99 protein-coding genes, 1 tRNA gene and 2 pseudogenes (1 of these 102 only partly in view) are annotated in these 114,372 nt (G+C 70.4%); 46 read left to right on the top strand and 56 right to left on the bottom strand.

Features of this window, described 5'->3' with window-relative positions:
• A protein-coding gene (locus tag PGN14_RS09670) for a fatty acid desaturase family protein (protein WP_335299307.1) crosses the window boundary here: on the bottom strand, positions 1-468 show its 5' portion. It extends 417 nt beyond the left edge of the window; the window shows 468 of its 885 coding nt (coding positions 1-468); the start codon lies at positions 466-468; its stop codon lies beyond the left edge, outside the window.
• A gap of 45 nt (positions 469-513) precedes the next feature.
• Between PGN14_RS09670 and PGN14_RS09665 the strand changes: the two genes are divergently transcribed.
• Positions 514-1,308, top strand: a complete 795-nt coding sequence (locus PGN14_RS09665) for a hypothetical protein (RefSeq protein WP_335299306.1) — start codon at positions 514-516, stop codon at positions 1,306-1,308.
• Positions 1,309-1,993: 685 nt separating this feature from the next.
• Here the strand turns inward: PGN14_RS09665 and PGN14_RS09660 are convergent.
• Together PGN14_RS09660 and PGN14_RS09655 are read right to left on the bottom strand one after the other, a co-directional pair.
• The gene (locus PGN14_RS09660; RefSeq protein ID WP_335299305.1) at positions 1,994-3,007 is read right to left on the bottom strand and encodes a TRCF domain-containing protein; all 1,014 of its coding nucleotides are present in this window, start codon (positions 3,005-3,007) and stop codon (positions 1,994-1,996) included.
• Between the two features lie 136 nt (positions 3,008-3,143).
• A pseudogene (locus PGN14_RS09655) lies at positions 3,144-5,108 on the bottom strand (DEAD/DEAH box helicase); the annotation flags it as partial.
• Positions 5,109-5,224: 116 nt separating this feature from the next.
• On the opposite strand from PGN14_RS09655, the gene PGN14_RS09650 reads away from it, so the two are divergent.
• Positions 5,225-5,800: a hemerythrin domain-containing protein gene (locus tag PGN14_RS09650; protein ID WP_335299304.1), complete on the top strand. Its 576-nt coding sequence runs from the start codon at positions 5,225-5,227 to the stop codon at positions 5,798-5,800.
• A 220-nt stretch (positions 5,801-6,020) separates the two neighbouring features.
• Here the strand turns inward: PGN14_RS09650 and PGN14_RS09645 are convergent, their stop codons facing one another.
• A complete protein-coding gene (locus PGN14_RS09645) occupies positions 6,021-7,220 on the bottom strand; it encodes a CoA transferase (RefSeq protein WP_335299303.1) in 1,200 nt (399 codons plus the stop codon).
• An 89-nt stretch (positions 7,221-7,309) separates the two neighbouring features.
• On the opposite strand from PGN14_RS09645, the gene PGN14_RS09640 reads away from it, so the two are divergent.
• Positions 7,310-8,272, top strand: coding sequence for a spore coat protein U domain-containing protein (locus PGN14_RS09640; protein WP_335299302.1), 963 nt, complete (start codon positions 7,310-7,312; stop codon positions 8,270-8,272).
• 221 nt (positions 8,273-8,493) lie between these two features.
• Here the strand turns inward: PGN14_RS09640 and PGN14_RS09635 are convergent, their stop codons facing one another.
• The 5 genes from PGN14_RS09635 to PGN14_RS09615 form a co-directional block, all read right to left on the bottom strand.
• Positions 8,494-10,761 (bottom strand): fimbria/pilus outer membrane usher protein, encoded by a 2,268-nt coding sequence (locus PGN14_RS09635; protein WP_335299301.1) that lies wholly within the window; start codon positions 10,759-10,761, stop codon positions 8,494-8,496.
• 412 nt (positions 10,762-11,173) lie between these two features.
• On the bottom strand, positions 11,174-11,887 hold the full coding sequence (locus tag PGN14_RS09630) for a fimbrial biogenesis chaperone (protein WP_335299300.1): 714 nt from the start codon (positions 11,885-11,887) through the stop codon (positions 11,174-11,176).
• A 20-nt stretch (positions 11,888-11,907) separates the two neighbouring features.
• Positions 11,908-12,402, bottom strand: coding sequence for a Csu type fimbrial protein (locus PGN14_RS09625; protein ID WP_335299299.1), 495 nt, complete (start codon positions 12,400-12,402; stop codon positions 11,908-11,910).
• Entirely contained in the window at positions 12,402-12,935 is a 534-nt protein-coding gene (locus PGN14_RS09620) for a Csu type fimbrial protein (RefSeq protein ID WP_335299298.1), read from the bottom strand. Before PGN14_RS09620 ends, PGN14_RS09625 begins: the two co-directional genes overlap by 1 nt.
• Before the next feature lie 94 nt (positions 12,936-13,029).
• Positions 13,030-13,695: a response regulator gene (locus PGN14_RS09615; RefSeq protein ID WP_335299297.1), complete on the bottom strand. Its 666-nt coding sequence runs from the start codon at positions 13,693-13,695 to the stop codon at positions 13,030-13,032.
• A 137-nt stretch (positions 13,696-13,832) separates the two neighbouring features.
• Here PGN14_RS09615 and PGN14_RS09610 point away from each other — a divergent pair, with 137 nt between their 5' ends.
• The 3 genes from PGN14_RS09610 to PGN14_RS09600 are packed head-to-tail and all read left to right on the top strand — an operon-like array spanning position 13,833 to position 17,322.
• A complete protein-coding gene (locus PGN14_RS09610; RefSeq protein WP_335299296.1) occupies positions 13,833-14,498 on the top strand; it encodes a response regulator transcription factor in 666 nt (221 codons plus the stop codon).
• Complete coding sequence (locus tag PGN14_RS09605) at positions 14,495-16,954, top strand: ATP-binding protein (RefSeq protein WP_335299295.1); 2,460 nt, start codon at positions 14,495-14,497, stop codon at positions 16,952-16,954. The genes PGN14_RS09610 and PGN14_RS09605 overlap by 4 nt, the downstream gene beginning before the upstream one ends.
• Positions 16,951-17,322: a response regulator gene (locus tag PGN14_RS09600; RefSeq protein ID WP_335299294.1), complete on the top strand. Its 372-nt coding sequence runs from the start codon at positions 16,951-16,953 to the stop codon at positions 17,320-17,322. The genes PGN14_RS09605 and PGN14_RS09600 overlap by 4 nt, the downstream gene beginning before the upstream one ends.
• Before the next feature lie 4 nt (positions 17,323-17,326).
• Here PGN14_RS09600 and PGN14_RS09595 read toward each other — a convergent pair whose 3' ends face one another.
• Both PGN14_RS09595 and PGN14_RS09590 read right to left on the bottom strand, forming a co-directional pair.
• Positions 17,327-17,605 (bottom strand): UvrB/UvrC motif-containing protein, encoded by a 279-nt coding sequence (locus PGN14_RS09595; protein WP_335299293.1) that lies wholly within the window; start codon positions 17,603-17,605, stop codon positions 17,327-17,329.
• Entirely contained in the window at positions 17,602-18,540 is a 939-nt protein-coding gene (locus tag PGN14_RS09590; RefSeq protein WP_335299292.1) for a helix-turn-helix domain-containing protein, read from the bottom strand. Before PGN14_RS09590 ends, PGN14_RS09595 begins: the two co-directional genes overlap by 4 nt.
• A gap of 122 nt (positions 18,541-18,662) precedes the next feature.
• On the opposite strand from PGN14_RS09590, the gene pobA reads away from it, so the two are divergent.
• From pobA to pcaDC, 7 genes are read left to right on the top strand one after another with little or no spacing between them, the layout of a single operon-like run.
• Positions 18,663-19,850, top strand: coding sequence for a 4-hydroxybenzoate 3-monooxygenase (gene pobA / locus PGN14_RS09585; RefSeq protein WP_335299291.1), 1,188 nt, complete (start codon positions 18,663-18,665; stop codon positions 19,848-19,850).
• Entirely contained in the window at positions 19,847-20,560 is a 714-nt protein-coding gene (locus tag PGN14_RS09580; RefSeq protein ID WP_335299290.1) for a CoA transferase subunit A, read from the top strand. The genes pobA and PGN14_RS09580 overlap by 4 nt, the downstream gene beginning before the upstream one ends.
• A complete protein-coding gene (locus PGN14_RS09575) occupies positions 20,557-21,204 on the top strand; it encodes a 3-oxoacid CoA-transferase subunit B (protein WP_335299289.1) in 648 nt (215 codons plus the stop codon). The genes PGN14_RS09580 and PGN14_RS09575 overlap by 4 nt, the downstream gene beginning before the upstream one ends.
• A complete protein-coding gene (pcaH, locus tag PGN14_RS09570; RefSeq protein WP_335299288.1) occupies positions 21,201-21,917 on the top strand; it encodes a protocatechuate 3,4-dioxygenase subunit beta in 717 nt (238 codons plus the stop codon). The genes PGN14_RS09575 and pcaH overlap by 4 nt, the downstream gene beginning before the upstream one ends.
• A complete protein-coding gene (gene pcaG, locus PGN14_RS09565; protein WP_335299287.1) occupies positions 21,907-22,584 on the top strand; it encodes a protocatechuate 3,4-dioxygenase subunit alpha in 678 nt (225 codons plus the stop codon). Before pcaH ends, pcaG begins: the two co-directional genes overlap by 11 nt.
• Positions 22,581-23,723 (top strand): lyase family protein, encoded by a 1,143-nt coding sequence (locus tag PGN14_RS09560; RefSeq protein WP_335299286.1) that lies wholly within the window; start codon positions 22,581-22,583, stop codon positions 23,721-23,723. Before pcaG ends, PGN14_RS09560 begins: the two co-directional genes overlap by 4 nt.
• A gap of 1 nt (position 23,724) precedes the next feature.
• Positions 23,725-24,918, top strand: a complete 1,194-nt coding sequence (gene pcaDC / locus PGN14_RS09555) for a bifunctional 3-oxoadipate enol-lactonase/4-carboxymuconolactone decarboxylase PcaDC (protein ID WP_335299285.1) — start codon at positions 23,725-23,727, stop codon at positions 24,916-24,918.
• Between the two features lie 54 nt (positions 24,919-24,972).
• On the opposite strand, the gene PGN14_RS09550 is transcribed toward pcaDC, so the two are convergent.
• From PGN14_RS09550 to PGN14_RS09520, 7 genes are all read right to left on the bottom strand, one after another.
• Positions 24,973-26,742, bottom strand: a complete 1,770-nt coding sequence (locus PGN14_RS09550) for a tannase/feruloyl esterase family alpha/beta hydrolase (RefSeq protein ID WP_335299284.1) — start codon at positions 26,740-26,742, stop codon at positions 24,973-24,975.
• Between the two features lie 33 nt (positions 26,743-26,775).
• On the bottom strand, positions 26,776-28,851 hold the full coding sequence (locus PGN14_RS09545; protein WP_335299283.1) for an acetate--CoA ligase family protein: 2,076 nt from the start codon (positions 28,849-28,851) through the stop codon (positions 26,776-26,778).
• Positions 28,852-28,916: 65 nt separating this feature from the next.
• Positions 28,917-29,753 carry a p-hydroxycinnamoyl CoA hydratase/lyase gene (locus PGN14_RS09540; protein WP_335299282.1) on the bottom strand — a complete coding sequence of 279 codons (837 nt, stop codon included), beginning with the start codon at positions 29,751-29,753 and terminating at the stop codon, positions 28,917-28,919.
• Between the two features lie 17 nt (positions 29,754-29,770).
• Positions 29,771-31,195 (bottom strand): aldehyde dehydrogenase, encoded by a 1,425-nt coding sequence (locus PGN14_RS09535; RefSeq protein WP_335299281.1) that lies wholly within the window; start codon positions 31,193-31,195, stop codon positions 29,771-29,773.
• 65 nt (positions 31,196-31,260) lie between these two features.
• The gene (locus PGN14_RS09530) at positions 31,261-31,713 is read right to left on the bottom strand and encodes a MarR family winged helix-turn-helix transcriptional regulator (protein ID WP_335299280.1); all 453 of its coding nucleotides are present in this window, start codon (positions 31,711-31,713) and stop codon (positions 31,261-31,263) included.
• Between the two features lie 45 nt (positions 31,714-31,758).
• Positions 31,759-33,075, bottom strand: coding sequence for an MFS transporter (locus tag PGN14_RS09525; RefSeq protein WP_335299279.1), 1,317 nt, complete (start codon positions 33,073-33,075; stop codon positions 31,759-31,761).
• Entirely contained in the window at positions 33,072-34,097 is a 1,026-nt protein-coding gene (locus tag PGN14_RS09520; RefSeq protein WP_335299278.1) for an aromatic ring-hydroxylating dioxygenase subunit alpha, read from the bottom strand. The genes PGN14_RS09525 and PGN14_RS09520 overlap by 4 nt, the downstream gene beginning before the upstream one ends.
• Positions 34,098-34,369: 272 nt before the next feature.
• Between PGN14_RS09520 and PGN14_RS09515 the strand changes: the two genes are divergently transcribed.
• On the top strand, positions 34,370-35,422 hold the full coding sequence (locus PGN14_RS09515; RefSeq protein WP_335299277.1) for an alpha/beta hydrolase: 1,053 nt from the start codon (positions 34,370-34,372) through the stop codon (positions 35,420-35,422).
• A gap of 21 nt (positions 35,423-35,443) precedes the next feature.
• Here PGN14_RS09515 and PGN14_RS09510 read toward each other — a convergent pair whose 3' ends face one another.
• The 5 genes from PGN14_RS09510 to PGN14_RS09490 all read right to left on the bottom strand — a co-directional run bounded on the left by PGN14_RS09510 (position 35,444) and on the right by PGN14_RS09490 (position 41,622).
• Positions 35,444-36,484: a LacI family DNA-binding transcriptional regulator gene (locus PGN14_RS09510; protein WP_335299276.1), complete on the bottom strand. Its 1,041-nt coding sequence runs from the start codon at positions 36,482-36,484 to the stop codon at positions 35,444-35,446.
• Positions 36,485-36,492: 8 nt separating this feature from the next.
• On the bottom strand, positions 36,493-37,044 hold the full coding sequence (locus PGN14_RS09505) for a DUF3237 family protein (protein WP_335299275.1): 552 nt from the start codon (positions 37,042-37,044) through the stop codon (positions 36,493-36,495).
• 49 nt (positions 37,045-37,093) lie between these two features.
• A complete protein-coding gene (locus PGN14_RS09500; RefSeq protein ID WP_335299274.1) occupies positions 37,094-39,334 on the bottom strand; it encodes a TonB-dependent receptor in 2,241 nt (746 codons plus the stop codon).
• A 205-nt stretch (positions 39,335-39,539) separates the two neighbouring features.
• A complete protein-coding gene (locus PGN14_RS09495) occupies positions 39,540-40,967 on the bottom strand; it encodes a sensor histidine kinase (protein WP_335299273.1) in 1,428 nt (475 codons plus the stop codon).
• Positions 40,957-41,622, bottom strand: a complete 666-nt coding sequence (locus PGN14_RS09490; protein ID WP_335299272.1) for a response regulator transcription factor — start codon at positions 41,620-41,622, stop codon at positions 40,957-40,959. The genes PGN14_RS09495 and PGN14_RS09490 overlap by 11 nt, the downstream gene beginning before the upstream one ends.
• A gap of 193 nt (positions 41,623-41,815) precedes the next feature.
• Here PGN14_RS09490 and PGN14_RS09485 point away from each other — a divergent pair, with 193 nt between their 5' ends.
• The 6 genes from PGN14_RS09485 to PGN14_RS09460 are packed head-to-tail and all read left to right on the top strand — an operon-like array spanning position 41,816 to position 48,083.
• Positions 41,816-42,793, top strand: coding sequence for an ABC transporter substrate-binding protein (locus PGN14_RS09485; RefSeq protein ID WP_335299271.1), 978 nt, complete (start codon positions 41,816-41,818; stop codon positions 42,791-42,793).
• Positions 42,790-44,277 carry an OprO/OprP family phosphate-selective porin gene (locus tag PGN14_RS09480; RefSeq protein WP_335299270.1) on the top strand — a complete coding sequence of 496 codons (1,488 nt, stop codon included), beginning with the start codon at positions 42,790-42,792 and terminating at the stop codon, positions 44,275-44,277. The genes PGN14_RS09485 and PGN14_RS09480 overlap by 4 nt, the downstream gene beginning before the upstream one ends.
• 22 nt (positions 44,278-44,299) lie before the next feature.
• The gene (locus tag PGN14_RS09475) at positions 44,300-45,601 is read left to right on the top strand and encodes a CitMHS family transporter (RefSeq protein ID WP_335299269.1); all 1,302 of its coding nucleotides are present in this window, start codon (positions 44,300-44,302) and stop codon (positions 45,599-45,601) included.
• Between the two features lie 4 nt (positions 45,602-45,605).
• A complete protein-coding gene (locus tag PGN14_RS09470) occupies positions 45,606-46,259 on the top strand; it encodes a YjbE family putative metal transport protein (protein ID WP_335299268.1) in 654 nt (217 codons plus the stop codon).
• Positions 46,260-46,305: 46 nt separating this feature from the next.
• Entirely contained in the window at positions 46,306-47,382 is a 1,077-nt protein-coding gene (locus tag PGN14_RS09465) for an AbrB family transcriptional regulator (protein WP_335299493.1), read from the top strand.
• A complete protein-coding gene (locus tag PGN14_RS09460) occupies positions 47,379-48,083 on the top strand; it encodes an alpha/beta fold hydrolase (RefSeq protein ID WP_335299267.1) in 705 nt (234 codons plus the stop codon). The genes PGN14_RS09465 and PGN14_RS09460 overlap by 4 nt, the downstream gene beginning before the upstream one ends.
• Positions 48,084-48,256: 173 nt before the next feature.
• Here PGN14_RS09460 and PGN14_RS09455 read toward each other — a convergent pair.
• The 3 genes from PGN14_RS09455 to PGN14_RS09445 form a co-directional block, all read right to left on the bottom strand.
• Positions 48,257-48,331: transfer RNA gene (locus PGN14_RS09455), tRNA-Thr, on the bottom strand.
• 194 nt (positions 48,332-48,525) lie between these two features.
• Positions 48,526-48,666, bottom strand: a complete 141-nt coding sequence (locus PGN14_RS09450) for a hypothetical protein (protein ID WP_335299266.1) — start codon at positions 48,664-48,666, stop codon at positions 48,526-48,528.
• Positions 48,630-50,429 (bottom strand): aminopeptidase P family protein, encoded by a 1,800-nt coding sequence (locus PGN14_RS09445; RefSeq protein ID WP_335299265.1) that lies wholly within the window; start codon positions 50,427-50,429, stop codon positions 48,630-48,632. Before PGN14_RS09445 ends, PGN14_RS09450 begins: the two co-directional genes overlap by 37 nt.
• Positions 50,430-50,682: 253 nt before the next feature.
• On the opposite strand from PGN14_RS09445, the gene PGN14_RS09440 reads away from it, so the two are divergent.
• The 3 genes from PGN14_RS09440 (at position 50,683) to ppc (ending at position 54,680) form a co-directional block, all read left to right on the top strand.
• A complete protein-coding gene (locus tag PGN14_RS09440; RefSeq protein WP_335299264.1) occupies positions 50,683-51,252 on the top strand; it encodes an HNH endonuclease in 570 nt (189 codons plus the stop codon).
• A 17-nt stretch (positions 51,253-51,269) separates the two neighbouring features.
• Complete coding sequence (locus PGN14_RS09435) at positions 51,270-51,692, top strand: hypothetical protein (RefSeq protein ID WP_335299263.1); 423 nt, start codon at positions 51,270-51,272, stop codon at positions 51,690-51,692.
• A 309-nt stretch (positions 51,693-52,001) separates the two neighbouring features.
• Positions 52,002-54,680 carry a phosphoenolpyruvate carboxylase gene (ppc, locus tag PGN14_RS09430; protein ID WP_335299262.1) on the top strand — a complete coding sequence of 893 codons (2,679 nt, stop codon included), beginning with the start codon at positions 52,002-52,004 and terminating at the stop codon, positions 54,678-54,680.
• A gap of 166 nt (positions 54,681-54,846) precedes the next feature.
• Here the strand turns inward: ppc and PGN14_RS09425 are convergent.
• Positions 54,847-55,209 (bottom strand): annotated as a pseudogene (locus PGN14_RS09425) (darcynin family protein).
• A 55-nt stretch (positions 55,210-55,264) separates the two neighbouring features.
• On the opposite strand from PGN14_RS09425, the gene PGN14_RS09420 reads away from it, so the two are divergent.
• A complete protein-coding gene (locus PGN14_RS09420) occupies positions 55,265-55,900 on the top strand; it encodes a TetR/AcrR family transcriptional regulator (protein WP_335299261.1) in 636 nt (211 codons plus the stop codon).
• A 14-nt stretch (positions 55,901-55,914) separates the two neighbouring features.
• Here the strand turns inward: PGN14_RS09420 and pepN are convergent, their stop codons facing one another.
• The gene (gene pepN, locus PGN14_RS09415; protein WP_335299260.1) at positions 55,915-58,512 is read right to left on the bottom strand and encodes an aminopeptidase N; all 2,598 of its coding nucleotides are present in this window, start codon (positions 58,510-58,512) and stop codon (positions 55,915-55,917) included.
• A gap of 185 nt (positions 58,513-58,697) precedes the next feature.
• Between pepN and PGN14_RS09410 the strand changes: the two genes are divergently transcribed.
• The 3 genes from PGN14_RS09410 (at position 58,698) to PGN14_RS09400 (ending at position 62,467) form a co-directional block, all read left to right on the top strand.
• Positions 58,698-60,320, top strand: coding sequence for a M28 family peptidase (locus PGN14_RS09410; protein WP_335299259.1), 1,623 nt, complete (start codon positions 58,698-58,700; stop codon positions 60,318-60,320).
• 108 nt (positions 60,321-60,428) lie between these two features.
• The gene (locus tag PGN14_RS09405) at positions 60,429-61,643 is read left to right on the top strand and encodes a M48 family metallopeptidase (protein ID WP_335299258.1); all 1,215 of its coding nucleotides are present in this window, start codon (positions 60,429-60,431) and stop codon (positions 61,641-61,643) included.
• The gene (locus PGN14_RS09400) at positions 61,640-62,467 is read left to right on the top strand and encodes an NAD(P)-dependent oxidoreductase (protein ID WP_335299257.1); all 828 of its coding nucleotides are present in this window, start codon (positions 61,640-61,642) and stop codon (positions 62,465-62,467) included. Before PGN14_RS09405 ends, PGN14_RS09400 begins: the two co-directional genes overlap by 4 nt.
• Here PGN14_RS09400 and PGN14_RS09395 read toward each other — a convergent pair.
• The 3 genes from PGN14_RS09395 to PGN14_RS09385 all read right to left on the bottom strand — a co-directional run bounded on the left by PGN14_RS09395 (position 62,377) and on the right by PGN14_RS09385 (position 66,626).
• Positions 62,377-63,291: a DMT family transporter gene (locus tag PGN14_RS09395; protein WP_335299256.1), complete on the bottom strand. Its 915-nt coding sequence runs from the start codon at positions 63,289-63,291 to the stop codon at positions 62,377-62,379. The two genes, PGN14_RS09400 and PGN14_RS09395, sit on opposite strands and share 91 nt — an antisense overlap.
• Positions 63,288-64,289 (bottom strand): threonine aldolase family protein, encoded by a 1,002-nt coding sequence (locus tag PGN14_RS09390; protein WP_335299255.1) that lies wholly within the window; start codon positions 64,287-64,289, stop codon positions 63,288-63,290. The genes PGN14_RS09395 and PGN14_RS09390 overlap by 4 nt, the downstream gene beginning before the upstream one ends.
• A 180-nt stretch (positions 64,290-64,469) precedes the next feature.
• A complete protein-coding gene (locus PGN14_RS09385; RefSeq protein WP_335299254.1) occupies positions 64,470-66,626 on the bottom strand; it encodes a transglycosylase domain-containing protein in 2,157 nt (718 codons plus the stop codon).
• Between the two features lie 219 nt (positions 66,627-66,845).
• Here PGN14_RS09385 and PGN14_RS09380 point away from each other — a divergent pair, with 219 nt between their 5' ends.
• From PGN14_RS09380 to PGN14_RS09350, 7 genes are all read left to right on the top strand, one after another.
• Positions 66,846-67,958: a hypothetical protein gene (locus PGN14_RS09380; RefSeq protein ID WP_335299253.1), complete on the top strand. Its 1,113-nt coding sequence runs from the start codon at positions 66,846-66,848 to the stop codon at positions 67,956-67,958.
• A 118-nt stretch (positions 67,959-68,076) separates the two neighbouring features.
• A complete protein-coding gene (locus PGN14_RS09375; RefSeq protein ID WP_335299252.1) occupies positions 68,077-69,090 on the top strand; it encodes a phosphotransferase family protein in 1,014 nt (337 codons plus the stop codon).
• Complete coding sequence (locus PGN14_RS09370; protein WP_335299251.1) at positions 69,087-69,473, top strand: hypothetical protein; 387 nt, start codon at positions 69,087-69,089, stop codon at positions 69,471-69,473. Before PGN14_RS09375 ends, PGN14_RS09370 begins: the two co-directional genes overlap by 4 nt.
• Entirely contained in the window at positions 69,461-71,644 is a 2,184-nt protein-coding gene (locus PGN14_RS09365; RefSeq protein WP_335299250.1) for a CaiB/BaiF CoA-transferase family protein, read from the top strand. Before PGN14_RS09370 ends, PGN14_RS09365 begins: the two co-directional genes overlap by 13 nt.
• 110 nt (positions 71,645-71,754) lie before the next feature.
• The gene (locus PGN14_RS09360; RefSeq protein WP_335299249.1) at positions 71,755-72,564 is read left to right on the top strand and encodes a crotonase/enoyl-CoA hydratase family protein; all 810 of its coding nucleotides are present in this window, start codon (positions 71,755-71,757) and stop codon (positions 72,562-72,564) included.
• A complete protein-coding gene (locus PGN14_RS09355; protein WP_335299248.1) occupies positions 72,561-74,072 on the top strand; it encodes an acetyl-CoA acetyltransferase in 1,512 nt (503 codons plus the stop codon). Before PGN14_RS09360 ends, PGN14_RS09355 begins: the two co-directional genes overlap by 4 nt.
• 106 nt (positions 74,073-74,178) lie before the next feature.
• Positions 74,179-75,033 carry an HpcH/HpaI aldolase/citrate lyase family protein gene (locus PGN14_RS09350; RefSeq protein WP_335299247.1) on the top strand — a complete coding sequence of 285 codons (855 nt, stop codon included), beginning with the start codon at positions 74,179-74,181 and terminating at the stop codon, positions 75,031-75,033.
• A gap of 115 nt (positions 75,034-75,148) precedes the next feature.
• Here the strand turns inward: PGN14_RS09350 and PGN14_RS09345 are convergent, their stop codons facing one another.
• The 7 genes from PGN14_RS09345 to rpiB form a co-directional block, all read right to left on the bottom strand.
• On the bottom strand, positions 75,149-77,926 hold the full coding sequence (locus PGN14_RS09345; protein ID WP_335299246.1) for a M14 family metallopeptidase: 2,778 nt from the start codon (positions 77,924-77,926) through the stop codon (positions 75,149-75,151).
• A gap of 194 nt (positions 77,927-78,120) precedes the next feature.
• Complete coding sequence (locus PGN14_RS09340; RefSeq protein WP_335299245.1) at positions 78,121-79,404, bottom strand: putative 2OG-Fe(II) oxygenase; 1,284 nt, start codon at positions 79,402-79,404, stop codon at positions 78,121-78,123.
• Complete coding sequence (locus tag PGN14_RS09335; RefSeq protein ID WP_443019492.1) at positions 79,401-80,462, bottom strand: TrmH family RNA methyltransferase; 1,062 nt, start codon at positions 80,460-80,462, stop codon at positions 79,401-79,403. The genes PGN14_RS09340 and PGN14_RS09335 overlap by 4 nt, the downstream gene beginning before the upstream one ends.
• An 89-nt stretch (positions 80,463-80,551) precedes the next feature.
• Positions 80,552-81,013: a transcriptional regulator NrdR gene (gene nrdR, locus PGN14_RS09325; RefSeq protein WP_335299244.1), complete on the bottom strand. Its 462-nt coding sequence runs from the start codon at positions 81,011-81,013 to the stop codon at positions 80,552-80,554.
• 6 nt (positions 81,014-81,019) lie between these two features.
• Complete coding sequence (locus tag PGN14_RS09320; RefSeq protein ID WP_335299243.1) at positions 81,020-81,217, bottom strand: hypothetical protein; 198 nt, start codon at positions 81,215-81,217, stop codon at positions 81,020-81,022.
• 12 nt (positions 81,218-81,229) lie between these two features.
• The gene (glyA, locus tag PGN14_RS09315; protein ID WP_335299242.1) at positions 81,230-82,537 is read right to left on the bottom strand and encodes a serine hydroxymethyltransferase; all 1,308 of its coding nucleotides are present in this window, start codon (positions 82,535-82,537) and stop codon (positions 81,230-81,232) included.
• A complete protein-coding gene (gene rpiB, locus PGN14_RS09310; RefSeq protein ID WP_335299241.1) occupies positions 82,534-82,968 on the bottom strand; it encodes a ribose 5-phosphate isomerase B in 435 nt (144 codons plus the stop codon). The genes glyA and rpiB overlap by 4 nt, the downstream gene beginning before the upstream one ends.
• A gap of 99 nt (positions 82,969-83,067) precedes the next feature.
• Between rpiB and PGN14_RS09305 the strand changes: the two genes are divergently transcribed.
• From PGN14_RS09305 to PGN14_RS09290, 4 genes are all read left to right on the top strand, one after another.
• The gene (locus tag PGN14_RS09305; protein ID WP_335299240.1) at positions 83,068-83,511 is read left to right on the top strand and encodes a hypothetical protein; all 444 of its coding nucleotides are present in this window, start codon (positions 83,068-83,070) and stop codon (positions 83,509-83,511) included.
• A gap of 285 nt (positions 83,512-83,796) precedes the next feature.
• The gene (locus tag PGN14_RS09300) at positions 83,797-85,242 is read left to right on the top strand and encodes a TonB-dependent receptor plug domain-containing protein (protein ID WP_335299239.1); all 1,446 of its coding nucleotides are present in this window, start codon (positions 83,797-83,799) and stop codon (positions 85,240-85,242) included.
• On the top strand, positions 85,145-86,827 hold the full coding sequence (locus tag PGN14_RS09295) for a TonB-dependent receptor domain-containing protein (protein WP_335299238.1): 1,683 nt from the start codon (positions 85,145-85,147) through the stop codon (positions 86,825-86,827). Before PGN14_RS09300 ends, PGN14_RS09295 begins: the two co-directional genes overlap by 98 nt.
• Before the next feature lie 62 nt (positions 86,828-86,889).
• The gene (locus PGN14_RS09290; protein ID WP_335299237.1) at positions 86,890-88,347 is read left to right on the top strand and encodes an amidohydrolase; all 1,458 of its coding nucleotides are present in this window, start codon (positions 86,890-86,892) and stop codon (positions 88,345-88,347) included.
• 120 nt (positions 88,348-88,467) lie between these two features.
• On the opposite strand, the gene PGN14_RS09285 is transcribed toward PGN14_RS09290, so the two are convergent.
• Complete coding sequence (locus PGN14_RS09285; RefSeq protein ID WP_335299236.1) at positions 88,468-89,373, bottom strand: pirin family protein; 906 nt, start codon at positions 89,371-89,373, stop codon at positions 88,468-88,470.
• Positions 89,374-89,478: 105 nt separating this feature from the next.
• On the opposite strand from PGN14_RS09285, the gene PGN14_RS09280 reads away from it, so the two are divergent.
• Entirely contained in the window at positions 89,479-89,850 is a 372-nt protein-coding gene (locus tag PGN14_RS09280; RefSeq protein WP_335299235.1) for a hypothetical protein, read from the top strand.
• 111 nt (positions 89,851-89,961) lie between these two features.
• On the opposite strand, the gene PGN14_RS09275 is transcribed toward PGN14_RS09280, so the two are convergent.
• The 5 genes from PGN14_RS09275 to PGN14_RS09255 form a co-directional block, all read right to left on the bottom strand.
• Entirely contained in the window at positions 89,962-90,567 is a 606-nt protein-coding gene (locus PGN14_RS09275) for a TIGR02117 family protein (protein ID WP_335299234.1), read from the bottom strand.
• A 35-nt stretch (positions 90,568-90,602) separates the two neighbouring features.
• Positions 90,603-91,394, bottom strand: coding sequence for a 50S ribosomal protein L11 methyltransferase (locus PGN14_RS09270; RefSeq protein WP_335299233.1), 792 nt, complete (start codon positions 91,392-91,394; stop codon positions 90,603-90,605).
• 152 nt (positions 91,395-91,546) lie between these two features.
• Positions 91,547-92,260: an SDR family NAD(P)-dependent oxidoreductase gene (locus PGN14_RS09265; RefSeq protein ID WP_335299232.1), complete on the bottom strand. Its 714-nt coding sequence runs from the start codon at positions 92,258-92,260 to the stop codon at positions 91,547-91,549.
• Positions 92,261-92,318: 58 nt separating this feature from the next.
• Positions 92,319-93,641 (bottom strand): methyl-accepting chemotaxis protein, encoded by a 1,323-nt coding sequence (locus PGN14_RS09260; RefSeq protein ID WP_335299231.1) that lies wholly within the window; start codon positions 93,639-93,641, stop codon positions 92,319-92,321.
• A 29-nt stretch (positions 93,642-93,670) separates the two neighbouring features.
• The gene (locus tag PGN14_RS09255) at positions 93,671-95,014 is read right to left on the bottom strand and encodes a methyl-accepting chemotaxis protein (RefSeq protein ID WP_335299491.1); all 1,344 of its coding nucleotides are present in this window, start codon (positions 95,012-95,014) and stop codon (positions 93,671-93,673) included.
• A gap of 192 nt (positions 95,015-95,206) precedes the next feature.
• Between PGN14_RS09255 and sdhC the strand changes: the two genes are divergently transcribed.
• The 3 genes from sdhC to sdhA are packed head-to-tail and all read left to right on the top strand — an operon-like array spanning position 95,207 to position 97,823.
• Positions 95,207-95,632, top strand: coding sequence for a succinate dehydrogenase, cytochrome b556 subunit (sdhC, locus tag PGN14_RS09250; protein WP_335299230.1), 426 nt, complete (start codon positions 95,207-95,209; stop codon positions 95,630-95,632).
• On the top strand, positions 95,632-96,009 hold the full coding sequence (gene sdhD / locus PGN14_RS09245) for a succinate dehydrogenase, hydrophobic membrane anchor protein (protein WP_335299229.1): 378 nt from the start codon (positions 95,632-95,634) through the stop codon (positions 96,007-96,009). Before sdhC ends, sdhD begins: the two co-directional genes overlap by 1 nt.
• Positions 96,009-97,823, top strand: coding sequence for a succinate dehydrogenase flavoprotein subunit (gene sdhA / locus PGN14_RS09240; RefSeq protein WP_335299228.1), 1,815 nt, complete (start codon positions 96,009-96,011; stop codon positions 97,821-97,823). Before sdhD ends, sdhA begins: the two co-directional genes overlap by 1 nt.
• Positions 97,824-97,864: 41 nt before the next feature.
• Here sdhA and PGN14_RS09235 read toward each other — a convergent pair whose 3' ends face one another.
• The 10 genes from PGN14_RS09235 to dnaK form a co-directional block, all read right to left on the bottom strand.
• Positions 97,865-98,188 carry a DUF5615 family PIN-like protein gene (locus PGN14_RS09235; RefSeq protein WP_335299227.1) on the bottom strand — a complete coding sequence of 108 codons (324 nt, stop codon included), beginning with the start codon at positions 98,186-98,188 and terminating at the stop codon, positions 97,865-97,867.
• Positions 98,188-98,412 (bottom strand): DUF433 domain-containing protein, encoded by a 225-nt coding sequence (locus tag PGN14_RS09230; protein WP_335299226.1) that lies wholly within the window; start codon positions 98,410-98,412, stop codon positions 98,188-98,190. The genes PGN14_RS09235 and PGN14_RS09230 overlap by 1 nt, the downstream gene beginning before the upstream one ends.
• Before the next feature lie 26 nt (positions 98,413-98,438).
• Positions 98,439-99,044: a 2-hydroxychromene-2-carboxylate isomerase gene (locus tag PGN14_RS09225; RefSeq protein ID WP_335299225.1), complete on the bottom strand. Its 606-nt coding sequence runs from the start codon at positions 99,042-99,044 to the stop codon at positions 98,439-98,441.
• Positions 99,041-99,727, bottom strand: a complete 687-nt coding sequence (locus PGN14_RS09220) for a glutathione S-transferase N-terminal domain-containing protein (protein ID WP_335299224.1) — start codon at positions 99,725-99,727, stop codon at positions 99,041-99,043. Before PGN14_RS09220 ends, PGN14_RS09225 begins: the two co-directional genes overlap by 4 nt.
• Before the next feature lie 69 nt (positions 99,728-99,796).
• Entirely contained in the window at positions 99,797-101,188 is a 1,392-nt protein-coding gene (locus tag PGN14_RS09215) for an efflux transporter outer membrane subunit (RefSeq protein ID WP_335299222.1), read from the bottom strand.
• On the bottom strand, positions 101,185-102,327 hold the full coding sequence (locus PGN14_RS09210) for an HlyD family secretion protein (protein ID WP_335299221.1): 1,143 nt from the start codon (positions 102,325-102,327) through the stop codon (positions 101,185-101,187). Before PGN14_RS09210 ends, PGN14_RS09215 begins: the two co-directional genes overlap by 4 nt.
• Entirely contained in the window at positions 102,324-103,976 is a 1,653-nt protein-coding gene (locus PGN14_RS09205; RefSeq protein ID WP_335299220.1) for an MFS transporter, read from the bottom strand. The genes PGN14_RS09210 and PGN14_RS09205 overlap by 4 nt, the downstream gene beginning before the upstream one ends.
• A 162-nt stretch (positions 103,977-104,138) precedes the next feature.
• On the bottom strand, positions 104,139-105,044 hold the full coding sequence (era, locus tag PGN14_RS09200) for a GTPase Era (protein WP_335299219.1): 906 nt from the start codon (positions 105,042-105,044) through the stop codon (positions 104,139-104,141).
• A complete protein-coding gene (gene dnaJ, locus PGN14_RS09195) occupies positions 105,041-106,168 on the bottom strand; it encodes a molecular chaperone DnaJ (RefSeq protein WP_335299218.1) in 1,128 nt (375 codons plus the stop codon). The genes era and dnaJ overlap by 4 nt, the downstream gene beginning before the upstream one ends.
• Positions 106,169-106,307: 139 nt before the next feature.
• The gene (dnaK, locus tag PGN14_RS09190; RefSeq protein WP_335299217.1) at positions 106,308-108,212 is read right to left on the bottom strand and encodes a molecular chaperone DnaK; all 1,905 of its coding nucleotides are present in this window, start codon (positions 108,210-108,212) and stop codon (positions 106,308-106,310) included.
• A 173-nt stretch (positions 108,213-108,385) separates the two neighbouring features.
• Here dnaK and PGN14_RS09185 point away from each other — a divergent pair, with 173 nt between their 5' ends.
• Entirely contained in the window at positions 108,386-108,667 is a 282-nt protein-coding gene (locus PGN14_RS09185; protein WP_335299216.1) for an ETC complex I subunit, read from the top strand.
• 184 nt (positions 108,668-108,851) lie between these two features.
• On the opposite strand, the gene PGN14_RS09180 is transcribed toward PGN14_RS09185, so the two are convergent.
• Together PGN14_RS09180 and PGN14_RS09175 are read right to left on the bottom strand one after the other, a co-directional pair.
• Positions 108,852-109,841 (bottom strand): FecR family protein, encoded by a 990-nt coding sequence (locus tag PGN14_RS09180; protein ID WP_335299215.1) that lies wholly within the window; start codon positions 109,839-109,841, stop codon positions 108,852-108,854.
• A complete protein-coding gene (locus PGN14_RS09175) occupies positions 109,838-110,368 on the bottom strand; it encodes an RNA polymerase sigma factor (RefSeq protein WP_335299214.1) in 531 nt (176 codons plus the stop codon). The genes PGN14_RS09180 and PGN14_RS09175 overlap by 4 nt, the downstream gene beginning before the upstream one ends.
• Before the next feature lie 227 nt (positions 110,369-110,595).
• On the opposite strand from PGN14_RS09175, the gene PGN14_RS09170 reads away from it, so the two are divergent.
• The 3 genes from PGN14_RS09170 to PGN14_RS09160 all read left to right on the top strand — a co-directional run bounded on the left by PGN14_RS09170 (position 110,596) and on the right by PGN14_RS09160 (position 114,213).
• Positions 110,596-113,154: a TonB-dependent receptor gene (locus tag PGN14_RS09170; RefSeq protein ID WP_335299213.1), complete on the top strand. Its 2,559-nt coding sequence runs from the start codon at positions 110,596-110,598 to the stop codon at positions 113,152-113,154.
• Between the two features lie 253 nt (positions 113,155-113,407).
• A complete protein-coding gene (locus tag PGN14_RS09165) occupies positions 113,408-113,656 on the top strand; it encodes a hypothetical protein (protein ID WP_335299212.1) in 249 nt (82 codons plus the stop codon).
• Positions 113,626-114,213: a hypothetical protein gene (locus tag PGN14_RS09160; protein WP_335299211.1), complete on the top strand. Its 588-nt coding sequence runs from the start codon at positions 113,626-113,628 to the stop codon at positions 114,211-114,213. Before PGN14_RS09165 ends, PGN14_RS09160 begins: the two co-directional genes overlap by 31 nt.
• Positions 114,214-114,372 lie beyond the last annotated feature (159 nt).

Genomic DNA, 114,372 nt, shown 5'->3' with positions numbered 1-114,372 from the left:
CCGGAGCGACCGCGCGAGATCGCGCACCCCGGTCTGGCCGGAAAGGTCGCGCCACAGCTTGCGGCGCAGCGTCGCGCGCGTGATAGGATAGCTGCGCACGAAGCCCAGATCGGGGTCGTCGGGGGTGCCGGCGTGGCGATGATGCGCGAGATGATAGGTACGATAGGCCGCCAGCGAGATATCGACCGGCGTCCCCGCCAGCCACTGGCCGACGCGCTCGTTGGTGCGCCGCTCCCGAAACAGCGCGTGATGCGCGCAGTCGTGGACCAGGATGCCGAGTCCGAGCTGCCGCGCCGCGATCAGCAGCGCCGCGAGCAGGATCGTCAGCGGGTTGGGCCAGGCGATCGCCAGCGCGAACGCGCCCGCGATGATCCCCCAATTGACCGCGACGGCCCACCAGGCGCGCGCATCCGACCGCCGCATCAGCGCGGCCAGTTCGTCCTTCGACAGATAATCGGTTACGGTCATCGCGGGCATCCTCTCTCGACCACGATAGTAACTTAAAACGCCAGCATGAGTCAAAAGATGTTATATGACTGGCGACAGCCGGTGACGCCGCGGTCGCTGGCGCTGTGGTTCCTGTCGACCGCGGCGCCCGCGCCGCTGCGCACCGCGACGCTGATCGGGCGCGCGGCGATCTTCGCGATCGAGCCGGCGGCGATGCGGGTCGCGCTGGGGCGGCTGGTGCGCGAGCGGATGGCGGTGCAGCCGGAGCGCGGCGTCTATGCGCTGGGGCCGGCGGCGGCGGCGCTCCATGTCCGCGCGCGGGGCTGGACGCGCGCGGAGGAGCGGGTGCGCGCCTGGGACGGCGCATGGGTGGTGGTGCTGACGCATCATCTGGGGCGCACCGACCGATCGCGCCTGACGGTGCGCGAGCGCGCGCTGCGGCTGGCGGGGCTGGCCGCGGCGGGGCCGGGCGTGTGGGTACGGCCCGACAATCTGACGGTGGCGGTGCGCGAGGAGGCCCGCGGGCTGGGGCTGGAGGAGCAGGCGATCGTCATGACGGCGTGCCGCGCCGCACCGGAGCAGGATGCGGCGTTCCGCGCCCTGTGGCCGGCCGCGGCGCTGGAGACGGCATATCGCTACTGGCTGACGGAGATGGCGGCGAGCACCGAGCGGCTGACAAACGCGACGGCGATCGACGCGGCGCGCGAGACGTACCTGCTGGGGCAATCGGTGCTGCGCGCGATCAACTCCGACCCGATGCTGCCGGAAGAGCTGGTGGATGCCGCGCTGCGGGCACGCATGGTGGCGGCGATGAAGCGGTACAATGCGATGGCGCTGGGGTGGTGGGATCAGGTGCGGTGACGGGCGCGCGGCGTCGGTGAGGGAGCGGGGCTCCGGGTCGAGGCCGGGGTGACGGTTTGGGTGAAGCGGGTGTTACGTCGTTCCGTCATGTCGGACTTGTTCCGGCATCCAGGGTTCCGCACGTATCCGGGGCGTTGGGGCGCGGCGCCCTGGACCCCGGAACACGTCCGGGGTGACGGTGTGGGTGGGGCGTGGGTTACGCCCCTTCGTCATGCCGGGCTTGACCCGGCATCCAGGGTTCCGCGGACGCTGACGATCGTTGCGTGCGCGGAGGGTTGGACCCCGGGTCGAGCCCGGGGTGACGGGATGGACGGGGCGGGTGTCACGCCCCTTCGTCATGCCGGACTTGTTCCGGCATCCAGGGTTCCGCACGTATCCGGGGCGTTGGGGCGCGGCGCCCTGGACCCCGGAACACGTCCGGGGTGACGGGTGGGTGGGGCGGGGGTTACGCCCCTTCGTCATGCCGGACTTGTTCCGGCATCCAGGGTTCCGCACGTATCCGGGGCGTTGGGGCGCGGCGCCCTGGACCCCGGAACAAGTCCGGGGTGACGATGTGGGCGAGGCGGGTGTTACGCCCCTTCGTCATGCCGGGCTTGACCCGGCATCCAGGGTTCCGTGGACGCTGGGCGTCGTTGTGTGCGCGGAGGGTTGGACCCCGGGGGTGACGATGTGGACGGGGCGGGGGTCACCCTCCCTCCAGCAGCGCCTGTACCCGCGTCAGGCGGTCGCCGGCATCCTCGATCCGTTCGCGCAGCAGCCAGCGGTCGTTGCTCTGCTCCAGCCCCCGTGCCGCCGCGTCCAGCGTCGCGTCCTCGCGCAGCGTCAGGGCGATCGCGGCGGGGCCGGCGTCGATCCGGGCGACGCCCGCGGCACGTGCCTCGGCGCGGATGCGCGCGATCGTCAGCAGCGTCGCCGCCTCGGGCGGGATCGTGCCGAAACGGTCCTCCAGTTCCTCCTCGAACCGGTCGAGCGCGCCGGCGTCGGTCAGGCGGGCGAGCCGGGCGTAGAGCGTGACGCGCAATTCCTCCTCGGGGATCCATGTCTCGGGCAGGCGGCCGGCGAGGCCGAGGCGCAAGTCGGGGGTCCAGCGCTCCACCGTTTCGCCACGTGCGGTGCGCAGGGCGGATTCGAGCAGCTGCTGGTAGAGGTCGATCCCGATCAGCTTCATATGCCCGGCCTGCGTCTCGCCCAGCAGGTCGCCCGCGCCGCGCATGTCGAGGTCGCGCGCGCTGATCGCGAAGCCGGCGCCGAGCCGGTCGAACGCCTCCAGCGTGCGCAGCCGCTTGAGCGTGCGCGGCGCGATCTCATGCGACGGATCGGTCAGCAGCAGCACCTGCCCGCGGCGGTTGCCGCGCCCGACGCGCCCGCGGAGCTGGTGGAGTTGCGACAGGCCGAAGCGGTCGGCGCGCCAGATCACCATCGTGTTGGCGCGCGGCACGTCCAGCCCCGCCTCGATGATGTTGGTCGCCAGCAGCACGTCGCCGCCGCCGCCGCCGAACCGCACCATCACCTCGTCGATATCGGCGGCGGGCATCTTGCCATGGGCCTGGAGCAGGTCGAGTTCGGGGACCAGCCCGGCCAGCGTGTCGGCCAGCGCCGCCATGTCCTCGATCCGGGGGACGACGACGAAGCTCTGCCCGCCGCGGCTCTTCTCGCGCAGCAGCGCGGCGCGGACCGTCTCCGGGTCGAACGCACCCACTGCGGTGCGGATCGGCTGGCGGCGCGCGGGCGGGGGTGGCGATGACGGAGAGCTGTTGCAGCCCGATCAGCGCGGTTTGCAGCGTGCGCGGGATCGGGGTGGCGGACAGCGTCAGCACGTGCCCGGCGGACAATGCCCGCAGGCGGTCCTTGTCGGCGGTGCCGAACCGCTGTTCCTCGTCGATCACGACCAGCGCGAGGTCGTGATAGGCGATGCCCTTCGCCGCGACCGCGCCGGTGCCGACGACGATGTGGATGCTGCCCTCCTTCAGCCCCGCCTTGACGCGCTTCTTCTCGGCGGCGGTGGTCAGGCGCGACAGCCCGGCAACGGCGATGCCGGTGCCCTCGAACCGGGCGGCGAACGTCTCCAGATGCTGGCGCGCGAGCACGGTGGTGGGGGCGGCGATGGCGACCTGATGCCCGGCCAGCGCGGCGACGGCGGCGGCGCGCAACGCGACCTCGGTCTTGCCATAGCCGACGTCGCCGATGACGAGCCGGTCCATCGGCCGCCCGGCGGCGAGATCGGCGCGCACCGCCGCGATCGCGCGCGCCTGATCGGCGGTTTCGGTGAAGGGGAAGGTGGCGGCGAAGCGCTCGTAGGCGGCGGTGTCCGGTTCGAGTTTCGGTGCGGTGCGCGCGTCGCGGTCGCGCGCGAGATCGGTGAGCGCGCGGGCGCTCTCGGCGATGGCGGCGTCGATCTCGCCGCGGCGTTTCTGCCAGCTGCTGCCGTCGAGCCGGTCGAGCGTCACCGCATCGGCTTCCGCGCCATAGCGCCAGATGCGGTCGGCCTCGGTGACGGGGACCAGCCGCACGCCGTCGCCGGCGTAGCGCAGCCGGATCGCGTCGCCGCCCGCCTCCGGGAGCGGCTCCAGCCCGTCGATGATGCCGATGCCGTGATCCTCGTGCACGACGACGTCGCCGACGCGGAACTCGCCCAGGTCGAACAAGGCGGTATCGCCGGCGCCGGCGGCGGTGTCGTCGCGGTCGGCGCGGCTGCCGAGCAGGTCGGCGGCGGCGACCGCGAGCACGCCGCGGCGGCGGAAGCCGCGCTCCGCGGCGATGGCGAGGGAGAGGAGCGCGCCCTTCTTCGCGCGACGGACGGCGCGCCACCGGTCGACGGGCGTGACGTCCGCCCTGATCGCGCGGGCCACGCGCGGGGTGAGGAAGCGCAGGTCGCGCGCGCTGCCGAGCAGGACGACGCGCTCGCCCGCGTCCAGCGCGTCGCGTGCCGCCCTGGCGAAGGCGCGCAAGGGGGCGCGATGCTCGACGAAGCGGGGCGGCGGATCGCCGGCGCGGGCGAGGTCGAGCGTGGCGCGTTCGGCCGCGGCGCGCTGCCACGCGGCATCGTCGACCAGCTCGTGGACCGCGCGCGCCGGGCGGCGGCGTGCGGCGTCGGCGGCGAGGTCGAGGAAGCGGCGGCGGCGCTCCTCCGCGCCCGGTTCGATCGCGAGCCGCGCGTCGGGCAGGTGATCGGCGAGCGTCACGCGCTCGTCGCCCAGCGGCGGTTCGGCGACGCGGCCCAGCTCGCGGCGGTCGATGTCGCCGGTGGTGCGCTGATCGGCGGGATCGTAGGTGCGCAGCGACGCGACCGCGCCGTCGACGATCTCGATGCGCAGCGGCTGGTCGGCATCGGCGGGGAAGATGTCGAGCACCTGTCCGCGCCACGCCACCTCGCCCGGTTCGTCGACGCGCTCGTCGACGATATAGCCGAGCTGCTGCAACGTATCGAGCAGCGCGGCACCGTCGGCCGCCGCGCCGACCGCGACCTGCGGCGGTTCGGCGTCGAAGGCGGGCGGCGGGGGATAGGCGCGCGCCAGTGCCTCGCCGGTGGTGACGCAGGCGACGCGGCCGCGACGCTGGCGCAGGCGGCGCAGCGCCGACACGCGCTGGCCGACGTTGATCGGCGAGGCGGGGGCGGCATCGCCGGGCAGCGCGTCGCTGGCGGGGCAGAAGACGACGGTCGCCGTGGGCGCGGCGACGGCGAGCGCGCGGGCGATCGCCTCGCCGCGCGCCTCGTCGGTGGTGGCGAAGAGGAGGTCGCCCTTCTCCAGTGCCTCGGCGAGCGCGGCGGCGGTTTCGGCGATGCCGGAGGTGGTCGTCATGTGGCGCGGACAAAGCGCCACGCGGGTCGCGGGTTCCGCCGCGATTGATCTGGATTACGAGAGGGAAACAGCGCCTTGTCCGCGACGTTGCGGCGCCATCAATCGGGAGAGATGCGATGGCGACGACGACGACGCGCGACGATATGTTCGGTGAGCTGGCGACCCCGGTCGCGATCGGGGCGGTGGCCGGCGTGGCGACCGGGCTGATGGCGAACCTGCTGCGCAAGGCGGTGGTGCAGGCGCCGACCGTGTTCGCGGGCAATTGGGACCAGGCGCTGGCGGCGGAACATGCCGCGACGCTGAAGATCTTCGACCTGCTGGAGAAGACCGACGAGACGCAGGCGACGCGGCGCGGGTTCCTGCTGATGCAGCTGAAGCATGCGCTGGGGAAACATGCGTTCCAGGAGGAGAATGTGATCTATGCGATGATGCGCGATCACGACCTGAAGGAGGCGGCGGACCACCTCAACCACGATCACGGCTATGTGAAGCAATATCTGTTCGAGTTGACCGAGCTGCCGCGCGACGATGCCGGGTGGCTGCCCAAGGTGCGGGAGTTCCGCGCGATGATCGAGAAGCATATGCGCGAGGAGGAGGACGAGCTGTTCCCCCGGCTGCGCGGCGGGCTGAGCGAGGAGCAGAACAGGCACGTCACCGCGGCGATGAACAAGGCGGGGTTGAAGCTGGCGTGAGCCCCTGCGTCATGCCGGGCTTGATCCCTCCTGTTCCCCGGCGAAGGCCGGGGTCCAGTAACGGTCGGCTCGTAAAGATACTGAAACCGCTCGCAACCGGACCCCGGCCTGCGCCGGGGAACAGAAGGGGCTGGGGCTTTCGCAGGGGTTTCGGCCATCTGGCCGCGGGCCTAGCATGTGTGGAGAGATGGATGCCGGGTCGAGCCCGGCATGACGTGGGTCAGGCCACCCCCACCACCCCGGCATCCACCAGCCGCGCGATCTCGGCATGAGGCAGCGACAGGCGTTCGCTCAGCACCTCCTCGCTATGCTGGCCGTTGCGCGGGGCGGGGGCCGGCGAGAGGCGGTCGTGCTGCGGCAGGGTCGCGAAGGCGCCGGCGGCGGGATAGGCCATGCCGCTGGGATTGGCGACGTCGTGCGCGAAGATCGGATTGTCGCGCACCAGTCGCGCGTCCTGCGCCGCGTCGTGCATCGTGCGATAGGCGGAGTGGACGATCCCCGCCGCGTCGAGCAGCGGGGCGAGCGTGGCGTGGTCGCGCGCGCCGATCGCCGCCTCGAACAGCGGGAACAGCGCATCGCGGTGGCGGAAGCGCAGACCGTCGTCGGTGGCGAAGTCGACCCCGCGGTCGCGCTCCACCGCGGCGATGGCGTCGGCGAGGCCAAGCGCGTCGACCAGCTTGCGCCACTGGCGCGGGGTGACGACGACGATCATCACCCGCCGGCCGTCGGCGGTGGCGAAGTCGCGCCCGAACAGGCCATAGACGGTGTTGCCCAGCCGCTCGCGGTCGCCGCCCGCCGCCAGCACCTCCGCGATCCCGCCCAGATTGGCGACGGTGCCGATCGCGACATCGGACAAGGGCACGCGCACCTCGCCACCTTCGCCGGTGGCGTCGCGCCGCCGCAGCGCGGCCAGCATCGCGAAGGCGGCATAGGCGCCGGTCAGCAGATCCCAGGCGGGCAGCACATGGTTGACCGGATCCGGCCCCGCGCCCGTCATCATCGGATAGCCCACGGCATTGTTGACGGTATAGTCCAGCGCCGGGCTGCCGTCCGCCCAGCCCATGACGCGCACCGTCACCAGATCGGCGCGCTTCGCCGACAAGGTGGCGTGCGACAGGAAGCCGTCGACGGGAAAGTTGGTGACGAACTGCCCCGTCGCCTGCACCAGCGCCTGAAGCAGCTCGCGCCCCTCGCCACGCGACAGGTCGAGCGCGACCGACTTCTTGGCGCGGTTCAGATTTTCCCAATAGAGCGAATCGTTCGCGGGCGTGACCGGCCAGCGGCGGAAATCGGGGCCGCCGCCGATCTGGTCGACGCGGATCACCTCCGCGCCCATCTGCGCGAGGTACAGCCCGGCGGTGGGGCTGGCGACGAAGGACGATGCCTCGATCACCGACAGGTCGGGCAACAGCCGATACATATCCTCTCCCGTCCGACTTCGGTCTAATCGCGCGCCGCGGCCGGCGCGGCGCAAGGCTTCGGTAGCATCTGGTGCCGACGGTGTCGCGCATGACCGCGCGTCGTCTCCTCCGTCTGCTGTCGATCGGCGTCGCCGCGGCGGTCGGCTATGCCGCGCCTGCCGAGGCGGGCTGCACGGTGAGCAGCGGCGCGGCGACGCTGGCGTCGTCGACCTCCTATGACGTGCGCGCCGGCACGGTGCCGGTGGTGGCGGGATCGGCGGGGCTGAATTGCAGCGGGGCGGCGATCAGCCTGCTGGGCGGCAGCTATGCACGCGCCACCGTCACCAGTGCCAACGGATATGTGCTGAAGACGACGGGCGGCGCGGGCGTCGCCTATGCGGTGTCGGCGGATGCGGCGGGGCAGCAGACGTTCACGCAGGGGGGCACGGTCGATTATGCCAGCGGCACCCTGCTGTCGCTGCTGGGGATCGGCGGGGGGACGGCGTTCAACACGTCGCTGTACGCGCGGCTGATCGCGCAGCCGAACCTGCCCGCGGGCACCTATCGCGACACGCTGACGATCGCGTGGGATTATTCGATCTGCAACGGGGTGCAGGTCGCGCTGGTGTGCGTCGATTACGAGCGCAATAAGGTGACGACGACGGTGGCGGTGACGCTGGTGGTCACCAACGATTGCCGCATCGCCGCGCCCGCGCTGTCGTTCGGCAGCGTCGCGCTGGTGCGGCAGTTCCAGCCGGTGGCGCAATCGGTGCTGGTCGATTGCACGCTGGGGACGACCTACAAGGTCGCCTTCACCGCGGGGCGCAGCGGCAATGCGCGGCCGTGGCGCACGATGACCGACGGCGCGGGGCATGTGCTGCAATACAATCTGTACCGTGCGGACGGCGTGACGATCTGGGACGAGACGAACCCGCTGCCTGCCGCCGCGGCGGGCACGGGCGCGGTCACGCCGGCGCAGGCGCAGGCCTATGTCGCGAAGGTGAACCCGGCGCAGGCGACGCCGGTGGCGGGCGCCTATGCGGACCAGCTGACGGTGGTCGTCACGTTCTGACGTTGTTCGCGCGGAGACGCGGAGGCGCAGAGAGGTGGTGCTACCGGCGCGCCAGCGCCCTGCACCAAGCGGCTGGTTGATCGAGCGCTTCGCGCGCGATCGGGCGCATCATCTCCGCGTCTCTGCGCGAATATTCTCATTCGGTGTCCAAACCTGGCGAGCGTCGGGCGCGCGGAACCCTGGATGCCGGAACACGTCCGGCATGACGGCGGGGAGTGCGGTCAGCGGCACGTCACCTGGCCCAGGTCGGGCAGCACCCCCGCCGTCTCCGGCACCTGCGCCGTCGCGCGGCAGGGGCGGCCGTCGGGCAGCGTGGCGTCGATCGGGACCGCGCCGCGCATCCCCTCGATCAGCAGCACGCCGTCCCAGCCGACCACCGCGCCCGTGGCGCCGTCGAGCGTCGCGGGGGTGCCGGGGGCGAGCGGCGTGCCCTGCGCATCGACCAGTCGCGCGGTGACGCTGCGGCGATAGACGACGGGCAGGCGGATGACCGCGCCGGTACCGCCGCGCAGCATCGCGCGCGCCTGCGTGTCCTTCGCCACCGCGTCGGCGGGGAGCATCACGGGATCGATCGCGAAGCTGCCGGGGTGCCAGGCGGTGACCGCGGGGACGAACAGGCGGCCGTCGCGGCCCGTCTTCCCCATCTGCTGGTTCTCGTAATAGACGGGCACGCCCGGCATGCCGGTCGCCACCACCGCGAAGGCGCCGGGCAGCGAATTGGCGACATAGGCGCGGCCGTTGAGCAGCGTGACCGATCCCGCCACCCCGGCCCATATCGACGTGGCGCGGCCGGTGCCGGCGATGCCGCCATCCAGCTGCACCGCCTGTCCGCGCCAGGTCGCGCTCGCCTGCCCCACCACGCCGCCGCGCGTCGCGGTGGCGAGGTCGGCGGCATAGCCCAGCCCGCCGTCGGACGGCATCGAGCGCGCGGTGCCGAGCTGGACGCGCGTCCCGCCCGCAGGATCGCGCGCGACGCCCGCACTCGCCAGCCCGCGCGTGCCGAGCGGCACGACGAGGCGCAGCTGCGCGCTGAAACGGCGGCCCAGATCGTGGTCGACCGCGGCGAACAGCGAGGCGCCGCGCCCGACCGGCATGGCCCAGGACAGCGACGCCAGCCGCACCCGCTCGCCGTCGCGCGCGCGTGCGGCGATGACGGCGGCGCCGAGGCTGCCGTTGCCCGCGACGGGGACGCTGAGCGTCACGCGATCGCTGCGGCGGCTGCCGGCGTAGCGGCCGAGGTCGAACCCGGCGATGTCGGTGAAGCCGGCGGAGCGCGCGACATGCTCCACGCCGATCGTGACGTTGCGTGCGACATAGCCATAGCCGGCGGTGACCTGCACTCCGGTCGTGGTCGCGGTGCGCGAGGCGAGCGCCGAGGCGCTGAGCGCGCCCCAGCGGCCCGGCGCCCAGGCCGCGCCCGCGCCGCCCGCGAGCAGCCCCGGCGATGCCTCGACATGCCCCGACAGCGTCAGCGTGCGGTCGACGCCGTGGCGGACCGAGGCGGAGGCGACCGCGCGGGCATAGCCGAACCCGGCGATGCCGTAGCGGTGGCGCAGCGCCCCCGCCTCGACGCTGAAGTCGGTCAGGCCGGGGCGCAGCAGCTCGGGCGCGACATAGAAGGGGATGACGGTGGCGACCTGTCGCCCGACCGCATCGGTGGTGACGACGCGCGCCTCGCCTGCGCCGTTCACCACCGGCACCGAATCGAGCACGAACCGCCCCGGCGCGACCTCGCTGCGCGCCTGGCGATAGCCGTTGACGAACAGGTCGACCGCGCTCGGCACCGCCGCCTCGCCCGCGAAGCTGGGCATGGGCACGGTGACGAGGTCGGGGCGCAGCGCGAAGTTGCGCGTCAGCTGCACGCCGCCCATCCGCACCGCCGACGTCCACGGCAAGGCGCGCGAGATCAGGTCGCCCGCATTCGCCTCCAGCGCGCGCGTCTCGTCGACCCAGCTATAGCGGGTGTCGAGGCGGGTATAGCCGCGTTGCGTCGCCACGCCGGTGTTCGACAGCGTGCCGATACGCCCGAACAGCCGCTGCTCGCTCCATAGCGAGGCGGTGGTGCGCGTGCCGATGCGCTGGGCATAGAGGTCGTAGTTCAGCAGCGCACCGGTATCGACGACCGGGGTCGCGCGTGCGTCCGCCGCGGGCGCGATACGATGTACCGGCAGCAAGGCGGGGGGCACGTCGATCGACAGCCGCAGCGCACCCGCGTCGTAGCTGGTGCGCAGCCCGGGGTGGTGCGCGACGTCGATCGGTTCCGTCTCGGTCAGCGCGATGCCGGCGTGGCGCAGGACGTCGGCGGCGACGAACAGGCGATCGCCCTCCTGCCGCATCTCGACCAGCGCGGTGGCGGGCTGATCGTTGACGATCAGTTCGACGAACAGCGTGGCGGTCGCGGGGGCGAAGGTGGCGGGGGGCACGGCGTGATCGGCGTGCGCGGTTGCCGGCAGCAGCAGCGCCAGGATGGTCAGCCATAACCACGCCACCGCCGCGATGCGCTGGCCAAGGCGACACGTTCGCGCGGGGCGCTCACGACGCCGTGGACGGTCGTCACCCCGGACTTGTTCGGTGCTTATCCCATTCAGACAAGTACGCCTCCCCGGCGAAGGCCGGGGTCCAGTCGGGAAGGTCGCGGTGACGACGCACAGCGCTCGCCAACTCCTGTCCCCCGACTGGACCCCGGCCTTCGCCGGGGAGGCAGTAAGAATATTTGTTCGAAAGGGATACGCACCGACGTGTTCCGGGGTCCGGCATGACGGACGGGGTCTGCCAAAGCCTTCGCGGCAGCAAGCGTTCGGCGTGGCGCTTCCCATCGGACGTCGTTCTGCGTGGCCGTGGGTTCCGGCGTTCGCCGGAACACGGCATCCTTCGTCCAGGGTCCGCATCGTCCCGCTCGCGTCAGGCGCGTTCGTCCAGCAGGCGATCGGTGCCGTTGACCGTCACCTTGACGCGCCCCGCCTCGCCGCCGGGCAGCGCGAAGGTGACCGTCGCGCCGGGCAGGACATAGCCGGTGAGGCCGGCGTGGACCGTCACCTCGCGCGTGCCGGTCACCAGCCGCAGGTCGGTGAGGCGCGCGTGCGCGGTGCCGGTGTTGCGGATCGACAGCACGCGCCCGTCGGGGCCGGCGGCGATGCGCGCGTCGAGCTGCGGCGTGCCGGGCGTGGCGGTGGCGTGGGTGAAGAGCGGGATCGAATAGCGCATCTGCACGCCGAGGCGCGCCTGCACCGCGCCGTCCGGCCCTCTGGGCGCGGGGCGGGGCAGTTCGTCGATCAGCAGGCGATAGGCGGTTTCGGGTGCGCCCTCGGGCGCGCGGCGGATGATGCGGACCAGCTGGCGCGCGCCGGGGGCGACGGTGGCGATCGGGGGGCTGGCGACCACCGCCTCCTGCGCGTCCAGCTGGTCCTCGCCCCGCGCCTGCGACCAGGCGAAGGTGCGAACCTGTAGCGTCACCGGCTCCGCGCCCTTGTTCTCCAGCCACATCGCGGCGGTCTGCTCGCCGGCGCGGATGACGGGATCGACCGGCCAGATCACGACGGTGGCGGCCAGTGCCGGGTGCGGCAGCGCGACGGTGGCGAGCGCGCTGGTCAGCAGCGCGAAAAGGGGAAGGCGCATGGCGGGATCGTCTCCTGTCGTCACCAGCTGAGCGTGATGCGGACGGTATCGGTGTAGGTGCCCGCGGCGACGGGCGCGGTCAGCGTGGCGCGCGCGCGCACCGGCAGCAGGCGCGTGCCCCCGGCCGCGAAGGACAGCGGCACGGCGGCACCCGCCCAAGGGGTCGAGGATCCGTCCGCGAACAGGCGATAGGCGATCGTGTCGGTGCCGCCGCTGCGTTGCAGCCGCCGCTCGCCCGCCGCAGCGTGATCGCCGGTGTCGGCGGTGACGTTGACCGTCATCCCCGGCGTGCATTCGATCGACAGACCGGCGCCCGCGGTGGAGACGAGCGTCGCGTCGCCGATGCTGCCGGGCACGCCCGCGACCCGCCCCAGGTCGATCGTGCCCCAGCGCCCGCCCGCATCGGTCGCCACCAGGCAGCCGGGCAGGATGCGCGCCGACACCTCGAACGGCTTCGCCGTTTCCGCCGCGGCGGGGCTGGCGGCGATCAGGAGAAGGGCCGGCGCGGCGCGCATCACCAGCTCAGCGTGACCTGGACCGTGTCGGTGTAGCGGCCCGCCGCGATCACCGCGCCGCCGCTGTTGACGCGCGCATAGATCGGCACGGAAAACGGCGTGGTGCTGGCGGTGCCGAGCGTGATGCGGCTGCCGATCGTCAGCTCCGACGTGCGCTGCGCATCGGTGAACAGGCGATAGTCGAGCATGTTGCCGCTCGACGCCATGCGGCGCTTGCCCGCGGCATCGTTGCTGCCCGCGCCGATCGTCAGCTGCGGCGCGACGCCGGGCGAGCACAGGATCTGGAGCGCGCCGAGCGACCCGACGAGCTGGCCATCGACATTGCCGAAGATGCCGGGCTGGTCGGGGAAGTTGATGTCGCCGAGCGAACCCAGGCTGGCCTGCGGCGCCTGCGCGCCGTTGACCACGCAGGCGTTGGTGACGGTCAGCGCCACCGCGATCGTGCCCGTGGCGGTATCCGCGGACGCCGCGGCGGGGGAAAGAGCGGCAACCGCGACGGCGGCGGCAGCGGCGAGGGCGGCGGTCCTGGACATACGGGCGGTTCCTGTTCGCGTTGATGCGCACAGACCTCTCCGGGGCTGGTAAAGGCGTTCTTACCTGTGCCGGCCCCGGTTCCCGCGGTTCGACCTAAGTCGAAGGTGTCGCTGCATTTTCCGCCAGCCGACGATCGATCAGCGCGATCGCGCGGCGGGCCTCGCGCCGGGCGGTGGCGCGGACCGCGGGGTCGCCGCCGTCCCGTTCCGACAGCGCGCGCCATGCCTGCCCGGTGGCGGTGAACCCCAGGGTGCCCGCGACGCCGGCGATGCGATGCGCCAAATCGCGCACCTCGTCCCCGTCCAGCGCGGCGACCGCGGTGGCGAACAGGTCGCGCAGCCGCGCGATCATCGAGGCGATCTGTGCCGCGCCGAAGCTGCGTTCCAGCCGGTCGAGCGAGCGATGCTCCACGCCCGGGTGCCAATGCGCGGCGACCCGCGCCAGCTCGTCCACGGTGAACGGGCGCGGCAGCACGGCATCGAAGCCGAGCGACAGCAGCACTGAAGGACCGGTCGGCCGCGTCGTCGTCAGCGCGATCACCGGCGCGGTCGCCGCCGGCCCGGGCAGGCGGCGGATCGTCGCGATCGTGTCGAGCGCGGACGGCGCCTGAACGCGCATGTCGAGCAGGACCAACGCCGGGCAGGGTGACATCGCCGCGATCGCCCCCGTGCCGTCCGCCACCGCGGCGACGACCCAGTCGTGGTCGGCCAGCACGCGCGCGGCACGGTCGCGCGCGGTCGCGTCGGTATCGGCGATCACCGCCCGCGGCGGTGCCGCCGGCGCCTCACCGGCGCCTCTAAATTGTAAGTTATTTTCTAATCCGTCCCCGCTCGACATTCGCGGCTGGTCCTGAAACAATGTTGGTAGATCAATATGTTCGGATAAGATACCGGGCAATGGGGCGTAACGAAAGAATGGGTGGCCATGTGCTGGTCGCCGACGATCATCCGTTGACTCGCGAGGGGCTCTCGCTGGCCGCCAGGGCGGCCTTGCCGGGCGCGACCGTGGTCGGCGTGGGCACGGTGGCGGAGGCCACCGCGCAGGCCGAGGCACGGGGCCGGTTCCGCATGGTGCTGCTGGATTTCCAGCTGCCCGATGCGCGCGGCTATTCCGGGCTGCTGGCGTTGCAGATGCACGATCCGGGGGTGCCGATCGTGGTCGTGACCGCGCACGAGGATCCCGCGCTGGTGGAGGCGGCGAAGGCGCTGGGCGCGGCGGGGTTCCTGTTCAAGAGCCTGCCGCTCGACATGATCGCGGCCAGGCTGCGCGAGATCGACGCCGGACAGACCAGCTTTCCCACCAACGTGGGGGCGAGCCCGGCGGTGGCGGCGGCGCGCGCGCGGATCGACAATCTGTCGCCGGCGCAGCACCGCGTCCTGATCGCGCTGGCGGACGGGCGCTCCAACAAGCAGATCGCGCGCGAACTGGACGTGACCGAGGCGACGATCAAGGCGCATCTGTCCGCCATCTTCCGTCGCATGGGCGTCAGCAACCGCGCGCAGGCGATGCTGGCGATGCAGCCGCTGCTGGGCGAGGTGGTCGGCAGCGCGGACGCCACATGATCCGGCCGGACCGTCGCGCCGCACTGCCGCTGAAGGCACCGTCGCTGCGGTGGTTCCTGCTCGCGGCGCTGGCGGTGCCGGCGTTGCTGGCGGCGCTGATCGCATGGCTGGGATCGGACTGGGACCGGGCGGAGGCGGTGCGCGTCGGCGCGGTGGCCTCGGCGGAGCGGCGCGCGGTGCGCATGGCGCTGCTGGCGCGGCTGACCGATGCGGAGACGGCGCAGCGCGGCTATCTGCTGACCGGGGACGCGGCGTTCCTGCGCCTGTACGAACCGGCGCGGATCGCGACGCGCCGGCATCTGGCGCGCCATCCCGACGATCGCGTCGTCGCGCCGCTGGTCGCGGCCAAGTTCGCCGAGCTGGACCGCACCATCGCGCTGTTCCGCCGGGGCGACGCCGACGGCGCGCGCCGCGTGGTGGCACGGGGCGAGGGGCGGCGGGTGATGGCCGCGCTGCGCACCGTGCTGGGCCGGATGATCGCGGCCGACGAGCGCCGCTACGAGGCGCAGCGGCTGGCCTATGCGCGCTATCGCGAGCGGCTGCGCATGGTCCTCTGGCTGGGCAGCGCGATGCTGGTGGCGGTGCTGGGCGCGTTCCTGGCGGCGGTGTGGCGGCTGCGGCGGCAGCGCCACGCCGCGCTGGTCGAGGCGTTCGAGGCGGCGGAGCGCAATGCGACGGTGCTGGACAGCACGATCGACGCGCTGCTGATCCTGAACCCCAGCGGCACGGTGGAAAGCATGAACGCGGCGGCGACGCGGATGCTGGGGCACAGTTCCGCCGAGCTGGAGCGGCGCGATATCGCGACGATCATCGACCTGGCGCCGGGGCAGGGCAGCTTCCACCAGCGCATCGGGCTGGTCGACGGGCAGTTGCGCCGCGCCTTCTTCCCCGACCGCACGATCCGGCATCGCGACGGGCGCGAGGTGATGGTCGATGTCGCGATCGGGGTGATGCACCTGCCGAGCGGCGTGCATCTGGTGGTGTCGCTGCGCGACATTTCGGAGCGCAAGCGGATCGAGCGGGTGAAGGACGAATTGATGTCCACCGTCAGTCACGAGCTGCGCACGCCGCTGACCTCCGTCGTCGGGTCGCTGGGGCTGTTGCGCGCCGGTGCGGCGGGCGAGGTGCCGAGCGGGCCGGCGCGGCTGATCGAGATCGCGGAGAACAACAGCCGCCGCCTGATCCGCCTGATCAACGACATGCTCGACATCGATCGCATCGAATCCGGGCGGCTGGAGATCGCGCGCGCGCCCGTCGACCTGCGCGACGTGCTGGCGCGCGCGTGCGAGGGGAGCGAGGGGCTGGCGCGCGCGGCGGGGGTGTCGCTCGACTGCGTCCAGCCGCCCGACCCGGTGATGGTGGAGGGCGATGGCGACCGGCTGTTGCAGGTGGTGACCAACCTGCTGTCCAACGCGATCCGCGCCGCACCGCGCGAATCGAGCGTCGGCCTGACGCTGGTGGTGGAGGAGGGGCGCGCATCGATCGCGATCGACGATCGCGGCGCCGGCATCCCCGCGGCGTTCCGCGATCGCATCTTCGGCCGGTTCGAACGCGCCACCCCGGAGGATGGCGCGACGGGCACCGGACTGGGCCTCGCCATCTCGCGCGAGATCGTGGTGCGCCATGGCGGCAGCATCTGGTTCGAGGATCGTGTCGGCGGCGGTACGCGCTTCGTCGTCGCGCTGCCGCTGCCGGTGTGCGCCGACCGCGACCATCCCGGCTGCGTCACCGTGCTGGTCTGCGAGGCGGACGAGCAGGCGGCGCGCGACCTGATCGCGATCGTGGTGGGCGAGGGATGCGGCTATGACCTGGCGCGGACCGCGGGCGAGGCGCGCGCCGCGATCGCGCGCCACGGCTATAGCGCGCTGCTGGTCGGCTGGTCCTTCACGGAGGAGGGCGGGGCCGCCTTCGCACAGGCGCTGCGCCGCGACACGCCGCGCGTCGACGTGCCGGTGGTGGTGGTGCCGCCGGAAGACGGCGAGCGGCGCGGTCCGGGGCTGGACATGATCGACTGGATCGACATGCCCAGCGACACCGGGCGGCTGACGCAGGCGTTGCGCGCGGCGCTGGCGCGGCGTTCGTCGCGCAGCCCGATCGTCCTGCACCTGGACGACGATCGCGACCTGCTGGCGGTGGTGGCCGCGGCGCTGGAGCCGGAGGCGCGGGTGATGATCGCGACCGACCTCGCCGCGGCGCGCGCGATCCTGCAACGCGTGTCGCCCGACGTCGCGATCCTCGACATGAAGCTGGCGGCGGGCGCCGGTCCGGACCTGATCCCGCTGCTGGTCGATGCCGATGGTGCGGCGATCCCCACGATCATCTATTCGGCGCAGGACGTCTCCGCCGAGGTGGCGCAGCGCGTCGATGCGGTGGTGGTCAAGGCGCGCGACGCGATCCCCGACCTGAAGGCGACGATCCGCCGCCTGCTCCACGCGCGCGACGGGGGCGCGGCATGACGCGGCTCGCGCTCCTCTATGTCGACGACGACGACGATATCCGCACCGTGGTGGAGATGGCGCTGGCGCTGGACGCAGACATCGCGCTGCGCGTCGCGGCGTCGGGCGCGGAGGCGCTGACGGCGGTGGCGGGCGGCTATCGCCCCGATGCGATCGTGCTGGACGTGATGATGCCGGGGATGGACGGACCGGCGGTGCTGGAGCGGTTGCGCGCGCTGCCCGCCACCGCGACCGTGCCGGTGATCTTCATGACCGCGCGCGGGCGGCAGGCGGACCTCGACTTCTATCGTGCGCGCGGTGCCGCGGGGGTGATCGTCAAGCCGTTCGACCCGATGACGCTGCCGACGCAGATCCGCGCCCTGCTGTAGCGCGTCAGCGCCGCCGCGTGCCGCGCCCGCGCGTCATCGGATCCGGCCGCGGCGGGGGTGTCCAGCCGGGCGGTGGCGCGACGCGCTGCTGGCTGGTGCCCAGCCCCATCGCGCCGGGGCGCTGGCGCGTCAGGCCGCTGGTGTCGGCGCGTTCCGCCGCCGGCGCGCTGGCGCCGCCGCGCATCAGGTTGATCCGGTCGCGCAGCCGCGTCGCCTCCTCGAAATCGAGCGCGCGCGCCGCCGCCTCCATCCGCTGTTGCAGGGTTTCGATCGTGTCGGTCATGCCGCGTCGATGCCCGGGACCGGCGGCGGGTTCCCGGTGCCGGCACGACGCGCGTTCGTCTCCCACGTCGCGGCGCTGCGATAGCCGCGCGGCGAGATGCCGGCGTGGCGGGTGAAGAAGCGGCTGAAATAGGCGGGGTCGGCGAACCCCAGCGAATAGCCGACCTCAGCGATCGACAGGTTGGTGTAGAGGAGCGCCCGCTGCGCCTCCAGCAGGGCGCGCTGGTCGAGCATCGCGGCGGGCGACTGTGCGGCCACCTGCGCGCAGGCGACGCGCAGCCGGCTTTCGCTGCTGCCCAGCGCGGCGGCATAAGCGACGATCGGCTCGCGCAGGCGGAAGCGTTCCTCCACCCGGGCGCGGAACCGGGCGACGAGCGCGCTGTGATGGCCGGGTGCGGCGACGACCCCGGAGGATGCGCCCGATACGGTGCGCAGCGCGCCGACGAGGATGGCGAGCAAGGCCGCATCGACCGCGGCGCGATGCCCGGGCGCCGACCAGCCCAGTTCGCGCATCAGGTCGCCGATCGCGGCGCGGACCAGCGCGGCCCTGGTCGCGTCGATGCGCTGTACCGTCGCGCGGTCGAACACGGTGGCCAGGTCGGGGTAGGATGCGCATAGATCGTTGAGGTGACGGATCGACGCGGTCAGCACCGCGCCGGTCGACTCACGCTGCCAGTCGAAGCCGTGGACGACGCCGGGCGGGACGATCAGCAGCGACGGGGCGTGGATCGCGAAGGTCTCGGCCTCGGCGCGCATCGTGCCGCCGCCTGTTTCCAGCAGGAAGATCTGCGCCAGATCGGCATGGGCATGCGGCAGGATCGTCCAATCGCTGGGGCGCGAGCGATCGTCGAGCAGCTCGGCATGGACGAAGTCGGGCGCCACCGCCCGATGCGGCTCGCCATAGAGATAGAAGCTGGGAACCGGGCGGGTTTCCATCGCTCGACGCTAGATGGGGTCAAGCGGATTGTCCAACTTTTCGCGCGGCGCGTCCATCGTGGCGGGCGGTGGGCGCGGGCATGATGGCGGCGCGGCGAAAGGACGGCGCGAGGAGAGGTGGCATGAGGCATCGCACGCAGGTGGCGATCATCGGCGCGGGACCGGCCGGCATGTTCCTGGCGCATATGCTGCGCGCGGACGGAATCGACGCGCTGGTGATCGAGCGCCGCGACCGCGCCTATGTCGAGGGGCGCGTGCGCGCGGGCGTGCTGGAACAGGGAACGGTCGCGCTGATGCGCCGACTGGGGCTGTCGGACCGGCTGGAGCGCGAGGGGCTGGTGCATGGCGGCACCAACCTTTCCGTCGACGGCGACGTCTTCCGCATCGACATGGCGGCGCTGACCGATGGCGCGACGGTCACCGTCTATGGCCAGCAGGAGGTGATGCGCGACCTGTTCGGTGCGGCGGAGGCGCGCGGCGTGCCGATCGTGTGGGACGCCGAGGATGTGGCGCTGGACGGGCTGGACGGCGATCACCCGGGCGTGACGTGGCGCCGCGAGGGCGTGGCGCACCGGCTGGACTGCGACTTCGTGGTCGGTTGCGACGGCTATCACGGGGTCAGCCGCGGCGCGATCCCGGCGGACGTGCTGCGCACGTTCGAGCGCGTCTATCCGTTCGGCTGGCTGGGCGGGCTGGCCGACGTGCCCCCGGCGTGCCACGAACTGATCTATGCCAACCACGAGCGCGGCTTCGCGCTGGCATCGATGCGGTCGCCGACGCGCAGCCGCTATTATATCCAGTGCGCGCTGGACGAGGATGTCGCCGACTGGTCCGACGACCGCTTCTGGGACGAATTGTGCCTGCGCCTGGGCCGCGACACCGCGGCGACGGTGACGCGCGGCACGCTGTTCGAGAAGTCGATCGCGCCGCTGCGCTCCTTCGTCGCGGAGCCGATGCGCTGGGGGCGGCTGTTCCTGGCCGGCGATGCCGCGCACATCGTTCCGCCGACGGGAGCCAAGGGCATGAACCTGGCGGTGTCCGACGTGACGATGCTGGGCGCGGCGCTGGCCGAACATTATCGCGACCATAGCGACGCGGGCATCGACCATTATTCCGCGCGCGCATTGGCGCGGGCGTGGAAGGCGGAGCGCTTTTCGTGGTGGTTCACCTCGATCACGCACCGTTTCCCGACGATGGATGCGTTCGACCGGCGCATCCAGGTCGCGGAACTCGATTATCTGCGCGGCTCGACCGCGGCGCAGCGCGCGCTTGCCGAGAATTACGTCGGCCTACCGCTGGAGGCAGCATGAAGAGCAAGATCTATGACAGCCCCGCCGCCGCGCTGGACGGGCTGCTGTTCGATGGCATGACGATCATGTCGGGCGGCTTCGGCCTGTCGGGCAATCCCGAGAGCCTGATCCCCGAGATCCGCGCGCGCGGGGTGTCGGGACTGACCGTCATCTCCAACAATGCGGGCGCCGACGGCTTCGGCCTGTGGATGCTGCTGGAAAGCCGCCAGATCGCGAAGATGATCTCCAGCTACGTCGGTGAGAACAAGCTGTTCGAGCAGCAATATCTGTCGGGCGAGCTGGCGCTGGAGCTGAACCCGCAGGGGACGCTGGCGGAGCGTATCCGCGCCGGCGGGGCGGGCATCCCCGCTTTCTATACCAGGACCGGCGTCGGCACCGTGGTGGCGGAGGGCAAGCCGGTGGAGACGTTCGAGGGCGAGGAATATGTGCGCGAAACCTGGCTGCGCGCCGACCTGTCGATCATCAAGGCGTGGAAGGCCGACCCCGCGGGCAATCTGATGTTCCGCAAGACGGCGCGCAACTTCAACCCGAACATGGCGACCGCGGGCAAGGTGACCGTGGTGGAGGTGGAGGAGATCGTGGCGGCGGGCGCGCTGGACCCCGATGCGATCCACACGCCGGGCATCTATGTCGACCGCATCGTGCGCTCGACGATCAACGAGAAGCGGATCGAGAAGCTGACGACCCGCCAACGGGAGGCGATGGCATGAGCTGGACCCGCGACGACATGGCCGCGCGCGCCGCGCGCGAGCTGAAGGACGGCTATTACGTCAATCTGGGGATCGGCATCCCGACCCTGGTCGCCAACCACGTACCGGCGGGGATCGACGTGACGTTGCAGTCGGAGAACGGGCTGCTGGGTATCGGCCCCTTCCCGTTCGAGGGGGAGGCGGACCCCGACCTGATCAACGCCGGCAAGCAGACGGTGACGACGCTGCCGACGTCGAGCTTCTTTTCGAGCGCCGACAGTTTCGCGATGATCCGCGGCGGCCATATCGACATGGCGGTGCTGGGCGCGATGGAGGTCAGCGAGGGCGGCGATATCGCCAACTGGACCATCCCGGGCAAGATGGTGAAGGGCATGGGCGGTGCGATGGACCTCGTCGCGGGGGTGAAGCGCATCGTCGTCGTGATGGAGCATGCCAGCAAGAACGGCAGCCCGAAGATCCTGCCCGCCTGCACCCTGCCGCTGACCGGCAAGGGGTGCGTCGACCTGATCGTCACCGATCTGTGCGTGATGGCGTGCGACCGGCCCGGGCTGCGGCTGATCGAGCTGGCGCCGGGGGTGACGGTGGATGCGGTGCGGGCGCGGACCGGCGCGCGCTTCGAGGTGGCGGACGGGGTGGCGGCGTGAGCGCGATTCCCGGCTATGCCCGCGACGATGCCGGCGCGCCGCCGCTGCTGGTGCCCGACTATCGCTCCACCGTGCAGCGCGCGCCGCGGCATGCGCCGATCGCGATCCCCGCGACGCCGACCGAGGTGACGGGGCCGCACGACGGCTGGGAGCGGTTGATGGGGCCGGCGCTCGCCGACCTGACGCGGCAGCATCGCGGCGAGCCGCTGGGCCAGCGGATCATCGTCGCCGGGCGCGTGCTGGACGAGGACGGGCGCGCGGTGCCGCATACGATGATCGAGATCTGGCAGGCGAACGCCGCCGGCCGGTACATCCACGCGCGCGACCAGTGGGACGCACCGCACGACCCGAACTTCACCGGCGCCGGCCGCGTGGTGACCGATGCCGAGGGGCATTATCGCTTCGTCACCGTCCGTCCGGGTGCCTATCCCTGGGGCAACCACCGCAATGCGTGGCGGCCGGCGCATATCCATCTGTCGCTGCTGGGGCCGGCCTTCGCGACGCGGCTGGTGACGCAATTGTATTTCCCCGACGATCCGCTGATCGAGATCGATCCGATCGCCAATGCGGTGCCGATGCCGTACCGCCAGCGGCTGGTGGCGCGGCTGGACATGGACGTGACCGAGCCGGCGCGCGCGCTCGGCTATCGCTTCGACGTGGTGCTCAAGGGCCGCGATCAGACGCCGTTCGAGGAGGGCGATCATGACCATTGATCCCGCCGACCGCCGCCCCGCCGCCCGCGTCGACAATCAGGACGCGGCGCTGTTCGGCCAGACGCCCAGCCAGACGGTCGGCCCCTTCTTCCATTACGGTCTGCCGTGGAAGGGCGGCGCGGACCTGATCGGCGCGTCCGGCATGGGGGCAAGGACCGACCTGTTTCCGCCCGAGCACGACGTGCTGAACGTCGCCGTGCGCAGCGGCGTCCCCAACGGGCATGTGATCGAGCTGACCGGCCGCGTGATCGACGGCGCGGGCGCCGCGGTGCCCGATGCCATGATCGAGATCTGGCAGGCGGATTCGAACGGCCGCTTCGCGGGCGAGGCGGGCAGCGACCCGCATTTCGTGGGCTTCGGCCGGGCCGCGACCGACGACGACGGCCGCTACCGCTTCCGCACGATCCTGCCGGGGCGGGTGGCGGGGCCGGGCGGCGTCCCGCAGGCGCGGCATGTCGCGATGTCGGTGTTCGCGCGCGGGCTGGTCCGGCGAGTGGTGACGCGATTCTATTTCGCCGCGACCGAGGGGCTTGCGGACGATCCGATCCTGGCGATGGTGCCGGCCGGGCGACGCGATACGCTGATCGCGCGATCCACGGGCGAGGGCATATGGTCGCTCGACCTGATGTTGCAGGGAGCGGGTGAAACGGTGTTCTTCGATCTGTGAGCGACTGGTTGCGCCTCCGCCCCGCCGCGACGCCGGCGATGATCGCCGTGTTCGACGATGCGGCGACGATCGCGCAGGCCCGATCGTTCGAGATCGCGCTGGCTCGCGCGCAGGCGGCGCACGGCCTGATCCCCGCCGACGTGGCGGAGGCGATCGCGCAGGGGCTGGCCGCCGCCACGATCGATCCGGCCGATCTGGCCGACGAGGCGGCGCTGGCGGGGACGCTCGCGATCCCGCTGGTGCGGCGGTGGCGCGGCGTGCTGACGGGGGCGGCGGCCGACGCGCTGCACCGCGGGGCGACGAGCCAGGATGTCGCCGACAGCGTGATGATGATGCAGGTGACGGCGGCGTCCCGCCTGCTGGCGGCGGACGCGCGCCGTGTCGCGGCCGCGCTGGCTGGCCATGCCGTGCGGCATCGCGCGACCCGGGCGATCGGGCGGACGCTGTTGCAGGATGCGGTGCCGGTCGCGTTCGGGTTGCGGCTGGCGCAGGCGGCGCGCGGCATCGCCGATGCGACCCGGCTGCTGGAGACGGCGGTCGCGGATCATGCCGTCGTCCAGCTGGGCGGCGCGGCGGGAACGCGCGCGGGTCTCGACGGACAAGGTGCGGCGATCGCGGCGCACATGGCGGCGGCGCTGGGGTTGCAGGCGAGGGCGCCATGGCATGCGCGCCGGACGGGATCGTGCGCGATCGGTGCGGCGGCGGGCATCCTGACCGGTGCGCTCGGCAAGCTGGCGCGCGATGTCGCGCTGCTGGCGCAGAATGCGGTCGGCGAGGCGCATGAGCCGCGGATCGCGGGGCGCGGCGGCTCCTCCGCGATGGCGCACAAGCGCAACCCCACGGGCTGTCAGGTCGCGCTGTCCGCGGCGACGCGCGCGCCGGGGCTGGTCGCCTCGCTGCTCGCGGCCATGCCGCAGGAACAGGAGCGCGGGCTGGGCGGCTGGCAGGCGGAAGCGCCGGTCCTCGCCGAACTGTTCCTGCTCGCATCGGGCAGCGCGGCGGCGATGGCGGTGGTGGCCGAGGGGCTGGAGATCGACGGAGCCGCGATCGCGCGCCATCTGGAGGCCGCGGAGGCGGGTGAGGATATCGGCGAGAGCGCGGCGATCATCGCCCGACTGCTCGGCAGCGACGAGGACTGACATGGCCTTCACCCTTCGCGATGGCGTGCGCCTCCACTGGCGTCTGGACGGCGCGGTTGGGCGGCCGGTGCTGGTGCTGCTCAATTCGATCGGGACCGACCTGTCGCTATGGGATCGGACGGTTCCGTTGCTGTCGCCCGCGTTCCGCCTGCTGCGGATCGACACGCGCGGCGCGGGCGGTTCCGACGCGCCGGAGGGCGATTACGACCTGCCGATGCTGGCGGCCGATGTCGCCGCGATCATGGACGATGCGGGCCTCGCGCAGGCGGCGGTGGCGGGCGTCTCGCTGGGCGGGATGGTGGCGATGCAACTCGCGCTCGACCATCCCGCACGCGTGTCGCGGCTGGCGCTGATCTGCACCTCGGCGACGATGGACGCGGCAGCGTGGCAGGCGCGGATCGACACCGTGCGCGAGCACGGCACCGCCGCGATCGCCGACATGGCGGTCGGCCGGTTCCTGTCGCCGGGGTTCGCCGCGCGGCATCCCGACCTCGCCGACACGCTGCGCGACGCGATCGCGCGTCAGTCGGATGCGGGCTATGCCGGCGCGGGGGCGGCGATCCGCGACATGGCGCTGGCCGGGCGAATCGGCGGGATCGCGGTGCCGACGCTGGTGGTCACCGCGACGCTCGACGTCTCGACCCCCTATGCCGGGCATGGCGAGCATCTGCTGACCATTCCCGCATCGCGTCATGTCGGCGTCGAGGGCGCGCACCTGACGCCGATCGAGGCGCCGGGCGCGCTGGCGGCCGCGCTGCGCCGCTTCCTGACCGATGACGCAGCGACGGAGACGGCGCGCGAGACGCTGTTCGAGGCGGGGCTGGTCCACCGTCGCCGCGTGCTGGGGGATGCGTGGGTCGATGCGAGCCTGGCGCGCCGCACCCCCCTGACCGCGGATTTCCAGGCGATGATCACGCGCATCGCCTGGGGCGAGATCTGGGGCCGCGCCGGGCTGGACGATCGCACGCGGCGTCTCCTCGTGCTCGCGATCACCTGCGCGCTGGGACGCTGGGAGGAGTTCGCGCTGCATGTCCGCGCCGGGCTGGAGCAGGGCGGCTTCACCCGCGACGAGTTGAAGGAAGTGTTGATGCAGGCCGCGATCTACGCCGGCGTGCCTGCGGCCAACACCGGCTTTGCCGAGGCGCAGAAGATCATCGACGCGCTGGATCGGCCGCGGGAAGACGATCTGGCGTAAGGCGCCAACGCGGCGTGGCGGAGGGTCGATCCGCCACGCCGCAGTCCATGCCGGTCAGGCGGCGGCGCAGGTGAAGTCGTCGGCCGCATCGCCGCTCGCGCCGGGCTTGGGCCGCGCGATCAGCGGGTAGCGGCACAGCGGGCGCGCGCGGCCGGGCCAGGGGCTCATCGGCCCGGCGACCGCGGCGAGGCTGTCGGGTGCCTGGCCCTGCTCGACCCAGCGCACCACCGCCTCCAGCGCGTCATAGCCGTCGGTGGCGGGGCCGCCGCGGCAATGGCCCATGCCGGGCACCGGGAAGACGCGCGCGACATCGGCCGCGCGGCCGTGGCTGGCGCGATCCATCTCCTCCCACCAGTCGATCGTGTCGTTGATCGAGAAGACCGGGTCCGACACGCCATGCGGCACGATCAGCCGTCCGCCGCGGCGACCGAAGGCGGAGAGATCGGGCGAGCGCGCGCCGATCATCGCCCAGGCGGAGCGGGGGAAGTGCGCATCGGTGGCGGTGATCGCGGCGGCGTCGCGATCCATGCTGAACGACAGCGCGCGCTGGAAATTGTCCTGCGGCGTCGCGCCCGGCACGGTGGGCGGCGTGCTGAAGATCGCCGACAGCGACGGGAAGCCCATCGCGACGTTGATCGCGGGCACCTGCCCATCGGGGCTGCCCAGCATCCAGATGCGCCAGCCGATATCGGACCAGCCGGCATCCCACGGGAAGCCGGGGTAGAGCTGTCGCCCCTTGCCGTCGCGCGCGCCGTCATGGACCGCGACCAGCGCGGTGACCTGATCGGGCGACAGGCATTGCGCGGTCTTCGCGCCGGTGCAGGTGACCTTGCGCAGCGCGGGCAGGACGCGCGCGCTGGTACACTGGCGGAACGCGCCGACGATCGAGTCGCGCCGCCCGTCCGCCGCGTCGCACGCGTCGAGCACCGCGGTACGCACGATCTGCAGGTCGCCGTCGGTGAAGCTGCGCGCCAGCGCGGCGATCGTCAGCGGCTGTCCCTGCGCGCGCAACACGCGGGCGAAGGCCTGCGTATTGTAGGTTTCCGCGACCGCGGCGCGCGGCAGCGCGAAGCCGGGCGCCGCGGCGACGATCCCGTCGTAGAGATCGGGTTCGCGCTGGGCGAGGAACATGCCCTCCTGCCCGCCCTTCGAACAGCCGTTGAAATAGCTGTGGCGCGGGGCGCGGCCATAGAAGGCGCGGATCGCCGCCTTCGCCGCCAGCGTCACCGGGCGCAGCGACAGGCCGCCGTAATCGGCGCGCGCCTGCGGATCGAAGCCGAACGCCACCGGGCCGCCGCGCGCGGGATCGCTGTTGCGGGCATTGTCGTGCCCGGAATCCTGCGACAGCACCGCATAGCCGCGCGCCAGCGCGGGCGCCGGGCCGCCGGGTACGCCGCCGATCGCATCGCCCAGCTCGCCATTGGTGCCGCCGCCGCCCTGGAACAGCAGCCGCCCGTTCCATTGCTGCGGCAGCCGCAGGTGGAAGCGGATCGCATAACGCTGCCCGTCGCGCCCCTCACGCTCGTTCAGGACGCCGATCACCTCGCAATGCGCGGGCAGCATCGGGGGCGGCCCCATCGTCATCATGCCCGGCGGGGCGGGCGGCAGCTGCGCCGGGCCGGCGTCGTGGAAGCGCGCGCTCTCCACCCGGCCGCCCCCCGGCGTCGGCCAGGCCGTGCGCATCCGCTGCGCCAGCGCGGTGCAGCCCGGCGCGGCGACGCCGGCGTCGGTGGCGGCATGCGCGCGGGTGGAGAGCAACTGGCTGCTCCCCGCCAGCGTCGCGCTCGCCACCGTCGCGGTGGCCAGAATCAATCGGCGGCTCATTCGCTCTCCTCCCTTGTTTATCGGTGTCGTGGATCAGGCGGTCAGGATCAGCGCGTCGAGCGCCACCGCCCCGTCCGGTCGCACGATCACCGGGTTCAGGTCGATCTCGCGGATCGACGGCGTTCCCGCCAGTAGGCGCCCCAGCGTCTCGACGATCGCGGCGACCGCGGCGAGGTCGACCGCGGGCGATCCGCGATAGCCGTCGAACAGCGCGGCCCCCTTCAGCCGGCGCAGCGCGGCGACGATGCCCTCGCGGGTCAGGTCGTGCGGCAGCAGGCGGACGTCCTTCATCAGCTCCGCGGTGGTGCCGCCCATGCCGGCCAGGATCACCGCGCCCCATTCGGGATCGTTGCGCGCGCCCAGGATCAGCTCGACGCCGCGCGCGCCCATCGCCTCGACCAGCGCGCCGTCCAGCGCGATCGCGGCATCATAAGCGGCGACATCGGCGTACAGCCGCGTCCAGGCCGCGCGCAGCGCCGCCTCGTCCGGGATGTTCAGGATGACCCCGCCGGCGTCGCTCTTGTGGCTGAGCGCGGCGGACTGCGCCTTCAGCGCGACGGGATAGCCGACCCGCGCCGCCACTGCGACCGCCGCATCGGGGGAAGTGGCGAACCCGCCGTCGGGGAAGGGAATGCCGAGCGGCGCGAGTGCGCCCTTGGCGCGATATTCGGGAACAACGCCCGCCGGCAGCGTGAGCGTCAGCGGCGCCACCGCGGCCGCGGCCGTGTCGCGATCGTCGTCCAGCAACCGGGCGAGCGCGCGAAACGCGCGGTCGGCGGAGGGGAAATACGGCACCCCCTGATCGTGCAGCGCGGCGATCATCGCGGGTGGCACCGGGGCGCCGTCGTCCAGCCCGGCGAAGATCACCGGCTTGTCGGGCGCCAGCGTGCGCACCGCCTCGGTGATCGGCGGAAACTTGCGGCCGCAGGTGGCAGGGTCGGTCTGGATGATGCCCAGCACCACCGCGGCATAGGCCGGGTCCAGCAGCAGCGGCGCCAGCGTGCGGCGGTACAGGTCGGGGTCGACCAGCGCCTGCGCGGTCAGGTCCATCGGGTTGGAGACGCCGATGAAGTCGGGGATGGTGGCGCGGATCGCCGCGCTCGTCCCGTCGCCCGGCGGCGGCAGCGACAGGCCGATCCGCTCGGCGAGGTCGAGCGTCAGCGCCTTGAACGCGCCGGATTCGGTCAGCACCGCCACGCCGCCCGTGGCGAGCGGCCGGGTCCGCGCCAGGATCTCCGTGACGTCGCCCAGTTCCTCCAGCGTCTCGACCAGGATCACGCCGGCGCGCGTCACCTTGGTCTTCATCAGCGCCCAGTCGCCCGCCATCGCGCCGGTATGGGTCGCCGCGCTGTCACGCGCCGCGCTGGAGGTGCCGGGGTGGAGCAGGACGATGCGCTTGCCTGCCGCGGCGGCGCGCGCCGCCAATTCCAGGAAGCGCGCGGGCTGGCGGAATTGCTCGACGATCATCGCGATGACGCGCGACGACGGCTCGTCGATCAGCCAGGCGACATAATCCTCCACCCCCGATGCGGCCTCGTTGCCGGTCGAGATCGACACCGAAATGCCCAGCCGCTTGGCGATCAGCGTCGTGCCCAGCACGACCGCCATCGCGCCCGATTGCGAGACGATGCCGACGCAGGGCCGGTCGGCGGTCGCGATCGGCAGCGTCTCGACGAAGGTCAGCGGGACGCCGGCGAGATAGTTGGTGAGGCCGAGGCAGTTCGGCCCCTCGACCACCATATCGTGTTCGCGCGCGATCCGCGCGACCTCCGCCTGCGCCGCCAGCCCCTCGGCGCCCCCCTCCGCGAAGCCCGCCGCGAAGATGATCGCCGCGCCGACGCCGCGCGCCGCCAGCGCGCGCACCGCGTCCAGCACCGCCGGCCCCGGGATCGCCAGCACCGCCGCATCCACCGCATCGGGCAGATCGGCGATGCTGCGCAGGCAGGGCCGGCCGCCGATCGTCTCCCGATTGGGATTGATGAGGTGGATGTCCCCGCCAAAGCCGTGCCGGACGAGATTGTCGAGCACGGTGGTGCCCAGCGCGCCGGGCTTGTCGGACGCACCGACGATGGCGACCGAACGCGGGGTAAGCAGGCGGGCAAGATCCATCGCGGGCATCCGTCTGAACAGGGAGGGCGTCTCAACAGGGAGGGCGTGTCGACAGGGAAGAGGGGTCAGGCGCGGGCGCGATCCTTGTCGTAGGCGCCGAGCCCGGGCTTGTAGCTCTTCTCGTCGATGAACTGGCGGATGCCTTCCTTGCGCCCGTCATTGTCGAAGCTGTTCGCCGCCTCCTGCGCGCGGACCAGATAATCCTCGGCATCGTCGTAGCTCATCACCGAGACGCGGCGGATCGCATCCTTGGTCGCCTTCAGCGCGACCGGGTTCTTCCGCAACAGGTTGGCGGCCACCTCCGTGACGCGCGCCTTGAGCTGGTCGAGCGGCAGCGCCTCGTTGACGAAGCCCCATTGCGCGGCGGTGCGGCCGTCGATGTTCTCGCCCATCATCGCGTGGTACATGGCGTTGCGGAACGACGTCAGCTCGACCGCCACCTTGGTCGCGCCGCCGCCGGGCAGGATGCCCCAGTTGATCTCGCTGAGGCCGAACTGCGCGTCCTCCGCGGCGAAGGCGAGGTCGCAGGCGAAGAGCGGGCCGTAGCCGCCGCCGAAGCACCAGCCGTTGACCATCGCGATCGTCGGCTTCTGATACCAGCGCAAACGCCGCCACCAGCCATAGCTCTCGCGCTGCGCCTTGCGCACCGCGCCCAGCCCGCCGGCCTCGGTTTCCCGGAAATATTCCTTGAGGTCCATGCCCGCGGACCAGGCGCTGCCCTCGCCGCTGAGCACCAGCACGCCGACGTCGTCGCGGAATTCCAGTGCGTCGAGCACCTCCATCATGTCGCGGTTGAGCGTCGGCGACATGCAGTTGCGCTTTTCGGGGCGGTTGAAGCGGACCCACGCGATCCCGCCCTCGACGTCGTAAGCCACGACGCCGTTGCTGCTCGTTTCGGTCATGTACAGTCCTTTGCGGTTCAGATCGGATAATGGCCGGGCTGCGTCTCGATCGTGATCCAGCGCAGCTCGGTGAAGGCGTCGATGCCGGCCTTGCCGCCGAAGCGGCCGTGGCCGCTGGCTTTGACGCCGCCGAACGGCATCTGGGCCTCGTCGTGGACGGTGGGGCCGTTGACGTGGCAGATCCCGGAGGAGATCCGGCGCGCGACGCGCAGGCCGCGCGCGGTGTCGCGGGTGAAGACGGCGGCGGACAGGCCGTAGTCGCTGTCGTTCGCCAGCGCGATCGCCGCTTCCTCGTCGGCGGCGCGGACGATGCCGACGACCGGGCCGAAGCTCTCGTCGCGGAACAGCCGCATCGCCGGCGTCACATGATCGACGACATGCGCGGGCATCAGCACCCCGTCCGCCACGCCGCCCGCCACCTGCACCGCGCCCGCGGCGACGGCATCGGCGACCAGCGACCGGACGTGATCGACGGTCTTGCGGTCGACCACCGCGCCCAGCGGGGCGGTGCCGTCGCGCGGATCGCCGACCGCCAGCGTCGCGACCTTGGCGGCGAATTTGTCGACGAACGCGTCGGCCACCGCATCGACCACGATGATCCGCTCGGTCGACATGCAGATCTGGCCCTGGTTCATGAAGGCGCCGAAGGCGGCGGCCTTCACCGCCTCGTCCAGGTCGGCGTCCTCCAGCACGATCAGCGGCGCCTTGCCGCCCAGTTCGAGCAGCACCGGCTTCAGATGCCGGGCGGCGCGCTGTGCGATGATCCGCCCGACCGCGGTCGAGCCGGTGAAGTTGATGCGCCGCACGCGCGGATGGTCGATCAGCGCGCCGACGATGTCGGGCGCATCCTCCGGCGCATTGGTCACCAGCGACACCGCGCCATCGGGCAGGCCGGCATCGGCGAAGGCCTCCGCGATCAGGCTGTGGGTCAGCGGGCATTGCTCGCTGGCCTTCAGCACCACGGTATTGCCGCACGCCAGCGGCACCGCGATCGCGCGCACGCCCAGGATGATCGGCGCATTCCACGGCGCGATCCCCAGCAGCACGCCGACCGGCTCGCGCACGGTCATGGCGATGCATCCGGGCTTGTCGGACGGGATCACCTCGCCGCCGATCTGGGTGGTGAGCGCGGCCGCCTCGCGGACCATGTTGGCGGCGAGCATCAGGTTGAACCGTGCCCAGCCCTCGGTCGCGCCGATCTCGTCCATCATCGCCGCGACGAAGGCGTCGGCGCGGGCCTCCAGCGCGTCGGCGGCGCGGGTCAGCGCGGCGCGGCGCGCGGTGGGGCCGAGCGCGGACCAGGTCGCGAAGGCGGCGGCGGCGCGGTCCACGGCGGCGATCGCATCGCCGACGCTGGCCGCGGGGCAGGAGGAGGCGACCTGGCCGGTGACCGGACCCAGCCGGTCGAACGTCCTGATATTCTGCTCGGCCATGACGGACATCGCGCCTCTCCCCTTATTGTTATGTACCATAACGTATTCACGGGGGCGACGCAAGCGGTGTTTCGCTATTCCAGCGGCACCGCCTCGATCCGGGTGAGCATTTCCACCAGCAGCGCGCGTTCGGCGGCGGAGAAGCCGGACAGCAACCGCTCCTCGTGCTGGCGGATGCGCGCGAGCGCGTCGGCGACGACGTGCTCGCCATGCGCGGTCAGCTCGAAGACGAAGGCGCGGCGATCGTCCGGAGAGACCTTGCGCGTGAGGAAGTCGGCAGCCATCAACTCGTTGATCAGGCTCACCATATTGGCGCGCTGAATACCCAGCGCCTCGCCGATCCGGCTCTGGTTGATACCCGGATTGGCGGCGATGATCGACAGCACGCCGAACAGCACCTGCCGGATGCCGGTGCCCGCCATGGCGTTGGTGAAGTCCGTCGCCATCAACGACGACGCCCGCCGGATATGATAGCCGACGAGCGTGTCCAGTGCCCCCAGGGAAATACCGTTGTCCTCTATCGCCATTCCCGTTCCTTTCCGGGATTGCCTAGGCGCGGGAAGGGGCGGGCTTCAAGCGACGATCCGTCGGCGCTGCGCCATTAGCAGTAATGCCGCGACGGTCGATCCCAGCGCCATCGCCGTGGCGACGCCGGGCAGGCCGATGCCGGCGGCGAACAGCCAGCCGGCGAGCGCGGGGGCCATCGCCGAACCGCCCCGGCCGATGCCGATGACGATCCCGGTCGCGCTGGCGCGCAGCTCGGTCGGAAACGTCTGGGCGATCAGCGCATAGAGGCCGACCACCCCGGCATTGGTGCACAGCCCCGCCGCGGCCGCCGCGATCGACAGCTGCGCGAGGCGTTGCCCGGTGAAGCCGAACAGCACCACCATCGCGGTCGATGCGATCATCGCCGCCACCGTCAGGTGGAGCAGGCGCGCGCGCCCGGTCAGCAGGCCCAGCAGCACCGATCCCGTCGCGCCGCCCAGGCTGGCCCAGACCAGCACGCCCGCCGCGGTCGATGGCGCGAAGCCCAGGTCGGCGACGATCTTGGGGATCCATTTCAGGATGAAATAGAAGGTCATGATATGCGCCAGATAGGCGATCGTCAGCGTGGCCAGCGCGCCGCGATGCGCCCCGCGCAGCAATGCCGCGGCGGTGGGCGTGCCGCCGCGTTCCGTCGTGGCGGCGGGGAGGTGCGCGATCGCGTCATGCCCCAGCCGCGCGAGCAGGCGGTTGACGCGCGGCAGCGCGTCGCGTCCGCCGCGCTGGATCAGGAAGGGCAGCGACTCGGGCACCGCGGCGAGCACCAGCGGGATGAACGCGGCGGTCGCCAGCGCGCCGAAGACGAAGATCGCGCGCCAGTCGTAGGACATCAGCAGCCGCGCCGCGACGATCCCGCCGACGACGCTGCCCACCGGATAGCCCGCCGCCATCAGGACCACGCACAGCGAGCGGCGGCGCGCATTGGCCGCCTCCGCCACCGCGGCGTTGGTCGCCGCCAGCATGCCGCCGATCCCGAACCCGGTCAGCAGGCGGCATCCGGCGAGCGACAGGATGCCACCCGCCGCCGCCGCGCCCGCCATCCCCGCGGTCATCACGACCAGGCACCACAGGATCGTGGTCCGCCGCCCGATGCGATCCGCCAGCCGCCCCAGCAGGACCGAGCCGAGCGACATGCCGACCAGCTCCAGCGACAGGACGATGCCCAGCGCGGCGCGATCGATGCCCCAGGCCGCCGCGATCCCCGGCGCGGCGAAGCTGATCGACAGCACGTCGAACCCGTCGAGCGCGTTCAGCCCGATCATCATCGCGACGATCGTCCATTGCGCGCGCAACATCGGCTTTGCGTCGATCTGCGTGCGCGGATCGTCGGCGGCGAATGGCGTCATCGCGCGGCCTCGGCCGCGATGCTGCGCTGGATCATCTGGCGCGCGCGCACGCCCCCCTGATCGACCGAATAACCGCGCAGCTTCAGGTCCGGATTGGCCGCGATCGAGCGTTGCTGCGCTTCCAGCACCTCGACATCCTCGTCGAAGACATGGCCCTGCTGCGCCTTGAAGCGCGCGGTGAAGCCGGCGTCATGGATGTCGAAATTGCGCGCCATGCCCCAGAAATAATGCGTCGTGCCCTCGCTCTCGGGCGTCATCGCGTCGATCACGAAACCGCGGACGCCCTGATCGTGCTGCTCCAGCGTCGCGCCGCACGCCACCGGCGCGACGCCGACGTCGATCAGGACCGAGGACGGCTCCAGGAAGCGGCAAATCTGCCAGCGATCGACCGGACCGTCGGCGCGCAGCGCGTCGCGCCAGAAGGGCGGCGGCTCGATCCCCGGCATCCAGCGGCTGACGGTGACCTCGCCGTCGCTGACGCTCGTCTCGATCGGCGTCTCGGTGATCTCGATCTGGCCGATCGATCCCTGATGGACATAGGTTTCGTGGCTGAGATCCATCAGATTGTCGATGACGAGGCGGAAATCGCAGGCGATATGATTGTAGCCGCCGTCGAAGGTCCAGCCGGGCGCGCTGCACGGCCAGAAATCCGGCACCGTCGCCGGGTCCGCCAGCGCAGGATCACCGATCCAGACCCAGACGAAGCGGTGCCGCTCGACGATCGGATAACGCTGGACGCAGATGCCCTTGGGCACCGCCTCCGCCTTGATCGGCATCTCCTGCGCGGCGCCGTCCGGGCCGATCAGCAGGCCGTGGTAGCGGCAGCGCAGCGAATCGCCTTCCTTGTAGCCCATCGACAGCGGCAGCAGCCGGTGGGGGCAGGCGTCGCGCAGCGCGACGGCGGTGCGGTCGAGCTTGCGGTACAAGACGATCGGCTCGCCGCAGATCGTCCGTGCGATCGGCGCGCGGTCGACTTCGCTGTCCCAGGCCGCGACATACCAACGATTGTTAATCCACGTCATGACGCTCTCCGTTGTCTCGCGGAGCGGTGAGCGGGGGCGCGTGCAGGCCGCGACGCGGGCGCCGGCGGGGGAGATCGCGCGCTGCCCGTCGCTGTCGATCGGGCATGACCACGCCGCCTTCCGCACATCCAAACTCCCGCGGTGGAGATCGTCTGCCCCCGTAATCCGCGCCGCCTGACTGGCATCCTTCGCCGAAGATGTCCACGATTTTGTTTTCATGCATAACATAATGCCGTATGGACGGACCAACCGGTCGGCAGGGGAGGGGATGGATGGACAGGCGGGAGTTCACCGCGGCGTCGCTGGGGAGCGCGGTGGCGCTGGGTACGCGGCACGCCGTCGCCGCCGCGGCGGCAGGACCGTCGCTCGACCCGCTGCGCTTCGTCGATCCGGACCTGCGCGACGCGGCGCGGCGCGAGCAGGCGATCCAGACTGCGATGGGCGTGCTCGACGATGCCGCGATCCACGCGATTCGCGCCGACGCTCCACCGGCACCCGCACCGTTGCCGAACGTGGCGGTATCCTTTCAGATGATCGAGGGCGCGCGGGGCCAGCCGCCGGTGCGGATCATGATCGTCAATGCGCGAGGCGGGGATGCGCGACCGGCGATCGTCCACATGCACGGCGGCGGGTTCGTGCTGGGCGCGCTGGAAGGAGAGACGCGCTTCCTTCAGGAGATCGCGCTCGCGCTCGACTGCGTGATCGTCAGCGTCGACTATCGCCTGGCCCCGGAAACCGATTTCCGCGGCTCCGTCGCGGACAATCATGCCGGGCTGTCGTGGACCTATCGCCATGCCGCGCAGATCGGCGCCGATCCGCGCCGCATCGCGGTGATGGGGGAAAGCGCGGGTGGTGGCCACGCCGCGCTGCTGGCGATCGAGGCGCGCGATCGGGGCGAGGTGCCGGTGCTGTTCCAGGCGCTGATCTACCCGATGCTCGACGACCGCACCGGAAGCGGTATCCAGCCGCCGCCGCCGATCGGCTCGGTCGGGTGGAACGCCCGCAACAACCGCTATGGCTGGCGCTCCTTCCTGGGGGTCGAGCCGGGGACGCCGCGCGTGCCGGCCGCCGGGGTTCCGGCGCGCGTCGCGTCGGTCGCGGGGCTGCCGCCCGCCTATATCGCGGTCGGCGGGCTCGACCTCTTCGTCGCGGAGGATATCGACTATGCGCGTCGCCTGACCGAGGCGGGGGTGCCGACCGAGCTGCTGGTGCTGCCGGGCATGTTCCATGCGTCGGAGCGGGCGGCGCCGGAGGCGGCGATCTCGCGCCGCTTCACCCGGGCCAAGCTGGACGCGCTGCGCCGCGCCTTCGCGACGGGGCGCTGACCGCGTCGCGGGGTCGGCGGGTCAGCTGGTGGCGCGCACCACCAGCTCCGCGGGGAGCACGACCGACTCGTTGCGCTCCCCGGCGATGCGGTCGAACAGGCGTTGCACCAGCATCCGCGCGCCCTGCGCGAAGTCCTGGCGCACGGTGGTGAGCGCGGGCACCGAGGCGGCGGCGATCGGCAGGTCGTCGTAGCCGACCAGCTTCACGTCCCCGGGGACGGCCACCCCCCGGCCGGTCAGCACCTGTAGCGCGTTGACCGCGATCGAGTCGGTCGCCGCGAACATGCCGTCGGGCAGCGCGTCCGCGCTCGCGAGGAAGGCGGCGATGTCGTGGCCGCTGAGGGTCGTCGACAGATGGATCGGCGTCTCGATCAGCGATACCCGTCCGCCCTGCGCACGCACCACCTCGCGCGCGCCGGCGAGGCGGTGCGCGATCTCCACCGAGCGTGGATTGCCGAGGAAGGCGATGCGGCGGCAGCCGCGCTCGATCAGGTGGCGGGTGGCGAGGCGGCCGCCCTCGACATTGTCCGACCCGACCGAACAATGGCGCTGGCACGCGCCATGCGCGCCCCAGGCGACGAGCGGCAGATAGCCCGCGGCGGCGCGTTCGAGCGCGGCGAGCTGATCGGACTGGCCGATCAGGATGAAGCCGTCGACCGGATCCGCCGCGATCATATCGTCCAGCCAGTCGTCGCTGTCGGGCACGACGCGGGACAGCATCAGCTGGAATCCGCGGTCGGTCAGCTCGTCGGCCAGATGGCTGATCATCGTCATGAAGAAGGGGTCGGAGAGATGCTGCCCGCGTTCGTGGCCCAGGCAGATGACGACCGCGATCGCACCGCGGCGGCGGATGCGCAGGTTGCGTGCCACGGCGCTGGGCTTGAACGCATGCGCCTCGGCCAGCTGGCGGACGCGCTGCGACGTGGTGGCGTTGACCAGCCGGTTGCCGGCCAGCGCGCGGCTGACCGTGGCCGGGGAGACGCCGGCCAGTCGCGCCAGATCGCCGATGGTGCGAACCTTCTGCGGTTCGCCCGGCGTCGGTTCACCCGGACACGACGGCATCGCCGCGATCAGCCGATGCGATAGACGGTGATGCGCACCGCCGGCTCCCGGCGCTCCGGCACCGGCCCGATCGTGCCCAGGAACAGCGCCTCGTTCAGCCACTGGTGCTTGCCGGCGGGCACCTCGAACGTCGGCGTGGTGCGGACATAGTCCTTGCCGGCCAGCCCCTTGTTGACGATGTGGATCAGCGTGCCGTCCGCCTCGCGCATCAGATAGGCGGCCTCCACCACGGTGAAGCCGTCGGCGCGGATCAGCTGCCAGTCCATCCCCTCGGGCAGGATGGTCCCGCTCAGCCGCGGGCCGCTAAAGGTGCCGCCGGTGATCGGGATGCGGACGCGCCGGCCGAGCGGCGTGGTGCCGACCTGCTCGACGGGGCCCAGCGTGACGATCGCCTCATAGGCGAAGTCGAGCGGCAGCTGGCTCAACCGCGGCGGCGGCGCGACCGCCGCCGGTGCCGCGCCGCTGGCGCCCGTGCCGATCCCGGCCATGGCGAGGCCGGCGGTCGCGCCCAGCAGGCCACGTCGCGACAGCGAACCGGATTGGTCATCGACATCGAACATGATCGTCACCCATGATGGCAGTGGTGGCCCGGCAAGCGGGCCGATCCGGTCAGAAGTTGACGCGCGCGCGCACGCCGAACTCGCGCGGTGCGCCGTAGAATTCGTTGTTCTGGCTCTGGCCGGTGACATATTCGACATCGGCGAGGTTGGTGCCGTACAGCTCGACCTCGACATTGCCCTGCCGCGCGGAGATCTGCGCGTTGAGGACGCCGCGTCCGGCGAGCCGGTCGCTGATCGGCGAATAGCCGATATAGGTGAATTGCGGCCCGATATAGGCGTAGTTGACGCGCGGCGCGATGCGGACGTCGCCGACCTCGAACGCATATTGCGCGCCCAGATTGTAGGTCCACCGCGGCGAGAACAGGTTCGGCCCGCCGGCGGTGTTGCGCACGAACGGCGTATAGTCGATGCACGCCGGGATCGTCGTGGGCTGACCCGCGGGGCATTGCGGAACGAACGTCACGCCCGGGAGCGCACGGGATGCCGCGCGCTGGTCGACGAACGAGACGCTGCCGAGCGACGAGTCGACATAGGCCACGCCGGCATCGAAGGTGAAGCCACCCGCGCGCGCCTGCACCTGCGCCTCCAGCCCCTTCAGCGTCGCGCTGGCCAGGTTGACGGGATTGACCTGACCCGTGGTGGGATCGAGGACGTCGAACTGGAAGTCCTTGTAGTCGTAGTAGAAGCCGCCGACCTGCGTGGTCAGGTGGCCCCCGGCGAAGGTCGATTTCCAGCCCGCCTCATAGTCGATCACCGTTTCGGGGCGGAATTCCACCGTTGCCGAGGTGAAGCCGCCGGGCTTGTAGCCGCGCGCGACGAAGGCATAGATCAGATTGTCGGCGTTCGGCGTCCAGTTGAGCGAGATCTTGCCGGTGACGCGGCCGTCCTTGTGATCGCGATCGAGGTTGGCGACCGGCAGGCCGGTGACCGGGAAGCCCGGGATGCCCGCGCCGATCGCGACGCTGCCCTGGCCGTTGGTGGTGTAATGCGAATAGCGCGCGCCGATATCGAGCGCGAACTGCGGCGTCAGCTTGTACGTCGCCTGTCCGAACGCACCCAGCGTGGTCTTGTGCGTCAGGATGTCGATATCGGTCGGGAAGCCGTTGGACTTCTGCGTGATGTCGACGTCGATCACGTTGCGCTGGAAATAGCCGCCCAGGATCCAGCTCAGCCGGCCATCAGTGGGGGAGATCAGGTTGACCTCCTGCGTCCAGACGCGTTCGCGCACGAACTGGTCGGACGTCGTCACCGGCAGGCGCGCCAGATCGGCGGCGGCATAGCGCGCGGCGTTCGTGCTATCGGCATCGTAGAGGTTGAAGACGCGCTTGTTCTGATAGCCGCTGATCGAGCGCAGCGTCGTGCCGCCGTCGGTTTCGTAGCGCAGCTCCAGCGAGGCCTGCAACGCCCGTTCGTCGTTGCGCGTCGGGCTGTCGTAGTCGAGCTCCCGGATGTCGTTGCGGCGATAGCCGGCATATGCGGAGCCGGTGAACGGGCGATAGGCATAGCCGCCGGTCTCCTTGCCGGCCATCTCGACCTTCAGCAGCGCGCGGAAGGCCTCGACCGGCTGCCACAGCGCGCCGATGCGGCCCGCGATCTCGTCGAGCCGGCCGGGCTTGTTCCCGAGCGGGCCGATGTCGGTGTAGAAGGAGTCGCGCCGGCGATATTTGACCGCGCCGCGCAGCGCGAGCGTCTCTCCGACCGGCAGGTTCAGCGCGCCCTCGCCGCCGAACGCCTGGTAATTGCCCGCGGTCAGCTCCGCATAGCCCTCGGTCGCGCCGAGCACCGGGCTGCGGCTGTTGATGAAGATCGCGCCGCCGGTCGAATTGGAGCCGACGAACGTGCCCTGCGGGCCGCGGAACACCTCGACCGTGCCGAGATCGTAGAAGGAATTGGTGGAGACGATCGGCGGCTGGAACACGCCGTCGACATAGGTGGCGACGCCGTTGGTGACCGAGGGCGAGCCGCTCGCCAGCCCGACGCCGCGGATGTTGACGCTCTGCGTCAGGCCCGCGTCGCTGATCGACAGGGCAGGGGCGGCGGTTTGCAGGTCGTCGAGGCGCTGGACGCCGCGATCCTGAAGCGCATCGCCGCTCAGCGCGGTCGCGGCGGCGGCGATGTCCTGAAGCCGCTCCTCGCGACGCTGTGCGGTGACGATGATGTCGGCGCTGGTCGTGTCGGCTTCCTTGCCGGCCGGCACCTCCTGTGCCCAGGCCGGCGTGACGACCAAGCCGCCGGCGACGCCCGCCAGCAGAACCGCGGACCGAGCCTTCACGAACGCGCGCATCATCATTCCTCCCCCTTGATGCAGATTGTGCCTGCAATCGATTGTCGGGAGGAGATTAGTTATATCACATATCGATTGCAAGCGGTGTCGAATGGTCGTTCGTTGTCAGTGGCTTAGAAGGTATGGAGGCGTCGGGACGCCGCGGCGATGGGCCGGCGAGGTCGCGACTCGCGACGCAGGGGCCGGCGACGATCAGGGAAAGGCAGTGGCGTCAGGAGGGCGGAAGGGTGTTCGATCCCCGATGATCCCACGCCGGCCGAACGAGGTACTGTCCGGAGAAGGACAGGGTGACCCGCAGGCCGGGATGCGTGTTCAGGAATTCGAGCCTGGCGCCCAGTCGTTGTGCGGCAGAGCGAACGATCGGTATGCCGAGGCCGCTTCCCTCGTGGCCTGCGCTGTTGTCGAAACGCAGGAAGCGCTCACCGAGACGCGTCAGCCCGTCCTCGGGCAGACCGGGTCCGTCGTCGGCGACGGATATGCGCACCTCGTGTTCGGAGGCGCCGAAGGATATCGCTACGGTGCCGCCCGGCCGATTGTAGCGGATGGCATTGTCGAGAAGGTTCGACAGGATCTCGAACAGCAATGTGTGATGACTTGCGATCACCACCGTCCCGTCGGCGGCATCCAGATGCACCTCGACCGATGCCTCGATCGCCTGTGCGATGCGCCGCTGGATGACGGCGACGACCAGTTCACGCAGATCGACCTGCTCCAGCGGCGGCGACGTCCCCGCCTCGTCGGCACGCGCGAGAGCGAGCAATTGCGTGACCAAGCGCTCCAGCCGCTCCACGGCATCGGCGATCCCGCCCAGCGCCGTCGCCTCGCCCCGGCGGGCGAGCGCGACCTGTAGCTTGAGCACGGACAGCGGCGTGCGCATCTGATGGGACGCGTCCGCGGTGAACCGCCGGACGCCTGCGGTGGCCGTGTCGAGACGTGCGAGCAGGTGATCGAACGCATCGGCCAAGGGGCGCAATTCCGTGGGTAGCGGACCCGTGTCCAGCGGCGACAGGTCGGGAGCGGCGCGCGTGTCCCGTGAGGAGACCGCATCGCGCAGGCGCGACAGCGGGCGCAGCGACCAGGCGAGGGCGGGACGGATCAGGATCAGCGCAACGCCGACCAGCAGGATCTCTCCCGCGAGCAGCGCGACGATCAGCCGGCGGTGCAGCGCGGCCCGGCCATCCAGCGTCTCCGCCACCTGGACGATGACGGGCGCGTCCACGCGGGGGAGAGATCGTTTGACTTCGGCGATGCGGATCGGCTGATCCCGATAACGGGCGTCGCGAAAGCGCGTCTCGTCGATCGCCAGCGCCGCCATATCGGGGGGCGGAAGGTCGGCATATCCCGTCAGGAGCCGGTCGCCGACCGCCACCCGGTAATAGACGTTGTCGCGCTCGCTGTTCTCCAGCATCCCGAACGCCGCGGGCGGGAGATCCAGGGTCACCTCGCCGCGCTCGACCTGCACGGTTTCGGCGATCGCGCCGAGTGCCCCGCCGAGCACGCGGTCGTTGGTACGGCGGACGACGTCGGCGATCAGGGTGGCGCCCGCCAGCCCAAGCAGCACCGCAAGCCCGAGAAGGGGCACCAGCATCGCCGCCAGCAGGCGCGTTCGCAGCGCGAGCGAGCGCGCTTCAGCCGACATCGAGGAGGTAGCCGACGCCGCGCACCGTGCGGATGGTCGGGCCGTCGGGCGCGAGCTTTCCGCGCAGGCGCGTGATATTCACCTCGATGGCGTTCGGCCCCACGGGTTCGTCGAAGCCGAACACCTCGGACTGGAGCGTGTCGCGGGAGACGATCTGCCCGGCGCGTGCCGCCAGCGCATCGAGCACGCTCCATTCGCGGCGGCGCAGATCCAGAATGCGGGTGCCGACCCGGGCTTCGCCGGTCGAGCGGTTCAACGACAGCGACCCCAGGACGAGTTCCGGCGTGGGATCGCCGCCTCGCCGGCGGCCGAGGGCGCGGATCCGCGCTTCCAGCTCCTCCGGGGCGAACGGTTTGCGCAGATAGTCGTCGGCGCCGAGGTCCAGTCCGCGCACCCGGTCGTCCAGCGCATCGCGTGCGGTGAGCATCAGCACCGGCACCCGCTCGCCCCGGCGGCGCAGCGCCTGGAGAACCTGGAACCCGTCGAGATCGGGCAGGCCCACGTCGAGGATCACGAGCGCATAGGGCTCGCCGGCGATCACGGCCAAAGCGTCGCCACCGGTACAGACGTGATCGATCGCGTGTCCCGCAGCGCGTAGCAGCGCGACGATGCTGCGGGCGAGCGCGGCGTCGTCCTCAACGATCAGGATGCGCATGGCCGGCCTGCGTGAAAGGTGGATGACAGTATTCGCGCATAGTCCATGTCGGATGCTTACCCGAACGTAGAGGCGGGAGGCGAGAGGAGCCGGGACGATGCGTATTCTACTGATGCTTGCGGCGGGGTTCGCAACAGCCATACCGGCAGCGGCGCAGCGCCCTGCGGGTTACCCCCGATCCTATGATGCCCTGGTGTCCGAGGCGCGCGCGGAGCGCGACGTCCGTATCTACGGCAACGCCGACGCCGCGGCGATGGCGCCCGTGATGGCGGTGTTCCACCGCACCTTTCCCGGTGTTCGCGTCCGTTACGACGATCTGGAATCGCGCGAGATCTACCGTCGCGTCGTGGCGGAGACGCGCGCAGGCCGTCCCGTTGCCGACATGGTCTGGTCGTCAGCGATGGACTTGCAGGCCAAGCTGATCAACGACGGCTATGCGCAGGCCTATGCCAGCCCCGAGAAGCCGTCGCTGCCGGCCGCCGCGGTGTGGAAGAACATGGGCTATGGCGTCACCGCGGAGCCGGTCGCGTTCGTCTATAACAGGCGAGCGATCGCGTCGGCGCATGTGCCCCGCACGCATGAGGCGTTCGAGCGCCTGCTGCGCGAGGGGCGTACCGCCCTCACCGGGCGGGTCGCCACCTACGATCCCGCGGTCTCGAACGTGGGCTACATGTTTCTGGCCGAGGATTACGCGATCACGCGCGACACGCGCTCGCTGATCCGGGCGCTGGCGGCGACGCGACCGCTGTTGTCGCACACCACGGGGCCGATGCTGGATGCCGTCGCGGACGGCCGGGCCGTCATCGCCTATAACGTCGTCGGACCCTATGCGCTGGTCCGCAGCCGGCGCGACCCTCGGATCGGCGTGGTGTTTCCGCGCGACTATACCATCGTCGCCTCGCGCGTCGCCTTCATCCCGCGCACTGCGGCGCACCCGGCCTCGGCAAAGCTGTTCCTCGACTTCCTCCTCTCGCGCACCGGGCAGACGCTGCTCGCGCGCCAGTGGTTGCTGCCCGTGCGGGGCGACGTGCGGGCGCCGCGCCTGTCGTCCGCACAGACGCGGCCGATCCGGGTCGGCCCGCAGCTTCTCGTCAATCTCGACACGATCAAGCGCCGGCGGTTCCTGACCGACTGGCGCGCCATTCTCGCCGAAGGGGCCGAACGCCAATGACCTTCCTGAAGACCGGTTGCGCGCTGATGGCGATCGCCGTCGCTACACCTGCGCTTGCGCAGACACCCTCGCAGGAGGATCTCGGTGCCATCGTCCGCGCGCAGGCGGCGGAGATCGCCGCCCTTCGCGCGCGACTGGATCGGCTGGAGGCGCAGCGGCTCGCAGCGGACGCCGCGATACCGGCGCCCGCGTCCACGTCCGCGGCCAGTCCGCCGGTACAGGTCGCGCAGACGGAGCGTCCGCCGCTCGTCACCGCCCCGTTCGCGCCGCAGCTGGTGCCGCCCGGCCCGGCCGAGCGCGACGTGGCACGGGCGCGCGAGGCGAACGCCGCCGGCGTCACGACGGAATGGGGGGCCGGGCTGCCGGTGTTCCACTCGGCCGACGGGATCTACACCTTCAAGCCGCGCGGCCGCATCCTCACCGATGTGAGTTCGACCTTCGGGTCCGGGTACGACGGGCGCAACATCACCACCACGGGGATGCGGGCGCTCCGCCTCGGCATCGAGGGGGGTGTCGCTTCGCACTTCTTCTACCAGTTCGAGATCGATTTTTCGGAGAACGAGACGGACGTGGTCACCGCCTTTCTGGGGTGGCGCAACCGGATCGCGCCCGGCCTCGACTATGACGTGCGCGCCGGCCACCTGTTCAACGATCGCGGGTTCGAAGGCTCGACCGGGTCGGATTCGACGCCCTTCCTGGAACGAACCGTCGTGGCGACGGCGATCATTCCGCAACGCGCTTTCTATGGCATCGGCATCATGCCGCGCCTGTTCTGGAAGACGGGACACGCGTCGCTGACCCTCACCGGCGACCGGGTGGACGGCAACCAGGCGGTCAGCGACAGCCGCACCGTCCTGGCGCGCGCGCACTGGAACCCGATCAAGGACGACAACAAGGTCCTGCACCTGGGCCTCTGGGGCTTCGACGAGGCGCTGTCCTCCGCCGCCACGACGCTGACCCGCAACACGGTGATCGGCGGGCGGTTCAACGGTGCGCTCAGGGTCGGCACGGGACCGCTGACGGGCGGCACGGGCACGACCGGCTACGGCGCCGAGGTGGGCGGCTACATCGGTCCGGCGTGGCTGATGGGGGAGGCGGGGCAGCGCCATGCCCGCCTCGACGCAGGCCGTCCCGACTTCGTCAGCACGGCATGGAGCCTGTCGGGCGGCTGGTTCCTGACGGGCGACCTGCCACCCTATAATCCGCGTCTCGGCAGCTTCGGCCAGCCGCGCGTGCTCAGGCCGATCTTCGATGGCGGACCGGGCGCGATCGAGCTGACCGCCCGCTATGAGAATCTCGACTACAGCGACCTGCTCACCGGCGGGCGCGGCTGGGCGGCGACCGCGGGCGTCAACTGGTATCTCAACAGTTTCACCCGGCTTCAGCTGAACGCGATCCACTGGAAGACCGATAATCGCGCCGGACCCTATGTCAGTCCCGATGACGGGCAGACCGTCAGCACGCGCGTCGCCGTCACCTTCTGATCCGACCCGAGGACGCCTTTCCATGAACCTTGCCCTGCTCGGCTTCCTGATGGTCGCCACCTTCATGACGCTTATCATGACCAAGCGGATGACCCCGCTGGTCGCGCTGATCGTCGTGCCCACCGCCTTCGCGCTCCTCGCCGGCTTCGCCTCCGGGCTGGGCGGCATGATGATCGACGGGATCAAGAACCTCGCGCCCACCGGCGTGATGCTGCTGTTCGCGATCCTGTTCTTCTCCACCATGACCGACACCGGCCTGTTCGATCCGCTGGTCAACCGGCTGTTGCGGGTGGTGCACGGCGATCCGCTGCGCATCCTGATCGGCACCGTGGTCCTGTGCGCCCTCGTCAGCCTCGATGGCGATGGATCGACGACGTACATCATCACGATCGCCGCGCTGCTGCCGCTTTACAAGCGCTACGACATGAACCGGCTGTATCTGTGCTGCCTGCTGATGACGACCAGCGGCATCATGAACCTGACGCCGTGGGGTGGCCCGACCGCGCGCGCGGCGAGCGCGCTCAAACTCGACCCCGCGACGCTGTTCCTGCCGCTGATCCCCGGCATGATCGCCGGACTGTTCGGCCTGATCGCCCTCGCCGTCTATTTCGGGCGAAAGGAACGCCGGCGGATCGGCCATGTGAAGACCAACGAGCCGGTGGCGTTCACCGGCATGGCGGTGTCGCAATTCCCCGAGGCGCGCCGTCCGCATCTGCGCTGGATCAACGCGGCGCTCACGATCGCGCTGCTTGCCGGGCTGGTGCTGGGCATCCTGCCGCTGTCGGTGCTGATGATGCTGGCCTTCGCGATCGCGATGATCGTGAACTATCCGCAGGTTGCCGAGCAGAAGGAGCGGATCGCGGCGCATGCCGGCAACGTCCTGTCGGTGGTGTCGCTGATCTTCGCCGCGGGCATCTTCACCGGTATCCTGTCGGGCACCGGCATGGTGGAGGCGATGAGCCAGGAGGTGGTGGGCCTGATCCCGCCGGTGCTGGGGCCGTACATGGCACCGATCACCGCCGCGCTCAGCCTGCCGTTCACCTTCTTCATCTCCAACGATGCCTTCTACTTCGGCATGTTGCCGATCCTGGCCCAGGCAGGCGCGCACTATGGGGTCGAGCCGATGGCGATCGCGCGGGCCTCGCTGATGGGGCAGCCGGTGCACCTGCTCAGCCCGCTGGTGCCCTCCACCTATCTGCTGGTCAGCCTGGCGGGTATCGACCTGGCCGATCATCAGCGCTTCACGCTGGTGCCCGCGGCGGCGGTGTGCGCGGTGATGACGATCGTCGGCATGCTCGTGCTCGCCTTCCCGCTGGTCGGCTGATCCGATGAACGATCTGTGGCAGCATATCGTCGCCGACTTCTCGACCATCGGCTCGCCCTCCGCGCTGGCCGCCTTCGCGCAGGTGGTGACGATCGACGTCATGCTCGCCGCCGACAACGCCATCGTGGTGGGTGCGCTGGCGGCGGGGCTGCCGTCGGCGATGCGGCGCAAGGTGATCCTGATCGGCGTGGCGGCAGCGCTGGTGCTGCGCGTCGCCTTTGCGCTGATCGTCACCCAGCTGCTCCAGCTCGTCGGGCTGGTGTTCGCCGGCGGCCTGCTCCTGCTATGGGTGGCGTGGAAGATGTGGCGCGAGCTGCGCGCGGATGCGGCCGAGGGCGGACACGAACCCGTGGCCGACGCGGCGCCGCGGCGCTTCTGGGCGGCGGCCTGGGCGGTGGCGGTGGCCGACGTGTCGATGAGCCTCGACAACGTGCTGGCGGTCGCCGGCGCGGCGCGCGACCATCCCGGTATCCTGGCGGTCGGGCTGATCCTGTCGGTCGCGCTGATGGGGCTGGCCGCCAACGTGCTGGCACGCGTGATCGAGCGCTATCGCTGGCTCGCCTATGTCGGCCTGCTCGTCATCCTCTACGTCGCCGCGCGGATGATCTGGGAAGGCCTGACTGATCCGGCGCGCGGCGTGCTGGGGCTGTTGGGATGAGGCTCGCCGGCGCGGCCGCGTGCGCCACCACGGCGGCGTCCGCCTGATGGCGTGGCGGCAGGGAGACGGCGACGCCGCCCGGGTCGCGATGCGCTTCGTGGCGGCGGTGGCGGTCGGCGCGCTCGGCGGCGCGATGTTCGCCGGCATCGGCGCGCCATTGCCCTGGGTGCTGGGTTCCATGGCGGCGTGCGCGGTGGCCAGCATCGTCGGTGCGCCGATCGCCGCGGGCGCCGCCACGCGGCGGCCGATGGCGGCGGTGATCGGCGTGGTGCTGGGCAGTTCCTTCCACCCCGGCCTGTTCGCCGCGGCGCGCGACTGGTGGCTGCCGCTTGCGCTGCTGCCCGTGTTCCTCGGCGTGGCGGCGTTGCTCTGCGTCACCTGGTTCCGCCGGGTTGCGGGTTTCGATCCCGCCACCGCCTATTTCGCCGGCATGCCCGGGGGCATCGCGGAAATGGTGCTGATGGGCGGCGAGCGCGGCGCGGACGAGCGCACGGTGGGGCTGATCCACGCCGCGCGCATCTTCCTGGTGGTGTTCGCCCTCCCGTTCGTGATCCGCCACTTTCACCCGCCCGTCGCCATCCCGGCGCCGGTTTCCATCGCTGGCAGCGCGCTGTGGCCAGATGCCGCGCTGCTCCTGTGGGGCGGCGGCAGTATCGCTACGGGGCTGCTGATCGGCCGCCTGCTGCGCCTGCCGGCCTGGCACCTGATGGGACCGCTCGCCGTCAGCGCGGTGCTGCACGCGACGGGCATCACCGACTTTCGCGTGCCCGTCTGGCTGCTCGCCGCGGCGCAGGTGGGGCTGGGCGCCACCATCGGCTGCCGCTTCGCCGGCTTGACGCTGCGCGCGTTCGCGCGCGTGCTGGCGCTGGCCGCCGGATCGACGCTGATCCTGCTGGCGCTCACCTTCGCCTTCGCCGCGCTGATCGGTCGGTGGACCGGGCTCGACATCGCGCTTGTCGCGCTCGCCTATTCGCCCGGCGGGCTGGCCGAGATGAGCATGGTCGCGCTCAGCCTCGCGCTCGAACCCGGCGTGGTCATCGTCCACCATCTCGCCCGCGTCGTGCTCGTCCTCGTCGTCGCCCCGCTCGTCTTCCGACCATCTCGTCAGGACCCTGCATCATGATCCGCAAGCCGCTTCCGCTCGTCCTTCTTCCCGCCATGGGCTGCGACGGGCAGCTCTGGGCGCGGCAGGTGCTCGACCTCGGCGACATCGCCCATCCCGAGCTGGGCGATCTCACCGTCGACGATACGCTGGCGGCGATGGCGGCGCGGGTGCTGGCCCATGCCCCGCCGCGCTTCGCCGTGGCGGGCGTGAGCCTGGGCGGCTATGTCGCGCTCGAGATGATCCGCCAGGCCCCGGAGCGCATCGATCGCCTGGCATTGTTCGCCACGCGTGCCACCATGCAGCTGCGCCCGCGCACGGTCGGGGAACAGGGCCTGCTCGCCACCGCGCCGCTCGCCGATCCTGCGTTGAGCGCGAACATCAGCGGCCCGGTGCAGGCGATGGCGGAGCGGGTCGGCGCGGCGGTGTTCGAACGGCAGCAGCGCGCCCTGCTCGCCCGGCCGGACATCGCCCCCGCCATCGATGCGGTGGCCGTGCCCACGCTGGTGGCGGTCGGCGATCGCGACCGGATCTGCCTGCCCGACGATGCGCGAGCGCTGGCCGACCGCATCACGGACGCGCGCTTCCACATGCTGCACAGCTGCGGCCATCTCGCGCCGATGGAACGACCCGGGGAAGTCACCATGCTGCTGCGTGCATGGCTGCAGGACGGCACGGGCGCCCCCCGCGGTGTGTCGTCCGGCGTTCGCCGGCCACGCTGACGCCTGCGCCGATTGCCGACGGGCGGCAGTGATTCGTCGGGCCTTCGCCGTCACGACCGAAGCGGGGACGACCACGGCCCGAATGCCGGCGGATCGTTACCCGTGTATCGTCCGCGATCTCGTTCGTCTCTTCAGGTGAGCCTGGAGGAAAGGCGTAAGTGTCTGAAAAGAAATGGTGCTGCCGGTGAGGATTGAACTCACGACCTCAGCCTTACCAAGGATGCGCTCTACCACTGAGCTACGGCAGCACTCACCACCTTCGCGGCGGGAGCGGGCCTAAGAGACGAGGTGGGCGTGATTGTCAAGGCGGATCGCGCGCGGTAGCGAGCAAAAACGATGAGCGACCGGGACGAACGGGCCGAGCGACTGGCCGCACAGTTGCGCGAGAATCTCAGGCGGCGGAAGGCGCAGGCCCGTGCCGCCGCGGCGGACGACGAACCCGTCAGACGTCCGCCACCGCATAATGACCCAGACTGAAGGCGGCGGCGATCCCGGCCCAGGTGCCGAGCGACGCCGCGCCCATCAGCCCGGCGAATCCGGCCAGGATCAACGCGTGACGGGCGAACACCTTGATGCGAGCCATGCTGCGTCCTCCGCGCCCAGCGCCGGCGACAATTCCGCGGCGACCCGGGCGTGATAGGCATTGAGCCATGACAGCTCGTAGTCGGTCAAGAGGCCGACCTCGATCAGGTCGCGGTCGATCGGCGCCAGCGTCAGCGTCTCGAACGCCAGCATGACCGCCTCGCCGCCGGCGATCGCGCGCTCTACCACCAGCAGCAGGTTCTCGATGCGGATGCCGTATTCGCCCGCCTTGTAATAGCCGGGCTCGTTGGAGAGGATCATGCCGGGCAGCAGCGGCTCGGCCGGGGCGGGGCCGCCATAGGTCGGCTTGGCGATCCGCGCCGGACCTTCGTGGACCGACAGGAAGCTGCCGACGCCATGCCCGGTGCCATGCGCGAAATCGAGCCCGGCCTGCCACAGCGGCGCGCGGGCGAAGGCGTCGAGCTGCGCGCCGCAGGTTCCGCGCGGGAAGATCGCGGTGGCGAGCGCGATATGCCCCTTGAGCACGCGGGTGAAGCGATCGCGCATCTCCGCAGTGGGGGTGCCGATCGGCACGACGCGGGTCACGTCGGTGGTGCCGTCCTGATACTGGCCGCCCGAATCGATCAGGTAGAGCTGGCCGCGCTCGATCGGCAGGCTTGACGCCTCGGTGACGTGGTAATGCGGGATCGCGCCGTGCGGGCCGGTGGCGGAGATGGCGTCGAAGCTCAGGTCCTTGAGCATGCCCGTCTCTTCGCGGAAGGCGTGAAGGCGCGCGGCGGCGGACAATTCGGTCTGCCCGCCTTTCGGCGCCTCGTCGGCGATCCAGCGCAGGAAGCGCGACAATGCCGCGCCGTCGCGTGTCGAGGCGGCACGGTGGCCGGCGATCTCGACCGGATTCTTGGTCGCCTTGGCCAGCACCACCGGGTCGCGCAGCGCCAGCGCGGAGCCGCCGGCCTGCTCGACGCGATCGAAGATCGCGGACACCGCGAAGCCGGGGTCGATCGCGACGCGCTTGCCGGCCAGCGTCGCCAGCGCGGGCGCAAACGCGGCGCGATCGTGGACGCGCACCGCATTGCCGAGGTGCTCGGCGACCTCGGGGGTCATCTTCTCGGGCGCGACGAACAGGTCGGCGGTGCCGTCGGCATGGACGATCGTATAGGCGAGCGCGACGGGTGTGCGTGCCACATCGGCGCCGCGCACGTTGAGCAGCCAGGCGATCGAATCGAGCGCGGCGATGACGGTGGCGTCGGCGCCCACCTCGCCCAGCCAGTCGGCGACCTCGGCGCGCTTGGCGGCCGACGCGCGGCCGGCGACCGCGTCCGGCTGGACGGTCAGGACGGCGTCGGACGGGGCGGGGCGGTCGGGCCAGATCGCATCGACCGGATTGGCATCGACCGGGACCAGCGTCGCGCCGACGCGGGCGAGCGCGGTGCGCGCTTCCTCGACCCAGGCGCGGGTGTGGAGCCAGGGGTCGTAACCGATGCGCGCGCCGTCCGCGGCATGGTCGCCCAGCCAGGCCGCGACGCTGGTGTCGGGAACGCCGACGAACTGCCAATCGTCGCCGGACACCTGTTCGCGCACCTGGAGCGTGTAGCGGCCGTCGGTGAAGATTGCCGCCTCCTGCGGCAGCACGACGGCGGTGCCGGCCGAGCCCTGGAATCCGGTGAGCCAAGCGAGCCGCTGCGCATAGGCGCCGACATATTCGCTCATATGCTCGTCGGTGAGCGGGACGACGAAGCCGTCGAGCCGGTCGCGGGACAGCTGGTCGCGAAGGGCGGCGAGGCGGGCGGAATGGGTCGACATGGGGGTTCCGTGATCCAGAGGTCGTCGCCCTCACCCTTCCGGCGCTTCGCGCCTCCCTCCCTCTCCCGCCGGGAGAGGGAAGGGGCCTGCCCGGCGCAGCCGGGTGGGAAGGGTGAGGGCGACCTTCTACCCGTCTGCTGCCACAACCACGCCATCCCCACCAGCCTTGACCCGATCGGCCCACCTGTCATCATGCCGTCACGCCGCTGCGCGAGAGGCGGCGTGCAAGTAACGGAAAGGGGGACGTCCACACGTGTTCCATCCCGACCTGATCCGGCATCCGGACAGCTGCCCCACGTTGGTGCTGAATGCCGATTATACGCCGCTGTCCTATTACCCGCTCAGCATCTGGCCGTGGCAGACGGCGGTGAAGGCGGTGTTCCTCGACCGTGTCGACATCGTCGCGCATTACGAGCGCGAGGTGCGCAGCCCGACGCGCACGATGCAGCTGCCCTCGGTCATCGCGCTGAAGCAGTTCGTGAAGCCATCGCAATTCCCCGCCTTCACGCGGTTCAACCTGTTCCTGCGCGATACCTTCGCCTGCCAATATTGCGGCAGCGCCACGCGCGAGCTGACGTTCGACCATGTCATCCCGCGCGCGCAGGGCGGGCGCACGACATGGGAGAATGTCGTCACCGCCTGTGCGCCGTGCAACCTGAAGAAGGGCGGGCGCACCCCGCGCCAGGCGCATATGCCGCTGTCGATCGAGCCGATCCGCCCGACCAGCTGGCAGCTCCAGGAACATGGCCGCCGCTTCCCGCCGAATTATCTGCATGCGACGTGGCACGACTGGCTCTACTGGGACGTCGAACTCGAAGCGTAGAAAAGGGCGACACGGGCATGAGAATGGCGATGATGGCGGCGGGCGCGATGGCGCTGGCCGCATGCTCGGGTGGCGGATCGGAGGTGCCGGAGGCGAACGAGGAGGTGCTGGCCAATTACGTGCCGCCCTTCGTGATGTCGCGGCTGGACTTCGGCGGCGTGGTGGAGCGGCGCTTCCGCCGGCTGGACGTCAATGCCGACGACAAATTGACGCGCAACGAGCTGCCCAAGAGGTTGCAGGGCCGGTTCGAGGAGATCGACCGCGACAGGAACGGCTCGATTTCCAACGACGAGTGGAGTGCGTGGATGCTGGCGCGATTCGACGCGCAGGACGCCAATCACGACGGCAACGTGACCAGCGACGAACGCGAGCGCGCGCGCGAGTTGCAGGAGACGGACCTGCCGACGCCGGCGGACGAGCCGGCGGGGAATGCGAAGTAGCGGCGGGCCGTACCTTCGTTCGTCATGCCGGGCTTGTCCCGGCATCCAGCGTCCCACGCGCCTCACCGGATCCGGTGCGCGGAACCCTGGACCCCGGAACAAGTCCGGGGTGACGTGTCGGCCGTTGGGTCTGCCAACTCTCCCGTTCCCCGGCGAAGGCCGGGGTCCAGTGGGGAGTGGTTCGATAGTTCGCGGCTGGCTCGATACTGGGTCCCGGCCTGCGCCGGGGAACAGAGCGCTCACAATCGTTCGCACCTGACGTGCACGTCCGGTTGACCGCGCCGCTGTTGCGGCGCAGCAATGCGCGTCATGAGCACGCTGCCCCCGATCACCAACAATCCCGATGTCCGCTATCTCGGCCGCGTGCTGGGCGATGTGATCCGTGCCTATGGCGGCGACAAATTGTACGAGCGGACCGAGGCGATCCGTTCCGCCTCCGTGGAGCGTCACCGCGGCAACCACGAGGCGCGGCCCGATGCGGAACTGGGTACACTAGATCTGGACGAGACGCTGGATTTCGTCCGCGGCTTCATGCTGTTCTCGATGCTGGCCAATCTGGCCGAGGACCGGCAGGGGATCGCCGCGGAGGAGGGGGCGGATCTCGCCGCCGCGCTGGCGCGGCTGGAGAAGGCCGGCGTCGGACACGATCAGGTGCTGGCGCTGCTGGGCGAGGGGCTGATCGCGCCCGTCCTGACCGCGCACCCGACCGAGGTCCGGCGCAAGAGCATGATCGACCACCGCAACCGCATCGCGCAGCTGATGGCGATGCGCGATCGCGGGGTGGAGGCGACGCCGGACGGCGATCAGGTGGACGAGGCGATCGTGCGGCAGGTCGCGCTGCTGTGGCAGACGCGCGTGCTGCGGCGCGAGCGGCTGTACGTGGTCGACGAGGTGGATACCGCGCTCAGCTATCTGCGCGACGTGTTCCTGCCGGTCATCCCGGCGCTGTACCAGCGCTGGGACCGCGCGATGGGGGAGCGGGTGCCGGCGTTCCTGCGGCCCGGAAGCTGGATCGGCGGCGACCGCGACGGCAATCCCTTCGTTACCGCGGATTCGCTGCGCACCGCACTCGGCAAGGCGGCGCAGGCGGTGCTGGGCTATTATATGGACCAGCTGCACGCGATGGGGGCGGAGCTGTCGATCTCCGCCGGCCATGCGACGGTGGATGCGGGCGTGCTGGCGCTGGCCGACGCGAGCGGCGACGTGGCGGAAAGCCGCAGCGACGAGCCGTATCGCCGCGCGCTGTCGGGCATCTACGCGCGCGTCGCGGCCACCTATGCGAAGCTGACCGGGCAGGCCGCGCCGCGTCCCGGCCATCTGACCGGCGAACCCTATACCGATCCCGTCGCGCTGCGCGCCGACCTGAAGACGATCGCGCGCGCGCTGTCGGTCGATGGTGACGGGCTACTGGGCACCGGCGGCGCGATCGGGCGGCTGATCCGCGCGGTCGAGGTGTTCGGCTTCCACCTTGCCACGCTGGATCTCAGGCAGAACAGCGCGGTGCATGAGAAGGTGGTGGCGGAGATGCTGGCCAAGGCCGGCGTGCGCGACGATTACACCGCGCTGGACGAAGGGCAGCGCGTCATGCTGTTGCGCCAGGAACTGGCCACGCCACGCCCGCTGACCAGCCGGTTCGCCACCTATTCGGAGGAGACCGCGTCCGAGCTGGCGATCGTCCAGGCGGCGGCGGACGCGCATGCCGCCTACGGCCCGGCGTGCATCCGGCAATATATCGTCTCGATGACGAAGTCGGTGTCGGACCTGCTGGAGGTCCACCTGCTGCTCAAGGAAGTCGGCCTCTACCACCCCGCCAACGGCGAGAAGGCGCGCGCCGCGGTGATGGCGGTGCCGCTGTTCGAGACGATCGAGGATCTGGAGGCCGCGCCCGAGATCATGACCGAATGGTTCGCCATCCCGGAGGTGCGCGGCATCGCGCGCCAGCGCGGGCATCAGGAGGTGATGATCGGCTATTCGGACAGCAACAAGGATGGCGGCTACCTCACGTCGACGTGGCAGCTGTCGCGCGCCTCGACCGCGCTGAAGCCGGTGTTCGAGGCGGCGGGCGTCGGCATGCAGCTGTTCCACGGCCGCGGCGGCGCGGTGGGGCGCGGCGGCGGCAGCAGCTTCGCCGCGATCCGCGCGCAGCCGCCCGGCACGGTGCAGGGCCGCATCCGCATCACCGAACAGGGCGAGGTGATCGCGGGCAAATACGGCACGCGCGAGAGTGCGACGACCAATCTGGAGGCGATGGCGTCCGCCACCCTGCTCGCCAGCCTGGAGCCGGCGCATCTGTCGAACGGCGACAATGCCACCTTCGCGGCGGCGATGGACCGGCTGTCCGACGCCGCGTTCCGCGCCTATCGCGGGCTGGTGTACGAAACGGAGGGGTTCCGCACCTTCTTCCGCCAGATGACGCCGATCGCGGAGATTGCGGGGCTGAAGATCGGCAGCCGTCCGGCGAGCCGCAAGCAATCCGACGCGATCGAGGATCTGCGCGCCATCCCCTGGGTGTTCAGCTGGGCGCAGGCGCGCGTGATGCTGCCGGGCTGGTACGGCGTGGGGCAGGCGATCGCGGGGTTCGAGGATCGCGCGCTGCTGAAGGACATGGCGCAGGGCTGGCCGCTGTTCGCGGCGACGCTGGCGAACATGGAGATGGTGCTCGCGAAGTCCGACATGGGGATCGCCGAGCGCTACGCCGGGCTGGTCGAGGATGCGGCGTTGCGCGATCAGGTGTTCGGCCGCATCCGCGACGGCTGGCGGCAGACGCACGACGGGCTGCTGGAGGTGACCGGGCAGGCGCACCTGCTGGAGAAGCATGCCGCGCTGGACGCGTCGATCCGGCTGCGGCTACCGTATATCGAGCCGCTCAACCTGCTCCAGATCGAGCTGATGAAGCGCCACCGCGCCGGCGAGGACGACGAGCGCGTGCGGCACGGCATCCTGCTGTCGATCAACGCGATCGCGACCGCGCTGCGCAATTCGGGGTGAGGCGGTGGTAGGTCGGCTCTTGCGGACATGATCGTGACGTTTGCGGATGCCTTTCCTGTTCCCCGGGGCAGGCCGGGGTCCAGGATCGGTCGGCTCGTGAGATGCTGAAACCGCTCCCAACTGGATCCCGGCCTGCGCCGGGAAACAGGAGAGACCGGGACGTCGGTCACGCCGTCACGACGGGCCGATCGTAGTTCTTCGCATAGGCGTTTTCGACGCCGGTGAGAATTTCGACGATGTCGAAATAGCGATCCCAGAAGGCGGTTTCGCGCAGATCCTCGACCAGCAGTTCGTAGGCATGGTGATCCGCCGCGTCCCACATCCAGATGTCGGTGACGCGGGTCGAATAGAATTCGACGTCGAAGAAGCGCAAGGCCACGGTCGCGGCGTGCTTCTTCAGAAGCGGCGTGAATTACTCGGCGAGCAGTTCGAACCGTCGATCCACCGAAAAGCCGAGCCATTCGGGCGAGGTCTTGACCAGCATGAACACGGTCAGGGCGGGTTCGAAGGGTGTCGGTACGTTCGTCATCGTTCATCCTTGCATCATGGTCTGCGATGCCTAGAATGTGAGCAGAACCTCACTATTGGCTACTCGCATTCGCCCGATGCCGGATACCGCCGCCCAGCAGCGCCCACGCCCGCGCAAGGTGCCGCGGCAGGCGCGGTCCGCGGAGACGGTACGCGCGATCGTCGAGGCGGCGGCTTGCATTCTGGAGCAGGTGGGACTCGGCGAGTTCACGACCAACATCGTGGCGGAGCGCGCCGGGGTCAGCATCGGTTCGCTCTACCAGTATTTCCCGGGCAAGGAGGCATTGATCGGGGCGCTGATCGTCCGTGAGACGTCGCTGCTGATCGCGGAATGGGAAACGGCGCTGGCGATCGCGGACGGTCGACGCGCGCTGGCGGCGCTGATCGCGTCGGCGGTGGCACACCAGCTGCGGCGGCCGACGCTGGCGCGGCTGCTGGATGTCGAGGAAGCGCGATTGCCGTTCGATGCGGACACGCAACGCGTCACCGCGCGGCTGCGCGCGATCCTGCTGGCCGTTCTGGTGCGTGCCGATCTTCCCCCGCAGCCCGACCCCGAGATCGCGGCGCAGGACGTGCTGGCGATCGTCAAGGGGATGGTCGATGCCGCCGGAGAATGCGGGGAGCAGGATCGGGAGCGGCTAAGCCGGCGCGTGGGCCGGGCCGTTTTCGGCTATCTCGATGCCGCGGTTTAGACCCTGGCGCGCGCTCACCCCTCCAGCGACTTCGATGCCTGTTCGAACAAATCCTTGCTGATCCCCGGCGCCGACACGATCCGCTCCAGCTGCGCGCGCATCAGCGCGGCGCGGGTCGGGTCGAAGCGGCGCCAGCGGCCGAGCGGAGGCAGCAGCTTCGCCGCGGTCTGCGGATTGAGTGCGTCGAGCGCCAGCAGCTGGTCGGCGAGCCAGACATAGCCCGCGCCTCCCGCGGCATGGAAGGCGCGCTGGTTGACCCCGAACGCGCCCACCAGCGCGCGCGCGCGATTGGGGTTGGCGAGCGTGAAATCGGGATGACCGGCCAGTTCGGCCACCAGCTGCGGCGTGTCGGCGCGGGTCGACAGCGCCTGCGTCTGGAACCATTTGTCGAGCACCAGCGCGTTGCCGGCGTGGCGATGGTAGAAGATGTCGAGCGCGGCGTCGCGCTGGGGCGAGGTGCCGCCCGCCAGCGCGGTCAGCGCGCCCTGACGATCGGTCATATTGTCCGCCGCCTCGAACTGCGCATAGGCCAGCGCGGCTGCATCCGAGGCGCCCGAGGCGGTGACATAGCCGAGCGCGACGTTGCGCAGCCGGCGCACGCCCTTGTCCTGCGGCGTATAGGCATAGGGGCGGATCGTCGCGGGATCGCAGGCGGCGCGCCAGCGCGCGTCGAGCGCGCGCGCCAGATCGCGGCGCAATGCCTCGCGCGCCTGGAAGATCGCCTCCGGATCGACGAGGCTCAACTGGTCGCCGATGAAGCTCTCCGCGGGCAGCAGCACCGCCTCCGCGACGAACGCGCGGTCGAGGGTGGTATCGTCCAGCGTGTCCGCCACCGCGGCGATGACGGGGGCATGGTCCGCCTCGCCCTCGACGGTCGCGGCCACCAAGGTGTCGAGCATCAGCTGCTGCATCGCTTCATAGCGAGCGAAGGGATCGTCGTCGTGCCGCGCGAGGAAGGCGAGATCGGCGGCGGAGCGGTCGCTCTCGACGATGACGGGGGCGGAGAAGCCGCGATTGAGCGACACGATCGGGCGCTCGGTCACCGCCTCGAAGGTGATGCTGGCGGCGGTGTCGGACAGGATCACCAGTTGCTCGTCGCCCAGCGGCTGCCCGGTCTCCGCGCCGAACAGCCGTAGCTTCAGCGGTAGGACCTGTGGCGACTTGCCGGTCTGGCCCGGCGTGTCGGGCACCTTCTGCGCCAGATTGAGCGTCGCGCGGCCCCCCGCGGGTTCATGCATCAGCGTGGCGGAGACGCGCGGCGTGCCCGCCTGCGCATACCACAAGCGGAATTGCGACAGGTCGATGTCGCCCGCTTCCTCCATGCACGCCACGAAATCCTCGCAGGTGGCGGCGGTGCCGTCGAACCGCTCGAAATACAGGTCGGTGGCGGCGCGGAAGCGCTGCGGACCCAGCATCGTCGCCATCATGCGGATCAGCTCCGCGCCCTTGTTATAGATGGTGGCGGTGTAGAAATTGCTGATCTCGATATAGCTTTCCGGGCGCACCGGACGCGCGAGCGGGCCGGAATCCTCCGGGAACTGCGCCGCGCGCAGGGCACGAACGTCCTCGATCCGGCGCACCGCGGGCGATCCCTGGTCGGCGGAGAAGCCCTGATCGCGATAGACGGTGAAGCCTTCCTTGAGGGAAAGCTGGAACCAGTCGCGGCAGGTGATACGATTGCCCGACCAATTGTGGAAATATTCGTGCGCGACCACCGCGGCGATCGCGTCGTAATCGTAATCGGTCGCGGTATCGGGGTCGGCGAGGATGTAGCGGCTGTTGAAGATGTTCAGCCCCTTGTTCTCCATCGCGCCGAAGTTGAAATCGTCCACCGCGACGATGTTGAACACGTCGAGGTCATACTCGCGGCCATAGACGCGCTCGTCCCACGCCATCGACAGCTTCAGCGCGGCGAGCGCATGGTCGGTCTTGGGCACGTCGGCCGCGCGCACCCAGATGCCCAGCTCCACGGTGCGGCCCGAGCGGGTGACGAACGTGTCGCGGTTGACCGCCAGATCGCCCGCGACCAGCGCGAAGAGGTAGGACGGCTTGGGCCAGGGATCGTGCCACTCCGCCCAGTGCGTGCCGTCGGCATTGTCGCCCTTCGCGATCGGATCGCCGTTGGCGAGCAGGACCGGGAAGCGCGCTTTGTCGGCGGTCATGCGGACGCGATAGGTGGCGAGCACGTCGGGGCGATCGGGAAACCAGGTGATGCGGCGGAACCCCTCCGCCTCGCATTGCGTGCACAGATTGCCGCCCGAGGCATAGAGCCCCATCAGCTGGGTATTGCGGTCGGGCGCGATCTCCACCTCGGTTTCGACGACATGCGCGTCGCCGGTGAGCGGGATGACCAGCTGCTCGCCGTCGAGCGTCCAGTCGTTGACCGCGACGCCATCGACCGTGACCGACAGCGGCGCTTGTCCCGCACCGTCGAGCCGCAGCGGAGCGGCGTGCGCGCCGTTGCGGGTCACCTCCAGCCGCGCGCGCACCCGCGTCGCGGACGGATCGAGCGCGAGGTCCAGGGCCACCTGCGGCACCAGCCACGGCGGCGGCGCATAGTCGCTGCGGCGCGTGACGGCGGGAAGGGCGGGAGTGGAGCGAGCATCGGCCATCAGGGGAGTATAGCCGGGGAGGGCGTTGGTTCCATGGGGGAGTTGCGAGTGGCAACGTCACCCCGGCCTTGAGCCGGGGTCCCGCTTCTGCTGCGGCCGGGAGAAAAAGCGGGACCCCGGCTCAAGGCCGGGGTGACGGTAAGTGAGCAATTCCGTTTCGCCTGATACCGTTCTACGACACGGCGATGATGCGTATCCTGTCGCTTGCCCTCGCCGCCATCGCGGTGGTTGCCGCTCCGCTCGCCGCCCAGACCGTCCCGCTGCCCGCCGACCAGGCGGCGATGAAGGCGCATGTCATGTTCCTCGCCTCCGATGCGATGCGCGGGCGCGAGGCGGGGAGCGGCGAGTTCGACATCGCCGCGCAATATGTCGCCGCGCAATTCTATGCCGCCGGGCTGCGCCCGATGGGGGATGACGGTGGCTATCTCCAGGCGGTGAAGCTGCTCGGCTACAAGGCCGCTGGCGAGGGGACACTGACCTGGACGCCAGCGGGTGGCACGGCGCGCGCGCTGGCGTTCGGCAGCGACTACGTGCCCGCCGCCGATCCTGCCGCGAAGACGACGCACGCATCGGCGCCGGTGGTGTTCGTGGGCCACGGGCTGGAGGCACCCGCCTATGGACTGGACGCGTATCGCGGCGTCGACGTGCGGGGCAAGATCGTCGCCTATGTCGGCGGCGCGCCGGACGGGCTGCCGAGCGAGGTGGCGGCGACCTTCGGCGGCGCGGAGGCGCGGTTGCGCGCCGCGGCGGCGCATGGCGCGGTCGGTGCGATCGCGCTCGCCGACCTGCGCGCGGCGGCGCGCGGCGCGCCCGCATTCGACGCGGTCAAGCGCGCGTTCGCGGGCGAGCGGGTGACCTGGGCGACGCCCGCCGGGGTCGGCGGCGGGGCGGAGGCGATTCCGCTGCTCGCGACGCTGTCGCCCACGGGGACGGCCAAGCTGTTCGGCGCGCGCTGGAATGCGGTGCGCACGGCGGCGCAGACGAAGGGGCGCGGCGTGACGGCGATCGCCGCGCCGGGCGTGCTGGCGGTCGACACGGCTACCACCCTCCGCCCGTTCGCCAGCAGCAACGTGGTGGGAATGCTGCCCGGCAGCGATCCCGCGCTGGCGAAGGAGGTGGTGGTGCTGTCCGCGCACCTCGACCATGTCGGCGTGGGCACGCCGGTGGACGGCGATGCGATCTATAACGGTGCGCTCGACGATGCGATCGGTATCGCCAGCCTGATCGAGGAAGCCAAGCGGTTCAAGGCGGCGGGCACCGCGCCGAAGCGCAGCATCCTGTTCCTCGCGGTGACCGCGGAGGAAAAGGGGCTGATCGGCAGCGACTGGTTCGTCCACCATCCGCCGGTGCCGATCGCCGACATGGTGGCGGACGTGAACCTCGACATGCCGGTGCTGACCTATCCGTTCGAGGACATGATCGCGTTCGGCGGCGACCGCTCGACGCTGGGGCCGATCATCGCGCGCGCGACCGCGGCGCTGGGCGTCACGCTGTCGCCCGATCCGATCCCGGAGATGTCGATCTTCGTGCGATCGGACCATTACAATTTCGTGCGCAAGGGCGTGCCCTCGATCTTCCTGTGGCCCGGGCTGAAGGGGCCGGGGAAGGCGGCGTTCGAGGCGTTCATGTCGCGCTGCTACCATCGCCCGTGCGACGACCTGTCGCAGCCGATCCGGTGGGATCAGGGGGTGCGGTTCGTCGACGCCAATTATCGCATCGCGCGCGAGATCGCGGATGCGGCGGATCGCCCGCGGTGGAACAAGGGGGATTATTTCGGCACCTTATATGGTGGGCCGATGGGGCGGTGAGTTTCCCCGTCACCCCGGGCTTGACCCGGGGTCCCGCTTTCTATCCGACGGTGCGAAAGGAAGCGGGACCCCGGATCAAGTCCGGGGTGACGAACCCAGGGGCAAGGCATGAATCCGCAGTTCGACGTCGACACCGCCACGCGGGCCTATCTGAACCTCGTGCAAGGTCCGGCCCGTGCGGTGTCGGACCGTTATTTCGAGGGCGGGGAGTGGTTGCTGCTGTGGGGCATGCTGGTCGCGGTCGCGGTCTATTGGCTGGTGCTCGCCACCGGCTGGTCGGCCAGGTGGCGCGACGCGGTGGAGCGGCGGACGCGGCGGCGATGGCTGGTGCCTGCGCTCTATGCGGTGCCGTTCACGATCGTGACGTCGCTGCTGATGCTGCCCTGGTCCTTCTACACCGATTACCTGCGCGAGCATCAATATGGCATGTCGAACCAGACGCTCCCCGCCTGGGCGGGCGATGCGGCGAAGATGCTGGGGCTGGGGCTGGTCGGCAACATCCTGATCCTGACGATCCTGTTCGTCGCGCTGCGGCGCTTTCCGCGGGCGTGGTGGGTGTGGGGAGCGGGCGGCGCGGCGGGGCTGATCGCGCTGGGGGCGCTGATCTTCCCGATCTTCATCGCGCCGGCGTTCAACAATTATACCGAGCTGCCCGCGGGGCCGTTGCGCGAACGCATCGTCGCGGTGGCGCGGGCGCACGACATTCCGGCGGATCATATCTACGTCTCCGATGCGTCACGCCAGACCAAGCGCATCTCCGCCAATGTCTCCGGCATCGGGCCGACGATCCGCATCACGCTCAACGACAATCTGCTGAACCGCACCACGCCGGACGAGGTGGTGGCGGTGATGGGGCACGAGATGGGGCATTACGTGCTGCGCCACATCTGGTGGCTGGTGGCGGGGATGACGCTGATCTTCGCGCTGCTGTTCTTCGCCGCGTCGCGGGTGGGGCCGTGGCTGATCCGGCGCAACCCGCGCTGGGGCGTGCGCGATCTGGCGGATCCGGCGGCGGCGCCGGTGCTGCTGGCGCTGGTGGCGGTCGGCGCCTTGGTGCTGACGCCGGTGCAGAACAATATGATCCGGCATAACGAAGTGTCCGCCGATGCCTTCGGCCTCGACGCCGCGCGCCAGCCGGACGCCTTCGCGCGCACCGCGATCCGCCTGTCGGAATATCGCAAGCTGGAGCCGGGCGCGGTCGAGGAATTCCTGTTCTACGACCATCCCTCCGGTGCGGCGCGGGTGCGCGCCGCGATGCAGTGGAAGAAGGATCATGTGCCGGGCGCGACGATGGAGCGCCCGACGCTGGCGGTGGCGAAGTGACGCGGCTGTTCGTCTTCGGGCTGGGCTATGCCGCGAGCGCGATCGCCGATGCGGCAGGCGGCGCGGTGCTGGCCACGACGCGCGACTTGCGCGACGGCACGATCCGCTTCGACGACGAGAGCGCGGTGCTGGCGGGCGTTGTGGCGGCGACGCACGTCCTGTCCTCCGTCCCGCCGATCGAGGGGGAGGGCGATCCGGTGCTGGCGCGCTATGGCGATGCCCTAGCGGGGCGGTGGCTGGGGTATCTGTCCTCGACCGGCGTGTACGGCGATACCGGCGGGGCGTGGGTGGATGAGGATGCGCCCGCCGATCGTGGGCGGCGGCCGGCGCGCAACGCGGCGGATGCGGCGTGGCTGGCGCTAGGGGCGCGAGTGTTCCGGCTGCCGGGGATCTACGGCCCCGGCCGCTCCGCACTGGAACGCGTGGCTGAGGGCAAGGCCCACCGCACCGGGGTGGCGGGGCAGGTGTTCAGCCGCGTCCATGTCGCCGACATCGCCAGCGGAGTCGTGGCGGGGTTCGATGCGCCGCCGGGCGCGTACAACCTTTCCGACGACCTGCCCGCGCCGCAGGATGTGGTGATCGAGCATGCCGCGCGCCTGCTGGGCATGGATCCGCCGGCGATCGTCGCGCTGTCCGCGCTCAGCCCCGCCGCGCGCGCTTTCCACGCGGAGAACCGCCGCGTCGCCAACGGCAGGGCGAAGCGGGTGCTCGGCTGGACCCCGCGCTACCCCGATTACCGCGCCGGCCTGCGCGCGCTCAGCGCCACGACCAGCCCGACGCCCGCCAGCGCCGCGCCCGCGATCGCAAGCGGCGACCAGCGATAGCCCTCCAACAGCGTCGACAGCAGCATCGCGATCACCGGCACGATCACGCCGTTATAGGCCGCCTTGGCCGGGCCGATCGTGCGGATGATGCGGAAATAGAGCGTGAAGGCGAGGCTGGAGGCGATCACGCCGAGGTACAGCACGCCCGCGACATAGCCCGGGCGCGGGTCGAACACCGGCGGTCCGGTGGTGATCCACGCCCATAGCCCGTCCAATGTCGCGCCGATCAGCATCGCGGTGGCGAGCATGGGGATCATCGGATAGCGGGCCGCGGTCTTCGTCGCCTGCATCACATTGGCGGACGAGGCGGAGAGGATCGCGCATAAGGTAAGCGCGATCCCGATCAACGTGCGGTCGGTCGCGGTGGGATCGGCGCGCGCCTCCTGCACGAACAGCAGCCCCGCGCCCGCCATCGCGATCGCCGAACCGACCGCCAGCTGCCGCCCCAGCCGCTGCCCCAGGAAGAGGCGCGCCAGCAGCGCATTGGGGATCAGCAGCAAGGCGAAGACGACCGCCACCAGCCCGGAGGTGATATAATGCTCCGCGCGATAGACGAAGTTGAAGTTGAGCACGAACTGGAACACGCCGAGCCATCCGGCGAAGCGCCAGAAGGCGGCGTCGCGCGTCACGCGCTCGCGCCGGATCATCGCCACCGCCTGCAACACCACGCCAGCAACGACGAAGCGGTAGCAGACCGACCAGCTCGCGGGCACCACGCCCAGCTGGTGGCGGATCACGATCCAGGTCGATCCCCAGATCATCACCACGGTGAAGAAGGGGATCAGGGCGGCGGCGCGGGTGCTATTGGGGCGGTCCTCGGTCACAGCGCGGCGATGGCGTCGGCCAGCGGGCGGATCACGTCCTCGCGCTGGTTCCAGCTGATCACCAGCCGCGCCTCGCCCGGACCCCAGTCGTAGAAGTCGAACCCCTTGCCACGCAGCGCCGCCGCCTCGTCGGGGGTGACGCGCAGGAACACCTCGTTCGCCTCGACCGCATGGACCAGCCGCCCGGCCGCCGCCTGCGCCAGCAGCGCCGCGCCCGCATTGCTGGCGCGCGCGCAGTCGAGCCAGACGTCGTCGTCGAGCATCGCCAGCAATTGCGCGGCGAGATAGCGGCCCTTGGACAGCAGCAGCCCGGCGCGCTTGCGGCGGAACATGGTGTCGTCGGCGAGGTCGGGGCGGAAGAAGATCAGCGCCTCCGCGTTCATCCCGCCGTTCTTGACGAAGCCGAAGCTGAGCGCGTCGACGCCCACACGCCATGTCAGGTCAGCCGGGTGCGCGCCGGTCGCGACCACCGCATTGGCGAAGCGCGCGCCATCGACGTGGAAGCCCAGGTTGCGCGCCCTGGCGACCTCGCCGATCGCGGCGGTCTCGTCGGGCGAATAGACGCGGCCATATTCGGTCGCGTTGGTGATGGAGATGGCGTGCGGGCGCTGCTGATGCACGTCGTAGCGCGCGAGGTTGAGCACCGCTTCCACCGTGTCCGGCGTCAGCTTCGCGCCCTCTCCATCGGCCAGCATCAGCTTGGCGCCATGGGTGTAGAATTCGGGCGCGCCGCATTCGTCGTTCTGGATATGCGCGTCGCGATGGCACACGACCGCGCCGTGCGGCGGGCACAGGGCCGCGAGCGCGAGGCAGTTGGCGGCGGTGCCGCTGGGCACCCAAAGCGCCCGGACGGGGGCGTCGAACAGGTCGGAGAAGCGCTCGTCCAGCCGCTTCGACCAGCGGTCGCCGTCATAGGCGGTGTCGAGCTCGTCGGCGCTGGCGATGGCGCGCAGCACGGCGGGGTGAACGGGGGCGGCATTGTCGGAGAAGAAGCGCATGATGCCGCTGTCGGATAGCGGGGGCGGCAGGTCAATATCGCTGTCGTAGTAGCGTCGTCGGAGTGAGGCTCGTGACATCGCGAAACCAACTCCGTCACCCCGGCCTTGAGCCGGGGTCCCGCTTGCTCACCGATGTTGCTGAAGAAGCGGGACCCCGGATCAAGTCCGGGGTGACGAGGTTCAGAATTCCGGCGGCGGTGGCGTGTCCCGGTCGTCGGGCGCGCGATCCGCAGGGACGCGCTCGCGCGGGCTGCGGGGTTCCGGCGGGTTCGGCACGTCGATGCCGAGGTCGCGCAGGCGATCCACCGCCTGGTCGATCTGTGCCGGTGCGCCTTGGATCGCGTCCTGCACCTGCCCGCCGACATCGTCGCCCAGCGCGTCGATCGCATTGTCGATCGGCGCCAGATCCGCGTCGTCGATCGGCGCGGCGACGACGGGGATGCTGAGTGCGCTCATCATGAACTGGCGCCAGATCTGCGCCGGGATGCCACCGCCGTGCAGCCCCGGGTTGGGCGTGCTGTCGTCGTTGCCGACCCATACGCCGACCACCAGATCGCCCGCGAAGCCGATGAACCAGGCGTCGCGCCCGCCCTGGCTGGTGCCGGTCTTGCCGAATGCCTGTACCGGCAGGTTGGCGTCGCGCCCGGTGCCGCGGATCGAGGAGTTGAGCAGCTGCTTCATCTCGTCGCGGATATTGTCGGGCATGGCGCGGTCGCGGCCCGCGATCGCCTCGTACCAGCTGGCGCTGCGGTTGCCCTGTACCCCGCGCGCCACCACCGGATAGCGCCCGCTGGCGACCGCGGCATAGGCCGAGGTCAGCTCCAGCAGCGAGACTTCGGCGGTGCCGAGGCCAATCGTCGCCTCGTTGGCGATCGGCGTGGTGATGCCGAGGTCGCGCGCCGCCTTGATGACGTTGCGCACGCCCACCTCCTGCGTCAGCCGCGCCGCGACGACGTTGGAGGAGCGCGCGAAGGCGCGTTGCAGCGTGATCGGGCCGAGGTAGCGGTTGTCGTCGTTCTTGGGCTTCCACCCCGCGATCTCGACCGGCGAATCGTCGCGGACGGTGTCGGGGTGGAGCCCGGCGCGGAGTGCGGCGAGATAGACGAACAGCTTGAAGGTGGAACCCGGCTGGCGCTTGGCCTGTACCGCGCGGTTGAACGGGCTGGCGGCGTAATTGCGCCCGCCCACCATCGCGACCACCTCGCCATCGGGCTTCATCGCGACCAGCGCGGCCTGCGCCTGGCGCAAGCCGGCCTGGCGGACGACGCGCTCGGCGGTCGCCTGCATCCTGGGGTCGAGTGTGGTGCGCACCGTGGCGTCGGTGCCGGCGTCGCCCGCGACTTCGCGCGCCGATGGCAGCACCCAGTCGGCGAAATAGGTGCCGGTCGGCAGCGTCTCCGGGCGGTCGCTCAGCACGCGCTGCGGCTGGACGCGGTCCGCCTCGGCGCGGGTCAGCAGCCCGGCGTCGACCATCGCGCCGACCACCACCGCCTGCCGCGCGCGGGCGCCCTTCAGGTTGCCGGTGGGGGCCAGCCGCGACGGCGCCTTGACCAGACCGGCGAGCATCGCCGCCTGTCCGACGTTCAGGTTTTGCGGGGTGCGCCCGAAATAATGTTTCGACGCCGCGGTGATGCCATAGACGTTGTCGCCGAAATAGACGTTGGAGAGATAGCGCGAGAGGATCTCGTCCTTCGACAGCCACGCCTCCAGCCAGAAGGCGATCATGACCTCGCGCAGCTTGCGCGCGGCGGTGCGGTCCGAATCGAGGAAGGCGTTCTTCGCCAGCTGCTGCGTGATCGTGCTGCCGCCCTGGCGCACCCCGCCGGAGCCGACATTGGCCCAGGCGGCACGCGCGATGCCGCGCGGGTCGATGCCCCAGTGCGAGTAGAAGCGGCGATCCTCGATCGCGACAAAGGCGTTGCGGACGTGCGCGGGCAGCTTCGCCGCGTCGACCGGCGCGCCGATGATCGCGCCGCGCCGCGCGATCGGTGTGCCGTCCGCCGCGGTCAGCGTGATCGAGGGCGGCGTGGGCGGCTTGAGCGAGCGCGACAAGGGCGCGGTGACCGCCAGCCACACCACCGCGACGACGAACAGCACGATGAGCGCGGCGATCCCGCGCACGATCCAGGTGCCGACGCCCGCCCCGGCGAAGCGCCAGCGCTGCCGGGGCGGCGGCCCGTCGCCGCCACCATCGCTGCCGCCGACATAGGGCGGATACGGCTCGGTCGGCGGGGCATCGTCATGCCAGTCGCTGAACGATGGCAGCGGCGTGCCCGGCGCGTCACCCGGGGCATGATTGTAGCGGACGCGGCCGTTGTCGAAGGGGTCGGGGCGCATGATCGTCGAGTGTCTTACAGGGATAGGACAGTCGTCGCAAGCGGCGCCCGTAGAAAGGAGGATAGCGGTTCGCGGCGCCGCGCGAAAGAGCGACCGCGCTCCGCCATGCGATCGCCCTCGGTCCAGCGTAACTAAAGTTATCTTGTCGTTGACACCCGCCCCGCGCGTGGTCCAACCATGCGGGCGGGGCGGCGACAGACTGCGAGCGGGAGAGCGTGCATGGTGCTGACCAAGGGCGACGACTATCCGATCCACCAGACCGCGGAGCCGGTGGCCTATGCCGGCACCGACCGGAATTTCTACGATCGCTATTATTTCAACGGCTATGCGCCCGGCGTCGGCGACGACGGCTTCCTGGCGGTGGCGATGGGCGTCTATCCGCACATCAACGTGATCGATGCCAGCTTCTGCTGGCTGATGGGCGGGCGGCAGGTAAACCTGCACGCCAGCCGCGGGCTGAACATGGAGCGGATGGATACGCGCGTCGGCCCGATCGCGATCGAGGTGGTCGAGCCGCTGAAGGCGCTGCGCATCACCGTCGACGCGCCGGAGGAGCGCATCCGGGCGGAGCTGACCTTCACCGGGCGCGCCTTCCCGCAGGAGGAGCCGCGCTTCACCCGGCGCAACGGCCCGCGCGTGCTGATGGACGTGACGCGGCTGACGCAGAACGGGCGCTACGAGGGCTGGGTCGAGGTGGACGGCGAGCGCCACGACGTGTCCGGCTGGATCGGCACGCGCGACCGCAGCTGGGGCGTGCGCCCGATCGGTGCGCCCGATGCGCAGCCGCCCAGCCCGGCGATCACCCCGCAATTCTTCTGGCTGTGGAGCCCGTGCGTGATGGAGGGCGGCGAGCTGTACCTCCACACCAACGACGACGCGCACGGCCGCTTCTGGAACCGCCGCGCGACGTGGCGGCCCGAGGGCGGGGGTGCGGAGGACGAGCATCATTTCGACGAGGCCGAATATCGCATCGCATGGCGCCAGGGATCGCGCCATGCGCAGACCGCCGAGGCGGTGCTGACCGATGCGTCGGGCGACACGACGGTGACGTTCGACATCGGCCGCACCTTCATGATGAAGGGCCTGGGCTATACCCATCCCACCTGGGGCCATGGCATCAGCCATGGCGAGGCGCTGACCGTCGAGCGCGAGGATTTCGTGCCCGACGAGCTGGACCCGCTACAGCCGCATCACCTGCATATTCAGGCGTCGGTGGGGGTGACGATGACCGGGCCGGACGGGCAGGTCCGCCGCGGCAAGGGCGTGCTGGAGCAACTGGCGATCGGCCCGCATGCGCCGTCCGGGTTCACGGGCATGCTGGATCCGGCGTGATGGGTGTGCACGGTGATGTGCTCCTGCGCACGCAGGAGCCCAGGGTTGCGGTACGCAACGTGCGTGGTCGCGCGTGGCCCTGGGTTCCGGCGTTCGCCGGAACACGGAGCGGCGGACGATGACCGGCACCCCGCTCCACCCCGATCAGGTCGCGGCGTATCTGTCGCGGCTGTGGGACACGCCGGTCGCGATCGAGGCACTGGCGCGCATCCCCGGCGGCGCCAGCCGCGAGACGTGGCGGTTCGACGCCGTGGCGGGCGACACCCGGCACCAGCTGATCCTGCGCCGCGATCCGGGCGGCAGCCTGATCGATACCGAGAGCGAGACCGAGTTCCGCGCCTATGAAAGCGCGCAGGGCGTCGTCCCCGTGCCGCGCGCGGTGGCGCTGGAGCGCGACGGGGCGGAGCTGGAGCGGCCGTTCTTCATCATGGAGCGGGTCGAGGGGGGCGAGGTCTGCTCGCCGTTCGCGCGCGCGCCGTTCGGCGATCATGCCGCCGCGCTGGGGACGGCGTTCTTCGGCGCGCTGGGGCGGCTCGCCGCGGCACCGGTCGCGGGGACGCCGCTGGCGGGTCACCTGCCCGCGCCGGCACCCGACGAGGCGTGGCGCATCGCGCTCGATTATTGGGAGACGGTGATCGACGACGATGCGGACGCGCCGATCCCGGTCGTGCGCGCCGCGATCCGCCGGTTGCGTGCCGCCCCGCCGCCGCCGGCCCAGCGCGTCGCGATCGTCCATGGCGATTATCGCTCGGGCAATATGATGCACGATGGCGCCGGGCGGATGTTGGCGATGTTCGACTGGGAAATGGCGCATCTGGGCGATCCGCTGGAGGATCTCGGCTGGGCACTCGACCCGATCTGGGATCATTTCGACCCCGGCAGCGCGTGCGGGATGGTGTCGCGCGACGACGCGCTGGCGATCTGGCAGCGCGCGAGCGGGCTGACGGTCGATCCGCAGGCGATGCGCTGGTGGGCGCTGTTCAATTCGGTCAAGGGCCGCGCGATCTGGACCTCGGCATGGCGCGAGTTCGTCGACGGCGGGCGCACCGATCCGGTGCTGGGGCTGTCGGGCTGGTATGTGGCGCGGCGGCAGGATGCGATCATCGCCGCGCAACTGGAGGCGGCCGCATGAGTGATGTGGGCGAAGTGCTGACCGGGGTCGCGATGGTGTCGCTGGGCAGCGGCGCGGCGGTGCAGGGCAGCGATGCCTATGGCGGTGCGATGATGACCGTCGCCGGGCTGCTGGGGCTGTTGTCCGCGCAGGAGGCGGAGCGCGCGGCGGCGTGGCGCGCCGCCGATATCGCGGACATGAGCGCGCTGCTGCCCGACGCGGGCGTCGCCACGGCGGCGGACCTGACGCTGACCGCGCTCGACGCCGAATGGGCGGCCTTGTCGGAGGCGCTGATCGCGCACCACGCCGCGGTCGAGGCGGCGGGCGACGCCGCGCAGGATCGCGCGATCCTCTGTTTCTATCGCGAGAGCGCCGCTCGCCGGGAGTTCATATGGCCGCAGTAATCGACCTTCCGCTCACCGGTGTGCGCGTGGTGGACATGGCGGCGGGGCCGCTCGCCGCCACCGCGCGCCTGCTGGGCGAGCTGGGCGCGGAGGTGATCCGCGTCGAGCCGCCGCAGGGCGATCCCGATCGTGCCGCCGGGCCGATGCTGGCGGGGACCAGCCTGTCGTGGGTCGCGCGCAATCTGGGCAAGCGCGCGACCGCGATCGACCCGGCCGACCCCGCGCTCGACGCGCTGCTGGCCGAGGCCGACGTGCTGATCGAGACGACGCGGCCGGGCAGCGACGCGCATTTCGCGCTCGACCCCGCCGGGCGCGCGGCGCGGCACGCGCATCTGGTGGTGCTGTCGGTCAGCGACTTCGGGCAAGCGGGGCCATGGGCCGGGTGGCAGGCGACCGATGCGGTGCTCCACGCCGTGTCGGGTGGGCTGTCGCGCTCCGGGCTGCCCGATCGCGAGCCGCTGCTGCCGCCCGGCGAGCTGACGTTTCAGACCGCGGCGGTGCAGGCGGCCTATGTCGCGCTCGTGTCGTTCGTCCAGCGGTTGCGCGATGGGCGCGGCGACCATGTCGACCTCTCGCTGCTGGAGGCGGGGATGGCCGCGCTCGACCCCGGCTTCGGGGTGGCGGGCAGCGCGCAATCGGGTGTGCCGGCGTGGAAGATGTCGCGCGGGCGCGTCGACGAGCGGCATCGCTATCCGATCATCCCCTGTGCCGACGGCTTCGTGCGGCTGTGCGTGCTGGCGCCGCGGCAATGGCGCGGGATGTGGGAGTGGATGGGGCGGCCCGAGCAGTTCGCCGGGCCGGAATGGGAGAAGATCCAGACCCGCTTCCGCTCGCCCGACCTGATCCCCGCGATGGCGCGCTTCCTGGCGGACAAGACCCGCGCCGAGATCGAGGAGGAAGGCGCCGCGCGCGGCATTCCCTGCGCCGGGTTGCTCGACCTGAACGAGGCGGTGCGCACCGCACAGATGACGGCGCGCGCGGCATTCGCGCCGGTCGAGGTGGCGCCGGGGGCGAGCGCCACCTTCCCCAACGGCACGATCGAGATCGACGGCGCGCGCGCCGGCATCCGTGGACCTGCGCCGGTTCGGGAGGAGGGCGCCACCTTCCGTTCGGCGCGCCCGGCGTGGCAGGTGCCGTCCGCCGACCGTCCGCTGGCGGGCGTCAAGGTGCTCGACATGGGCATCATCGTCGTCGGGGCGGAGACGGGGCGGCTGCTCGCGGATCAGGGCGCGGACGTGGTGAAGGTGGAGAACGGCGCCTTCCCCGATGGCCAGCGCCAGTCGCGCGACGATGCGCCGGTGTCGATCACCTTCGCGGCGGGGCATCGCAACAAGCGCGGGCTGTCGATCGACCTGAAGTCGGACGAAGGGCGCGCGCTGTTCGAGCGGCTGCTGCGCGAGGCGGACGTGCTGCTGTCCAATTTCAAGCCCGGCACGCTCGACGGGCTGGGCTTCACGCGCGAGCGGCTGGCGGCGCTCAACCCCGCACTGGTGGCGGTCGACAGTTCGGCATTCGGGCCGACGGGGCCGTGGAGCCGGCGGCTGGGCTATGGCCCGCTCGTGCGCTGCTCCGCGGGGCTGACCCCGCAATGGACCTATGACGGCGAGCCGGAGAGCTTTTCCGACGGGATCACCGTCTATCCCGATCACGTCGCGGCGCGCGTCGGCGCGGTGGGCGCGGTGGCGCTGCTGATCCGGCGCTGGCGCACCGGGCGGGGCGGCAGCGCCAGCGTCAGCCAGGCCGAGGTGATGCTGGGGCATATGGCGACGCAGATCGCGAGCCAGTCGGCGGGCATCGACCTGCCCGTGCGCGAGGGGCCGTGGGGCATCTATCCCGCGGCGGGCGAGGACGAATGGGTCGTCGTCACCGCGCGCGACGAGGCCGATCGCGCCGCGCTGCGCGGCGTGATCGGCGACACCCCGCTCGCCGACTGGACCGGCACGCGCGACGCGGCCGAGGCGGCGACGACGCTACAGGCGGCGGGGGGTGCCCGCCGGGCACATGTTGCGCGTGGTGGAACTGCCCGATGCACCGCAGTTCCAGGCGCTGGGCACCTTCCGCACGGTACGCCACCCGCTGATCGACGTGCCGTTCGCGGTGGAGGGGGCGCCCGCGCGCACGCGCCTGCCCGAGCCGGGACAGACGCCTGCGCCGCGCATCGGCGAGGATAGCGACGGCGTGCTGGCCGACTGGCTGGGGCTGTCGCGCGCCGCAATCGAGGATCTGCTGTCCCGCCGGGTGATCGAGACACCCGTGCGCGAGGCGGCCTGACGAAAGGGACATGACGATGAGTGAACTGGGCAACGACGCCGTGACGGTCGAGCGGCAGGGCCATGTGATGATCGTGACGATCAACCGGCCCGAGGCGCGTAACGCGGTCAACCGCTTCGTGCATGAAGGCGTGGGCGATGCGCTGGAGGCCGCCGAACACGACCCCGAGGTGCGCTGCGTGATCGTGACGGGCGCGGGCGACAAGTCGTTCTGCGCCGGCGCCGATCTGGTCGCGCTGTCGCGGGGTGAGAGCCTGGCGCCGGATGATCCCGCCAAGGCGGCATGGGGTTTCGCGGGGCTGGTCAGCCACGCCATCTCCAAGCCGGTCATCGCCGCGGTCAACGGCCATGCGCTGGGCGGCGGGCTGGAGATCACGCTGGCGTGCGACCTAGCGGTGGCGGTCGACACCGCGCAATTCGGGCTGCCCGAACCCAAGCGCGGGCTGTTCGCGGCGGCGGGCGGCGTGTTCCGCCTGCCCGAGCAATTGCCCAAGAAGATCGCGATGGAGATGATCCTGACCGGCGATCCCATCTCCGCCGCGCGGGCGCTGGAACTGGGCCTGATCAATGCGGTCGCGCCCGCGGGCGGGCTGATCGAGGCGGCGCTGACGCTGGCCGGGCGGATCTCGGTCAATGCGCCGCTGTCGGTGCAGGCATCGAAGCGGATGGCGCAAGGCATCGTCGATCGCGGCGTGCCGCGCGAGGAAGCGGCGTGGAAGCAGAACCGCGCCGAGACGAAGATCGTCTTCACCAGCGAGGATTCGCGTGAGGGGCCGAAGGCGTTCGCGGAGAAGCGCGCGCCGGTGTGGAAGGCGAAATGATGGTGGACGACAGCCGCGTCGCGGTCATCGTCGGGGTGGGGCAGGTCAACGACCGCCCCGCCGATCCGGCGCAGGGGATGGAGCCGCTCGACCTGATGCGCGCCGCATTGGAGGCGGCGGACAAGGATGCGGGCGGCGGCTGGCTCGCCGCGGTCGATTCGGTCGCGGTGGTTAAGCAGATCAGCTTCATGACGCAGAACCCGCTGGCCGAGAAACTGGGCGCGGCGATCGGCGCGACGCCGTCTCTGGCCTATGAATCGGTCGGTCCCAATGGCGACAGCCCGATCCTGCTGCTCAACGAAGCGGCCAACCGCATCGCGCGCGGCGAGATCACCATCGCCGTAGTGGCGGGGGCGGAGGCGCTGCGCACCGCCAGCCAGCGTGCCGCGGCGGCGGCGAAGACCAGCGTCGCGGACCAGAACCCGCTGCGCTCACTCGCGAAGAAGGCGGCACCCGGCTATCGCCAGCGCTACGGCCTCTCCACCCCGGTCGACGTCTATCCGCTCTACGAGAATGCCGGCCGTGCCGCCTACGGCCAGACGCTGGACGAGGGGCAGCGCGAGTCGGGCGAGATCTGGTCGCGGTTCAGCGAGGTTGCGGCCAAGGCTCCGGCGGCGTGGATCCATGCACCGCGCTCCGCGGAGGAGATCGCCACCGCGACCGCGGACAATCGCCCGATCGCCTTTCCCTATACGAAGCTGATGGTCGCCAATTCCAGCGTCAATCAGGGGGCGGGGTTCCTCGTCACCTCGCTGGCCGAGGCGCGGCGGCGCGGCGTGCCGGAGGAGCGGATCGTCTATGTCGGACGCGGCGCGTCGGCGCATGAGGACGACGATTTCCTCGCGCGCGACCGCTACGACCAGTCGCCCAGCATGGCGACGTGCCTGACGCGGACGCTGGAGTATAATCGGGTGACCGCCGACGATCTCGATCTGGTCGAGCTGTATTCCTGCTTCCCCTGCGTGCCCAAGATGGCGCGGCGCGTGATCGGCTGGCCGGTGGAGAAGCCCGCGACGGTGTTCGGCGGGCTGACCTTCGGTGGCGGGCCGATCGGCAATTACATGAGCCATGCGGTCGCCGAGATGGTCGACGCGCTGCGCGCCGGGGAGGGGACGAAGGGGCTGCTGTTCGCCAATGGCGGCTATGCGACGCACAATCACGCGATCGTGTTGGCGATGCAGCCGCTGCCGGGTGCGGGCGAGGCGCACGACTTCGACGTGCAGGCGGAGGCGGATGCCGCGCGCGGGGCCGTGCCCGAACTGGTGAAGGACTATGCCGGTCCGGCGACGGTCGAGACCTATACAGTCTTCTACGCGCGCGACGGCAGCGCGAAGGCGGGGGTGGTCGTGGCGCGCACCCCGGATGGCCAGCGCACGCTGGCCAAGGTGCCGGCGGAGGATGCCGATACGATCGCATGGCTGACCGATGGCGCGACCGAACCGGTCGGCGCGGTGGGCGAGATTGCCGCGGCGGGCGACGATATGATCTGGCAGCGTGCGGTAGCGTAACCTTCCGTCACCCCGGGCCTGACCCGGGGTCCCGCTTCTTCTACTACGGTGGCGAGAAAGCGGGACCCCGGGTCAAGCCCGGGGTGACGGTGTAAGGATCTTTCACATGACCCATTTCCGCCCGCGCCGCAGCGCGCTGTATCTGCCCGCCTCCAACGCGCGTGCGATCGAGAAGGCGCGGACGCTCGATTGCGACGTGGTCATCCTCGACCTGGAGGATGCGGTCGCGCCCGAGCAGAAGGCGGCGGCGCGCGACGCCGCGGTCGCCGCGGTGCGCGACGGTGGGTTCGGCCGCCGCGAGCTGGTGGTGCGCGCCAATGCGCCCGACACGGACGCGGGCATAGCGGATCTCGCCGCGTTGAAGGACAGCGGGGTCGCCGCGGTGTTGCTGCCCAAGGTTTCCGACCCCGCCATCCTCCACACCGCGCGCGCTGCGCTGGGCGAAGGACCAAGGCTGTGGGCGATGATCGAGACGTGCCGCGCGATCGTCGACCTGCCCGCGATCGCCGCCGCCGCGCCCGCGACGGGCCTCGCGGCGTTCGTGGTCGGCACCAACGACCTCGCCAAGGAGATGCGCTGCCGCCCCGGCGCGACCCGCAGCCCCCTGCTGCCGATCCTGACGCAGGTGGTGCTGGTGGCGCGGATGGCGGGGCTGGTCGCGCTCGACGGCGTCAGCAACGTGCTGGACGATGTCGATGCGATCGAGGCGGAATGTCGCCAGGGGCTGGAATGGGGCTTCGACGGCAAGACGCTGATCCACCCCGCGCAGATCGCGCCGGCGAACCGCGTGTTCACGCCGTCCGACGCCGAGGTGGCGTGGGCGCGCAAGGTGACGGCGGCGTTCGACTCGCCGGAGCATGCGGGCAAGGGCGCGATCCGGGTCGAGGGGAAGATGGTGGAACTGCTCCACCTGGAGGAGGCGCGGCGGACGCTGGCGGTGGTGGAGGCGGTCGGACACTAAAAAAAGCCCCTCCTCTTTAGAGGAGGGGTTGGGGGTGGAGTGATGTCTCACCGAGACCGTCGCTCGTGACTGCCCCGCCCCCGGCCCCTCCCCTGAAGGGGAGGGGGGGAAGAAGTTACCGCGTCGCCGCGACCGCGGGACCGTACAGGATGCCGTTGAACAGCAGCTTGAACGTCGCATAGGGTTGCGCGCGCTGGGTCACTTCCGGCCCCATCGCGAACAGCTTGCCGCGGCCCAGGTCCGCGTCCGCCACCGCGACGGTGCCGTTCAGTTTCTCCTGACCGACCGCCCAGCCGCTGCGCAGCGGCGACGCGCCCTCGAACCACGCCACCCGCCGCACGTCGCCGGACATCACGAACGGCTGGCTCTCGTCGAAGAACATGTCGACCTTGGGCGTCATGCCATAGGCCAGCGGCTGTCGCGGATCGACGCTCGCCTGGATGAGCGAGCCGGGGATGTAGAAGTCCTTGTGCGGCAGCGCGGCGGTGGTGCCGTCGGGCTTCTTCGTCACCAGCGCGGGCTGGATCGACGGGTTGAGCCATGTCGCCAGCGTGTTCGCGCTGCCGACCGTGATGACCGTGCCGCCTCCTTCCGCGAAGTCGCGGATCGCCGGCAGCGACCGGTCCTGCGTCACCTCGCCCAGCCAGCCGCGATAGTCGGCCGGGATCGCCTCGGGCTTGGGCAGGTCGAAGCGATAGCCGCCGGGATAGGCGCCGCCGCGCGTCACCGGCACGGTGCCGTCCGCGAACAGCAGCACGTCGTATTTCGCCTTGAGATTACCGGCGTCGAGCTGCTGCGGATAGACGACCTCGAACGGGAATTCGTACTGCTCCAGCAGCCAGCGGGTCCAGCCCGCGGGCATGACGCCGCCGTAGCGGTCGACCAGCCCGACGCGCACCGGCTTCAGCTTCCACGTCGTTCCCGCCGGCGCGCGCGACTGCGCATAGGCGTCGACGCCCAAGGCTGCGGATTGTTCGATCACGGCACGCGCGCCGGGCGAGGCTGGCACCCACAAGGCGCCCGCCGCCAGCGTGCGCCCGGCGACCTTCGTCTCGCCGGGCACCCAATGGACCGGCACACCCGCCTTCAACAGCCGGTTGGTCAGCGTGAAGCCGTTGTTCGCCTCATGCCCGATCAGCCAGCCGGCATTGCCGCCGCCGATGATGCGGCCGGCGGGCGGGGCGATCGCCTCCGCGCTCACCTTCTCGAACGAGCCGGTGAAGCCGTCGAGCACGCGGTCGAACTGCACCCCCATCTGATACGCCAGTGTATAGCCGGTGATGTCATAGGGCGCCTTGGGCGGGCCGCCGGGATATTCGGCGTCGTGGGGATGGTCCTGTGGCTCGAACATGTCGAGGACGTGCGGGCGATAGGCCTGTGCGGTGCGCACGACATAGCTGCCCGCGGGATAGCGCTTGTTCCCTGCGGTGAAGGCGGCGGTGGCGCGCTCCACGTCGACGCCGTTCTTGAGCAGCGCGTTGAGGAAAGCGATGGTCGTCGGCAGGTCGCGCTGCGCCGCGGGCGGCAGGATATAGCCGCGCGGATCGCGCATCGCGGGGTCGTTGAGCACCGAGCCGTAGAGCGCGGAATCGACCGCCGGCGGACCGCGGAAATAGACCTCGCCGCCCGGCGCCGTCTTGCCCTTGGCGGCGTCCTTGACCGCGTCGATCCGCTTGGGCGTGATCGTCCAGCTGTCGCGGCTGCCCTTGTCGATCGACGCCTTGCCCATGCGCCAGATGTTCATCAGCAGCCGTTCGCGGTTGCGTGCGGCATAATCCATCACCGCGCGGTCGAGCGACCATTGATATTCCAGGCTGTCCTTCAGATGCCATTCGCGCGGACCGATCGGCAGCGTCTCGTCGTTGCGGGCGAGTTGCAGGTCCGGGATCAGCGGGATCTTTTCCGGGGTCGGCCCGCCGATGATCTCGGTCAGCAGCCCGATCGAATTGTGGAAATAGGCGACCGAACGCACCATGCCGTTGTGCCAGGTGGAATAAGGCGCGGCCGAGCGCGCGCCCGATCCGGCCTTGTCCTCCGACACCAGCCGGCTGTGCATCGCAGCACCCACCTCCTGCAATTCGTTCATCACGATCGGCGAGTAATTGTAGTTGAACGGGTCGCGGAACGGGGGCACGAACACCACCATCCCCGCCGGTCCGGTCTGGTGCTGGTTGAAGATGATCTGCGGGAACCACTGGCGGAAGAAGACGCGGTTGAGCGCGGTCGTCTCCGGCATCTGCGACATGAAGCTGTCGCGGTTGTTATCGTGGCCGACATACTTCTGATAGAGGCGCGGAATGGTGCGGAACTCGCGATCCTTGGGATCCTTGTTGCGCATGTACCAGTCGGCGACCAGTTGCAGCCCGTCGGGATTGTCGTGCCCGAACAGCACGATCGTCTCGTCCAGGATGCGCTTCGTCTCCGCATCCTGGCCGCTGAGCATGCGATAGAGGACGTGGATCTGGCTTTGCGTCGTCACCGTCTCGGTCGCGTGGAGCCCGGCGTCGATCCACACCACCGCGCGGCCCTCGTTGGCGAGCGCCTGCGCCTGCGCCTCGCTCACGCCGTCAGCCTTCGCCAGTTGCTGCGCGATGGTACGATAGCGGTCGAGCTTCGCGAGGTTGGCGGGGCTGGAGACGATCGCCACCCACATCGTGCGACCCTCGGCGGATTTTCCGATGTCGACCAGCTTGATGCGGTCCGACTGCGCCGCCAGCGTCTTCAGATATTTCTCATAGGCGTCGTAATTGGCGAGGTAATAATCGCTGCCCGGCTCGGTGGCGAAGGCCTCGGCGGGGGAGGGGAGCGCCCCGACCTTGGGACTGATCGGCTCGGACGCCGCGGGAAGTGCCAGTGCCAGCGCCGCGGCGCCGATCAGGAAGGCCGTCTTCATCGCGTCAGTCCCCTTTTGCCGTTTTATCGTTGTCGGCTCGCCCTCACCCTTCCGGCGCGTGCCGCGCCTCCCTCCCTCTCCCGGCGGGAGAGGGAAGAGGCCCATCGCCGAGGGGTGATGGGAAGGGTGAGGGCGACGCTCTCCTCGGAGAGACGCAGCCGCGCGCATCCACCACACCACCGCCTGTGAAAAAATCACGCCGGTACAAGGTCGAACGCCACGGTCAGTCGCGGCGCATCGCCGGTGAACGGCTCGGTCCCGTGCCACAGATAGGAGGGGAACAGCGCCAGCATCCCCGGTTCGGGCCGGACGTGCCGGAACGGCGCGAGCGCCGGCACGGTCGGCCCCCCCGGCCGCCCGAACGCCAGCCAGCCCTGCGGCGGCGTCGCCACCGCATCAGGCAGCGCGACGTAGAAGGCGGACGACAGCCAGCCTGCGGGATGGACGTGATCGGTGTGGAAGCCGCCCGGCATCAGCCGCACCGACCATGCCCCCGCGATGCGATACCCGCCGCGTGCGCGCCGCCGCACCGGATCGCCGCCCGCGCCCAGCGCGGCGATATGCGCGCGGATCGGCGCGTCGAACGCGGCGAACAGCGCTGCGATCACCGGCGTCTCGACCGTCGACAGGTCGACCTGCGTCTGGCTGCCATGGCGGATCGATTGTTCCAGCGGATGAGTGCGCCATCCGTGGAGCGTGTCGAGCGCGGTGGCGAGATCGGCGAGATAGGCGGGCAGGTCGCGCCACCCCGCCGGCGTCGCGATCGTCGCGGTGCGGACCAGCGCGGGATCCTCGCACAAGGCGGCGTGGCGGGCGTCGCCCGCTAGTCGCCACGCGGTCGCCATCAGCGCGATCGCGGCCTGATCGTTGGGTGCGGCGGCGACCACGCGCTCCGCCAGCGCCGCGGCTTCGCCGATCCGCCCCAGATGCAGCAGCGCCTCGACCGCGGCGCGCGCTGCGTCGATCGACGCGGGCGCGGCGCGTAGCGCGGCGGTGGCATGATCGAGTTGCGCCGACGCCCGCCCCAGCTGCCCCGCCACGCCCGCCGCGGCGAGCCGCAGCGCGACCGCATCCGGCGCGCGGTCCAGCGCACGATCCAGCACCTGCGCGGCGCGCGCCACCTCGCCGACGCCGGTCAGTACCGTCGCGCGCACCAGCGCGAGGTCGGCAGTGTCGGGCGCGCGGTCGAGCATCGCCATCGCGTGGCGCGCATCGCCGCTGCGCATCCAGCGCAATTGCGCGAGATCGCGGTGCGCCACTGCATAATCGGCGCGCCGTGCGATCGCCTGTGCGTAAGCGGCCTCCGCCTCGTCGAGCTGGTGTAGTCCCTGAAGCGCCCGCGCCTGCACCAGATACGTCTCCGGCGCGGTGCCGCCCAAGGCGATCGCGCGGGCGCAGGCGGCGATGGCGCCCGCGAAATCCCCCGCATCCCCCAGACGGGCGGCGAGATTATGCTCCGCGATTGCCGACGTCGTCACCGTCGCGGCATCTTCGGGCGCAGCGCGGACAGCACGCCGCGCACGGTGCGCACCTCCTGGCTGTTCCACCCCGGCTTGGTCAGCAGCGTGCGCAGCGTCCGCCGCGTCGCGGGTGCGCGCGCCTCCGGGAAGAAATAGCCGGCATCCTCCAGCATCGCGTCGAGCTGCCCGATCATCCCGTCCAGCTCCTCCTGCGGCGCGGGCGGCAGCAATTCCGTGTCGGGCGGCGAGGCGAGCGCCACGCCCTTCGACCATTCATAGGCCACCAGGATCACTGCCTGCGCGAGGTTGAGGCTGCCGAATTCCGGGTTGATCGGCACGGTGACGATGGTGCGCGCCAGCGCGACGTCGTCGGTCTCCAGCCCCGATCGTTCGGGGCCGAACAGGATCGCGGTGCGCGCAGGGCTGGCGTGGATGTCGCGTGCGGCCTGTTCCGGGGTGACGACGGGCTTGGTGACGCCGCGCTTGCGCACGGTGGTGGCATAGACGTGCGCGCAATCCGCCACCGCGTCCGCGACGCTGTCGAACACCTGCGCGCGTTCCAGCACGATGTCGGCACCCGAGGCGGCGGGGCCTGCCTGGGGATTGGGCCAGCCGTCCCGCGGGGCGACCAAGCGCAGGTCGACCAGCCCGAAATTGAGCATCGCGCGGGCCGCCTTGCCGATGTTCTCGCCCAGTTGCGGGCGGACGAGGACGATGACGGGGGGCGGGGTGGGGGTTTCTTCCACCATCCGTTCGTCCTGAGGAGCCGCTGAGCCTGTCGAAGCGGCGTCTCGAAGGACTGCCCGGCTGGCGAGGGACCGTACTTTGTCCCAGTCGCCGTTGACGAGCGCTTCCTTCTTGGCGCGTGACCAGCCCTTCAACTGCCGCTCTGCGGTCAGTGCCTCGTCACGGCTGGGAAAATCCTGCGACCACACCAAGGCCACGGGCAAGCGTGTCGCGGTGTAGCCACCCAGGGATCCGCTCTGGTGCGCTGCTATCCGCGCGTCGAGGTCGTCGGTATGACCGATGTAGAAGCTGCCGTCGGCGCAACGGAGCATGTAGGCGTGGAAACTCAACCGGGGCGTCCTTCGAGACGAGGCTTCGACAAGCTCAGCCTCTCCTCAGGATGAACGGATTTTTCAAGGCAGGAAAGATCCGTCGGCGCCTACCCCCGCCCCGCTTCCTCCACACTCCCCGCAAATTCCTCGAAATCCTTCGCCTCCCCGAATTCGCGATAGACGCTGGCAAACCGGATATAGGCGACCGAATCCAGTCCCTTCAGCCCGTCCATCACCATCTCGCCGATGCGCTTGGACGACACCTCCGCCTCGCCGCTGGTCTCCAGCTGGCGCTGGAGGCCGCTGACCAGCCGTTCCAGCTGGACCGGCTCGATCGGGCGCTTGCGCGCCGCGATCGAAATCGAGCGCAGCAGCTTCTCGCGGTCGAACGGCTCGCGACGGTGCTCGCTCTTCACCACCGTCAGCTCCCGCAGCTGGATGCGCTCGAACGTGGTGAAGCGCGCGGCGCAGCCCTCGCACTGGCGGCGGCGGCGGATCGCCGCCCCGTCGTCGGTGGGGCGGCTGTCCTTTACCTGGCTCGCCTCATGACCGCAGAAGGGGCAGCGCATCGAGCCTCAATAGCCCTTGTTCTTCGTGCCCTTGTGGTAGGCCCAGGCGGCACCCGCCAGCGCGCCGAACACCGGGCCGACGAACGGCACCGGGATCGCGACCACCGCGCCCAGCGCACCCCATTTGGCCATGCTCTTGCCGAGGCCAGGGGTGCCCTTCACATTGGCCTGCACCTCGCCGATCTTTTCGTCGAACTTCGCCACGAACGCGTCTCCTTACTGATAGATCGGGAACCGAGCGCACAGCGCGCGCACACGTTCCCGCACGTTCGCCTCGACCGACGCATCGCCCGCCTCGCCCTTGGCGGCCAGGCCGTCGAGCACGTCGGCGACCATGTTGCCGATCTCGCGGAACTCGGCCGTGCCGAAGCCGCGCGTGGTGCCCGCCGGGCTGCCGACGCGGATGCCGCTGGTCTTCATCGGCGGCAGCGGATCGTTGGGGATGCCGTTCTTGTTACAGGTGATGCCGGCACGCTCCAGCGCCTCGTCCGCATCCTTGCCGGTGACCTTCAGCGGGGTGAGGTCGACCAGCGCGAGGTGCGTGTCGGTGCCGCCGGAGACGAGGTCCGCGCCGCGCTCCTTCAGCGTCGCGGCCAGCACCTTGGCGTTTTCCACCACGCTGGCGGCATAGCTCTTGAACTCGGGACGCAGCGCCTCGCCGAAGGCGACCGCCTTGGCCGCGATGACGTGCATCAGCGGGCCACCCTGAAGCCCCGGGAAGACCGCCGAATTGATCTTCTTCGCAATGGCTTCGTCGTCGGTCAGCACCATGCCGCCGCGCGGACCGCGCAGCGTCTTGTGCGTGGTGGTGGTGACGACATGCGCATGGCCGAACGGGGTCGGGTGGACGCCGCCCGCGACGAGGCCCGCGAAATGCGCCATGTCGACCATGAAGAACGCGCCGACCTTGTCCGCGATGGCGCGGAACGCGGCGAAATCGATGTGGCGCGGGTACGCCGAGCCGCCGGTGATGATCAGCTTCGGCTTGGTCTCCACCGCCAGCTTCTCGACCGCGTCATAATCGATCAGGTGCGTGTCGGGGGTGACGCCGTACTGGACCGCGTTGAACCACTTGCCGCTCATCGCCGCGCGCGCGCCATGCGTCAGGTGGCCGCCGGCGTCGAGGCTGAGCCCCATCACCGTGTCGCCCGGCTTGGCCAGCGCCAGCATCACCGCGCCATTGGCCTGTGCGCCCGAATGCGGCTGGACGTTGACGAAGCCGCAGCCGAACAGCGCCTTGGCGCGATCGATCGCCAGCTGCTCGACCTCGTCGGACGGGTGGCAGCCCTGATAATAGCGCTTGCCGGGATAGCCCTCGGCATATTTGTTGGTGAAGACGCTGCCCTGCGCCTCCAGCACCGCGCGGCTGACGATATTCTCCGACGCGATCAGCTCGATCTGGGTCTGCTCGCGCGTCAGCTCATGCTCGACGCCCGCAAAGATCGCGGGATCGGCGTCAGCAAGGCCGCGGGTGAAGAATCCATCGGGCTGGACGTCGTTGAGCGAGGCGGGGTTCGTGCTCATGCGGGCTCCTTGAGCATGTCGACGCGCGCGGCATGGCGCCCGCCGAGGAAATCGGTGGAGAGGAAGGCGGTGATGCAGGCGCGCGCCATTTCGGGGCCGATCACGCGCGCGCCCATCGCGATGGCATTGGCGTCGTTGTGCTGGCGCGCGAGCGAGGCCGACAGCGGCTCCGACACCAAAGCGCAGCGCACCGCCGGGTTGCGGTTGACCGCGATCGAGATGCCGATGCCCGAGCCGCACAGCGCGATCCCGCGCTCGGCGTCGCCGGACGCGACCGCCTCGGCCAGGCGGCGGCCGTAATCGGGGTAGTTGACGCTGTCCGGTCCGTGCGTGCCCAGGTCGAGCATGTCGTGCCCTTCCCCCGTCAGCCAGTCGCGCAATTCGTCCTTCAACGAGACGGCGGCATGGTCGCAGGCGATAGCGATGCGCAAGGAACGACTCCCCGGGGCAGTGGATGCGGGAGCCTCTAGCGTCGCAGGGCCGGGAACGCCACCCGGAACGCGAGCCATGGCGCGGGGGTTGTTGCGCGCATGAACCGGATCGTCCTGCTCGCCCCGCTCGCGCTTGCCGCCTGCGGCAACCCCACGCAGCCCACGCCGGCGGAGACGACCGCCGCGACCAGCCCGGCGCCCGCCGTCATCACGCCCGCCCCGGCCGCCAGCGCGGCGGCGCCCGCCCCCGCCGCGACCGCGAAACTGGAGCGCGACTATCTGGGCAAATGGGTCGGGGTGGAAGGCATGTTCCTGAACGTGACGCAGCGTACAGGCGGCGGCGTCACGCTGGAGATGCAATGGGACCTCGACCACAAGGGGACATTCCCCGGATCGGTGACCGCGGAGGGGCTGCGCTTCACACGGGACGGGACGGATGAGATCGCGGTGCCGAGCGATGGCGACGCGACCGGGCTGAAATGGCTGGCGGGGAAGAAGGACTGCCTGACGGTGAAACCGGGCGAGGGGTATTGCCGGGGGTAACGCGATCTTGAACCCCTCCCCTTCAGGAGTGACAGGTCGGTCATACCCCCGGCATGACCTAAACGATCCGGGGGATCGTTTACCTGGCACTGGGCAGGGGTGGGGAAAGCCTCGCAGAGACCGTCGCTCGTGACTGCCCCACCCCAACCCCTCCCCTGAAGGGGAGGGGCTTTGAAGCGTGCTCCGGGAACTTTTTTTGCTTTGCAGCGTGAGGCGGCGTCATAAACGTGCGTCTGACCTGGGTGAAGCCATCCGAACGAGATGGCCAAGACCAGGGACCCACATATGCACCAGCGATTGTTCCGCCGCTCGATCCTTGCCGCCGGCACCTGCACCCTCGCGCTGATCGCCAGCCAGGCCGCCGCGCAGACGGCGGTGCCCGAAAGCCCGCCCGCGTCGGTCGAGGAGGCCGAGCAGACCGCGGCGCCGCCGCCGTCGGAGGACATCGTCATCACCGGCTCGCGCATCGCGCGGCCGGACTATGTCGCCAACTCGCCGATCGTCTCGCTGTCGCAGGACACGCTGGAGAATACCGGCCGCGTCACGGTGGAAAGCGCGCTGACCCAGTTGCCGCAGTTCAGTGGCGCGTTCGGTGCGGCCAACGGCGGCAGCACCTCGACCGGACTCAACGGCGGGCAGGCCTATGCCTCGCTGCGCGGGCTGGGGGCGAAGCGCACGCTGCTGCTGCTCGACGGGCGGCGCATCCAACCGTCGAACCCCGACGGCTCGGTCGACCTTAACATCCTGCCCGAGGCGCTGATCGAGAATATCGAGGTCATCACCGGCGGCGCGTCCACCACCTATGGGTCGGACGCGACCGCGGGCGTGGTCAACTTCCGGCTGAAGCGCAATTTCAAGGGGTTGGAGCTGAACGGCCAGACCGGCGTCAGCAATTACGGCGACGGCAATTCCTATCGCCTGACGGGCACGCTCGGGTCGAAGTTCGCCGACGATCGCGGCTCGGCGGTATTGTCGGTCGACTATACGAAGCGAGAGCGCGCGTTCCAGCAGGGCCGCGACTATTTCACCTTCCGCCAGTCGACCCCGGGCCTGTCGACCATTCCGCAGGGCACCGTGCTGTTCGGCGGAAACACGCCGACGCTGGAATCGGTGAACACGGTCTTCCAGGGGCAGTACGGCACGCCCGCGCTGCCGGGCACGAGCGCCGCGATCCCGCGCTATACCGGACAGATCGGGTTCAACACCGACCAGACGTTGTTCTCGACGGTCGGCGTCCCGGTCTACAACTTCCGCGATCCGCAGACCGACGAGGCCTATATCGTCAACTCGGGCACCAATTCGCAGCAGATCAACTTCGGCTACAATGGTTCGTCGATCCAGGCCGACCTCAGCCGCTGGTCGATCTTCGGCAAGGCGGATTACGACGTCACCGACGATGTGAAGGCGTTCGTCCAGGCGACCTATACGACCTATACCACGGTGGGGATCACCAACCCAACGCTGGCCTCCAACGTCTATGGCTTGCAGGTTCCGACCACTAATCCTTTCATCCCCAGGCGTTCAGGGATATTCTCGCCACCCGCGGCACGACGGCCGCCAATCGGAACGCCCCTTCACCTTCTACAAGGCGCTCAACATCCTGGGTCCGCGCATCCAGCGTTACGATTACGACGTGTACCAGATCACCGCCGGGCTGTCGGGTCGGGTCGGCATCCGCGATTGGACGTGGGACATCTATGCCTCCACCAGCCGCACCAAATATTCCAATGAGCAGCGCGGCGGCGCCTCCGCCAGCGCGACCGCACAACTGCTCAACTCGCCCACCGGCGGGACGGAATATTGCCAGGGCGGGTTCAACCCGTTCGGCAACCTCACCCCGTCGCAGGCGTGCATCGACTTCATCTCGCGTCGCACGCTCAACACCAACGAGCTGAAGCAGCGCACGGTCGAGGGGACGATGCAGGGCAGCCTGTTCGCCTTGCCGGCGGGTGACGTGCGCTTCGCGGTCGGCGCGGACTATCGCTACAACGGCTATTCCTTCACCCCGGACGCGCAGCTGTCGCTGCCCAACGGCACCAGCGACATCCTCGGCTATTCGGTGCTGCGCGCGGCATCGGGTGAGGTGAACGTGGGCGAGGCGTTCGCCGAATTGCTGGTCCCGGTGCTCCATGACCTGCCGCTGATCCAGCAGCTCGATCTCGATCTCGGCTACCGCTATTCCAAGTACGATACGATCGGCGGCGTCCACGCGTACAAGGCCGACGTGACGTGGCGCGTGTTCGAGCCGCTGCGTCTGCGCGGCGGATATAACCGCGCGATCCGCGCGCCCAGCGTCGGTGAGCTGTTCGCGCCGGTCTCCACCGCATCCGTCGCGGTCGGCACGGCCAGTTCGACCACGACCAACGGCGATCCGTGCGACCGGCGCTCGTCCTACCGCGCCGGCGCGAATGCGGCCGCGGTGCGCGACATCTGTCTGGCGCAGGGCATCTCTCCCAGCGTCTACACCGACTATACGCTCGGCACCGCACAGGTCTTCGCCCTGACCGGCGGCAACCCGCAGCTGAAGGAGGAAGTGGCCGACACCTTCTCCGCCGGTGGCGTGCTTCAGTCGCCGTTCGCGGGCATGTTCAAGAACCTGTCGCTGTCGGTCGATTTCTATTCGATCAAGATCAAGGGCGCGGTCGGGCCGCTGTCGATCGCGCAGGCGTTCCAGTTCTGCTTCAACTCGGGCGGCAACAACCCGACTTATTCGCCCAGCAACTATTATTGCTCGCTCATCACCCGCAACACCGACACCGGCGTGCCGGTCAACCCGCTCCAGCCCCTGCTGAACCTCGGCACCTATCAGGTGCGCGGCGTCGACTTCCAGTTCGACTGGCGCTTCCCGATCGGTGCGGACGCGGGCAATTTCGCGATCAACTCCGCGGTCAGCTATCTGGAGACGTTCAAGATCCAGGCGCTGCCCGGCGCACCCACCTATGACTATGCCGGGTCGATCGGTATCGGCGTCGATGCGACAGGCGGCATCGCGCATCCGCGGTGGAAGGGGATCACGTCGTTCACCTACACCCTGGGTCAGGCGAGCCTGGGGCTGCGCTGGCGCTATCTGTCGAGCATGATCAACTCGGCCAAGGTGGTGTCGCCGACCAGCACGACGCGCGGTGTCGCGGCCTATAACGTGTTCGACCTGAACGCGCGGTTCGAGGTCGACGACAGCACCGAGTTCCGCCTGGGCGCCACCAACCTCTTCAACCGCGCGCCGCCGCAATATGGCGATATCGAAGCGACCTACGACGCGCAGAACTACGACGTGATCGGCCGCTACTTCTTCATCGGCGCCACGAAGAAGTTCTGATCCGTTGCAACCGTCATTACCGCCTGCGCGGGAATGACGTGGTTATCAGGGAGGATATAATTATGAAGATCATCGCACTTGCCGCGGCACTGCTCGCCGGCACCGCGCTGCCTGCCGCGGCGGAGCCATTGGCGTCCGCCGACAGCCAGCAGATCCTGGCCAACGTCACCGCCGGCGAGAAGCCGCTCGGCGACACCGCGCTCCAGATCTGGAAGTTCGCCGAGGTCGGCTATCAGGAGACGCAAAGCTCCGCGCTGCTCCAGCAGCGGCTGAAGGCGGCGGGCTTCGCGGTCACCGCGGGGGTCGCGGGTGAGCCGACCGCGTTCGTCGCATCGTTCAAGAACGGTGCCGGCCCGGTCATCGGCGTGCTGGCCGAGTTCGACGCGCTGCCGGGCCTGTCGCAGGCCGCCGCGCCCGATCGCCAGCCGATCGGCGGCGACGCGGGCCATGGCTGCGGCCACAATCTGTTCGGCGCCGCCAGCAGCTATGCCGCGATCGCGGTCAAGCAGTGGATGGTGAAGAACAATGTGAAGGGCGAGATCCGCGTGTACGGCACCCCGGCCGAGGAAGGCGGATCGGGCAAGGTCTATATGGTGCGCGACGGCCTGTTCAAGGACGTCGACACGGTGCTCCACTGGCACCCGGGCAACGCCAATTCGGCGTCGCAGGGGCCGAGCATGGCCAATATCTCGGGCAAGTTCCGCTTCCACGGCAAGTCGGCGCACGCTGCGGGCAACCCCGACAAGGGCCGCTCCGCGCTCGACGGGGTCGAGGCGATGGACGCGATGGTCAACCTGATGCGCGAGCATATCCCCGACCGCACCCGCATTCATTACGTCATCACCAACGGCGGCAAGGCGCCTAATGTCGTGCCGGACGAGGCGGAGGTCTATTATTATGTCCGCCACATGGATCCCAAGGTGGTCCAGTCGGTGTGGGAATGGGTGAAGCAGGCCGCCGCCGGCGCCGCGATGGGCACCCAGACCAAGATGGATGTCGAGGTGACCGGCGGCGTCTATTCGATGCTGCCGAACGAGGCGCTGATGAAGGTGATGGACCGCTCGCTCCACACCGCGGGCGCGATCACCTGGACGCCGGAGGAAGTGGCGTTCGGGCAGAAGATCCAGACCACCTTCGCACCCGGCGCCCCCGCGCTGTCGAGCGTCGGCGAGATCCAGCCGGCGCGGATCGAGAGCGAGGCGCTGGGCGGCTCCACCGACGTGTCTGACGTCAGCTGGGTGGTGCCGACGGTGGGGCTGTCGACCGCGACCTTCGTGCCGGGATCGGCCGGGCATAGCTGGCAGAATGTCGCCGCCGCGGGCACCAGCATCGGCGTGAAGGGCGCGGTTCTCGCGGCCAAGACGCTGGCGCTGACCGCCGCCGACCTGTTCCGCTCGCCCGACACGATCGCCGCTGCGAAGCAGGAGTTCGCCGCCAAGCGGGGCGCGAATTTCGAGTATAAGGCGATGCTGGGCGACCGGAAGCCGCCGCTCGATTACCGCAAGACCGCGGGGGAGTGAGAAACGGCCCCCTCTCCCCTGCGGGGAGAGGGTCGGGGTGAGGGGCCGCCGCAGACGCTGCGCTCTGCGAGGCTCCCACCCCTCACCCAAACCCTCTCCCCGCAGGGAGAGGGCTTACGCTTACGGATAGCTCACCGTCTTCGGCGTCATCTCCGGCAGCGGGATCCATTCCGACTCGCCCGGCACGCTGGCGAAGCGGCCTTGCTTCCACGCGCGCTTCGCCTCGTTGATCGCCTCGCGCGAGGAATGGACGAAGTTCCACCACACATGGCGCGGGGTCGCGAACGCCCCGCCGCCGGCCAGCATCGCGCGCCCTCCCAGCGCCGAGGACAGCGTCGCCGCCACGCCGGGGCGCAGCACGTACAGCCGCTGCGGCTCCAGCGCGAGGCCGTCGAGCGACGCCTCGCCCTGCGCCAGATAGATCGCGCGCTCGTCCGCACCCGCGTCGATCGGCACGCTGGCGCCGGGATCGAGCATGATGTCGGCGTAGATGGTGGACGCGCGCGTGGTGGTCGGCGCGGCGGCGCCCCACAATTCGCCCATGATGACGCGCGCGCGGGCGCCGCCCGCCTCCACCACCGGCAGTTGCTCGACCGCGACATGTTCGAACGCGGGTGCCGCCTCCTCCTGCCCGTCGGGCAGCGCGAGCCAGGTCTGGATCCCCGCCAGCGCGGGACCGTCGGGACGGACGTCCGCGGGAGAGCGCTCCGAATGGACGATCCCCGTTCCCGCGGTCATCAGGTTGACCGCGCCCGGCGTGATCCGTGCATCGGTGCCGAGCGAATCGCGGTGCTGGAACGCGCCCTCGAACAGATAGGTGACGGTCGACAGCCCGATATGCGGGTGCGGGCGCACGTCGACGCCGTCCCCCGGCGGCAGGTGCGCCGGCCCCATCTGGTCGAAGAAGATGAACGGCCCCACCATCGTGCGCTCGCGATGGGGCAGGGTGCGATAGACCTTGAACCCGCCCAGATCGTGTGTGGCGGGCAGCAACGTCTGCAGGATCGCGTCGTCGCGGGTCGACATGGCGTGGCCTCGTTCGGGAAAGCGGATGCGCGATCGCTAACAGCTTGAGCGCGATGCGCAAAGCGGTGCCGGGAACGTGCGCCGCGCGCGGCCGTTGTCGAGGCCATGACCAAGAGCACGAAGAAGAAGGCGTCGGCACGGTTCGCGCCGGAAACCTCCACCCGCCGCACCGCCGCGATCGCGGCCACCGCCGTGGGCGGCCTGGCCGCGGGCCTGACGGCGGCGCTGAAGCTCGGCTGGCTCGACCGCTTCTTCGGCGGCGTGGGTGCGGCGGGTGGCGCGGAACATGCCGCGCCCGATCTCGCCGCCGATGCGCCGACCCCGGGCACCGAGCGTGCGCCCGATGCCTTCCGCCCCGATCCCACCGCCCCGGTCGGCGAGGCGGAACGCGAGGCGCTGCGCCCCGCGACCGGATCCGCGCCGTCGATGGCCGCGACCGCGGGCGAGATGGCGAATCAGACGGGGGCGGCGGGGTGATCGTCGCTTTGTTCGTCACCCCGGGCTTGACCCGGGGTCCCGCTTTTCCGAGGCGAGAGAGAAGAAGCGGGACCCCGGCTCAAGGCCGGGGTGACGTATAATCTTGGGGGGCTAGAACCAGCGCATCACCGTGCTGGCGAACGGCGTCCAAGCGCCGATGCGAACGCCGGCCGCCGCGAGCGTGTCGCCCGTCCATGCGTTGCAGGTGCGTAGCGCATCGTACCGTCCGCGCGCCGGATAGAAGGCGTCGTAGGCGGCATAACCCGGCAGCGCCGCACCATCGCGGCGGGCGGCGCGGATCACCGCCGCCAGCCGGCGATATTCGTCCTCGCGCAACGTCACCGCGCGTACCTGCGGCCCCGCCGCTGGCCGCGCGATATGTTCGACGTGCAGCAGCGTGTCCTCGCTCCCCCAAGCCGCATGCAGCACCGTCGCCGGCCGCACGTCCCACCATGTCGGCGTGCCGAGATAGAAGCCGCGCTCGCCCCAGCCGATCGCGACGTAGCGATGCGCGGCATATCGCGGGTCGCGCAGATCGCGGGCGGGAAAGTCCGCGTGCCAGTCGATCCCGGCCGCCCGCGCCGGCAGGACCAGCCCGGTGTGGATGCCATTGTCCTCGATCCAGATCGTCACGCCCCGATCGGGCGGGCGCCAGCCGCCGTTGCGCGGTACCAGCCCGCCGATCGCGCCGGCCAGCAGATAGGCCAGGACCAGCACCGCGAACGCGGCGAGCGCGACCGCGCCACGGCGTCTCAGAGGTCGAGCGCCCAGCCGTCGCGTCCGCGCGGATCGATCGGCGCGACCGGTACGTAGCGTTCCGCCGCCGCCGTCAGCCGCAGGATCGTCCAGTCGCCGCGCCGGTCCACCCCGTCCAGCGTGCAACCGCAGCCGGCGAAGGCGGCGACCACCTGTTCGCGCTGCGTTTCCAGCAGCCCCGCCAGCACGATCGCGGCGCGCGGCGCGGCGATCGCCGCCACCTCCGGCGCCATCGAGATCAGCGGTCCCGCCAGGATGTTGGCGATCACCAGATCATAGGGGGCGCCGGCCGAAATCTCCGGCGACAGCGCGCCATCGGCGACGATCAGCGCGATGTCGGCGACGTCATTGGTCGCCATGTTCTCGCGCGTGACCGTGATCGCAGCGGGGTCGATATCGGTCGCGGTCACCCGCGCCGCGGGCCACAGATGCCGTGCGGCGAAGGCGAGCAGTCCGGTGCCGGTGCCCAGGTCGATCGCGTTCGCGACGTCGCGCGCCGCCAGCCCCTCCAGCATCGCCAGGCATCCGGCGGTGGTGGCGTGATGCCCGGTGCCGAACGCCTGTCCCGCGTCGATCAGGAAGGCGCGGCCCCCCTCCGGTGCTGCGGTGGGATGCGCGCTGGTATGGACGACGAAGCGGCCCTCGCGGATCGGCTCCAGCCCGGCCTGGCTCATCGCCACCCAGTCCTCCGCGCCCAGCGGGGGTGACGACCGGCGCGACGCCGGCGGCGCTCGGCACCAGCGCGGCCAGCGCGGCCAGCAGCGCGGGGGAGGGGCGATCCTCGACATAGGCGTCGAGCCGCCAATGCTCGCGGTCGTCCTCCACCTCCTCGCTGGTCATCAGCACCGCGTCGATCGCGAGATCGTCGGCGGCGTCGATCGCCTCCGCCTCGGCGCGGGTGCAGGGGAGGGTGACGCGCCAGCTGTCGACGGCATTCTCCTCAGCGGACATAGCTGGCCCCGTTGATGTCCAGCACCGCCCCGGTCATCGAGGCGGGGGCGTCGAACGCGAGGAAGCGGATCATCGTTGCCACCTCCTCGGGCTGCGCCACGCGGCCCAGCGGGATGTCGGCGAGCAGTTTGTCGCCGCCGCGGCTGGCGAGATAATCGTCCGCCATGCCCGTCATCGTGAAGCCGGGGCAGATCGTGAAGGCGAGGATCCCGTCCCTGGCATAGCCGCGCGCGATCGTCTTGGTCATGGCGACCATCCCCGCCTTCGCGGCGGCATAATGCCAGTGCGCGGGGCTGTCGCCGCGATAGGCGGCGCGGCTGGCGACATTGACCAGCCGTCCGCCTTGTTCGCGCTGCTGCCAGTGGCGAACGGCGTGGCGGCTGAGCTGGGCCGCGGCGGTCAGGTTGACCTGCATCGTCCGCGCCCAGCCGTCGCGCCACGCCTCGTCATCGGCGTCGATCGGGTTCGCCTCGAACACGCCGGCATTGTTGACCAGCACGTCGACGCGACCGTCCAGCCGGTCGAGCGCCTGTGCCCACAGCCGGTCGACGGCGTCCGGATCGGCGAAATCGGCGGCAAGCAGCGCGTCGTCGCGCGCCACGGTGGCCTGTCCGACGACGGCCACGTCGGGCAGCGCGGACAAGGCGGCGAGGGCGGCGGCGCCGATGCCGCGGCTGGCGCCGGTCAGGAGGATATGTGTCATGCCCGGCGTGTAGCCGCGCCCGTGGCATTGCGCCACGGCCCGCGTCACCGCGCGGGTATTACGCCACGCTGGAGGCGAAGGTCGCCGCCGCCTCGCGCAGGTCGTCGAACCGGCCGCCCAGCTGGACCAACGACCCCCCCAGCGTGTCCATCCCCGCCGCCATGTCGTCGACGTCGCTGCGGATCGCGGTGATGGTGTGCGACATGGTGTCGGCGGCGAGCGCGGTCTCGTCGACCGCGGCGGTGATCGCGGTGACGGTCATCGCCTGCGCCCGCATCGCCTGGCGCACCGCGTCGGCGGACCCCTGTACCTCTGTCATGGTCGCCTGGATCGAGGCGCTGGTGTCGACCGTCACCTGTGTCGCGGCCTGGATCGCGGCGATCTTGGCGGCGATGTCATCGGTGGCGCGTGCGGTCTGGCTGGCGAGGCTCTTCACCTCCTGCGCCACCACCGCGAAGCCGCGACCGGCGTCGCCTGCGCGTGCCGCCTCGATCGTGGCGTTCAGCGCCAGCAGGTTGGTCTGCCCGGCGATGCTGCGGATCAGCCCCAAGATCGACTCGATCGACTTGGCATGGTCGCTCAACGCGGCACTGGCGGCCACTGCGCCCGATGCGTGGCTCGTCGCCGCCTGCAGCGTATCGTTGCAGCGGCCCATCTGTCCCTGCACCTCGTCGATCGCCTGGATCAGCCCGGCGGCGGTCGCCGCGGCGTCGCGCATCGCCAGCGCGGATTGTTCGGCGGCGGCGGCGACCTCGCTGGTCTTCTCCAGCATCCCGCGAGTGGCGTTGGCGCTGCCCAGCGCCTGGGTGCGGATCTCCGCGCCGCGCCCGGCGATCGCATCGATGCCGTCGAAGATGCCGGTGCGGAATTCGGCGCTGCGCGTCGCGCGATGGGTGCGGGCGCGATCCTCCGCCAGCACGGCGAGATGATCGGCCATCAGCTCCGCCTCGACCAGCGCGATCCGCTGGACCGTATCGGCCAGCTGCCGCATCCGCGTCACGTCACCCGCGACGCCTTTCTCCAGCATCGACAGCACGCAGGCATTGCTGGCGGTCATCGCGCTGAGGAAGGCGCCCAGCGGCACGCCGATATTCTGCGTCTGCTCGACATAGCGGATCAGCGCGGTCCGCCAGATGTCGCTCAGCGGTGCGGCATAGCGCAGCCGGCCATAGCGGCAGCCGCGCGCGATGTGGCGCCGCAGCTCCTTCGCGTCCTGCGGCCGCGCCGCCGCGGGCACCGTCGCCAGCGTCAGGAAATGGTCCCAGAACGCGGTCGCCGCGATCGTCCAGCCGTTCTCCGCGGCATCGACGATCGCGATGATCTCGCCGCAATGCCCCGCGATGCTGCGGTCCCAGTCGGACGGATGTGCCATTGCGGTCATCGCTGTTGCCCCTTCCCGGTCGACGACGTTCAGGCCGCGACCTTGGTCGCGAAGTCGAGCGCGCGCGTGTCGAGCGCACCCAGCCGCCCGGCGAGCGAATCGAATCCGGTGCCCAGCCGATCGATCTCGGTCGCGACCGCCTCGGTATCCTGGCGGATCGCGGCGATGGTGTGCGACATCGAATCGGCGGCGAGCGCGGTTTCGTCGACCGCGGCGGTGATCGCGGTGACGGTCTGCGCCTGCGCCTCCATCGCGCTGCGGATGCGGGTGGCCGATCCCTGTACCTCGGCGACGGTGTCGCGGATCGAGGCGCTGGTGTCGACCGTCACCTTCGTCGCCGACTGGATCGCCGCGATCTTGGCGGCGATGTCGTCGGTGGCGCGTGCGGTCTGGCTGGCGAGGCTCTTCACCTCCTGCGCCACCACCGCGAAGCCGCGACCGGCGTCGCCCGCGCGTGCCGCCTCGATCGTGGCGTTCAGCGCCAGCAGGTTGGTCTGCCCGGCGATGTCGCGGATCAGCCCCAGGATCGATTCGATCGACTTGGCATGGTCGCTCAACGCGCCCGACACCGCGACCGCGTCGCCCGCCTGTGCGGCGGCGCGGGTGGCGACGTCGGCGGCCACCTCCACCTCGGCGCGCGCATCCTCGATCGCGCGGATCAGCCCGGCCGCGGTCGCCGCGGCGTCACGCATCGCGACTGCGGACTGTTCGGCCGCGGCAGCCACCTCGCTGGTCTTGCCCAGCATCCCGCGCGCCGCGGACGATGTGCTCGACGCCTGTGCGCGCAGCGTATCGCCCTCGCCATTGGTGTCGGCGACGCCAGCGGTGATCGTGTCGCGGAATTCCTCCGCCAGCTGGTCGCGCTGCGCCTGCGCGAAGATCGCGTGATAGCCCGCGAACAGCTCGACGGTCAGTTCGGTCTCCATCCCGAACAGCCGCATCAGCGTGTCGATCAGGTCGTGGTAGCGCGGGTCGTCGGCCGCCAGCGTCTCGCCCAGCACGCGCAGCGCGGCACGGTCGGCCGCGCACGACATCGCCAGCACCGACATCGTCGTCACGTCCGACGCGATCGCGGACGCCACCGCGCGCTCCAGCGATTCGACCCAGCCATAGCCGTCGAGGTGGCAGAAACGGTTGCGCAGATAGGCGACGCCCGCGGCGATGCGCTGCTGCGTCTCCATGTTGGACCATTCGGGCGCGTCCGGATGGGCGCCGCGCCAATGGTTCCAATAGGCCTCCGACACCTCCGGCGCGCGCGGGGCGATGATGGTCCACAGGTCGGCGGCGCGGTTGACCAGCGTCCCGTCGCCGTCAAACGCGCGGATGCGCGCCGCCAGATCGACGCGACGGGCAACGGTGGTGGGCGGCGGCATGACCCGAGCGTTCAACCTTCTTCTCCAGCACGGTAAATCATCGACGCGTCCGATTAGGGGAGGAGTGGTAAACAAGCGGTTAGGGGTGACGACGGCCGGTCGGCTAAGCCGGGCGCTTGCATCCGTGCGCGCCACGCCGCATAGACCGCGCCAAACCGTCCGACCGACCTGCTTTTTTCGAGGAACCAGCGCTTGGCCACCAGACCCGACCGCCCGCGCAGCCCGCACCTGTTCAGCGGCCCGCTCGCGATCCACTATCGCTGGAGCCCGGCGATGACCGCGTCGATCATGCATCGCGTGACCGGCGACGGCATGGCGACCGTCGGCACGCTGCTGCTGGTCTGGTGGCTCGCCGCGATCGCCGCGGGCGCGGAGGCCTATGCCACCTTCCTCGACGTGTTCACCACCTCGTCGGGCAAGCTGAACGTGCTCGGCTGGATCGTCGGCGTCGGGCTCACCTGGTCGCTGTTCCAGCATATGATGAGCGGCATCCGCCATCTGGTGATGGACACCGGCGCCGCGTTCGAGCTGAAGCTGAACCGCAATCTGGCGGTGCTGACCTTCGTCGCCTCGACGCTGCTGACGGTCGCCTTCTGGCTCTATCTGGGGATCAAGTGATGAGCACGGAGATCGGCCGCGTCCGGGGTCTGGGCAGCGCGCATGCCGGCGCGCACCATTGGTGGCACCACAAGATCACCGCGGGCACCAACTTCCTGCTGATGGTGTGGCTGCTGGCGTCGATCGCGACGCTGCCGTCCTATGACTATGTCACCGTCCGGCTGTGGCTGCATTCAATGTGGGTGGCGGTGCCGATGGTGCTGCTGATCGCGTCGGTCTTCTACCATTTCCGCCTCGGCCTGCAGGTCGTGATCGAGGATTATTCGCACAAGGAGAATCGCTTCGTGATGATGATCCTGCTGAACGTCTTCGTCGTCGCCACCGCCGCCACCGCCATCTTCTCGATCCTCAAGGTCGCCTTCGGAGCTGCCGCCTGATGTCTGCTAATTCAACTGGCGCGTACAAGATCATCGACCATACCTATGACGCGGTGGTGGTCGGCGCGGGCGGATCGGGGCTGCGCGCCACGATGGGCATCGCGGAGAGCGGGCTGAAGACCGCCTGCATCACCAAGGTGTTCCCGACGCGCTCGCACACCGTCGCCGCGCAGGGCGGCATCGCCGCGTCGCTCGGCAACAATTCGCCCGACCATTGGTCGTGGCACATGTTCGACACCGTCAAGGGGTCCGATTGGCTCGGCGACCAGGACGCGATCGAATATATGGTGCGCGAGGCGCCGGCCGCGGTGTACGAGCTGGAGCACGCCGGCGTGCCGTTCAGCCGCAACGACAACGGCACCATCTACCAGCGTCCGTTCGGCGGGCATATGCAGAACATGGGCGAGGGGCCGCCGGTGCAGCGCACCTGCGCCGCCGCGGACCGTACCGGCCACGCGATGCTCCATGCGCTGTACCAGCAGTCGCTGAAGTATGACGCCGACTTCTACGTCGAATATTTCGCGCTCGACCTGATCATGGAAAACGGGGCGTGCCGCGGCGTGATCGCGCTGTGCATGGAAGACGGCTCGATCCACCGCTTCCGTTCGCATGCCGTCGTCCTCGCTACCGGTGGCGGCGGGCGCGTGTACCAGTCGGCGACGTCGGCGCACACCTGCACCGGGGACGGCAACGGCATGGCGCTTCGCGCCGGCCTGCCGCTGCAGGACATGGAGTTCGTGCAGTTCCACCCGACCGGCATCTATGGCGCGGGCGTCCTCATCACCGAGGGCGCGCGCGGCGAGGGCGGCTACCTGACCAATTCCGAGGGCGAACGCTTCATGGAGCGCTATGCCCCGTCCGCGAAGGATCTCGCCAGCCGCGACGTCGTCGCACGCTCGATGGCGATGGAGATGCGCGAGGGCCGCGGCGTCGGCAAGGACAAGGACCATATCTTCCTCCACCTCGACCATATCGATCCCAAGGTGCTGCACGAGCGGCTGCCGGGGATCACCGAGACGGGGAAGATCTTCGCGGGGGTCGACCTGACGCGCCAGCCGCTGCCGGTGACGCCGACCGTCCATTACAATATGGGCGGCATCCCCTGTAACTATCACGGCGAGGTGGTGAATCCGCGCGACGGCAATCCCGACGCGGTCGTCCCGGGCCTGTTCGCGGTGGGCGAGGCGGCGTGCGTGTCGGTCCATGGCGCCAACCGGCTGGGCTCCAATTCGCTGATCGACCTGGTCGTGTTCGGCCGTGCCACGGGTCTGCGCCTCAAGGAGACGCTGAAGCCGGGCACGTCGCACAATCCGCTGCCCAAGGGCTCGGAGGAGATGGCGCTGGGTCGCCTCGACCATTTCCGTAACGCCAAGGGCGCGACGCCGACCGCGACGCTGCGCGGCGAGATGCAGCGCACGATGCAGCGCCACTGCGCGGTGTTCCGCGACAGCGCGCTGCTGGCGGAGGGCGTGCAGAAGATCGAGACGATCTACCAAGGGATGCAGGACGTGGGCGTCAGCGACCGCTCGCTGATCTGGAACACCGACTTGGTCGAGACGCTGGAGCTGGACAATCTGATCGGCCAGGCGGTCGTGACGATGAAGAGCGCCGACAATCGCAAGGAAAGCCGCGGCGCCCACATGCACGAGGACTTCCCCGATCGCGACGATGCCAATTGGATGAAGCACACCACCAGCACCTTCGATGGCTGGGGCGGCAAGGGCGGCACGACCGAGATCGGCTATCGCCCGGTCCACGACTATACGCTCACCGACGACGCGGAATATATCAAGCCGAAGAAGCGGGTGTATTGAGGCAGATCGCCGCCGGCAGTGCGCCGGCGGCCATTAGATCGTCATCGGACCTCTATCAACCGCTCCCCTGCGTCGAGCGCGGCGATGATCGCAGCCCATCGCGGTTCCAGCCAGAGCAGTAGCGATCGATTGGTGGCGTTGCCGATCCGCAGCCACACGAGGGCGTATTCACCCGGCGGATGGCGCGTCAGAAAATCCTCATCCTTCGTGAGAAGGATGCAAGCGTGGTCGACGGCATAGGCGGCAACTGCATGATCGGGTGTCGCGCCCGGTAATTCCGTGCCGACGTGATACGCATCATGCCCACGGGTTTCGAGCCAACGACACAGCGCCGGAGGCAGCTGCGCGTCGACCAGAAAGCGCATCAGGCGGCAAGCACCACTTTGTGGTCGATCGCGCGCGCCGCATAGGCGAGACTGGCCCGGATGTCGTCGCCCGACAGCGCGGGAAAGTCGGCGAGTATCTCGCTTTCGCTCGATCCACCTGCCAGCATTTCCAGAATGTCGACGACGCGGATTCGCGTGCCGGCGACGATGGGGCGTCCGCCGCACACCTCCGGATTGATCACGATCCGCGCCGAATTATCCATATCGTCAACTTGGCGCCGGAGGCGTGTCATGACAAGCCCCGCACCCGCTCCACCGCGGCGCGCACCAGCGGCATGCGGTCGTTGCCGAAATACATGTCGTCGCCGTCCACGAAGATCGTCGGCGATCCGAAGCCGCCGCGGGCGATCAGTTCGTCGGTATTCGCCCGCAGCTGCGCCTTGACCCGCTCGTCGCCGATCGCCGCGGCCATCGCATCGGCGTCCACCCCCGCCGCCGCGGCCACCTCGCGCAGCACCGCGTCCTGCGCAATGTCGCGGTCGTCGGTCCAATAGGCGTGGAAGGCGGCGCGCGCGAAGGGGACGCAGTCCTGCCCCAGCCAGCAGCAGGCGCGCATCGCCTTGACGCTGTTGACCGGAAAGACGCTGGGCGGGAAGCGGATTTCCAGCCCCTGATGCCGCGCCCAGTCGCGCAGGTCCTTCGCCATGTAGCGCGCCTTCGCCGGCACCGGATTGGCGCGCTGCGCATAGACCGAGCCGTTGACCGCGTTGAACACGCCGCCGACCAGGATCGGCCGCCAGGTCACCGCGACGCCCAGTTCGGCGGCAAGCGGCTGGATGCTCTCGAACCCCAGCCACGTCCAGGGCGAGGAACAGTCGAAGAAAAACTCGATCATCGGCCGATCCCCATGAGCGTGCGCTTGGTGTCCGCGCTGATCTCTTCGGGCCGCGCCATCCGTCCGACCGCGGTGCCCGCCTTTACCCCCGGGCGCTCGCGCAGCTTGGCGAACCAGCGCGCGACATGGGGGAAGCGCGCCATGTCGATGCCCTGCGCCTTGTGCGTGATGATCCACGGGAAGCAGGCGATATCGGCGATCGTGTAAGCGGCGCCCGCGACATAGGCGCCGGTGCGCGCCAGCTGGCGGTCGAGCACCCCGTACAACCGGTCCGCCTCGCGCGCGTAGCGATCCACGGCATAGGGGATCGGCTCCGGTGCGTAGAGCCGGAAATGCCCGTTCTGCCCCAGCATCGGCCCCAGCCCGCCCATCTGCCACATCAGCCATTCGGTCGCCGCGATGCGCCCGCGTGGATCGGCGGGCAGGAATCGCCCGCTCTTCTGCGCGAGATAGAGCAGGATGGCGCCGCTTTCGAACACGCTGATCGGTTCGCCGCCATCGGCGGGGGCGCTATCGACAATTGCGGGGATGCGGTTGTTGGGGCTGATCGCAAGGAAATCGGGTGCGAATTGCTCGCCGGCGCCGATGTTCACGGGGACGACGCGATAGGGCAGCCCGCATTCCTCCAGCATGATCGTCGCCTTCCACCCATTGGGCGTGGCGGCGAAATACAGGTCGATCATCGGCGATCCTCTCGTTTCGCCGGAGTGTTGCGCAGCGGATGCGGTAAGGCAAGCGATCGACTTAACCGGTCAGGGGCGCCCCACCGCGTCCATGTCCGCGCGCGACCAGCCGCCGCCCATCGCCTGGTACAAGGCGACATAGCTGGTCAGACGATCCGCCTGCGCCTGCACCAGCGCCAATTGCGCGGTGAGCAGATTGCGCTGCGCATCCAGTTGCTCGATATAGCCCGAATAGCCTGCGCGATAGCGGTTGGAGGCGTTCTGCAACGCACCCTGCGCTGCCGTCGCCTGATCGCCCAGCACGGTCGCCTGTTCACCGGTGCGGCGCACCCCGGCGAGCGCATCCTCCACCTCGCGGAACGCGGTCAGTGCGGTGCGGCGATAGGCGAAGGCGGCCTGATCGCGGCGTGCGGTGGCCACGCCTTCCTGCGCGCGCAGCCGCCCGCCGTCGAAGATCGGCGCGAGGATGCTGGCGCCCAGCGCGAACAGTCCGACCGGCTCCGACAGCGCGGTCGACAGCACCACACCCGCCGATCCGGTAAGCGCGATATTGGGCAGCATCGCCGCGCGCTGGCTGTCGAGCGTGCGGTCGGCGGCGACCAATGTCTGCTCCGCCTGGTAGATGTCGGGCCGACGCCGTAGCAGGTCCGCGGGCAGTCCGCCGGGGATCGCCGGCCGCGCGATCGCGTCAAGCGCCCGACCCCGCGCAATGGCGCGCGGCGTGTCGCCCGTCAGCAACGCCAGCGCATTCTCCTGCCGCGTGATCGCCAGTTCGGCCGCCGGGACCAGTTGCGCCGTGGCGGCATATTCGCCCTGCGCCTGCCGATATTCCAGCCGCGAGGTATAGCCGGTCTCGAACCGCCGCCGCGCGATGCGCAGCGCCTCCGCCCGCGCGGCCAGCGTCTGGCGCGCGATCGCGAGGCGCTGGTCGAGCGCGCGCAGCGTGACATAGCCCGACGCCGCCGTCGCCGCGGTGGCGAGCCGCACCGTGTCGCGCGCGGCCTCGGTCGCCAGCAGTTGCGCGCGCGCCGCCCGGCTCGCCTGTCGTAGCCGCCCGAACAGGTCGAGGTCGAAGCTGAGCGCGACATTGGGCTGTACCGACGCCGATTGCGTCGCGCGGCCCAGTGCGCTCAGCGACTGGCCCTGCGTTTCCGGCACGGTGGCACCGATCGACGGCAGCAGCTGCGCGCGCGCCAGTGCTTCCGCGGCTCGCGCTTCCTCGACGCGCGCCACCGCGATCTCGATATCGACGTTGTTGGCCAGCGCGCGTTCGACCAGCGCGGTCAGCGCCGGGTCGCCGAACCCCCGCCACCAGTCGCCCGCGATCGCCGCATCGCCGGGCAGCGCGGTGCGCCACGACGGCGGCGGCACGACCGCGGCCGCGGGCGGCGCCGCCGCGCGCGGGCCGGGCAGGGTGCATCCGGCGAGCGCCAGCGGCAGCAGGACGAGTGTGCGCCTCATCGCGGCGCGGCCGTGCCGCTGGTATCGACCCGCGCCTGCACCGACATGCCGGGGCGCAGCCGTTGTGCCAGCGACTGGCCCGGATCGATGCGGATGCGCACTGCGATCCGCTGCGGCACCTTGGTGAAATTGCCGGTGGCATTGTCGGACTTCAGCACCGCGAACTCGCTGCCCGCGGCGGGGGAAATGCGCTCGACGCGCCCGGTCAGCCGCGCGTTGGCGAGCGCGTCGACGGTGAAGCTGGCGGGCTGCCCCACCGCGATCCGCGCGGTCTGCGCCTCCTTGAAATTGGCGATGACCCAGGTTTCCGCCGGCACCAGGAACATCAGCTGCGATCCGGCGGTGACATATTGCCCGACTCGAACGCCCACCTCGCTCAGCCGCCCCGCCTCCGGCGCGCGGATCAGCGTGTTGGCGAGGTCGATCCGCGTCAGCCGCAGCGCCGCCTGCGCGCCCGATACGCCCGCCTGCTGCCCGCCGCGGCCGACCTCCACGGTGCGGATGTCCTGCCGCGCGATCTCGCGTGCGGCGGTCGCCTGACGCAGTCCCGCCTGTGCCTGACGCAGCGCGGCGAGCGTCTGGTCGCGCTCGCGCAGCGACACCGACCCGTCGGTGACGAGGTCGTTGACGCGGTTCATGTCCGCCTGCGCGCGCATCAATTGCGCCTGCGCATTGGCGACTGCGGCCTCCTGTCCGCCGAAGCTCGCCTGCCGGCTCGCCTCCGACTGGCGGCTGTTGGCGAGCGTGGCGGCGGCGCTCTCCACCTGCGCCTGCGCCTGGTCGACGCGCTGCGCGTAGATGCGGCGGTCGATCTCCACCAGCGGCTGCCCCGCGGCGACCTGTTCGAAATCGCGGACCGCCACGCGGGTGACATAGCCCGATACCTGCGGTGCGATCACGGTGGTGCGCCCGCGGACATAGGCATTGTCGGTCGACTGATAGGCGCTGTCGAACGGCCAGATCCGCCACGCCGCCAGCACCGCGGCCACCCCGCCCAGCACCAGCACCGCGACCAGCAGCAGGCTGCGCGCCGACAGTGTCGGCGGACGCCAGCCGGAGCCGGAAGGCGCGGCGGCGGGCGCCGCCTCGGCCAGTTTCTCCTCGGTGGCGGGGGTGGCGGAAACGGAGGTGTCGGTCATGCGGCAGTCGCCCGGCGCTCGCGCCAGTGCCGGCGCAGGAGGAGGAAGAGAAGGTAGAGGAAGGTGAGCGCGGCGAGCACCGCGATCAACCGGAAGACATCGTCATAGGCGAGCACATTCGCCTCGCGCGTCGCGGTCTGCGACAGCAGCGCGCCGCCCTCTGCGCTGCGCAGCGCCGGATCGCCGACGACGCGCGCGACGCCCCCCGCGCCCGCCTGCAACCGCGCCTGCACGATCGGGTCGGTGGGGTCGATCTGCTGCACCAGCGCGGCGCTGTTCGCCTTCTCGCGCACCACCTGATAGGTGCCGAGCAGCGCCGTCCCGGCGAGGCCGCCGAGCGAGTTGATCATCCCGAACAGCGCGATAAAGCTGATGACGTGCCCGGTGCCCTGCTGGAGCGCGCGCGTCATCCCGAACAGCAGCGACGGCCCCAGGAAGAAGGTGGCGGAGAAGGCGATCGTGGCCTGCGTCAGGTACAATTGCGGCGCGCGCGTCAGGCTGGTCGCATCGGAATCGAACCAGGCCGCGACCGCGACCAGCCCGATCGCGAGCATCACCGGATGCGCCAGCCGCGTGACGTCGAGCGTCATCGCGCTGGCCACCACGCCGGCGATGCTGGCGAGCAGGATGATGGTGAAGAAGGGGACGAGCTGGTCGTTGTTCTGCCCCAGCACGGTCAACAGGCCGACCGCGCCATAGCTTTGTTCCGACAGCACGATGCGCGCCATGACGGTGACGATCGCGAACCGCACGATGTCCGCGCTCGCGAGCCAGCGGGTGTTGAGCAGCGGATTGGTGCGATGATGTTCGATGAACAGCGCGGCGGCGAGCAGCGGGATGGCGGCGACCAGCGCCCAGCCGATCCACGGCGCCTGCGTCCACCATACGATCCGCCCCAGCCCCAGCACCGCGGCGAAGAGCCCGGCGGCGGTGGCAAACAGCGTGAAGGTGACGAAGTCGAGCGGCTCGAACGCCTTCTGCCGCTCGGTCGGCGGCAGGCGGAAGGCGAGCACCGCGCCCAGGCTCATCAGCGCCAGCCCGAGTTCGAACAGGTACAGCGTGCGCCACTGGCTCATTGCCAGCAGGTCGGGGGAGAAGAGGCGCGCCAGCGGGGTGGCGCATTGCGGCACGCCGATCCCGATCACGATCGCGCGCAGCCGCCACGCGGGCGGGAAGGCCTGCATGAAATAGTAAAGCGAGAAGGTGCTGAGCGCTGCGCCCGCCATGCCGCTGGCGGCACGCACCAGGATCGCCGAGGCGAAATCCTGCACGAACAGGTGCGCGAGCGTGAGTAGCGCGTAGATCGCAATGAAGATGACCGCGAACGGTCGCAGGCCATATTGCTGGCGGAACTTGATCAGCAGCAGGTTGATGCTGACGTTGGTCATCACATAGACCGTCGGCAGCCACGCGATCTCCGCCGGATCGAGCCCGAGCGCGCCCGCCAGCGTGACCGTATTGGCGGCGACCAGCGCGTTGCCCAGCCCGCCGGTCAGTCCGATCAGCGTCGCCACCGCGCCATAGGCGATGCGGCGGCGGACAGGGTGGTCCGGCGAGCCGGGCGAGCCGGGCATGGCCGGGCGCTCATGGGGCGCGAAGTCCCATGTCTCTTCGGACAGGAAGGCGCGGAGCCGCGCGGCGAGGGTCATGACGGACGGGTCAACGCGCCTGCGTAACGAACTGTTGCACCAGCTTATCCGTCATGCCGGGCTTGACCCGGCATCCAGGGTTCCGCGTACCGACGCCGGTGAGGCGCGTGGTACCCTGGACCCCGGGTCAAGCCCGGGGTGACGTGGCGGGCGCGGAAGCCGTCACTCGACCCAGTCGAGGCCGATATCGCGATAGACGCCGCGGTCCTCGTCCCAGCCGGGTTTCACCTTGACGTGGAGGTAGAGGTGGACCGGGCGGTCGAGCAACACGGCCAGTTCGGCGCGGGCGCGGGCGCCGATCTCGCGGATGCGGGTGCCGCCCTTGCCCAGCACGATCGCGCGCTGGGTGGGGCGCTCGACCAGGATCTGCTGGTGGATTTCGGTCGAGCCGTCGTCGCGGTCGGCGAATTTCTCGGTTTCCACGACGCTGGCATAGGGGAGTTCGGCGTGGAGCTGGAGGTAGAGCTGCTCGCGCGTCACCTCTGCCGCCAGCGCGCGTTCGCTGGCGTCGGAGACCTGATCCTCGGGGAAGTGCCACGGCGCCTCGGGCATCGTGTCCGCCAAGGCGGCCTTCAGTTCGGGCAGGCCGTCGCCGGTCTGCGCGGAGACGAAGAAGGTTTCCTTGAACGGAAGGATCGCGTTGAGGCGCTCGGCGTGGAGCAGCAGCTTGGGCTTGTCGGCGATATCGACCTTGTTGAGGATCAGGTAGATGGGCTCGCGACGGTCCTTCAAACCTTCTGCGATTTCCGTGACCTTCGGTCCCAGCCCGCCCTTGGCGTCGACCACCAGGGCGATGACGTCGGCGCCCTCCGCGCCGCCCCAGGCGGCGGCGACCATCGCGCGATCCAGCCGGCGGCGGGGTTCGAAGATGCCGGGTGTGTCGACCAGCAGCAGCTGCGTCTCGTCACGGATCGCGACGCCCATCAGGCGGGTGCGGGTGGTCTGCGCCTTGGGGCTGACGATCGCGACCTTCTGGCCGACGAGCGCGTTGACGAGCGTCGACTTGCCCGCATTGGGGGCGCCGACGATCGCGACCAGCCCGCACCGATGTTGGCGATGTTCGCTCATTCGCCGGCCAGAGCACTCTTGAGCCGCGAGAAGAACCCCTGCGATTGCGGGCATTCTTCCCCCGTCTCGGTCTCGCGGAACATCTCCAGAAGTTCACGCTGACGGGTGCTAAGTTTGCTGGGGGTTTCCACATCGACCTGGATGACGAGGTCGCCATGGCCACGACCCTGCAACACCGGCATTCCGGCGCCGCGCTGGCGCAGCTGCTTGCCCGACTGAATGCCGGCCGGGATCTTGATCTCGTGACGGCGACCGTCCAGCCCGGGGATCGACATGATCCCGCCCAGCGCGGCGGTGGTGAAGCTGATCGGCGCGCGCGCGAACAGCGTCGTCCCCTCGCGCTCGAAGATCGCGTGCCGCTTGACGTGGAGGAAGATGTAGAGGTCGCCCGGCGGTGCGCCGCGCGCGCCCGCCTCGCCCTCGCCGGTCAGGCGCACGCGCGTGCCCTCGTCGACGCCCGCGGGCACGTTGACCGCCAGCGTCTTGGTCTTCTCGACCCGGCCCTCGCCGCGGCAGTCGGGGCAGGGATCGGTGATGACCTCGCCCGAGCCATGGCAGACCGGGCAGGCGCGCTCGACGACGAAGAAGCCCTGTTGTGCGCGGACCTTCCCGTGACCCTGGCAGTGGTGGCAGGTATGGGCATGCGTCCCCGGCTTCGACCCGGAGCCGTGGCAGCTGTCGCACGGCGCGGAGATATCGACCGTGATCTCGGTCTCCTTGCCGTGGAACGCCTCCTCCAGCGTGATCTCCATGTCGTAGCGCAGGTCGGCGCCGCGACGAACCTGCCGCCCGCCGCCACCGCCGCGCCCGCCCATGAACTCGCCGAACACGCTTTCGAAGATATCGGAAAAGCCCGCGAAATCCTGCGCGCCGGCCCCGCCGCCGCCCATTCCGCCGTTGCGGAAGGCGGCATGGCCGAAGCGGTCGTAGGCGGCGCGCTTCTGCGGATCCTTCAGGCAGTCATAGGCCTCGCTGACCGCCTTGAACTTCGCCTCGGAATCCTTGCACCCGGCGTTCTTGTCCGGGTGATATTTCATCGCGAGCTTGCGGTACGACGACTTGATCGTCGCCGCATCCGCGCCTCGCTCGCATTCGAGCAGTTCGTAATAGTCGATTTCGGTCATTTCGGCCTCTAGCCCTCTCCCCTCCGGGGAGAGGGTTGGGTGAGGGGCGGCCACGAACGCTGTGCTTGCTGCATGGCCACCTTCCCTCACTACCCCTCACCCCGGCCCTCTCCCCGCAGGGGAGAGGGAGGGCATTCGCTTACTTCTGGTCGTCGACCTCGGAGAATTCGGCGTCGACCACGTCGTCGTCCTTCTTGGCCTCCGGCTCGGCCGCGCCGGTGGGCGAGGCTTCGGCCTGCTGCTGCTTGTCGTAGATCGCCTGGCCCAGCTTCATCGCGACCTGCGCCAGCGCCTGGCTCTTTTCGTTCATCGCCTCGGGATCGCCACCCTCGACCGCCGCCTTGGCGGCGTCGATCGCGGACTGGATCTCACCCTTCAGCGCCTCGTCCACCTTGTCGCCATTGTCGGCCAGCTGGCGCTCGGTGGTGTGGATCAGGCTCTCGGCGTTGTTCTTCGCCTCGGCCGCGGCGCGGCGCTTCTTGTCCTCCTCGGCGAAGCTTTCCGCGTCGCGCACCATCTGCTCGATATCGGCGTCGGATAGACCGCCCGAGGCCTGGATGCGGATCTGCTGCTCCTTGCCGGTGCCCTTGTCCTTCGCCGACACGTTGACGATGCCGTTGGCGTCGATGTCGAACGTCACCTCGATCTGCGGCACGCCGCGCGGGGCGGGGGGGATGCCGACCAGGTCGAACTGGCCCAGCAGCTTGTTGTCCGCCGCCATCTCGCGCTCGCCCTGGAACACGCGGATCGTCACCGCACCCTGATTGTCGTCCGCGGTCGAATAGGTCTGCGACTTCTTCGTCGGGATCGTGGTGTTGCGGTCGATCATGCGGGTGAACACGCCGCCCAGCGTCTCGATCCCCAGCGACAGCGGGGTGACGTCGAGCAGCAGCACGTCCTTCACGTCGCCCTGGAGCACGCCGGCCTGGATCGCGGCGCCCATCGCGACGACCTCGTCCGGGTTGACGCCGGTGTGCGGATCCTTGCCGAAGAACTGCTTCACCACCTCACGCACGCGCGGCATGCGGGTCATGCCGCCGACCAGCACGACCTCGGAGATCTCGTCCGCCTTCATGCCGGCATCGGCCAGCGCCTTCTTGCACGGCTCCAGCGTGCGCTTCACCAGATCCTCGACCAGCCGCTCCAGATCGGCGCGGGTGATCGTCTTGACCAGGTGCTTCGGCCCGTTCTGGTCGGCGGTGATGAAGGGCAGGTTGACCTCCGTCGACTGCGCCGACGACAGCTCGATCTTCGCCTTCTCGGCGGCTTCCTTCAGCCGCTGGAGCGCCAATTTGTCCTTGGTGAGGTCGATGCCCTCGTCCTTCTGGAAGCCCTGCGCCAGATAGTCGACGATCTTGTTGTCGAAATCCTCGCCGCCCAGGAAGGTGTCGCCGTTGGTCGCCTTCACCTCGAACACGCCGTCGCCGATCTCCAGGATGGAGACGTCGAACGTGCCGCCGCCGAGGTCATAGACCGCGATCGTCTTGCCGTCCTGCTTGTCGAGGCCATAGGCCAGCGCCGCCGCGGTCGGCTCGTTGATGATGCGCAGCACTTCGAGGCCCGCGATCTGGCCGGCGTCCTTGGTCGCCTGACGCTGCGCGTCGTTGAAGTACGCCGGCACGGTGATGACCGCCTGCGTCACCGTCTCGCCCAGATAGCTCTCGGCGGTTTCCTTCATCTTCTGGAGCGTGAAGGCGCTGATCTGCGACGGGCTGTATTCCTTGCCGCCGGCCGCGACCCAGGCATCGCCATTGGTGCCGCGCACGATCTTGTACGGGACCAGCTCGGTATCCTTCCTGGTGACCGGATCGTCGAAGCGACGGCCGATCAGGCGCTTCACCGCGAAGATGGTATTGTCGCCGTTGGTCACCGCCTGGCGCTTCGCCGGCTGACCGATCAGCCGCTCGCCATCCTTCGCGAAGGCGACGATCGACGGCGTGGTGCGCGCGCCCTCCGCATTCTCGATGACCTTGGCCTTTCCGCCTTCCATCACCGCGACGCACGAATTGGTGGTGCCCAGATCAATACCGATAACTTTTGCCATGAGTGCCTAACCTAGCCCCTGCGTATCTAAAAAGATGACGGGTCGCGTCCCGTTTCGGCGGCGCAACCGTGTCGATGCTGCGCGATATAGGTGCCCCGCAGCGCCCCGCAAGATTGCCGTGTGCGCGCAGGGAACCGTTGCGTGTCCCGTGCGTGGAACGTACAGGAGCCGATATGTCGACCGCCCGCATCTTTCAGCGCCCCAAGAACGCCATGCAGTCCGGCAAGCACCGCACCGACCGGTGGCAGCTGGAGTTCGAGCCGGGCGAGGCCAAGCGCCCCGATCCGCTGACCGGCTGGGCGGGCAGCGGCGACACGCGCGACCAGATCCGGCTGTCGTTCCCGACGTGCGAGGCGGCGATCGCCTATGCCGAGCGCGAGGGGCTGGCGTATCACGTCATCCCGGCGCCCACAAAGACGCTGAAATTGCAGAGCTACGCCGACAATTTCCGGTGAGGTGAGGGGGCTTCGGGCGCCTTTATCTTTATTGACTTTCCTCCGTTCGTGCTGAGGAGGGACTGAGCGAAGTCGAAGTGCCATCTCGAAGCACCTGCGCGTGCCCTTCGAGACGAGGCTTCGACAGGCTCAGCCTCTCCTCAGGGCGAACGGAGGAGAACAGCTCGCCGGTAGCCTTCGGTCCTTACCGCGGCGTCAGCACGATCGTGCGCGCGTCGGGGTGGGTGGCGCGCGCGGTGCCATAGGCCTCCAGCGCCGCGACCAGCGCGTCGGTGCCGCCGCGGGTGCGCAGCGAGCCGCTGAACGGATGCGCCGCCAGCGCGGCGTCGCGGATCACGATGCGGCGCGTGTCGTAGCGCTGGAGCGCGGTGGCGACGTCCGCCAGCGGGGTCGCGGCGAAGGTGAGGCGCCCGTCCTGCCAGCCGGCGGCGTCGTCCGCGCGATGATCGGCGACCGCGAGCGACCGCGGCGTCGTCGCCAGCACCTGCCCGGCGGCCAGCGTGCGCGTGCCGCGCGGGGTGGCGACGCGCACCACGCCCTCGGTCAGCGCGACCGTCATCGCGCCATCCACGCCGCGCTCGACCGTGAAATGCGTGCCGACCGCGGTCACGCTATTGTCGCCGGTCGCGACGACGAAGGGGTGGGCGCGATCCTTCGCCACCGCGAAGGCGGCCCGCCCGGCGAGCAGCTCGACGCGGCGTTCCTCGCGCTGCGCCGGGACCGCCACCGCGGAGGCGGCGTCGAGCGTCATGACCGATCCGTCGGGCAGGCGGATGCGGCGCTGTTCGCCGACCGCGGTCGCGTAGCGCGCGGGGCCGGCGGTGGCGTGGGTGTGGATCGGGGCGAGGTCGTCCCGGCGCGACAGCAGGGTGCCGGTGCCGACCACCGCGAGCAGCGCGGCGGCGGTCGCGAGGAACGGCCAGCGCTGGACCGGCGGGCGCACCGCGCCGCCGCGCGCCTCCGCGCGAAGGGCGGCGAGCGCGGGATCGTCGGCGAGGGAGGACAAATCGGCGTCGAGGGCGTCGAGGCGCGCGGCGGCCTCGTCATGCGCGGCGTCCGCGCGGCGCCAGCGGTCGGCGGCGGCGCGATCGGTCGCGTCGGCATCGTCGGCGCGCAGGCGTGCGTACCATTCCGCGGCCTGCGCGGCGGCATCCCCGTCAGGCGCGCGCGTCATGCGTCGACGGTCGCAGCCAGGATGCGGATGGCCTTCATGATATGCTTTTCCACCGCGCTTACCGATATTCCCATGTGTCGGGCGATCGCCGCGTAGCTCATTTCCTCGAAACGGTGAAGGACGAACGCCTGCCGGGTGCGATCCGGCAGCTCCCCCACCGCCGCGATGAGTCGCGACCAGCGTTCCTTGCCCATCAAGACGCGCTCGGGCGAGCGCCCCTCAACCGGATGGTCGCTTTCTTCGAGCGGGGCGTGGCGCGAGCGATGGCGGACGGTGTCGCGGCGCGCGCGATCGGTCAGCACGCTTTGCGCGACCTGGAAGACATAGCCCTGGAGGTTCGCGATCTCTCCATCGGCGCGGCGCGTCTGCATCCGGAGCGCGACGTCCTGCACCAGATCGTCGACATCGTCGGCCGCCGCGCGCTTCATCAGGAAGCGGCGGATCACGGGCAGCAGCGGGGCGATATCGTCCCCCCGCCCGTCGCGATCGGTCGACGTGGCACCCCATCGGGGCTGCGCGGTCAGCACCAAATTTCTATCCCCCGTTTCGGCCCCGATTGGGGAAGGCGTGCTCACCTTTTCCCCGGCGTCCTTCCCCGACGCTTGTGGAGCGCAGACGATCATGTTGTAACGATTCCGTCAAGCGCGGCGTGCGGGAAGTGATCGTCAGGTCACGGGAAAACACCGCAAAAAGAGCGTGGGAGGGGGTGCCGGCGACAGAAGAATGCGCAAGCGTGCGAACGAGGGGGGTGACGGTGACGGGGCGCCGCGGGCGGTGCGGGTGGTGGAGCAGGATCGCGGTCGTCGGGGCGACGGTCGCGGTCGCGCCGTGCTGCGGCCCGGTGCCGGCGAGGGCGGAGCCGGTATCCGGCCTGCCGCGCAAGCCGTTGCCGCGCGACGTCCCGGCCGGGCCGCTCGACATGGTGCTGCGCCGGATCGCGGCGGACAGCGACGAGCAGATCCTGGTCGATCCCGTGCTGCTGGCGGGGCGGCGCGGCGGCGGTGTCGCGCGCGGCACCGCGCTGGAGACGGCGCTGGCGCGGGTGCTGGCGGGCAGCGGGCTGACGGTGCGGCGCGTCGGGCCGGGCGTGCTGGTGGTGGTCGCGGCCGGGCCTGCGCGCGACGAGGACGATCGCGCCTGGCCCGCCGAGCCCGATATCGTCGTGACCGCGCAGCGCCGCCCGACCCTGTTGAGCGAGGCGGGGCCGGACCTGGCGGTCGTCTCCGGCGCGACGCTGGCGCAGAACCGCACCGTGGAGCGGCGCACGCTGGCGCGGCTGCTGCCCGCGCTGACCGTCACCAGCACCGGACCGATGCAGCAGCGGCTGTCGGTGCGCGGGGTGCTGGGCACGGGGGAGAGCACGGTCGGCGTCTATTTCGGCGAGGTGCCGGTGACCGCGCCGTCGGGCACCGGGTTCGATCCCGGCGCGATGTCGCCCGACATCGACCTGATCGACGTCGAGCGGGTCGAGCTGCTGAAGGGGCCGCAGGGGACATTGTACGGCGCGTCGTCGATGGGGGGCACGCTGCGCACGATCTTCCGCCAGCCCGATGCGGGGGCATGGGCGGCGGAGGTGAGCGCGGAGGCGGGCATCGCCACCGGGGGGGCGCCCGGCGCCGCGCTGTCGGCGATGGTCAACGCGCCGCTGGTCGACGATCGCCTCGCGCTGCGCGTGGTGGCCGGGCGGCGGCGGATCGGCGGCGCGATCGACAATGCGCGACTGGGCTATCGCGACGGCGACACCGCGGACCGTGAGAGCGCGCGCGTGGCGCTGGCGTGGACGCCGGACGACGCGCTGCGCATCGACCTGTCGGGGCTGGTGCAGGACAACCGGCTGGCGGATGCCGGCGTGTGGATCCTCGACGACGGGCGGCGGCGCGCCGACCTGCCGGTGCGTACCCCCAGCGCCGAGCGGCTGCGGCTGGTCACCGGCACCGCGCGCTGGGCGCCGGGCAAGCTGCGCGTCACCGCCACGCTGTCGCATTATGGCTGGCGCACGATCCGCCAGATCGACTTCACCAACGTATTGGAACGGCAGCGCGGGAGCGATGCGGCGTGCCGGCGCTATGCCGCGCTGACCGGATCCGGCGGTGGATGCGACGACGCCGTGCGCGCGGCCTATCGCACCTGGCTCGACACGCGGCTGCCCGCGATCCTCTACCAGCCGATGCAATTGCGCAGCACCAGCGGCGAGCTGCGCCTGTCCGACGACGGCAATGGCGCGTGGCGATGGACGATCGGGGTCTTCGCGGAACATCGCGCCGATCGCGTCGACAGCAACACGGTGCGCGCCGACGCCGCCAGCGGCACGATCGTCACCCCTTTGGACCTGACCGGGCGCCGCCTGCTCGACATGCGGCTGGACCAGCAGGCGGTGTTCGCGGAGGCGAGCCGCGCGCTGGGGGCCGGCTTCACCGCGACGCTGGGGATGCGCGCCTATCGCTACGTGCGCGAGGCGGGGGGATCGGTGCCGGTGCCCAATATCATCACCGGCACCGGGCTGGTCGAGGAAGCGCGCTATCGCACCACCGCGACGGGGCGCAACGCGAAGGCGGCGCTCGACTGGCGCGCCGCGGACGGGACGCTGGTGCGGCTGATCGCGTCGCAGGGGTTCCGCCCCGGCGGGGTCAACATCACCCCCGAGCTGACCCCGGCGGAACGCGTGTTCCGCGCCGACCGGCTGTGGAACTACGAACTGGGGGTGAAGCTGCCGCTGCACGGCGCCGCGGCGGGGGTGGAGGGCAGCGCATTCCACATCGACTGGGACGACACGATCTTCGTCGCCAGCAGCGCCAATGGCGCGTTCCTGTACAACACCAACCTGTCGTCGGTGGACATCGACGGGGTGGAGGCGCGCGCCACCGCGAACACGGGGGCGTGGCGCTTCGCGGTGGCGGGAACCTGGCTGTCGGCGCGGCTGGCGGCGGATGCGGTGCCTGGCACGATGGAGGGCACCGGCCGGCGCGGCGATCGCCTGCCGCAGGTGCCCGCGCTGTCATGGGTGGCGAGCGCGGACACGCGGCTGCGCACGGGCGCGCAGGCCAGCGTGATGCTGGGCGCGCTGGCCAGCGGCAGCAGCGGGTTCTTCTCCGCCTTCGGCGCGGACAATCCCTATCGCGAGCGCACGCCGGGGCGGATGCTGGTCGACCTCTATGCGCTGTACCGCCGCGGCGCCTGGTCGGCGCGGCTGGGCGTGGACAATGTCGCGGACGCGAGCGCGCCGTCGCGCATCTTCTCCAGCGCGTTCGGCGAGCGGCAGGTCTATGCGGCGCGTCCGCGCACCGTGACGCTGACGATGGGGTGGGGGCTGTAGGGCGCGGCCGGGGCCGCGAGGGGGGGCTTTGCGGAAGCCACTTCTGTTCCCCGGCGAAGGCCGGGGTCCAGTAACGGCCGGTTCGCAAGATGCTGAAATCGCTCGTAGCTGGACCCCGGCCTTCGCCGGGGAACAGCGGGTGTCGATCCGCGCTACGGATGGAAGGTCAGCGCCGGGCGGCCGTGGATATAGGCGCTGTCGGGCGCGCAATGGAAATCCGGCCGCAGCGACGCGGGCCATCACCAGCGCGAGCGTGCCGTGGCGACCCTCCGCGCGGGCCGCCGCGTCCAGCCGCGCGATCCATCCCGGCGTGACCACCAGCCCGTGGCGCGTGCGATCGAGCGGGCAGCCCGGCGCCGACAAGGCGACCGTGCGCCGCCGCACCGTGCTCTCGGCGATACCGAACAGCCGCGCCAGCGTGGCGACGCGGAGCGGCCGTGCGGTAGCGGCCTCGGTCAGCGAGGGGAAGCGATGCTGCGCGCCCGCGGCCAATATGGCATAGACGATCGCCAGATCGGTCGCGTCGGGCACCAGCTGGCGATGCTGATCCGCCATCGCCAGCGCCATGTCGATCGCGGTCCGCACCCCGTCCGCGCGATCGAACGTCCGCCGCATGATCGATGTCGGGCGCGCGACGATGCCGGCGCGCACCGCATCGCCGACATAGCGCACGACCGCGTCGTGAAGCTGGTCCATCGCCATCGCCACCGCCGTGTCGCGGCAGACGTCGGGGGCGACGCGGACGCCATGTGCGTCGCGGATGCACAGCCCGGCGGCGACCAGCGCCGCGATGTGGCGGCGGACCGTTTCGAACGGGCGACCCAGCGACATGGCGGCGGAGTTGATCGACATCGCGCGGTCGGTCTCGCCCGGCGACAGATGGATGTTGAGGAACAATCCGAAGACCATCGCGCGGTCGAGGTCGCCGGCGAACAATCGTCCCATCACGATGTGGAAATAGGTATGCAGCTCCGCCAGCAGTCGCGTCGCGACGGGCACCTCGTTCGACGCTGGATCAGGCACGTAGGCCATCCCATCGGAAAGCACGTAAAGCGCTGATGCGTGGCGTGGCATGTCCTCTTTCCCGGCACGATCGGCCGATGCGTGTTGCAATGCCGCGATCCTAGGCCCCGCGCCGGAATCGCGACACCAGATGCTTACTCATTCCGGAACTTCGTTACCCGTTCCGGCGAATGTTTCCGGCATCGGCGGGCGTTT

The sequence above is a fragment of the Sphingomonas adhaesiva genome (genome assembly GCF_036946305.1).
Classification (GTDB): domain Bacteria; phylum Pseudomonadota; class Alphaproteobacteria; order Sphingomonadales; family Sphingomonadaceae; genus Sphingomonas; species Sphingomonas adhaesiva_B.
The sequence above is the reverse complement of the archived record's forward strand: the minus strand, read 5'-3'. Positions and strand labels throughout refer to the sequence as shown.

Bases quoted from the DNA above. Each gene is read 5' to 3' on its own strand.
- PGN14_RS09385 (WP_335299254.1), bottom strand. From the start codon at position 66,626: ATGCGCCCCGACCCCTTCGACAACGGCCGCGTCCGCTACAATCATGCC.
- PGN14_RS09640 (WP_335299302.1), top strand. From the start codon at position 7,310: ATGACCGCGCGTCGTCTCCTCCGTCTGCTGTCGATCGGCGTCGCCGCG.
- PGN14_RS09180 (WP_335299215.1), bottom strand. From the start codon at position 109,841: ATGACGCGCGCGCCTGACGGGGATGCCGCCGCGCAGGCCGCGGAATGG.
- PGN14_RS09185 (WP_335299216.1), top strand. From the start codon at position 108,386: ATGTCGACCGCCCGCATCTTTCAGCGCCCCAAGAACGCCATGCAGTCC.
- PGN14_RS09300 (WP_335299239.1), top strand. From the start codon at position 83,797: ATGCACCAGCGATTGTTCCGCCGCTCGATCCTTGCCGCCGGCACCTGC.
- PGN14_RS09450 (WP_335299266.1), bottom strand. From the start codon at position 48,666: ATGGCTCGCATCAAGGTGTTCGCCCGTCACGCGTTGATCCTGGCCGGA.
- PGN14_RS09205 (WP_335299220.1), bottom strand. From the start codon at position 103,976: ATGACCCTCGCCGCGCGGCTCCGCGCCTTCCTGTCCGAAGAGACATGG.
- PGN14_RS09540 (WP_335299282.1), bottom strand. From the start codon at position 29,753: ATGACCGAAACGAGCAGCAACGGCGTCGTGGCTTACGACGTCGAGGGC.
- PGN14_RS09620 (WP_335299298.1), bottom strand. From the start codon at position 12,935: ATGTCCAGGACCGCCGCCCTCGCCGCTGCCGCCGCCGTCGCGGTTGCC.
- PGN14_RS09445 (WP_335299265.1), bottom strand. From the start codon at position 50,429: ATGTCGACCCATTCCGCCCGCCTCGCCGCCCTTCGCGACCAGCTGTCC.
- PGN14_RS09480 (WP_335299270.1), top strand. From the start codon at position 42,790: ATGACCTTCCTGAAGACCGGTTGCGCGCTGATGGCGATCGCCGTCGCT.
- PGN14_RS09525 (WP_335299279.1), bottom strand. From the start codon at position 33,075: ATGACGCCATTCGCCGCCGACGATCCGCGCACGCAGATCGACGCAAAG.
- PGN14_RS09625 (WP_335299299.1), bottom strand. From the start codon at position 12,402: ATGCGCGCCGCGCCGGCCCTTCTCCTGATCGCCGCCAGCCCCGCCGCG.
- PGN14_RS09475 (WP_335299269.1), top strand. From the start codon at position 44,300: ATGAACCTTGCCCTGCTCGGCTTCCTGATGGTCGCCACCTTCATGACG.
- sdhD (WP_335299229.1), top strand. From the start codon at position 95,632: ATGAGCACGGAGATCGGCCGCGTCCGGGGTCTGGGCAGCGCGCATGCC.
- PGN14_RS09255 (WP_335299491.1), bottom strand. From the start codon at position 95,014: ATGCCGCCGCCCACCACCGTTGCCCGTCGCGTCGATCTGGCGGCGCGC.
- PGN14_RS09435 (WP_335299263.1), top strand. From the start codon at position 51,270: ATGAGAATGGCGATGATGGCGGCGGGCGCGATGGCGCTGGCCGCATGC.
- pepN (WP_335299260.1), bottom strand. From the start codon at position 58,512: ATGGCCGATGCTCGCTCCACTCCCGCCCTTCCCGCCGTCACGCGCCGC.
- pobA (WP_335299291.1), top strand. From the start codon at position 18,663: ATGAGGCATCGCACGCAGGTGGCGATCATCGGCGCGGGACCGGCCGGC.
- PGN14_RS09410 (WP_335299259.1), top strand. From the start codon at position 58,698: ATGATGCGTATCCTGTCGCTTGCCCTCGCCGCCATCGCGGTGGTTGCC.
- PGN14_RS09650 (WP_335299304.1), top strand. From the start codon at position 5,225: ATGGCGACGACGACGACGCGCGACGATATGTTCGGTGAGCTGGCGACC.
- PGN14_RS09215 (WP_335299222.1), bottom strand. From the start codon at position 101,188: ATGAGGCGCACACTCGTCCTGCTGCCGCTGGCGCTCGCCGGATGCACC.
- PGN14_RS09600 (WP_335299294.1), top strand. From the start codon at position 16,951: ATGACGCGGCTCGCGCTCCTCTATGTCGACGACGACGACGATATCCGC.
- PGN14_RS09405 (WP_335299258.1), top strand. From the start codon at position 60,429: ATGAATCCGCAGTTCGACGTCGACACCGCCACGCGGGCCTATCTGAAC.
- PGN14_RS09235 (WP_335299227.1), bottom strand. From the start codon at position 98,188: ATGCGCTTTCTGGTCGACGCGCAGCTGCCTCCGGCGCTGTGTCGTTGG.
- PGN14_RS09230 (WP_335299226.1), bottom strand. From the start codon at position 98,412: ATGGATAATTCGGCGCGGATCGTGATCAATCCGGAGGTGTGCGGCGGA.
- dnaK (WP_335299217.1), bottom strand. From the start codon at position 108,212: ATGGCAAAAGTTATCGGTATTGATCTGGGCACCACCAATTCGTGCGTC.
- PGN14_RS09515 (WP_335299277.1), top strand. From the start codon at position 34,370: ATGGACAGGCGGGAGTTCACCGCGGCGTCGCTGGGGAGCGCGGTGGCG.
- PGN14_RS09630 (WP_335299300.1), bottom strand. From the start codon at position 11,887: ATGCGCCTTCCCCTTTTCGCGCTGCTGACCAGCGCGCTCGCCACCGTC.
- PGN14_RS09350 (WP_335299247.1), top strand. From the start codon at position 74,179: ATGACCCATTTCCGCCCGCGCCGCAGCGCGCTGTATCTGCCCGCCTCC.
- PGN14_RS09510 (WP_335299276.1), bottom strand. From the start codon at position 36,484: ATGCCGTCGTGTCCGGGTGAACCGACGCCGGGCGAACCGCAGAAGGTT.
- PGN14_RS09370 (WP_335299251.1), top strand. From the start codon at position 69,087: ATGAGTGATGTGGGCGAAGTGCTGACCGGGGTCGCGATGGTGTCGCTG.
- PGN14_RS09530 (WP_335299280.1), bottom strand. From the start codon at position 31,713: ATGGCGATAGAGGACAACGGTATTTCCCTGGGGGCACTGGACACGCTC.
- PGN14_RS09470 (WP_335299268.1), top strand. From the start codon at position 45,606: ATGAACGATCTGTGGCAGCATATCGTCGCCGACTTCTCGACCATCGGC.
- PGN14_RS09595 (WP_335299293.1), bottom strand. From the start codon at position 17,605: ATGACCGACACGATCGAAACCCTGCAACAGCGGATGGAGGCGGCGGCG.
- PGN14_RS09345 (WP_335299246.1), bottom strand. From the start codon at position 77,926: ATGAAGACGGCCTTCCTGATCGGCGCCGCGGCGCTGGCACTGGCACTT.
- PGN14_RS09285 (WP_335299236.1), bottom strand. From the start codon at position 89,373: ATGTCGACCCGCGACGACGCGATCCTGCAGACGTTGCTGCCCGCCACA.
- PGN14_RS09355 (WP_335299248.1), top strand. From the start codon at position 72,561: ATGATGGTGGACGACAGCCGCGTCGCGGTCATCGTCGGGGTGGGGCAG.
- PGN14_RS09210 (WP_335299221.1), bottom strand. From the start codon at position 102,327: ATGACCGACACCTCCGTTTCCGCCACCCCCGCCACCGAGGAGAAACTG.
- PGN14_RS09505 (WP_335299275.1), bottom strand. From the start codon at position 37,044: ATGTTCGATGTCGATGACCAATCCGGTTCGCTGTCGCGACGTGGCCTG.
- PGN14_RS09605 (WP_335299295.1), top strand. From the start codon at position 14,495: ATGATCCGGCCGGACCGTCGCGCCGCACTGCCGCTGAAGGCACCGTCG.
- PGN14_RS09545 (WP_335299283.1), bottom strand. From the start codon at position 28,851: ATGGATCTTGCCCGCCTGCTTACCCCGCGTTCGGTCGCCATCGTCGGT.
- PGN14_RS09380 (WP_335299253.1), top strand. From the start codon at position 66,846: ATGGTGCTGACCAAGGGCGACGACTATCCGATCCACCAGACCGCGGAG.
- PGN14_RS09360 (WP_335299249.1), top strand. From the start codon at position 71,755: ATGACGATGAGTGAACTGGGCAACGACGCCGTGACGGTCGAGCGGCAG.
- PGN14_RS09265 (WP_335299232.1), bottom strand. From the start codon at position 92,260: ATGACACATATCCTCCTGACCGGCGCCAGCCGCGGCATCGGCGCCGCC.
- PGN14_RS09305 (WP_335299240.1), top strand. From the start codon at position 83,068: ATGAACCGGATCGTCCTGCTCGCCCCGCTCGCGCTTGCCGCCTGCGGC.
- era (WP_335299219.1), bottom strand. From the start codon at position 105,044: ATGAGCGAACATCGCCAACATCGGTGCGGGCTGGTCGCGATCGTCGGC.
- PGN14_RS09375 (WP_335299252.1), top strand. From the start codon at position 68,077: ATGACCGGCACCCCGCTCCACCCCGATCAGGTCGCGGCGTATCTGTCG.
- PGN14_RS09390 (WP_335299255.1), bottom strand. From the start codon at position 64,289: ATGCGCTTCTTCTCCGACAATGCCGCCCCCGTTCACCCCGCCGTGCTG.
- PGN14_RS09495 (WP_335299273.1), bottom strand. From the start codon at position 40,967: ATGTCGGCTGAAGCGCGCTCGCTCGCGCTGCGAACGCGCCTGCTGGCG.
- PGN14_RS09590 (WP_335299292.1), bottom strand. From the start codon at position 18,540: ATGGAAACCCGCCCGGTTCCCAGCTTCTATCTCTATGGCGAGCCGCAT.
- sdhA (WP_335299228.1), top strand. From the start codon at position 96,009: ATGTCTGCTAATTCAACTGGCGCGTACAAGATCATCGACCATACCTAT.
- PGN14_RS09535 (WP_335299281.1), bottom strand. From the start codon at position 31,195: ATGTCCGTCATGGCCGAGCAGAATATCAGGACGTTCGACCGGCTGGGT.
- pcaG (WP_335299287.1), top strand. From the start codon at position 21,907: ATGACCATTGATCCCGCCGACCGCCGCCCCGCCGCCCGCGTCGACAAT.
- dnaJ (WP_335299218.1), bottom strand. From the start codon at position 106,168: ATGACCGAAATCGACTATTACGAACTGCTCGAATGCGAGCGAGGCGCG.
- PGN14_RS09220 (WP_335299224.1), bottom strand. From the start codon at position 99,727: ATGATCGACCTGTATTTCGCCGCCACGCCCAATGGGTGGAAGGCGACG.
- ppc (WP_335299262.1), top strand. From the start codon at position 52,002: ATGAGCACGCTGCCCCCGATCACCAACAATCCCGATGTCCGCTATCTC.
- PGN14_RS09520 (WP_335299278.1), bottom strand. From the start codon at position 34,097: ATGACGTGGATTAACAATCGTTGGTATGTCGCGGCCTGGGACAGCGAA.
- PGN14_RS09665 (WP_335299306.1), top strand. From the start codon at position 514: ATGAGTCAAAAGATGTTATATGACTGGCGACAGCCGGTGACGCCGCGG.
- PGN14_RS09280 (WP_335299235.1), top strand. From the start codon at position 89,479: ATGACCAAGAGCACGAAGAAGAAGGCGTCGGCACGGTTCGCGCCGGAA.
- PGN14_RS09160 (WP_335299211.1), top strand. From the start codon at position 113,626: ATGCTGCGCGCCCGCGGCCAATATGGCATAGACGATCGCCAGATCGGT.
- PGN14_RS09365 (WP_335299250.1), top strand. From the start codon at position 69,461: ATGGCCGCAGTAATCGACCTTCCGCTCACCGGTGTGCGCGTGGTGGAC.
- PGN14_RS09270 (WP_335299233.1), bottom strand. From the start codon at position 91,394: ATGTCGAGGATCGCCCCTCCCCCGCGCTGCTGGCCGCGCTGGCCGCGC.
- PGN14_RS09610 (WP_335299296.1), top strand. From the start codon at position 13,833: ATGGGGCGTAACGAAAGAATGGGTGGCCATGTGCTGGTCGCCGACGAT.
- PGN14_RS09500 (WP_335299274.1), bottom strand. From the start codon at position 39,334: ATGATGATGCGCGCGTTCGTGAAGGCTCGGTCCGCGGTTCTGCTGGCG.
- PGN14_RS09260 (WP_335299231.1), bottom strand. From the start codon at position 93,641: ATGACCGCAATGGCACATCCGTCCGACTGGGACCGCAGCATCGCGGGG.
- PGN14_RS09225 (WP_335299225.1), bottom strand. From the start codon at position 99,044: ATGATCGAGTTTTTCTTCGACTGTTCCTCGCCCTGGACGTGGCTGGGG.
- PGN14_RS09465 (WP_335299493.1), top strand. From the start codon at position 46,306: ATGGCGTGGCGGCAGGGAGACGGCGACGCCGCCCGGGTCGCGATGCGC.
- PGN14_RS09490 (WP_335299272.1), bottom strand. From the start codon at position 41,622: ATGCGCATCCTGATCGTTGAGGACGACGCCGCGCTCGCCCGCAGCATC.
- PGN14_RS09290 (WP_335299237.1), top strand. From the start codon at position 86,890: ATGAAGATCATCGCACTTGCCGCGGCACTGCTCGCCGGCACCGCGCTG.
- pcaDC (WP_335299285.1), top strand. From the start codon at position 23,725: ATGGCCTTCACCCTTCGCGATGGCGTGCGCCTCCACTGGCGTCTGGAC.
- PGN14_RS09580 (WP_335299290.1), top strand. From the start codon at position 19,847: ATGAAGAGCAAGATCTATGACAGCCCCGCCGCCGCGCTGGACGGGCTG.
- PGN14_RS09645 (WP_335299303.1), bottom strand. From the start codon at position 7,220: ATGTATCGGCTGTTGCCCGACCTGTCGGTGATCGAGGCATCGTCCTTC.
- PGN14_RS09575 (WP_335299289.1), top strand. From the start codon at position 20,557: ATGAGCTGGACCCGCGACGACATGGCCGCGCGCGCCGCGCGCGAGCTG.
- nrdR (WP_335299244.1), bottom strand. From the start codon at position 81,013: ATGCGCTGCCCCTTCTGCGGTCATGAGGCGAGCCAGGTAAAGGACAGC.
- PGN14_RS09460 (WP_335299267.1), top strand. From the start codon at position 47,379: ATGATCCGCAAGCCGCTTCCGCTCGTCCTTCTTCCCGCCATGGGCTGC.
- glyA (WP_335299242.1), bottom strand. From the start codon at position 82,537: ATGAGCACGAACCCCGCCTCGCTCAACGACGTCCAGCCCGATGGATTC.
- PGN14_RS09550 (WP_335299284.1), bottom strand. From the start codon at position 26,742: ATGAGCCGCCGATTGATTCTGGCCACCGCGACGGTGGCGAGCGCGACG.